The sequence below is a fragment of the Hoylesella timonensis 4401737 = DSM 22865 = JCM 15640 genome, assembly GCF_000455445.1.
Lineage (GTDB): Bacteria > Bacteroidota > Bacteroidia > Bacteroidales > Bacteroidaceae > Prevotella > Prevotella timonensis.
Genome location: NZ_HG417090.1, coordinates 388,205 through 486,928, shown reverse-complemented (window position 1 = coordinate 486,928; position 98,724 = coordinate 388,205). Strand labels below are relative to the sequence as shown.

Annotated in this window: 81 protein-coding genes and 1 tRNA gene; 51 read left to right on the top strand and 31 right to left on the bottom strand. The window is 41.7% G+C overall.

The window, feature by feature from the left end; translation table 11 throughout:
* Nucleotides 1-385: 385 nt before the first annotated feature.
* Nucleotides 386-1,429: a UDP-glucose 4-epimerase GalE gene (galE, locus tag BN35_RS02045; protein ID WP_008121810.1), complete on the top strand. Its 1,044-nt coding sequence runs from the start codon at nucleotides 386-388 to the stop codon at nucleotides 1,427-1,429.
* A 166-nt stretch (nucleotides 1,430-1,595) separates the two neighbouring features.
* On the top strand, nucleotides 1,596-2,180 hold the full coding sequence (locus BN35_RS02040) for a 30S ribosomal protein S16 (protein ID WP_025071683.1): 585 nt from the start codon (nucleotides 1,596-1,598) through the stop codon (nucleotides 2,178-2,180).
* A 190-nt stretch (nucleotides 2,181-2,370) separates the two neighbouring features.
* Here BN35_RS02040 and BN35_RS02035 read toward each other — a convergent pair whose 3' ends face one another.
* On the bottom strand, nucleotides 2,371-4,683 hold the full coding sequence (locus tag BN35_RS02035; RefSeq protein ID WP_028900868.1) for a transglycosylase domain-containing protein: 2,313 nt from the start codon (nucleotides 4,681-4,683) through the stop codon (nucleotides 2,371-2,373).
* Between the two features lie 297 nt (nucleotides 4,684-4,980).
* Between BN35_RS02035 and pyrB the strand changes: the two genes are divergently transcribed.
* The 5 genes from pyrB (at nucleotide 4,981) to BN35_RS13670 (ending at nucleotide 8,255) form a co-directional block, all read left to right on the top strand.
* Nucleotides 4,981-5,928, top strand: coding sequence for an aspartate carbamoyltransferase (gene pyrB / locus BN35_RS02025; RefSeq protein ID WP_028900870.1), 948 nt, complete (start codon nucleotides 4,981-4,983; stop codon nucleotides 5,926-5,928).
* Nucleotides 5,929-5,956: 28 nt separating this feature from the next.
* Nucleotides 5,957-6,412 (top strand): aspartate carbamoyltransferase regulatory subunit, encoded by a 456-nt coding sequence (gene pyrI / locus BN35_RS02020; RefSeq protein WP_025071685.1) that lies wholly within the window; start codon nucleotides 5,957-5,959, stop codon nucleotides 6,410-6,412.
* Nucleotides 6,413-6,529: 117 nt separating this feature from the next.
* Nucleotides 6,530-7,810 (top strand): serine hydroxymethyltransferase, encoded by a 1,281-nt coding sequence (gene glyA / locus BN35_RS02015; RefSeq protein WP_025071686.1) that lies wholly within the window; start codon nucleotides 6,530-6,532, stop codon nucleotides 7,808-7,810.
* Between the two features lie 118 nt (nucleotides 7,811-7,928).
* Nucleotides 7,929-8,123 carry a FeoB-associated Cys-rich membrane protein gene (locus tag BN35_RS02010; RefSeq protein ID WP_008121803.1) on the top strand — a complete coding sequence of 65 codons (195 nt, stop codon included), beginning with the start codon at nucleotides 7,929-7,931 and terminating at the stop codon, nucleotides 8,121-8,123.
* A gap of 61 nt (nucleotides 8,124-8,184) precedes the next feature.
* Nucleotides 8,185-8,255 (top strand) — tRNA-Cys (locus BN35_RS13670).
* 96 nt (nucleotides 8,256-8,351) lie between these two features.
* Here BN35_RS13670 and BN35_RS02005 read toward each other — a convergent pair.
* Nucleotides 8,352-9,389, bottom strand: coding sequence for an esterase-like activity of phytase family protein (locus BN35_RS02005; RefSeq protein ID WP_028900871.1), 1,038 nt, complete (start codon nucleotides 9,387-9,389; stop codon nucleotides 8,352-8,354).
* Nucleotides 9,390-9,808: 419 nt separating this feature from the next.
* Here BN35_RS02005 and yihA point away from each other — a divergent pair, with 419 nt between their 5' ends.
* Together yihA and BN35_RS01995 are read left to right on the top strand one after the other, a co-directional pair.
* Nucleotides 9,809-10,408 carry a ribosome biogenesis GTP-binding protein YihA/YsxC gene (gene yihA, locus BN35_RS02000; RefSeq protein ID WP_025071687.1) on the top strand — a complete coding sequence of 200 codons (600 nt, stop codon included), beginning with the start codon at nucleotides 9,809-9,811 and terminating at the stop codon, nucleotides 10,406-10,408.
* Between the two features lie 2 nt (nucleotides 10,409-10,410).
* On the top strand, nucleotides 10,411-12,186 hold the full coding sequence (locus BN35_RS01995) for an ABC-F family ATP-binding cassette domain-containing protein (RefSeq protein ID WP_028900872.1): 1,776 nt from the start codon (nucleotides 10,411-10,413) through the stop codon (nucleotides 12,184-12,186).
* 227 nt (nucleotides 12,187-12,413) lie between these two features.
* Here the strand turns inward: BN35_RS01995 and rlmH are convergent, their stop codons facing one another.
* Together rlmH and BN35_RS01985 are read right to left on the bottom strand one after the other, a co-directional pair.
* Nucleotides 12,414-12,884 (bottom strand): 23S rRNA (pseudouridine(1915)-N(3))-methyltransferase RlmH, encoded by a 471-nt coding sequence (rlmH, locus tag BN35_RS01990; protein WP_025071688.1) that lies wholly within the window; start codon nucleotides 12,882-12,884, stop codon nucleotides 12,414-12,416.
* Between the two features lie 80 nt (nucleotides 12,885-12,964).
* Nucleotides 12,965-13,282 carry a DUF4491 family protein gene (locus tag BN35_RS01985; protein ID WP_025071689.1) on the bottom strand — a complete coding sequence of 106 codons (318 nt, stop codon included), beginning with the start codon at nucleotides 13,280-13,282 and terminating at the stop codon, nucleotides 12,965-12,967.
* 151 nt (nucleotides 13,283-13,433) lie between these two features.
* Here BN35_RS01985 and BN35_RS01980 point away from each other — a divergent pair, with 151 nt between their 5' ends.
* The 8 genes from BN35_RS01980 (at nucleotide 13,434) to BN35_RS01945 (ending at nucleotide 24,167) form a co-directional block, all read left to right on the top strand.
* Entirely contained in the window at nucleotides 13,434-15,185 is a 1,752-nt protein-coding gene (locus BN35_RS01980; protein ID WP_028900873.1) for a phospho-sugar mutase, read from the top strand.
* Nucleotides 15,186-15,396: 211 nt separating this feature from the next.
* Nucleotides 15,397-17,181 carry a bifunctional metallophosphatase/5'-nucleotidase gene (locus tag BN35_RS01975; protein WP_025071690.1) on the top strand — a complete coding sequence of 595 codons (1,785 nt, stop codon included), beginning with the start codon at nucleotides 15,397-15,399 and terminating at the stop codon, nucleotides 17,179-17,181.
* Nucleotides 17,178-17,963 carry an NAD(+) diphosphatase gene (gene nudC, locus BN35_RS01970; protein WP_028900874.1) on the top strand — a complete coding sequence of 262 codons (786 nt, stop codon included), beginning with the start codon at nucleotides 17,178-17,180 and terminating at the stop codon, nucleotides 17,961-17,963. Before BN35_RS01975 ends, nudC begins: the two co-directional genes overlap by 4 nt.
* Before the next feature lie 23 nt (nucleotides 17,964-17,986).
* Complete coding sequence (locus tag BN35_RS01965; protein ID WP_028900875.1) at nucleotides 17,987-19,288, top strand: NCS2 family permease; 1,302 nt, start codon at nucleotides 17,987-17,989, stop codon at nucleotides 19,286-19,288.
* A gap of 3 nt (nucleotides 19,289-19,291) precedes the next feature.
* The gene (locus BN35_RS01960) at nucleotides 19,292-20,275 is read left to right on the top strand and encodes a Gfo/Idh/MocA family protein (RefSeq protein WP_025071695.1); all 984 of its coding nucleotides are present in this window, start codon (nucleotides 19,292-19,294) and stop codon (nucleotides 20,273-20,275) included.
* Between the two features lie 20 nt (nucleotides 20,276-20,295).
* Nucleotides 20,296-21,387 (top strand): DUF4421 domain-containing protein, encoded by a 1,092-nt coding sequence (locus tag BN35_RS01955; RefSeq protein WP_028900876.1) that lies wholly within the window; start codon nucleotides 20,296-20,298, stop codon nucleotides 21,385-21,387.
* 1 nt (nucleotide 21,388) lies between these two features.
* Entirely contained in the window at nucleotides 21,389-22,243 is an 855-nt protein-coding gene (locus tag BN35_RS01950; protein ID WP_028900877.1) for an N-acetylmuramoyl-L-alanine amidase-like domain-containing protein, read from the top strand.
* A 673-nt stretch (nucleotides 22,244-22,916) separates the two neighbouring features.
* On the top strand, nucleotides 22,917-24,167 hold the full coding sequence (locus BN35_RS01945) for a phosphoglycerate kinase (protein ID WP_025071696.1): 1,251 nt from the start codon (nucleotides 22,917-22,919) through the stop codon (nucleotides 24,165-24,167).
* Between the two features lie 273 nt (nucleotides 24,168-24,440).
* On the opposite strand, the gene BN35_RS01940 is transcribed toward BN35_RS01945, so the two are convergent.
* The 3 genes from BN35_RS01940 to BN35_RS01930 form a co-directional block, all read right to left on the bottom strand.
* A complete protein-coding gene (locus tag BN35_RS01940; protein ID WP_025071697.1) occupies nucleotides 24,441-24,896 on the bottom strand; it encodes a DUF4293 domain-containing protein in 456 nt (151 codons plus the stop codon).
* Nucleotides 24,897-24,898: 2 nt separating this feature from the next.
* On the bottom strand, nucleotides 24,899-25,231 hold the full coding sequence (locus BN35_RS01935) for a DNA-directed RNA polymerase subunit omega (protein ID WP_025071698.1): 333 nt from the start codon (nucleotides 25,229-25,231) through the stop codon (nucleotides 24,899-24,901).
* 80 nt (nucleotides 25,232-25,311) lie between these two features.
* Nucleotides 25,312-26,205 carry an outer membrane protein assembly factor BamD gene (locus BN35_RS01930; protein ID WP_008121779.1) on the bottom strand — a complete coding sequence of 298 codons (894 nt, stop codon included), beginning with the start codon at nucleotides 26,203-26,205 and terminating at the stop codon, nucleotides 25,312-25,314.
* A gap of 251 nt (nucleotides 26,206-26,456) precedes the next feature.
* Here BN35_RS01930 and uvrB point away from each other — a divergent pair, with 251 nt between their 5' ends.
* The 4 genes from uvrB (at nucleotide 26,457) to BN35_RS01910 (ending at nucleotide 32,120) form a co-directional block, all read left to right on the top strand.
* Nucleotides 26,457-28,493: an excinuclease ABC subunit UvrB gene (uvrB, locus tag BN35_RS01925; RefSeq protein ID WP_025071699.1), complete on the top strand. Its 2,037-nt coding sequence runs from the start codon at nucleotides 26,457-26,459 to the stop codon at nucleotides 28,491-28,493.
* A gap of 146 nt (nucleotides 28,494-28,639) precedes the next feature.
* Complete coding sequence (locus BN35_RS01920) at nucleotides 28,640-29,482, top strand: DUF4468 domain-containing protein (RefSeq protein WP_051275170.1); 843 nt, start codon at nucleotides 28,640-28,642, stop codon at nucleotides 29,480-29,482.
* Between the two features lie 89 nt (nucleotides 29,483-29,571).
* A complete protein-coding gene (locus tag BN35_RS01915) occupies nucleotides 29,572-29,793 on the top strand; it encodes a hypothetical protein (protein ID WP_025071701.1) in 222 nt (73 codons plus the stop codon).
* On the top strand, nucleotides 29,790-32,120 hold the full coding sequence (locus BN35_RS01910) for a putative porin (protein WP_025071702.1): 2,331 nt from the start codon (nucleotides 29,790-29,792) through the stop codon (nucleotides 32,118-32,120). The genes BN35_RS01915 and BN35_RS01910 overlap by 4 nt, the downstream gene beginning before the upstream one ends.
* A 28-nt stretch (nucleotides 32,121-32,148) precedes the next feature.
* On the opposite strand, the gene menA is transcribed toward BN35_RS01910, so the two are convergent.
* Nucleotides 32,149-33,057, bottom strand: coding sequence for a 1,4-dihydroxy-2-naphthoate octaprenyltransferase (menA, locus tag BN35_RS01905; RefSeq protein WP_025071703.1), 909 nt, complete (start codon nucleotides 33,055-33,057; stop codon nucleotides 32,149-32,151).
* Nucleotides 33,058-33,297: 240 nt separating this feature from the next.
* Between menA and BN35_RS01900 the strand changes: the two genes are divergently transcribed.
* Nucleotides 33,298-33,939, top strand: a complete 642-nt coding sequence (locus BN35_RS01900; RefSeq protein WP_025071704.1) for an HD domain-containing protein — start codon at nucleotides 33,298-33,300, stop codon at nucleotides 33,937-33,939.
* 184 nt (nucleotides 33,940-34,123) lie between these two features.
* Here the strand turns inward: BN35_RS01900 and BN35_RS01895 are convergent, their stop codons facing one another.
* The 4 genes from BN35_RS01895 to BN35_RS01880 form a co-directional block, all read right to left on the bottom strand.
* Nucleotides 34,124-35,107: a DMT family transporter gene (locus tag BN35_RS01895; protein WP_025071705.1), complete on the bottom strand. Its 984-nt coding sequence runs from the start codon at nucleotides 35,105-35,107 to the stop codon at nucleotides 34,124-34,126.
* A 71-nt stretch (nucleotides 35,108-35,178) separates the two neighbouring features.
* On the bottom strand, nucleotides 35,179-35,628 hold the full coding sequence (locus BN35_RS01890; protein ID WP_028900878.1) for an alanyl-tRNA editing protein: 450 nt from the start codon (nucleotides 35,626-35,628) through the stop codon (nucleotides 35,179-35,181).
* A gap of 1,003 nt (nucleotides 35,629-36,631) precedes the next feature.
* Entirely contained in the window at nucleotides 36,632-38,284 is a 1,653-nt protein-coding gene (locus BN35_RS01885) for an OmpP1/FadL family transporter (RefSeq protein ID WP_025071707.1), read from the bottom strand.
* Nucleotides 38,285-38,332: 48 nt separating this feature from the next.
* Nucleotides 38,333-39,304: a hypothetical protein gene (locus BN35_RS01880; RefSeq protein WP_025071708.1), complete on the bottom strand. Its 972-nt coding sequence runs from the start codon at nucleotides 39,302-39,304 to the stop codon at nucleotides 38,333-38,335.
* Nucleotides 39,305-39,440: 136 nt separating this feature from the next.
* Here BN35_RS01880 and prmA point away from each other — a divergent pair, with 136 nt between their 5' ends.
* A complete protein-coding gene (gene prmA, locus BN35_RS01875; RefSeq protein WP_025071709.1) occupies nucleotides 39,441-40,307 on the top strand; it encodes a 50S ribosomal protein L11 methyltransferase in 867 nt (288 codons plus the stop codon).
* Between the two features lie 214 nt (nucleotides 40,308-40,521).
* On the opposite strand, the gene BN35_RS01870 is transcribed toward prmA, so the two are convergent.
* Nucleotides 40,522-41,349, bottom strand: coding sequence for a glycoside hydrolase family 25 protein (locus BN35_RS01870; protein ID WP_028900879.1), 828 nt, complete (start codon nucleotides 41,347-41,349; stop codon nucleotides 40,522-40,524).
* 309 nt (nucleotides 41,350-41,658) lie between these two features.
* Nucleotides 41,659-43,299, bottom strand: coding sequence for a diphosphate--fructose-6-phosphate 1-phosphotransferase (locus BN35_RS01865; protein WP_025071710.1), 1,641 nt, complete (start codon nucleotides 43,297-43,299; stop codon nucleotides 41,659-41,661).
* 197 nt (nucleotides 43,300-43,496) lie between these two features.
* On the opposite strand from BN35_RS01865, the gene BN35_RS01860 reads away from it, so the two are divergent.
* The 5 genes from BN35_RS01860 (at nucleotide 43,497) to BN35_RS01840 (ending at nucleotide 49,606) form a co-directional block, all read left to right on the top strand.
* A complete protein-coding gene (locus tag BN35_RS01860) occupies nucleotides 43,497-43,769 on the top strand; it encodes a hypothetical protein (protein ID WP_008121759.1) in 273 nt (90 codons plus the stop codon).
* Between the two features lie 15 nt (nucleotides 43,770-43,784).
* On the top strand, nucleotides 43,785-44,345 hold the full coding sequence (locus BN35_RS01855; RefSeq protein WP_025071711.1) for a 1-acyl-sn-glycerol-3-phosphate acyltransferase: 561 nt from the start codon (nucleotides 43,785-43,787) through the stop codon (nucleotides 44,343-44,345).
* Nucleotides 44,342-46,942, top strand: a complete 2,601-nt coding sequence (locus tag BN35_RS01850) for a golvesin C-terminal-like domain-containing protein (RefSeq protein ID WP_025071712.1) — start codon at nucleotides 44,342-44,344, stop codon at nucleotides 46,940-46,942. The genes BN35_RS01855 and BN35_RS01850 overlap by 4 nt, the downstream gene beginning before the upstream one ends.
* Before the next feature lie 97 nt (nucleotides 46,943-47,039).
* Nucleotides 47,040-47,405 (top strand): hypothetical protein, encoded by a 366-nt coding sequence (locus BN35_RS01845; RefSeq protein WP_025071713.1) that lies wholly within the window; start codon nucleotides 47,040-47,042, stop codon nucleotides 47,403-47,405.
* A 206-nt stretch (nucleotides 47,406-47,611) separates the two neighbouring features.
* The gene (locus BN35_RS01840; protein WP_036893224.1) at nucleotides 47,612-49,606 is read left to right on the top strand and encodes a YgiQ family radical SAM protein; all 1,995 of its coding nucleotides are present in this window, start codon (nucleotides 47,612-47,614) and stop codon (nucleotides 49,604-49,606) included.
* A 278-nt stretch (nucleotides 49,607-49,884) separates the two neighbouring features.
* Here BN35_RS01840 and BN35_RS01835 read toward each other — a convergent pair whose 3' ends face one another.
* The 3 genes from BN35_RS01835 to BN35_RS01825 form a co-directional block, all read right to left on the bottom strand.
* On the bottom strand, nucleotides 49,885-51,111 hold the full coding sequence (locus BN35_RS01835; protein ID WP_025071714.1) for a tetratricopeptide repeat protein: 1,227 nt from the start codon (nucleotides 51,109-51,111) through the stop codon (nucleotides 49,885-49,887).
* 30 nt (nucleotides 51,112-51,141) lie between these two features.
* Nucleotides 51,142-53,760, bottom strand: coding sequence for a DNA gyrase subunit A (gyrA, locus tag BN35_RS01830; RefSeq protein WP_028900881.1), 2,619 nt, complete (start codon nucleotides 53,758-53,760; stop codon nucleotides 51,142-51,144).
* Between the two features lie 1,291 nt (nucleotides 53,761-55,051).
* Nucleotides 55,052-56,116, bottom strand: coding sequence for a mannose-1-phosphate guanylyltransferase (locus BN35_RS01825; RefSeq protein WP_028900882.1), 1,065 nt, complete (start codon nucleotides 56,114-56,116; stop codon nucleotides 55,052-55,054).
* Between the two features lie 328 nt (nucleotides 56,117-56,444).
* Here BN35_RS01825 and BN35_RS01820 point away from each other — a divergent pair, with 328 nt between their 5' ends.
* The 4 genes from BN35_RS01820 to BN35_RS01805 are packed head-to-tail and all read left to right on the top strand — an operon-like array spanning nucleotide 56,445 to nucleotide 62,337.
* Entirely contained in the window at nucleotides 56,445-58,463 is a 2,019-nt protein-coding gene (locus tag BN35_RS01820) for a transketolase family protein (protein WP_025071715.1), read from the top strand.
* 6 nt (nucleotides 58,464-58,469) lie between these two features.
* Nucleotides 58,470-58,910, top strand: a complete 441-nt coding sequence (rpiB, locus tag BN35_RS01815; RefSeq protein WP_025071716.1) for a ribose 5-phosphate isomerase B — start codon at nucleotides 58,470-58,472, stop codon at nucleotides 58,908-58,910.
* A 58-nt stretch (nucleotides 58,911-58,968) separates the two neighbouring features.
* The gene (locus BN35_RS01810) at nucleotides 58,969-59,730 is read left to right on the top strand and encodes a copper homeostasis protein CutC (RefSeq protein ID WP_025071717.1); all 762 of its coding nucleotides are present in this window, start codon (nucleotides 58,969-58,971) and stop codon (nucleotides 59,728-59,730) included.
* 12 nt (nucleotides 59,731-59,742) lie between these two features.
* A complete protein-coding gene (locus tag BN35_RS01805; RefSeq protein ID WP_025071718.1) occupies nucleotides 59,743-62,337 on the top strand; it encodes a transglutaminase-like domain-containing protein in 2,595 nt (864 codons plus the stop codon).
* 126 nt (nucleotides 62,338-62,463) lie between these two features.
* On the opposite strand, the gene BN35_RS01800 is transcribed toward BN35_RS01805, so the two are convergent.
* On the bottom strand, nucleotides 62,464-63,174 hold the full coding sequence (locus BN35_RS01800) for an SDR family NAD(P)-dependent oxidoreductase (RefSeq protein WP_248616652.1): 711 nt from the start codon (nucleotides 63,172-63,174) through the stop codon (nucleotides 62,464-62,466).
* Between the two features lie 157 nt (nucleotides 63,175-63,331).
* On the opposite strand from BN35_RS01800, the gene sppA reads away from it, so the two are divergent.
* The 4 genes from sppA (at nucleotide 63,332) to thiL (ending at nucleotide 68,370) form a co-directional block, all read left to right on the top strand.
* Nucleotides 63,332-65,101 carry a signal peptide peptidase SppA gene (gene sppA / locus BN35_RS01795; RefSeq protein ID WP_025071719.1) on the top strand — a complete coding sequence of 590 codons (1,770 nt, stop codon included), beginning with the start codon at nucleotides 63,332-63,334 and terminating at the stop codon, nucleotides 65,099-65,101.
* Between the two features lie 92 nt (nucleotides 65,102-65,193).
* Nucleotides 65,194-66,372: a tetraacyldisaccharide 4'-kinase gene (lpxK, locus tag BN35_RS01790; RefSeq protein ID WP_025071720.1), complete on the top strand. Its 1,179-nt coding sequence runs from the start codon at nucleotides 65,194-65,196 to the stop codon at nucleotides 66,370-66,372.
* Nucleotides 66,254-67,063, top strand: coding sequence for a purine-nucleoside phosphorylase (locus BN35_RS01785; RefSeq protein ID WP_081411419.1), 810 nt, complete (start codon nucleotides 66,254-66,256; stop codon nucleotides 67,061-67,063). Before lpxK ends, BN35_RS01785 begins: the two co-directional genes overlap by 119 nt.
* Nucleotides 67,064-67,242: 179 nt before the next feature.
* The gene (gene thiL, locus BN35_RS01780; RefSeq protein WP_025071722.1) at nucleotides 67,243-68,370 is read left to right on the top strand and encodes a thiamine-phosphate kinase; all 1,128 of its coding nucleotides are present in this window, start codon (nucleotides 67,243-67,245) and stop codon (nucleotides 68,368-68,370) included.
* 202 nt (nucleotides 68,371-68,572) lie between these two features.
* Here the strand turns inward: thiL and BN35_RS01775 are convergent, their stop codons facing one another.
* Nucleotides 68,573-69,373 carry an MBL fold metallo-hydrolase gene (locus BN35_RS01775; protein WP_025071723.1) on the bottom strand — a complete coding sequence of 267 codons (801 nt, stop codon included), beginning with the start codon at nucleotides 69,371-69,373 and terminating at the stop codon, nucleotides 68,573-68,575.
* A 91-nt stretch (nucleotides 69,374-69,464) separates the two neighbouring features.
* Here BN35_RS01775 and BN35_RS01770 point away from each other — a divergent pair, with 91 nt between their 5' ends.
* The 3 genes from BN35_RS01770 to BN35_RS01760 all read left to right on the top strand — a co-directional run bounded on the left by BN35_RS01770 (nucleotide 69,465) and on the right by BN35_RS01760 (nucleotide 72,581).
* Complete coding sequence (locus BN35_RS01770; protein WP_025071724.1) at nucleotides 69,465-69,929, top strand: hypothetical protein; 465 nt, start codon at nucleotides 69,465-69,467, stop codon at nucleotides 69,927-69,929.
* Between the two features lie 717 nt (nucleotides 69,930-70,646).
* Complete coding sequence (locus tag BN35_RS01765; RefSeq protein WP_025071725.1) at nucleotides 70,647-71,816, top strand: PCMD domain-containing protein; 1,170 nt, start codon at nucleotides 70,647-70,649, stop codon at nucleotides 71,814-71,816.
* 6 nt (nucleotides 71,817-71,822) lie between these two features.
* Nucleotides 71,823-72,581: an outer membrane beta-barrel protein gene (locus BN35_RS01760; protein ID WP_025071726.1), complete on the top strand. Its 759-nt coding sequence runs from the start codon at nucleotides 71,823-71,825 to the stop codon at nucleotides 72,579-72,581.
* Nucleotides 72,582-72,699: 118 nt separating this feature from the next.
* On the opposite strand, the gene BN35_RS01755 is transcribed toward BN35_RS01760, so the two are convergent.
* From BN35_RS01755 to gap, 6 genes are all read right to left on the bottom strand, one after another.
* The gene (locus BN35_RS01755; RefSeq protein ID WP_025071727.1) at nucleotides 72,700-74,085 is read right to left on the bottom strand and encodes a glycoside hydrolase family 57 protein; all 1,386 of its coding nucleotides are present in this window, start codon (nucleotides 74,083-74,085) and stop codon (nucleotides 72,700-72,702) included.
* Nucleotides 74,086-74,139: 54 nt separating this feature from the next.
* Nucleotides 74,140-75,408 carry a glycosyltransferase family 4 protein gene (locus BN35_RS01750; RefSeq protein ID WP_025071728.1) on the bottom strand — a complete coding sequence of 423 codons (1,269 nt, stop codon included), beginning with the start codon at nucleotides 75,406-75,408 and terminating at the stop codon, nucleotides 74,140-74,142.
* A gap of 17 nt (nucleotides 75,409-75,425) precedes the next feature.
* Nucleotides 75,426-77,369 carry a glycogen debranching enzyme N-terminal domain-containing protein gene (locus tag BN35_RS01745; RefSeq protein WP_025071729.1) on the bottom strand — a complete coding sequence of 648 codons (1,944 nt, stop codon included), beginning with the start codon at nucleotides 77,367-77,369 and terminating at the stop codon, nucleotides 75,426-75,428.
* A gap of 165 nt (nucleotides 77,370-77,534) precedes the next feature.
* Nucleotides 77,535-78,470 (bottom strand): diacylglycerol/lipid kinase family protein, encoded by a 936-nt coding sequence (locus BN35_RS01740; RefSeq protein WP_025071730.1) that lies wholly within the window; start codon nucleotides 78,468-78,470, stop codon nucleotides 77,535-77,537.
* Nucleotides 78,460-79,431, bottom strand: coding sequence for a tRNA (adenosine(37)-N6)-dimethylallyltransferase MiaA (miaA, locus tag BN35_RS01735; protein WP_025071731.1), 972 nt, complete (start codon nucleotides 79,429-79,431; stop codon nucleotides 78,460-78,462). Before miaA ends, BN35_RS01740 begins: the two co-directional genes overlap by 11 nt.
* 26 nt (nucleotides 79,432-79,457) lie before the next feature.
* The gene (gap, locus tag BN35_RS01730) at nucleotides 79,458-80,477 is read right to left on the bottom strand and encodes a type I glyceraldehyde-3-phosphate dehydrogenase (RefSeq protein ID WP_025071732.1); all 1,020 of its coding nucleotides are present in this window, start codon (nucleotides 80,475-80,477) and stop codon (nucleotides 79,458-79,460) included.
* Nucleotides 80,478-80,775: 298 nt separating this feature from the next.
* Between gap and mscL the strand changes: the two genes are divergently transcribed.
* Nucleotides 80,776-81,198, top strand: a complete 423-nt coding sequence (gene mscL / locus BN35_RS01725) for a large-conductance mechanosensitive channel protein MscL (RefSeq protein ID WP_025071733.1) — start codon at nucleotides 80,776-80,778, stop codon at nucleotides 81,196-81,198.
* 9 nt (nucleotides 81,199-81,207) lie between these two features.
* Complete coding sequence (locus BN35_RS01720) at nucleotides 81,208-81,582, top strand: YccF domain-containing protein (RefSeq protein ID WP_025071734.1); 375 nt, start codon at nucleotides 81,208-81,210, stop codon at nucleotides 81,580-81,582.
* A gap of 171 nt (nucleotides 81,583-81,753) precedes the next feature.
* Here BN35_RS01720 and BN35_RS01715 read toward each other — a convergent pair whose 3' ends face one another.
* The 3 genes from BN35_RS01715 to dnaB all read right to left on the bottom strand — a co-directional run bounded on the left by BN35_RS01715 (nucleotide 81,754) and on the right by dnaB (nucleotide 85,685).
* The gene (locus BN35_RS01715; protein ID WP_025071735.1) at nucleotides 81,754-82,458 is read right to left on the bottom strand and encodes an SIMPL domain-containing protein; all 705 of its coding nucleotides are present in this window, start codon (nucleotides 82,456-82,458) and stop codon (nucleotides 81,754-81,756) included.
* An 883-nt stretch (nucleotides 82,459-83,341) separates the two neighbouring features.
* The gene (locus tag BN35_RS01710) at nucleotides 83,342-83,962 is read right to left on the bottom strand and encodes a tetratricopeptide repeat protein (protein ID WP_102937998.1); all 621 of its coding nucleotides are present in this window, start codon (nucleotides 83,960-83,962) and stop codon (nucleotides 83,342-83,344) included.
* A gap of 208 nt (nucleotides 83,963-84,170) precedes the next feature.
* A complete protein-coding gene (gene dnaB / locus BN35_RS01705) occupies nucleotides 84,171-85,685 on the bottom strand; it encodes a replicative DNA helicase (protein ID WP_025071736.1) in 1,515 nt (504 codons plus the stop codon).
* Between the two features lie 168 nt (nucleotides 85,686-85,853).
* Between dnaB and BN35_RS01700 the strand changes: the two genes are divergently transcribed.
* Nucleotides 85,854-86,420, top strand: coding sequence for a hypothetical protein (locus BN35_RS01700; RefSeq protein ID WP_025071737.1), 567 nt, complete (start codon nucleotides 85,854-85,856; stop codon nucleotides 86,418-86,420).
* A 58-nt stretch (nucleotides 86,421-86,478) separates the two neighbouring features.
* Here the strand turns inward: BN35_RS01700 and BN35_RS01695 are convergent, their stop codons facing one another.
* Nucleotides 86,479-87,300: a DUF5715 family protein gene (locus BN35_RS01695; protein WP_028900886.1), complete on the bottom strand. Its 822-nt coding sequence runs from the start codon at nucleotides 87,298-87,300 to the stop codon at nucleotides 86,479-86,481.
* 371 nt (nucleotides 87,301-87,671) lie between these two features.
* Here BN35_RS01695 and BN35_RS01690 point away from each other — a divergent pair, with 371 nt between their 5' ends.
* The 8 genes from BN35_RS01690 to BN35_RS01655 all read left to right on the top strand — a co-directional run bounded on the left by BN35_RS01690 (nucleotide 87,672) and on the right by BN35_RS01655 (nucleotide 95,190).
* The gene (locus BN35_RS01690; RefSeq protein WP_025071738.1) at nucleotides 87,672-88,679 is read left to right on the top strand and encodes a PhoH family protein; all 1,008 of its coding nucleotides are present in this window, start codon (nucleotides 87,672-87,674) and stop codon (nucleotides 88,677-88,679) included.
* On the top strand, nucleotides 88,657-89,601 hold the full coding sequence (locus BN35_RS01685) for a phosphoribosylaminoimidazolesuccinocarboxamide synthase (protein ID WP_025071739.1): 945 nt from the start codon (nucleotides 88,657-88,659) through the stop codon (nucleotides 89,599-89,601). The genes BN35_RS01690 and BN35_RS01685 overlap by 23 nt, the downstream gene beginning before the upstream one ends.
* Nucleotides 89,602-89,732: 131 nt before the next feature.
* Nucleotides 89,733-90,473 carry a bifunctional demethylmenaquinone methyltransferase/2-methoxy-6-polyprenyl-1,4-benzoquinol methylase UbiE gene (gene ubiE, locus BN35_RS01680; protein ID WP_025071740.1) on the top strand — a complete coding sequence of 247 codons (741 nt, stop codon included), beginning with the start codon at nucleotides 89,733-89,735 and terminating at the stop codon, nucleotides 90,471-90,473.
* Between the two features lie 44 nt (nucleotides 90,474-90,517).
* Nucleotides 90,518-91,261, top strand: coding sequence for a shikimate dehydrogenase family protein (locus tag BN35_RS01675; RefSeq protein ID WP_025071741.1), 744 nt, complete (start codon nucleotides 90,518-90,520; stop codon nucleotides 91,259-91,261).
* A gap of 53 nt (nucleotides 91,262-91,314) precedes the next feature.
* Nucleotides 91,315-92,475: an AIR synthase-related protein gene (locus tag BN35_RS01670; protein ID WP_025071742.1), complete on the top strand. Its 1,161-nt coding sequence runs from the start codon at nucleotides 91,315-91,317 to the stop codon at nucleotides 92,473-92,475.
* Between the two features lie 4 nt (nucleotides 92,476-92,479).
* Nucleotides 92,480-93,592: a peptide chain release factor 1 gene (prfA, locus tag BN35_RS01665; protein WP_008121684.1), complete on the top strand. Its 1,113-nt coding sequence runs from the start codon at nucleotides 92,480-92,482 to the stop codon at nucleotides 93,590-93,592.
* Nucleotides 93,593-93,864: 272 nt separating this feature from the next.
* Entirely contained in the window at nucleotides 93,865-94,689 is an 825-nt protein-coding gene (pyrF, locus tag BN35_RS01660; protein WP_008121682.1) for an orotidine-5'-phosphate decarboxylase, read from the top strand.
* 45 nt (nucleotides 94,690-94,734) lie between these two features.
* Nucleotides 94,735-95,190: a hypothetical protein gene (locus BN35_RS01655; protein ID WP_025071743.1), complete on the top strand. Its 456-nt coding sequence runs from the start codon at nucleotides 94,735-94,737 to the stop codon at nucleotides 95,188-95,190.
* An 889-nt stretch (nucleotides 95,191-96,079) separates the two neighbouring features.
* Here the strand turns inward: BN35_RS01655 and BN35_RS01650 are convergent.
* Nucleotides 96,080-96,694, bottom strand: coding sequence for an OmpH/Skp family outer membrane protein (locus BN35_RS01650; protein ID WP_025071744.1), 615 nt, complete (start codon nucleotides 96,692-96,694; stop codon nucleotides 96,080-96,082).
* Between the two features lie 110 nt (nucleotides 96,695-96,804).
* Entirely contained in the window at nucleotides 96,805-96,999 is a 195-nt protein-coding gene (locus tag BN35_RS01645; RefSeq protein WP_025071745.1) for a hypothetical protein, read from the bottom strand.
* A 93-nt stretch (nucleotides 97,000-97,092) separates the two neighbouring features.
* On the opposite strand from BN35_RS01645, the gene BN35_RS01640 reads away from it, so the two are divergent.
* Nucleotides 97,093-98,553, top strand: coding sequence for an aminoacyl-histidine dipeptidase (locus BN35_RS01640; protein ID WP_025071746.1), 1,461 nt, complete (start codon nucleotides 97,093-97,095; stop codon nucleotides 98,551-98,553).
* The last annotated feature ends 171 nt before the right edge of the window (nucleotides 98,554-98,724 follow it).

Here is a 98,724-nt window from a genome sequence, read left to right as displayed (position 1 = left end):
AACCCATGTAGATAACACCCTTAACTCATGTAGATAACACCCTTAACTCATGTAGATAACACTGTTAACCCATGTAGATAAGCGGGTTAAGTCAATGTTTCAATTCAGAAACATATTGCTCCAATAAATCTTGTTGTATCAAAACTGTCGTACGAAGGTTGCGCACACTCCTCCGATTCATCTATATTTCTCCCTCCCCTATCCAGTAAAATAGATGAATATAAAATGAATAATTGAATACCGTCAACGGCATTTAACGTTTCTTGCATTTAATCTTGACTTTGCAACCTCTCATCGATAGGCATTTTAAGGTAAATTCGTGGCATCAATCGAATAAAATATGTAACTTTGCAACAAGAAATATTTTTAACTTAAAAAAATAGACATGGAAACGAAACAGACAATTCTTGTTACGGGTGGAACGGGTTTTATAGGTTCACACACCACCGTGGAGTTACAACAAGCTGGATACAACGTTGTAATTGTCGATAATCTATCGAACTCCAAGATTGAAGTTCTTGATGGCATTGAGAAGATAACTGGAATACGTCCACACTTTGAACAAATTGACTTATGCAATTTTGAAGACACAGAAGCTGTGTTCAAGAAGTATAACGATATTGCAGGTATCATCCATTTCGCAGCATCAAAGGCAGTGGGCGAAAGCGTGGAGAAACCTTTGCTGTATTACAGAAACAACATCACCTCGTTACTTAATTTATTGGAGTTGATGCCCAAATATCATGTCAAAGGCATCATCTTCTCAAGTAGTTGTACCGTCTATGGACAACCAACGGCTGAAAATCTGCCTGTTACCGAAGAGGCTCCCATCCAAAAAGCATTGTCTCCGTATGGTAATACCAAGCAAATCAACGAAGAAATTATCCAAGATTACATACATAGTGGGGCGAAGTTGAAGAGTATTATCTTGAGATACTTCAACCCTATTGGTGCACATCCATCTGCCAACATCGGAGAACTCCCTAATGGAGTACCCAACAATTTGATACCTTACGTAACACAAACAGCCATGGGCATTCGCAAGGAACTCACTATCTTTGGGAACGATTATGACACCCCCGATGGAACTTGCATCCGAGATTATATTTATGTCGTAGACTTAGCAAAGGCACATGTAGCTGCTATGAAGCGTGTACTGGAGAAAGAGACAAGTCCTCTTGAGATTTTCAATATTGGTACGGGGCATGGTGAGTCTACATTAGAGATTGTCAAAGGGTTTGAGAAAGCCACTGGTGTAAAACTTAATTGGAAGTATGGACCACGCCGAGAGGGCGATATAGAGAAAGTTTGGGGGAACGTAGACAAGGCAAACAAAGTCTTGGAATGGAAGGCGGACACCCCTATCGAGGAAGTTTTAGCCTCTGCATGGAAATGGCAAGAACGCCTGCGTGACGAGGGTGTGATGTAAATATCCTGCCCTAAGTATAGAAATACAAGTCAAGAAACGTTAATGTAGGTTAATACTCAAAAGTTCTTAATCGTGCAATTTCGATGACTTAGCTTTTTATCGTACCTTTGCAAGCACTTCCACGAGATGGGAGTATTAATTCAAACCTATTTAAATAATACAAAAAATGGCAACAAAAATCAGATTGCAACGCGGAGGTCGTAAGGGTTATGCTTTTTATAGCATCATTATCGCTGACGCAAGAGCACCACGTGATGGTAAATTTACTGAAAAGATTGGAACGTATAATCCTAATACGAATCCAGCAGCTGTAGATTTGAATTTCGACAGAGCGCTCTATTGGTTAGAAGTTGGTGCACAACCAACCGACACTGTTCGTAACATCTTGAAACGTGAAGGTGTTTATTTAATGAAACACTTGCGTGGAGGTGTAAAGAAGGGAGCCTTTGATGAAGCTGCAATGCAAAGCAAATTCGATGCTTGGAAGCAAGACAAAGTGAAAGGCTTACAAGCTTGTGCTGCCAATGAGGCTCAAGCTAAAAAGGATGCAATTGCAAAAGAACTTGAAGAAGAGAAGAAGATTAATGCTGAAATAGCAAAGAAGGTAGCAGAGAAAAAGGCTGCTGCAAAGGCTGAAGAAGAAGCTGCAAAAGCTGAAGAAGAAGCTGCTAATGCTGCTGAAGAAGGAGCTCAAGAAACTTCTGAAGAAGCACCAGCTACAGAAACAGAAGAAACTCCTGCTGAAGCATAAGACAAAATTCTTTTATTCTGATACAAAAAAAGTCAATATGGAAGTTTTCATATTGACTTTTTTTGTGTCCTTTACGCTGAAAAGCAACTACCACACGAGGGTTGTTAGTGCAGGATAAGTTATCTATAACTGCTGTTCATGACTGAATTTCAGACCTCATTAAGTCAATACAAAGGATAAATGAGATGTTCTACTCAAAGACTTCGTCTATACCAAACTCATCCATATTTGCATCGTCTTGATGACATGGATTGTATCCTTCTGGTAGACCGAAGGACGCATCTGCCCGATAACCAAGCGACTTATCACGATAAATGCGTTTCATGTAATACGCCCAAATAGGCAATGCCATCGTGGCACCTTGTCCCATGCGCATAGAATCAAAGTGGATATCACGGTCTTCACCTCCTACCCAACAGCCACTCACTAACTGTGGCGTGAAGCCCATAAACCAAGCATCCGAATTTCGATTGGTAGTACCTGTCTTCGCTCCTATTTCACCATCAATGTGGTATTTGAATCGCAAACGTCCAGCCGTACCACCTTCAACAACAGCCTGCAGAAGAACAAGCATCTTATTGGCACTTTCCTCACTAATCACCTCATTCATACGTGGTTGAAAAGTAGCAATGACATTTCCTTCATTATCCTCAATCTTTGAAACAAACATGGGTGCAGTACGGATACCATGGTTTGCAAACGCTGAATAGGCACTCACCATCTCGGCAACAGAGACCTCACATGGTCCTAAACAAAGCGCCATAGATGGATGGATATCTGGGTTTTTGATTCCAAAATCGTTCAACATACAAACAAATTGCTGTGGATTTAATCTGCTCATCAGGTAGGCAGAAATCCAGTTATTTGAGTTAGCCAATCCCCATTTCAACGTAACCATCTGTCCATAACGTCGTCGACTGGCATTCCTTGGCGTCCAAGGTTTACCTGCTACAATGTATGTTCGTTGTACATTCGGCGCTTGGTCACAAGGAGAAAAACCGTTTTCCATGGCTAATGAATACAAGAAAGGCTTAATGGTAGAGCCTACTTGGCGTCGCCCACTCATCACCATGTCATACATAAAATGATTATAGTCAAGTCCACCGACATACGCTTTCACATGCCCCGTTTGCGGTTCCATACTCATGAATCCAGCTCGCAAGAACGATTTGTAGTATCGAATGGAATCCATAGGAGTCATCGTTGTATCTACATCCCCATGAAATGTAAAGATACTCATATCTACAGGCGTTCTAAATGCTTTTTGAATCTCTGCATCCGTAGCTCCTGAAGCCTTCATGACACGGTAACGCTCACTACCTCTCATCGATCTATTAAGTATCGCTCTTATCTCCTTCTGCGTCAGTGCACTTGTAAAAGGTGCATTTGCTTTTTTAGAATTTTCTTTTGTAAAGGCAGGTTGTAAGAACTTCACAACATGATTATACACAGCATCTTCAGCATAACGTTGCATTCTTGAGTCGATCGTTGTAAAGACTTTTAAGCCGTCTGTATAGACATTATAGGGCTTACCGTCTTTCTTAAAGTTCTTATTACACCATCCATACAGCGGGTCGGACACCCATGCAATAGAATCGAAGACATACTGATTTTGATTCCAAGAAGGATAATCGGAACGCTGAGGATGCGTTGCCATCATGTATTGACGCAGAAATTCTCGGAAATATGTGGCAGATCCGTCCTTATGATCGATGCGATGAAAGTCTAATACCAATTTTTCATCGGCATGTTGATGATATTCTGCCTTTGACAAATAACCCGCTTTTTGCATCTGACTCAACACGACATTCCGTCGCTCCGTACACCGTTGAGGATATCTCACAGGATTAAAGAGCGAAGGATTCTTGCATAAACCTATCAAAGTTGCCGCCTCATTGATGGTCAAATCTTTGGGCTCTTTATTAAAATAGGTGTTAGATGCAGTTTTGATACCTACGGCATTGTGTAAAAAATCAAAATAATTAAGATACAAGGCGATGATTTCTTCCTTCGTATAATTTCGCTCTAACTTCACAGCAATCACCCACTCGATGGGCTTTTGCAAGACTCTTTCCAGCGTACTGTGGGCGGTTTCAGAATATAATTGCTTTGCCAATTGCTGTGTAATGGTAGAGCCACCACCAGCATTTTCTTGTCGTAAAATACCTCTCTTAACGATGGCGCGCCCCAAAGCAATAAAGTCAATCCCAGAATGTTCATAGAAACGCTCATCTTCTGTGGCTACTAAAGCATGTACCAAGTGTGGAGATATTTTAGAATATGGTATGACGATTCGATTTTCCTTATTGAAATTCCATGTTCCAAGCACCTTTCCGTCTGCAGAATATACTTGTGTAGCAAACCTACTAATCGGATTTTGTAAATCTTCTACATCGGGCATATATCCTATCCATCCTTTCCAAATGGCAGTAAAAGCCAAAACTAACAGGATTGATACAACAATTAATATCCTCCAAAGCACATGAATGAAAACCTTTCTCATAACTTATCGTGAACGTATTCGTATTTTGCAAATAATATAAATGAGTTTTTCCGTGGTGTTCGTCTGTAAAGAGAGTGAACAAAGCACCTAAGGTTCATCATTATATTTACTTGTATAATGAAACATTCTTACTTCATTTTCGGTATGCTTCATTGCAACTTTGTCTTTTCGACTCTGCAAAAGTTTCTTTATTATTTGATGCAAAAATACAATTTTTCTTTGAATTAACTCGTAAAAATAAAAATTAATAACTACCTTAGCAGACAATTCTAATGAGAACATTAAGTAGGATAAAAAATGCAAAAACATCATTTTATAACAATAGCCAATCTTAGTAAAGACGATTTGATGTATCTTCTCTCTATGGCAGAGGAATTTGAGAAACATCCAAACCGTGAACTTCTTAAGGGCAAAGTCGTTGCAACACTGTTCTATGAGCCGTCTACTCGTACGCGTCTTAGCTTTGAAACGGCAGCCAATCGATTAGGTGCCAGAGTCATAGGTTTTTCAGATGCCAAAGCTTCCAGCGTGGCAAAAGGCGAAACTCTCAAAGACACCATCCTAATGGTATCGAATTATGCTGATGTTATTGCCATGCGTCATTACATAGAAGGTGCAGCACAATATGCCAGCGAGATAGCCCCTGTTCCCATTATCAATGCAGGCGATGGTGCTCATATGCACCCTTCTCAATGCTTACTTGACGTGTATTCCATTTATAAGACACAGGGAACGCTCGAAAACCTAAATATTTATTTGGTTGGAGATTTGAAATATGGGCGCACAGTACATTCACTTATCATGGCGATGCGTCACTTCAATCCTACGTTTCATTTCATTGCGCCCAAAGAATTGTCGATGCCAATGGAGTATAAGATATATTGCAAGGAATATGGAATTAAATTTCAAGAACACACTGTCTTCAATGAAAAAGTCTTAGCCGATGCAGATATCCTCTACATGACTCGTGTGCAGAAGGAACGTTTTTCAGACCTAATGGAATATGAGCGTGTAAAGAATGTTTATATTTTGCGCAATGACATGCTTTGCAACGTTAAAGAGAACATGCGAATCTTGCATCCATTACCTCGTGTCAATGAGATTGCGTATGACGTGGACGATAATCCGCACGCTTATTACATCCAACAAGCAAAAAATGGACTCTTTGCGCGTGAGGCTATCTTCTGTTATTGTTTAGGCATTACCCTTGAAGATATCAAAAAAGATAAAACCATTATCGAGTAATATCGGTGAATTTATAAATCGTGAGAAAATGAACAAAAAAGAACGTTTGGTAGCTGCCATCGAAAATGGAACGGTAATTGACCATATTCCAGCAGATAAAACATACCAAGTTATGAACTTGTTAGAGCTTCAATCTCTTAACACTCCCGTTACGATTGGCAACAATTTCGTATCTAAAAAAGTGGGTAAAAAAGGAATTATCAAGGTTTCCAATAAATTTTTCTCTGATGAAGAAATCAGCAGACTGTCGGTCGTTGCTCCCAAAATAGTGCTCAATATCATTAAAGATTACGAGGTAGTAGAAAAGAAAACGGTAGAAACACCCGATGAACTGCGTGGTATTGTAAAATGTAACAACCCCAAATGTATCACTAACAACGAGCCAATGGAAACGGTGTTCCATTTTGTAGACAAGGAAAACGGACTACTAAAATGCCATTACTGCGATAAAGAACAAGATATCAACAAAGTAGAACTGTGTTAGAAGATACACAATACCGCTCTTCATCACACCCTCTACAAAAGAGATAGACATACAATAAGATTCAAACTATCTAAATTCTAATTTTATTTAATATCAACCTTTAAAACTAAAAAACACATGGAAAAAGATGTGAAAATCTTTGATCTCATTGAGAAAGAACATCAGCGTCAGCTCAAAGGAATGGAGCTTATCGCTTCAGAGAATTTTGTAAGTGACGAAGTAATGCAAGCTATGGGGTCGTATCTGACCAACAAGTATGCTGAAGGATTACCTGCTAAGCGCTATTATGGAGGCTGTCAGGTAGTAGACGAAGTTGAAAACATTGCCATAGATCGGGTAAAGAAACTTTTTGGAGCAGAGTTTGCAAATGTACAACCTCACTCTGGAGCACAGGCAAATGCCGCTGTTTTCCTGGCTGTATTAAATCCCGGTGATACTTTCATGGGATTAAATTTGGATCACGGTGGGCACCTGTCACATGGAAGTAGTGTCAACACCTCTGGTATATTATATCACCCCATTGGTTACAATCTTTCTAAAGAAACTGGACGTGTAGACTATGATGAGATGGAGCAATTGGCACGTGAGCACAAACCCAAACTAATTGTCGGTGGAGGTTCTGCTTACAGTCGCGAATGGGACTACAAACGTATGCGCCAAATCGCTGACGAAGTAGGTGCCATCTTTATGGTCGATATGGCTCACCCAGCTGGTTTGATAGCTGCTGGTTTGTTGGATAATCCCGTAAAATATGCGCATATCGTCACCAGTACCACCCACAAGACTCTTCGTGGACCACGTGGAGGTATTATTTTAATGGGAAAAGACTTTGAAAATCCATGGGGCAAGACCACCAAAAAGGGTCAACTCAAGATGATGTCTCAATTGCTCAACAGTGCTGTGTTCCCAGGAATACAAGGCGGACCGCTTGAACATGTCATTGCAGCTAAGGCTGTTGGCTTCGGTGAGAACTTGAGACCAGAATGGAAAGAATACGCACAACAAGTTAAAAAGAATGCCAGTGTCTTGGCTTCTGCTTTGATAGAGCGTGGATTTACCATTGTCAGCGGTGGTACAGACAATCACTCTATGTTGGTTGACTTGCGCCAGAAATACCCAGACCTCACAGGAAAAGTGGCTGAAAATGCTCTCGTTTCTGCTGATATCACAGTGAATAAGAACATGGTACCATTTGACACACGCTCCGCATTCCAAACCAGCGGTATCCGTTTAGGAACTGCTGCAATGACCACACGTGGCGCTAAAGAGGACATCATGCTACTTGTTGCTGAACTTATTGAGGAAGTGTTGAATGCTCCTGAAGATCAAGCAGTGATTGAAAAAGTAAGAAATAAGGTTAATGAGACCATGAAGAGTTTCCCACTCTTTGCTTACTAACGGTCGTAGGTAGCACAATTCCACTACCCTATTCATAGAAATTCTTACCATAGCTGGTGTATGTATTCGCATCATCAGTATATGGTAAGAATTCTTCTTCAAGTAAAAACGCAAAATCATGGACGTTCTACAGTACATCGTCATATTCATCATCATACTTTTGGCATTGGGTTATGCCTGTCGTCGCATCTATTTAGCGCTGCGTAACAGCAAAGACAGATGCTATGGATGCAAGGGCTGTGAACTCCATGACCAGATTCTAAAGAAACAAGCTACCAAACATGAAAAACCTCAATGCTTTCAGAAAAAGTGACATAAATGTTTGGCAGTAACAATAAATTATCTTATCTTTGCACTCGCAAAAATCTAACAATGGTACCTTGGCCGATCGGTTAGGTAACGGTCTGCAAAACCGTGTAGGGCAGTTCGACTCTGCCAGGTACCTCTAAGATGACGAAATCACAGTCTTTTCTTTACAGATAGGATTGTGATTTTTGTTTTATATCCAAGCAGAATCGTTTTCCAAACAATTATTTCTTACCTACTTCTCACTTGACATCTTGAATACCAATGTCTTGAACCAGTCTTTCATGACACCACCAGCTTGGTTTTGAGAATCAGAAACAAATACTAAGACCTGTGAGCCGTCAGCTAATTGAGGACCTAAACACATACCTTCAAAATTGGCAATTTGATGATGAAACAACTTTAAGGTGGTACGCCAGCTGGCTACCAATTGCTTCTGTAAATAGGGACTATCTGCCGTTAGCGAGTCATTGTTATCAATGGCAAATGCTACTTGTGGCATTACTCGAAATAACTTATTATTGACGAATGCCCCCATTTTTTTAGTTGGTGTGTAAAACTCGCGTTCCATGACCAGCACGCTGCCATCATCAAGACCTGTTACCTCTACCACTCCCATTCCATAGAGATAGGCACGCTTGTCTGCCTCGGGTATCTCCATCTGATAAGCGTACTGATGCAAAGGCGTAAAATCGGCAGAGAAAGATTGTAAGCGCAGTCGGTTTTTTACTTGATTGGTAGCCGTAGCCTGCTCCCCATCCCCCTTCAGCGTACCTTCATTACAGGTCCAAAACATCTGTGTCGTGGGATTAAAGTTCAAAGATTCAAGCCCATAGTTCCCTCTGGCTCGTTGATAAATTGGCGGAACCAAAATTTTTCTATCGCTCAGTTTTCCGTCCAAGGTATATTCCCGAATGGTATTGTCGGTTTCTCTCGAAATATAAAGCTTTTTCGTTGTCGGTACATACGCAATCGCTTCTAAGTCTCCTGCTTGCTCCCTATCCCCGCGAAAGCCGAGATTTTCTACTCGCAACACCTCTCCTGTAATGGAATCAAGGCTAATCTTAAAAATGAAAAAGCCGTCATTTGGCGACTTGTCACTTACTACGGCATACAAGTCGTTGCCTAAATAGGTAATACCACTGTAATTCCCAGCTGGAATTTCATGTGGAAAACTGCGTTGAGCATTGACACGAACAACATGCAAAGAGTCTTGAGCTGCCAATGAGATGCAGCTAAGCGAAAAGAGTAAAAAGCACCAAAATTTATTCATAATCGCAAAAGTACTATATTTTTTTGAACCCTACATATTTGTGTGTTGCTTTCTTTCCAAAAAGGTGATGCAAAAAAATGAAATTTTGTACTTTTTGATGTTCGCAAATAATTGATTACAAACACGTTACAGCGGTAAGATTAACTCAATGACTTAAGGGCGTTAAGTCATGTAGATAAGGGCATTAAGTCATGGAGATAAGCCCCTTATTATAATGGGTTAATAAAACCACCTCATTGAAGCAAGAAGGAAGTCATCAAATGAAGCACAATAATCAGTATATTTTTGTATTTTTGTAGAGAAAATAAAACTCATTCATCGTGACGTAAGAAAACGCACGAAATATGTGCACAGAAAGCTGAATAGATTTACTTTTTAGAATATACATTATTTAATTTGCAACAAATATACTTCATTTTATGGATATCACTCAAGCAAAATTTGTCTTGTCTTCACCAAATCTCGGGAAATGTCCCACCGACCAACGAATAGAATACGCATTCATCGGTCGGTCAAACGTGGGTAAATCAAGTTTAATCAACATGTTATGCAATCATCAGGGACTTGCAAAGACTTCATCGACTCCGGGAAAGACGCTACTCATCAATCATTTTCTGATCAACAACGATTGGTATTTAGTAGATTTGCCTGGCTACGGTTATGCCAAACGCTCAAAGAAAGTGCAGGAAGAAATACAAAAGCTCATCACCACTTATCTTTTACATAGGGAACAATTGGTGAATGTTTTTGTACTCATAGATGTTAGACACGAGCAGCAAAAGATTGACCGTGAGTTCATTGACTGGCTTGGCTTAAATGAAATTCCATTTACGATTGTTTTCACTAAAGCAGATAAATTAGGCACCGTGAAAGCAAAAACGAATGTCGACAAATGGATGGGACAACTCAAAGATGTATGGGAAGAGCTGCCCAAGTACTTTATCACGAGTTCTGAAAAGAAGACAGGACGCCAAGAATTGCTCGATTATATCGATGAAATCAATCAATCATTAAGATAAGAATGGCGACACAAATACCCTATTTGGACGTGCAGAACCTGACCAAATCGTTTGGAGATTTGCTGCTGTTCCATCAAATATCTTTCTCGGTAGCCGAAGGGCAACGCATTGGTTTAATAGCAAAAAATGGCACAGGAAAGTCTACTTTGCTCTCCGTAATCACAGGCAAGGAAGGGAAAGACGAAGGAAGCATTATCTTCAAGAATGATTTGAAGATAGGATACCTTCAGCAAAAATCTGTTTTTGACCCCACAGAATCTGTCCTTGATGCCTGTTTCAATCATGAGGGAGTACCTGAGAAGGTGCTAAAAGCCAAACAAATTTTGACGCAACTCAGAATAGATGATTTGGAACAACCCATGGGACAGCTCAGCGGAGGTCAACAAAAACGTGTGGCATTGGCAAATGTTTTGATAACCGAACCAGACTTTTTCATCTTGGATGAGCCTACCAACCATTTAGATTTACAGATGGTAGAATGGTTAGAAGGCTATTTATCGCGTGGAAACAAAACGTTGCTCATGGTTACTCACGACCGATTCTTCTTGGATAGGGTATGTAATTGCATTTTGGAGTTAGACCAACAGCAGATGTTTACCTATCGAGGCAACTACAGTTATTATTTGGAGAAAAGGCAAGAGCGCATGGACCAGATGCGCAGTGAAGTGATGCGAGCCAACAATCTGTATCGCACAGAGTTAGAATGGATGCGCCGCATGCCACAAGCCAGAGGGCATAAAGCCAAATATAGGGAAGAGGCTTTCTATGAATTAGAACGGAAAGCCAAGCAAAAAGTGGAAGAAAGACAGCTAAGACTTAAAGCAAATAATGTCTATATCGGTTCTAAAATCTTTGAGTGTCAATATGTGTCGAAAGCCTACGACAGCAAGATTATCTTGAAAGACTTTTATTATAACTTCTCAAGATTCGAGAAACTCGGCATCATTGGCAACAATGGAACAGGCAAAACGACCTTCATCAAGATGCTTATGGGGCTTGTAGAACCCGACTCTGGTAAATTCGACATCGGAGAAACCGTCCGCTTTGGTTATTTTTCACAGGAGGGTTTGGCTTTTGACCAACAGCAAAAAGTAATTGATGTGGTGACAGATATTGCCGATCACATTCGTCTCGGAGGCGGAAAAACGATGAGTGCAACGCAATTTCTTCAATATTTCCTCTTCACTCCAGAGCAGCAACACAGCTATGTTTACAAACTGAGTGGAGGCGAATTGAGGAAATTGTACTTGTGTACGGTATTGATGCAAAACCCCAACTTCTTAATACTCGATGAGCCAACAAATGACTTGGACATACCAACTTTGCAAATTTTGGAAGAATATCTTCAGGACTTTCCAGGTTGTGTTATCATCATTAGCCACGACAGGTATTTCATGGACAAAGTGGTAGACCACATATTAGTATTCAAAGGCGAAGGAGAGATACAAGATTTTCCAGGAAATTACACCCAGTTTAGAGAGTGGGACAGCTTACAACCCGCTGACACAAGCAAGGAGGAGAAAAGAGAGAAGACACCTGTCAAGAGCTATCGGAGTGATGAGAAAAAGAAGATGTCTTACAAAGAGAAGCGTGAATTTGAAACTTTGGAAAGCGAAATTGCAAAATTAGAGACAGAAATAAGCAGCTTGGAAGCTGAATTATGCAGCGGTAACTTATCCATTGAAGAGCTTACAGACAAGAGTATTTTGCTGCCCAAGCTAAAGAAAGAACTCGATGATAAGAGTATGCGCTGGCTCGAATTGTCCGAATTGGGATAGGTGCTGTCTATGGATAGCTGTCTTGGCATTGATGCAGAAGCCCATTGACGTATAACAGGTTGCAAAAAATTACCACAGTATAAGTGGCTTGAGATGTATCAGAACATGTTGGTGTTCGTTTGGTTTCTTATGGAAGAACAAACTTCTTCGCAATGATAACGGTCATTAGAACCGCCTAAAAGCGTTGGGGTTCATGACTTTTTGATATTCCTCTTGGCGCTTGTCTATTATTCGTGGTGATAAGGTTCACCTTTTATAATAGTACAAGCCCTATAAAGTTGTTCCGTGAAAATAAGTCTTACCATTTGATGTGAGAATGTCAAACGGGACAATGACAATTGCTCATCAGCTCGCTCATATACCTCTGGCGCAAATCCATACGGTCCTCCGATGACAAAGACTATTTTACGAGTGGTGCTCTGCTTTTTCTCCAACCATGCTGCCAGTTCAACACTTCTCAATTCTTTCCCATGTTCATCAAGCAGGACAACGGTATCTGAAGGCATTATCTTTTTTAGAATCAGCTGTCCTTCAATCGTTTTTTGCTGGCTTTCGGTCATCTTTTTGTTATTTTTCAGTTCTGGAATTACCGTCACTGTCAATGGCAGGTAATGATTAATCCTGCTCACATAGTCTTCTATGCCAGCCACAAAATGTCGATTCACGGTTTTACCAATCAGCAACAATTCTACTTTCATACCCTCTCAAGATTATTTCTGCCAGTGCAATATCCAGCACCGAAAGCGCTTGTTTTAACTATTAAGAGATCTTGCAGTCGTTACTCTTTCGTCGATTGAATAGGTTGATATTCGTTTTTGCGCTTTGGGTTCATCGGAAACCACCCCTTCTCTACCCGCTTCTTTTGCTCAAAGAGTTCACCAATGGTCCACAACGAAGATGCTCCTAATACGCCCAACAATGACGACCACAACACTTCTTCTATAAAAAGCGAGGCTACAATGAAGGCAATACCTAACAATAAGAATATCAACCATGGGCGCGTTCCCCATCGATATTCTGTCTTGATGACGATTGGATGAAAAACACCTATAATTAAAAAGGTAGAGACCGCAATAATAATTCCTTTGTAAAACATGAGTTATATCTATTTAAGCAAATAAAGTTGAAAGAAACTTTCTAAATTGCCATAATGTTGCAAAAGTACAAAAAATATCCCTAAGGTTCTAAATTTCTCGTTTTTAATTATTATCTTTGCTCTTAAAAGTAACAATTAAAAAGAAAATAATATGGCAAACAACACAGAACTAATTGCTCAATGCGAGGCAAAAGCAAAACAATGGTTATCTCCTGCCTTTGACGAAGAAACTCAACGCGAAGTGAAAGCTCAACTGGAAGCCGAGGATAAAACAGAGTTGATAGAATCTTTCTATAAAGATTTAGAGTTTGGAACTGGTGGATTGCGTGGCATTATGGGCGCAGGCAGCAACCGTATGAATATCTACACAGTAGGTATGGCGACACAAGGATTTGCAAATTATCTTAAGAAAAACTTCAAAGACCGTGCAGACATCGCTGTAGTGGTATGTCATGATTGCCGCAATAACAGTAGGAAATTTGCAGAAACTGTTGCAGACATCTTTTCTGCCAACGGCATCAAGGCTTATCTGTTCGATGAAATGCGCCCTACCCCAGAGTGTTCTTTCGCCATTCGTCACTTAGGTTGCCAAGGCGGTGTTAATATCACAGCCAGCCACAACCCTAAAGAATACAACGGCTATAAAGCCTATTGGGAAGACGGTGCACAGGTATTGGCACCTCACGATATGGGAATTATCGAAGAAGTGAATAAGGTGAACGTTGAAGACGTTAAGTTTCAAGGAAATAAAGCACTTATCCAAATCATTGGCGAAGATATAGATCAAGCCTATTTGGATGCTGTAAAAACTGTAAGTATTGACCCTGAAGTCATCAAACGCCAACACGACTTAAAGATTGTCTACACTCCTTTGCACGGTACTGGTATGACTATGATTCCTCGTTCGCTGAAGTATTGGGGATTTGACAATGTACACTGCGTGAAAGAACAAATGGTAAAAGACGGCAATTTCCCTACAGTGGTATCGCCCAACCCCGAAAATGGAGAGGCTTTGACCTTGGCTTTGCGTGACGCAAAAGCGTTGGATGCAGACATTGTAATGGCAAGCGACCCCGATGCCGACCGTGTTGGAATGGCATGCAAGAACGACAAAGGCGAATGGATACTCATTAACGGTAATCAAACCTGCCTCATCTTCTTGTATTATATCATCACCAATCGCAAGAATATGGGTCTACTCAAACCAACTGACTTCATTGTTAAAACGATTGTCACCACAGAAGTGATAAAGAAAGTAGCAGAAAAAAATCATATAGAAATGTGTGATTGCTATACTGGGTTTAAGTGGATTGCTCGTGAAATTCGCATTGCAGAAGGAAAAAAGAAATATATTGGGGGTGGTGAAGAAAGCTATGGATTTATGGCTGCGGACTTTGTACGCGATAAAGATGCTGTAAGTGCAATGTGCTTATTGGCTGAAATCTGTGCTTATGCCAAAGACCACGGCAAGACACTTTATGACCTCTTGATGGATATCTATTTGGAATATGGCTTTTCTAAAGAAACAACTATCAACGTGGTGCGTCCCGGAAAGACGGGTGCAGATGAAATCAAAGCCATGATGGAGCAATTCAGAAGTAACCCACCTAAAGAATTGGGTGGCTCGAAAGTAGTTCTTTGGAAAGACTATCAGACTTTGGAAGCAAGAGATATCAATAATCACATTACTAAATTGGACATGCCAGATACCAGCAATGTGCTACAGTGGTTCTGCGATGATGATACCAAGGTAAGCGTTAGACCTTCAGGCACAGAGCCAAAGATTAAGTTCTATCTCGAAGTGAAAGGCACAATGAAGAGTGCCGCCGATTATAATCAATGTGACGCTGAAGCCGACCAAAAAGTGAAAGCCATCAAGAAAAGCCTTCACTTAGATGCATAAATCAATTAAAAATGCTCTCCTTGTGAGAGCATTTTTTTTGCAATTGTTCAAGCAACTACCACTTTTTGTAGATTTTCTACAGAGAGACAAGCCAAGAGGGAATGCCTGCAAGCGATACAATCTCATAAGTTAGCTGGGTTATAGACAAAAGCTTCGCTATCTTTTTTTGTTCCTCAATTTTTTGCTAACTTTGCAAGATAAATCAATAATCATGAAGAAAATCATTACGGGGTGCATCATCGCCCTCTGTATGAGTACGATGAGCATGGCAAATCATAAAACAATACACCTGCGTGTTATTCAAACCAGTGACGTGCATGGCTGTTTCTTTCCCTACGATTTCATCAATCGAAAACCGAAGAGTGGCAGTATGGCGCGTGTTATCTCATACGTCGATTCGTTAAGAACTCACTATGGAAAAAATCTACTTTTGCTCGACAACGGTGATATTCTCCAAGGACAGCCCACATGCTATTATTATAATTATGTGAAATCTGCTTTGCCAAATGTGGCTGCCTCGGTCATTAACTACATGAAATACGATGCACAAACAGTTGGAAACCATGATATTGAGACTGGTCACAATGTGTACGACAAATGGATAAGTGAAGTGAAATGTCCCATACTTGGAGCTAATGTCATTGATACACGTACGGGGAAGCCTTATCTGCATCCATACACCATTATAGAAAGAGAAGGAGTAAAGGTTGCTATTCTTGGCCTTCTCACGCCTGCAATACCCAACTGGTTGAATGAAAAATTATGGAGTAATCTGCGATTTGATTCAATGGTGGAGTCCGCTCGATATTGGATAGCAGAATTAAAGAAGAACGAAAAGCCCGATATTATCATTGGTTTGTTCCATTCGGGAAAAGAGGGAGGCATCATCACCGATACTTACGAAGAGAATGCGTCATTGCGCATTGCCAAAGAAGTAGCAGGGTTTGACCTCATTCTCTTTGGACATGACCACACGGCACATAGCAGCGTCATTGAAAATGTGGAAGGGAAAAAGGTCGTCTGTCTCAATCCTGCCAACAATGCGCGCATGGTTGCAGATGCAGAAATTGAGATAACGCTCGACAACTCCGCTCCCTCAGCCACGCATCACAAACGTGTACTGAACAAACAAGTATCAGGGAAACTCGTAGACATTCGTGAACAGCCCATTAACCAAGCTTATATAGAACACTTCCAAAGTGAGATAGACTCGGTAAAAGCCTTTGTTACTCGACAAATAGGGGCATTTAAACGCACCATTTATAGTCGAGACAGTTACTTTGGCAGTGCTCCATTCACCGATCTCATTCACAATTTGCAGCTCAGAGTGACAGGTGCCGACCTTTCATTCAACGCTCCCCTTGCCTTTGATGCACAGATAAAAGCGGGTCCTGTATATGTCAGTGATTTATTCAATCTGTACAAATACGAAAATCAAATCTATGTACTTAAAATGACAGGGCAAGAAATCAAGAATTATTTGGAGATGAGTTATGATTTGTGGGTCAATACGATGACGTCAGCCGAAGACCATATCATGCTCATAGATAATAGAGCCAAAGCCGATCAACAACGCTATGGGTTTAAGAACCTCGCATTTAATTTTGACAGTGCGGCTGGGATTGATTACGAAGTTGATGTAACAAAGCCCAATGGCGACAAAGTTAATATCTTAAAAATGAGCAATGGTGAGCCTTTCGTCCTTCATAAAACGTACAAAGTGGCGATGAACAGTTATCGTGGCAATGGAGGTGGAGAGCTCCTAACACGTGGAGCAGGAATTCCACTTGCCGAAATTCCAAAACGTATTCTTGTTGAAACCCAACACGACCAGCGTTACTATCTCATGAAATGGATAGAGGAAAGTGGCGAAATGGACCCACAAGCCAACAATAACTGGAAGTTTGTTCCTGAAAAATGGACACAACCTGCCATTCAACGCGACAAGACTCTCATCTTTGGACAGTCAAAGAGAGACGATGACAATGAAAAATGAACGCTTATTACTTTATATTTTGTAAAACCGATGTACTGCTTGAGAAACTACCAAACGGACAGTACACCATTCCATTGGAAGAGACTTGCCCTGTGACTTGTAAGCCATGGACGCACATCATGGATATTACAACCTTAACAGATGGCACGCCTGTCAAGGCGCTACGTATAGATTCCCCCATCGCCAACAACCCAAAATACGAGATGTGTGGGCTTCGGGCTTCTTTTTATAAACTTCCCCATGACCTTTATTTAATGGCAGGTAAATGTCAAGAACTGTTGTATTGGGACTACAACACCAAATATTGTGGAGTATGTGGAGCCCCCATGCAGATGCACACTCACATTTCCAAGCGTTGTACACAGTGTGGAAAAGAGGTTTGGCCACAACTGGCAACTGCCGTGATTGTATTGATTAAGAAAGGTGATGAGGTGCTTTTGGTGCATGCCAAGAACTTCAAAACCGACTTCTACGGACTGGTAGCAGGATTTGTAGAAACAGGCGAAACGTTAGAGGAAGCTGTTCATCGTGAAGTCTTAGAAGAGACAGGGCTAACCATTCATCACCTCAAGTACTTCAGCTCGCAGCCCTGGCCTTTTCCATCAGGCTTGATGGTTGGTTTTACAGCTGACTATGAAAGTGGAGAGTTAAGTCTGCAAGCCACAGAACTAAGCAAAGGCGGCTGGTTCACAAGAGAGAATCTTCCGCAAATACCCGAGAAATTATCCATTGCACGTAAGCTGATAGATCATTGGCTCAACGAATCAATCAATGAAAAATAATTATTTTATAACCTATTATCATTATGAAGTTGATTACTAATTTTTTGGGATTCGATCCAAAGACCATGAAGATGAGAACCGAACTCATAGCAGGAGCCACCACTTTCTTGACCATGAGTTATATCTTAGCTGTCAATCCAAGCATCCTCTCAAGTACGGGCATGGACAAAGGAGCATTGTTCACTGCCACCGCATTGGCTGCAGCCATCTCTACGTTGCTATTGGCTTTCATGGCAAAGTTGCCATTTGCGCAAGCTCCCAGTATGGGTCTCAACGCTTTTTTCGCCTACACCCTTTGTCAAGCCATGGGGTACACCTGGCAACAGTCATTGGCTATTATGCTAATAGAAGGTGTTGTCTTCATCCTCATTACCTTCTTCAACGTTCGCGAGCTCATCTTAGACAGCATTCCGAAGAATCTTCGTTACGCCATTTCAGCGGGTATCGGCATGTTCATCGCCTTTATAGGACTGAAAAATGCAGGTATCATCGTGGCAAAGGAAGGCACTTTTGTGGGTTTAGGAGCGTTTACACACGAATCCATCTTAGGTATCATCGCCATTCTGTTAAGCGGAATCCTAATGGCACGCAATGTGAAAGGTTCACTCTTTTATGGCATTATCGCAACCACGCTTATCGGCATCCCCTTAGGTGTCACCATACTGCCCGAAGGTTGGTTGCCAGTTTCGGCTCCACAAGACATCCGCCCCACCCTTTGTCAATTCGATTTTACCGACCTACTCAACATCAAGACACTGTTGGTTGTCTTCTCTTTGCTCATCGTCAACATATTTGATACGATAGGAACGCTTGTTGGACTTTCAGAAAAAACGGGCATTGTGCAGGATGACGGAACTATTCCTCGAGTGAAGGAGGCAATGATGAGCGATGCCATTGGCACAACATGTGGCGCTATGTTGGGTTCTTCCACCATTACGACATATATAGAGAGTGCTTCAGGCATTGCTGAAGGAGGTCGAAGTGGAGTTACATCGGCATTTGTTGGACTTCTCTTTCTGCTATCATTGTTTCTCTCTCCTATCTTTCTTCTCATACCCGGCGCTGCCACCAGTGGAGCGTTGGTACTCGTAGGTGTGCTAATGTTAGACTCGGTAAAGAAGTTAGACCTCAATGATGTGAGCGAAGCGTTCCCTGCTTTTATTACCATGATTACCATGGTGTTATGCTATTCTATAGCCGATGGAATATGTTTGGGTATGCTCAGTTATGTTATTCTAAAGATGTGCGTTGGTCGCTGGCGTGATTTGAACGTCACGTTAGTGGTTTTAGGTATTTTATTTGTCATCAATTTTATCGTCAGCTAACTTATGATACATATCAGTTGGGGATTTATAGGATGTGGAGAAGTCACCGAACTCAAGTCGGGACCGGCATTTAATGCTGTGGAAGGGTCGCACGTGGAAGCGGTTTACAGTCGTAATGCGGATAAGGCAAGGGATTATGCCGAACGTCATCATATCAAAAAATGGTATACAGATGCACTTCAACTCATCAACGACCCGAAGATCAATGCCATCTATATTGCGACTCCCCCTTCCAGTCACGCCACTTATGCTATTATGGCAATGAAAGCAGGCAAGCCCGTTTACGTAGAGAAGCCATTGGCTGCCAGCTACGAAGACTGCGCACGCATCAACCGAGTGAGCGAACAGACGGGCATTCCTTGTTTCGTTGCTTATTATCGTCGATACCTACCTTACTTTCAAAAAGTAAAGGATATTATAAAGAATGGTACCATTGGTACGATTACCAACGTGCAAGTTCGATTCTCGGTTCCGCCTCGTGACTTGGACCACTACGACGGACAGCATCGCCCTTGGCGTTTGCATCCAGACATTGCTGGTGGAGGATACTTCTATGATTTGGCACCTCATCAGCTCGATCTGCTACAAGAATATTTTGGTGTGATTACTCGTGCGCATGGATATGTCGCCAATCGTGCCCACTTATATGATGCAGAAGACACGATTAGTGCCTGTTTTTGCTTTGAAAACGGACTCCCTGGCAGTGGCTCTTGGTGCTTTGTGGGACATCAAAGTGCCAAAGAAGATAGAATAGATGTGATAGGAGTAAAGGGTTCGTTGTCCTTTTCAGTGTATAATTACGACCCTATCCAACTGATTACCTCCGAAGGCATTACCAATATCACGGTTCCAAATCCATCGTATGTCCAACTGCCTATCATTAAATCTGTTATCGAAGATTTACAAGGCATTGGCGCCTGTACCTGCACCTGTGTGAGTGCAACGCCTGTCAACTGGGTGATGGATCGCATCTTAGGCAAATTATAAGTATAGAAATCCGTTAAAGAATGAAGGTTTTCAAAGTCTCGTTTATAGTACTATTGATAATGCAATCGGTATCGCTGAATGCAGATACCATTCCTGAACGCAAAGGTTTTTGGCAGCAGATAAAACAACAAGCGGGTAAAATCATAGAGAGTTTTACCGCTGTGGATACGAATTATGTGGAACCACAACACTATAAATTCACGATGATGTTGCAAAACACCAATACTTATGAAAAATACCGACTGGAGAACAGCGAAGGACAAACCATTACTTTGGCGCCATCGCCCAGTGTAAAGGTGGGACCCTTTGTGGGCTATCAGTGGATATTCTTGGGCTATACCATTGATTTGAAAAACTTTAACGAGAATAAAGACCGCACCGAAATTGACTTGAGCCTGTACTCCTCGCGAATAGGTATCGACTTGTTTTATCGGAAAATGGGAAACCATTACTACATACGAAACCTATTCATCAATCATCACACCGACACAAAAGCTTTAGAAGATTTGCCTCTCAACGGATTTCAATCGAGCATTAAAGGCTTCAACCTATATTACATCTTTAACAATAAGCGGTTCTCCTACCCTGCTGCATTCAGTCAATCTACGGTGCAGCGCAAAAGTGCGGGGTCGTTTTTGGCTGGCATTGGCTACACCCGACACCAAACAAGCATTGACATTGGCGAACTCAACCGAATGGTTAAAGAAAAGATACAGTTTCCTTCGAACCATCTTGCAACGAATGAACCACACGTTGTCTTTGGCGACTATCGTTATACCGACTTCTCTGTCTCGGCTGGATATGGCTACAATTGGGTGTTTGCTCATAATTGGCTACTCGCCTCGTCACTCTCGGCAGCTTTAGGATACAAACAGAGCGATGGTGATATTCAACAAGACAATAAATGGTCAGCTGCTTACCATGTGAGTAAATTAAATGTTGATGCATTAGGAAGATTCGGATTGGTGTGGAACAATACGAAATGGTATGCAGGCACGAGTGCTATTATTCACTATTATCGCTTCAATAGGCAGCAGCTAACCAGCAACACACTGTTTGGCAATCTCAATATTTATGTAGGATTTAACTTTGGACGATATAAAAAACAATAATATGAAACGACAATTTATTTATATTTTACTTCTCAGTTTTAGTATAACCGTTAAGGCGCAAGATATTCAGTATCAGCCTAATGACAGTATAAAAATTGAGCAATGGTTGAAACAAGGTTCCCAACAAAAAGAGAACCAAAACATGATGTTATATTTTGCCCGACTACTGAAAGGCATTCCCTATGTAGCAAAAACTTTGGAGGTAAATAGCACCGAAAAACTGATTATCAATACCCGAGAACTGGATTGTACCACTTACGTTGAAAACGTATTAGCACTGTACTTGTGCCACAAAAACAAGCAAACACGTTTTGCCAATTTTTGTACCTATCTGCGACTGATTCGTTATCACAACGGCGAAGTGTCTTATGGCAAACGCCTACACTACTTTACAGAATGGATAGTAGACAACGTTCGTATGGGTTATGTACGTCCGGTAGCTGTCAACCAACCGCCATTTACTGCCAAACAGTTTGTCAATCTGCATTTCATGACATCAAATACGCATTTATATCCCATGATGCACCACCGACCAGAGGTAAAGAAAGCCATTCGAGAGATGGAAAAACAAGTATCTGGAAAATCTTATTTTTACATACCCAAAGACAGTATTCTCAACACACCGCTCCTTCGCTCTGCGATTCACGATGGCGACATCATAGCCATGCTCACCCGTAAAAAAGGTTTAGACACCAGTCATGTGGGCATTGCTGTGTGGCATAACGATGGTTTGCATCTGCTCAACGCTTCGTCCATTCGTGGAAAAGTGGTAGAAGAACCTAAAACGCTGTACCAATACATGCAAGGTCAACGTACACAAATTGGCATTCGTGCAGTAAGATGCAATGGCATGTAATTGAAGAGTTTGTAGAATAAATGATACGCTGCATTGGAGGATAATTAATGCTGAATTTTCTTTACAAAGTGCCTCTCATAACTCGCGTGTAAATCACCAACTTCAAAGTTGGTCGCAAATACGCCAAAAATGAGCAAGATTCATAATCCGTTGTTATTGAACACATTACGTTTACAACGTCTCTTTACTTGCCTGTTTTTACCCTTTCTTGGCGACTGAAGCATTGAGATAAGCCTCCAATTTGCATGCTTTAAGGCTGTTGAAGCATGTGAATAACACCCTTAAAGCGTGTTTCCAAGAGCGTTAAATCAATATTCTAACTTGAGAAGACGTCGATTTTGTGAAAATCAGTGCATTTTTGTTGTGCGTTTGCCTATTAAAATTTTCTATTTTGAAGATTTTAGATGGTCGTTTTTTGGTAAAATAATAGGACAAACACAACTTCTGCCTTACCCAAGTAGCAGCAAGGAAGTTTCATAGCATTAGCATTGTTGTGGACGCAAAAGAAAAAAGAGAGGCTTTCGCCACAAATCCCTCTTCTTAAATAAGAAAGCAGTTGCCAGAAGAATAATTCTACAGAAAAACTTAGAAATAATGTCAGCATTCACATCATTTTTTTGTAACTTTGTCATCAAGACAGATAAATAATTACTCATAAAAAGAATATTAAAAAATGACAATTGATCAATTTAATTTCGCTGGCAAGAAAGCCATTGTACGCGTAGACTTTAATGTTCCTTTGAATGACAAAGGAGAAGTAACCGATGATACTCGTATTCGCGGTGCGCTGCCAACCCTTAAAAAGATATTGAAGGATGGTGGTGCTGTGATTATGATGAGCCACATGGGCAAACCTAAAGGAAAAGTAAAGCCAGAACTGTCGCTCGAACAAATTGTGAAGAATGTGTCAAAAGCATTAGGTGTTGATGTGAAGTTTGCCAAAGACTGTGCAAATGCTGAAAAAGAAGCAGCCAGTTTGCAAATGGGAGAAGCACTACTTTTAGAGAATCTGCGCTTCTATGCTGAAGAAGAAGGCAAGCCTGTAGGTGTTGAAAAAGGCACACCAGCATATGATGTTGCGAAAAGTGAGATGAAGACTCGTCAGGCTGACTTTGCTAAAAAATTGGCTTCGTATGCCGATGTATATGTAAATGATGCCTTTGGAACAGCCCATCGCAAACACGCCTCTACTGCTGTGATAGCCGATTATTTTGATAATGACAGCAAGATGTTAGGCTACTTGATGGAGAAGGAAGTGTCAGCAATTGACAGTGTATTGAAAAATGCACAACATCCTTTCACCGCTATTATTGGTGGTAGCAAGGTAAGTTCTAAGTTAGGTGTGATAAAGAATTTGCTCGACAAGGTAGACAACTTGATTATCGGTGGAGGAATGGGCTACACGTTCATCAAGGCACAAGGTGGAAAGATTGGTAAATCACTACACGAAGACGACCTGATGCCAGAGGCATTGAATGTAATGAAAGCTGCCAAAGAGAAGGGTGTTAATCTTTCTTTGTCGGTTGCAACAGTGTGCGGAAAAGATTTTTCTAATGATACTGAGCGAAAAGTGTTCCCTATCAATGAGATTCCAGACGAATGGGAAGGTATGGACGCATCGGAAGAAAGCTTGAAGATATGGAAAGATATCATCTTGAAATCAAAGACAATCCTTTGGAATGGTCCTGTAGGTGTATTTGAATTAGAAAACTTTGCACATGGTACAGGAGAAATAGCTAAGTATGTAGCACAAGCAACCCAAGACAATGGGGCTTTCTCATTAGTAGGTGGTGGCGACTCAGTTGCTGCTGTGAATAAGTTTGGATTAGCCGATAAGGTTTCTTATGTATCTACTGGTGGTGGAGCTATGCTTGAGGCAATTGAAGGGAAAACACTTCCTGGTGTAGCTGCCATCAAGGGCTAAGTAGTTTGAAGTGTATTTTACACTTTGAACATCGTTACACAAATATTTGCGCATTCATCTTTTAGTTGAATGCGCTTTTATTTTTAGGGCGGTTCTATCCATTAGCTTTGTCAGATTGCGAGACCATTTTTGCGGACAAAGACTTACGCTTCGCAAATCATTGTTGCGCACCTATAAGAACAAAAAAGAGAATATGTGTTTGCAAAACATATTCTCTTTTACCTTTCTTACCTCTACTGTTCAGAACTTTTTTCAATGAACAAAAGAAGTTAATTATCGGATTCGATCAGCTGATCGGATAAGTTTTTCGTCTTGTATAACGCCTCTGCGTGCCAAAACTAAAGCAATGATAGCTACTAAAGGCAAGCAAGCAGCGAACTGGAGATGAAACGTGTATGCTTTTCCAAAACCATTGAGGATGCTAAAAGCAAAGTAAGCATACCAAGCCAAAGAAAACACAATGCTCCACGAGCACAGCTTTGCCTGTATCATTCTACGGTGATAGGTAAAGATGGCAGTTATCTCTAAAACAACAGAAACAGCCAAAAAGGCAAATAATGGCCAATTACTGAATTGCATACCACTGCCCGGAACAACGGTACCGAGATTCCATATAACGGTAGGTGTGCCCATTCCTATGGGCTCTAATATTCCTATCGGCATGCACAGGCATGTAATAGAGAGAATTATCGCTAAAACTAAGAATAACGTCTGTTTACGCTGAATCATAATTATTCTTCGTTTTTATCTTGCGATGGGTCACGATAATAAGTATTATCCTCTATGAATTCTTGTGTTGCTAACAAAGTAGGCTTTGGCAACTTCTCGTAATAACGAGAAATTTCTATTTGCTCACGATTTTCAAATACTTCTTCCAAAGAATCATTGTATGATGCAAATTCTGCTAATTTCTTATTCAAATCTTGCTTAATCTGCGCGGCAATTTGATTGGAACGCTTGCCAATGATAACCACACTTTCATAAATATTACCCGTATTATCACAGAGATCCATAATGTTTCTCGTTGTGGTGTTCGTAGGGGCTTTTGACTTTTTGTAATCCATATCTTTAATCTTTTATCGTTGAGTATTCATCCTGAAATTAGACGAACTACTCTTCACCTTATTTTATTATAATTTATTTCTCAAAACAAGTTATCAATTGAGCTGTTACCTCTCCACAGATATGATGTCTCTTGATGAGTAACAGGCTCAGCAGAGCGAGTAAACTGTTTACATCTTCGAATATATTTCTCTGCTGTAGAGCGTTCTTTGGAGTCAGGATATTCGTTGATAAAACCGTAACATTCGTCTTCTGCATCCTGATAACGCTCCAATCGTTTCGATTCAACACTTTGCTCTGCCAATTCAAACTTACTCTTCATAATGAGTACAGCGAAATTTTCGCGCATCGAAGAGTAGGGATAGTCTTTCAAAGCGTTCTCTGCGGTAATGATACAAGCTTCATAGTTATTCCCTCCACTGGTACAGTTACCGAAATAAGAACCCAAATCGTAGTAGAGTTGTGCTGAATATAGTTCCTTTTTCACTAATTTATCTTGCAACTCGAACAATCTCTTTTGTGCTTGATTCTTTAGATGCGCTTCTGGAAACAAATCTAAAAATTCCTGAAACGCAGCAATGGCAGAAACGGTTTGCGATTGATCCAAACGAGGTTCTGGTGTACTCATGTAAAGACTTTCACCAATATAATAGCTCGCAAGCTCTGCATATTGTCCTTTTGGATAACTTTGCATGTAGCGCTTGAAAGCCTGGGAAGCACTCTCATAATCACCAGTCTTGTATTGAGCCATTGCTAACATGTAAAGACTTTCTTGTGCATGGTCCGTCCCTTTCTGAACAACAATGAGGTCGTTCAACAGTGTGATAGCCCTGGTATATTTGCCATTGACGAAACACTCTTTGGCATATTCATACCGATAATTGGTGTCTGACGATTTGTAGACAGCATTAAATTCGTTTGCACAATTCGTAAAGAACAGAACAATGCTTATAGTGATGAAAAATACTTTCTTCATTAATCAATTCTTTGAAGTGCAAAAGTACATATTATTCAACGATTAACAAAGCAAACAGGGTAATTTTTCTCAATAAATTAGTGTTTATTACAGAATTTCTATGTTTTATTTTGTACTTTTGCACTGAAGTCACCTTATCGTTATGGTTATCGCCACAAATTCATCAACGGCTCTCTTTTCAATGATTCGGGAGCTATCAACCGTATTTCAAAGGACGACTCTACCGATTTATAAATAACTATCTTTTCAGGATGAACTTTAAGCTCACATCAAAATATCAACCCACAGGTGACCAGCCACAAGCTATTCAACAGCTCACAGACGGTGTAAGGCGAGGCGACCCAGCCCAAGTCTTATTAGGTGTGACTGGCTCTGGAAAGACTTTTACGGTTGCTAATGTCATTCAAAATATTCAAAAACCAACGCTTATTTTGAGTCATAACAAAACGTTGGCAGCCCAACTTTATGAAGAAATGAAAGGTTTCTTCCCCGAGAATGCGGTTGAATATTATGTTTCCTATTATGATTATTATCAACCAGAGGCCTATCTTCCGTCATCCGATCTTTATATAGAAAAAGATTTATCTATCAATGACGAAATTGACAGACTGCGATTAAGTGCTGTGAGCGCATTGCTATCTGGACGGAGTGATGTTGTTGTTGTGTCTTCTGTTTCATGTATTTATGGAATGGGTGGACCTGCTGCCATGACTAATAGTATTATCAGTATTCAAAAAGGACAACACATTGACAGAAATGATTTTCTTAGAAAGTTAGTTGAAGCATTGTATGTAAGAAATGATATTGACTTACAACGTGGAAACTTTCGTGTCAAGGGTGACACTGTTGATATCGCCATGGCCTACTCTAACAATGTGCTTCGTATCACATGGTGGGATGATGAGATAGAAACCATTGAGGAAGTTGACAGTACTACTTTTCATCAATTAGAATCTTTCGAAGAGTATCACATCTACCCTGCCAACCTTTTTGTCACATCCAAAGAACAAACAGAACGAGCAATCCATGAAATTCAAAACGATTTAGTCAAACAGATTGATTATTTTGAAGAGATAGGCGACCAACTCAAAGCCCAAAGAATTAAGGAGCGTGTGGAATACGATATGGAAATGATTAAGGAACTTGGCTATTGTAGCGGCATAGAAAACTATTCACGTTACTTTGATGGTCGCCAAGCAGGTGAACGCCCTTACTGTTTGTTGGACTTTTTCCCAAAAGATTACTTGATGGTTATTGACGAGAGTCATGTCAGCGTTCCACAAATTAGTGCCATGTATGGCGGAGACCGAGCTCGCAAGCGCAATTTGGTAGAATATGGCTTTCGCCTTCCTGCCGCTTTTGACAATCGTCCTCTGCGATTTGAAGAGTTTCAAGACATGTTGCACCAAGTCATCTATGTATCCGCAACGCCAGCAGATTATGAATTACAGGAAGCAGAAGGTGTTGTTGTGGAGCAACTGATACGTCCTACAGGACTTCTTGATCCAGAGATTGATGTCCGACCCAGTGAAAATCAAATTGATGATTTGTTAGATGAGATTCTACAAAGAACAGAGCGAGGTGAACGAGTATTGGTAACAACCCTCACTAAACGTATGGCAGAAGAGTTAACGGAATATCTTCTAAATCATGATGTCAGAGCAAATTACATTCACAGTGATATTGGTACGTTAGAACGTGTCAAGATTATGAATGATTTAAGAGCAGGGATGTTCGATGTTCTTGTAGGTGTGAATCTACTGCGCGAAGGTTTAGATTTGCCAGAAGTCTCATTAGTTGCTATTCTTGATGCCGACAAGGAGGGCTTTTTAAGAAGCCACCGAAGTCTGACACAAACAGCAGGAAGGGCTGCACGTAACATCCATGGAAAAGTAATTATGTACGCTGATACCATTACAGACAGTATGCGTAAGACGATAGATGAAACCGCTCGCAGACGTTCCATCCAATTAAAATACAACGAGGAGCATCACATTACGCCTACACAAATTGTTAAGGACATCAAAAATGCGTTACCAACCACCAAAGAGAAGATGAAAGAAAAGCGTTACTCCACTGTTGCTGCCCAACAAGCGTATATGGAGCCTCTCGGAGGAGCATTTGCCGCTGACCCCATTGTACAGCAAATGACACATGAACAATTAGAAAAGAGTATTGCTGATACCACTGCAATGATGAAGCAGGCTGCCAAAGACCTTGACTTTTTGCAAGCAGCACAATACAGAGATGAAATTATCAGACTTCAAACCTTGCTGGAACAAAAGTAATTATAACGTTCAGAGACTTGCGTATCTTTCACGGTGGACTTTGTAAAATGCCTGCATATTCAACGGTCTTATTTCGTTAATCTTCCAAAATTGCGTGGGCGTTTCACAGATTTTGTCTAAATTTGTAAACTCATTCAACAATCTTGATGATGAAAAAAAACATACTCGTTCTCCTGTTATGGATACCTCTATTCGTTCAGGCTCAAGCTGTGCTAACACCCGAACAAAGGTTAGAAAAGGCAAAGCAAGAAGCTAAAGCGGCTAAACAGGCTGTGAAGGAAGCTAAGAAAGCAGCACGAAAAGCTGTCAAATTAGCCAAGAAACAGCAGACGAAACATGATTTACAACCAGCAGAACAAAAGACAATTGGGGCTGATACAATCTCTTTAACTAATTCATCTGAATGGGTTGTTCCACAAAGTGTTACCTCCAAGCAACCTTCTCACAAGAATCAAGACACTAAAACCGTTAAGAATCCATCTAAAGAAGCTGATTATCTTGCAGGAGCAGTACCTCAGAATCCTCAAGGAAAAGTGGTTTTTACCCTTCAATTAGACGTTCCACAAAAGTCTGCGAATGATCTTTACAACACCGTCTACCATTATATGAATGAGCTCACCAAAGAGAAGAATCAGATCAATAGTCGTGTAGTCTTAGTCAATCCCAAACAACACGTCATTGTAGCACGGTTTTGTGAATGGTTAGAGTTTAGCAATTCCTTCCTTTCTTTAGACCGTACCGAATTTTATTATATGCTCACAGCGAAATGTACTGAGCAACATCTTGAGCTAACTCTTAGTCATATTCATTATGATTACGAGAAAAATCGCCCTACTCATCTCAAAATAAGTGCAGAAGAATGGATTACAGATGAAATTGCTCTCAACAAACAAAAGAACAGACTACTACGACTTTCTGGAAAGTTCCGTAAGCACACCATTGATAGAAAGAATGAAATTTTCAGTCAACTGACAGAATTACTCCAATGAATGTTACCATTCCCTTTCACTGTTCAACCATAGTTAACGCCCAAAGAACGATAGATTTGAGTTTTATACGATAAAATATTACAACTTATATGAGTGCAAAATATCTAAGACGATTTAGAGGAAATGGCGATAAGCCTCGCGATCTTTTCTTCTGGATTCGAAACATCCTCAACATCATCTTTATGGTTGGTGCTGTAGTTGGTGTTATTTTCTATTTCTTTACCGAGCAAGAAACGCTTGGTACTATCATTATTCTTACTGCTATGTTCTTCAAAATGGCAGAATGTAGTCTACGCATATTTCATTCATGACACGTTTTTTATTCTCAATCGCCCTTCTGATAACGTCCCTACACGTCACTGCTCAAATTGACAGTTACAACCAAATGGATGCCGATGGCAACATTACGCAGGTGAATGACCAGCGACGTAACAACGCTAAAGACTCAACAAGTCAAGACAAAGAAATACCAAAAGGGCTTAAAGTATGGACGGTAGACAACCGTTTTGGAGACATCCGTCAGGCAATACCCGATACGCTGATGCACATGTACCCTAACAGTATCTTTACTTCTGGCTTGCGAGGAGAATATAACACAACGGGAAATTTAGGTGCACCCCGTATCAGTAGATTGTTTGTCGATCGATTAGGAGACGATGAACAGTTTATTTTCACACAGCCCTACGATTATTTTATCGTAGCTCCTGACGATTACCACTTCACCAACACCCTCTCTCCTATTACCAGTTTGACTTACAATACTGCTGGAGATCGAACCAATGGGGAAGATCACTTGACCGCAAAATTTGCCATTAATGCTGGAAAGAAGATTGGTGTAGGGTTCAAGTTCGATTATCTCTATGGTCGAGGATTCTTTGCAAATCAAGCTTCTTCTCATTTCAATTATTCTCTTCATGGCTCTTATTTGGGTGAGCGATATCAAGCACACCTGTTATTTTCAACGAATCACCAAAAGAATACGGAAAACGGAGGTATCACAGATGACAAATACATCACAAATCCTGAGAGCTTTGATGATAATTATCAAACATCAGAAATACACACTGTGTTACAACAAAACTGGAATAGAAATGACCATCACCATGTTTTTTTATCGCATAGATATAATGTAGGATTCAATCGGAAAGTGCCGATGACGCCAGACGAGATTAAAGCAAAGAAGTTTGCACTAAAGGCTAAGAAAGAGAATGATGCCACCAAGAAAACAAAAGAAGCACTTCGCAAAGCCAAGAAAGAAGGTAGAAAATTGGACCCTAAGGCATTGGAAGATGAAAAGGCAACAGCAGGAAGACCTGATGATGCTGTCATTGCGGGGATAGAACCCTCTACAACGCATGCGACAGACAGCTCTCGTATTCAAGTTAATGGGCAGCATGCAGCCGACAGTTTGTTGGCAAAAACGAAACAAGCAAAGGAAGATACTTCATGGTTCAAGAACGAATATGTCCCAGTGACCAGCTTTATTCATACACTGAAGTTTGATGATTACAAGAGAATTTACCAAGCTTATCAAACTCCAGACAATTTCTACGCCAACAATTATCGACTCATAGGACCTTTCACTGGCGATTCTATCTACGATGATACCAAGCATTATCGTGTACAAAACACTTTCGCCATTTCTTTACTCGAAGGGTTCAACAAGTGGGCAAAATCGGGTTTGAAGGCTTTTGTCAGTCATGAACTTCGATATTTCTCCTTACCTGATAGTGCTGGAACGAGTACATACAACGAAAATTCCGTATATGTAGGAGGACAATTGAGCAAACGACAAGGCAAAACGCTGCATTATTCTGTCACTGGTGAAGTTGGAGTAGCAGGAAAAGACGCAGGGAAAATAGACTTAGAAGCGCAAACCGATTTGAATTTCAAACTCTTTGGAGACACCTTGCGCTTAGCTGCTCAAGGCTTTTTCAGACGTTATGAGCCTACCTTCTATTATCGGCATTATCATGGACGGCACTTTAGATGGGACAATGAAGATTTAGGTTCCATTACTCACACAAGGATAGAAGGCTTGCTCAAATACGAAAAAACAAATACCACGCTACGTGTGGCGGTTGATGAACTCACCAATTACACTTATTTAGCACAAGCCTATCAAGTAAACGAGAAATACCAAAGAACAGGTACACAGGTAGGTGTTCGCCAAAGTAGTACACCTATCAATGTCCTAACACTTTCGTTGGGGCAAGACGTTGCATGGGGACCGCTCCACTGGGAGTCTGTTGTGACGTTTCAAAATGCTTCCGTACAGAGCGCCATACCGCTACCTAAGTTAAATGTGTACTCCAATCTTTACTTCAAATTCAAGATTGCCAAGGTGTTAAGTTGTAATACAGGTGCCGATGTTCGTTATTTCACGAAATATGAAGCACCCGACTACAGCCCTGCATTAGGACAGTTTGTGGTACAAGAGAATACGGAACGAACGATATTGGGAAACTACCCTATTGTTAATGTGTATGCGAATTTCCATTTAAAGCAAACCCGATTCTTCGTCATGTACAGTCATGTAAACCAAGATAGCGGCACTCGCAACAGTTTTTTAGTGCCTCACTACCCCATCAATGGCCGCATTCTTAGATTCGGAGTGAGCTGGAACTTCTTTAATTAAGGAGAACAGTACACCTCCTAAAACATGATTACGAAATCATTAAACCAACGGTTAACAATATTCCATAGATAAAAATATTTCTTGCTGTTTCGCCTAAAATGAGGTTAAGCGCTTTTCCTTGTCGTATTCTACACATCCTGCGATAGGTCAACGTATGCAGGAGCGCATAGAATAATGGTAGGACAAAAGCCCACACATGACCGTGAAACAAAAAGACCAGTCCTATCATACAGGCTACCCACCCAAGCATGAGATAAGTCGTTCTTGACAAAGAGGCACCCATCATCACCACCATTGTCATTTTATGGACACGCCGATCATTCTCTATGTCACGATAATTATTAACAATGAGTAATGTGTCAATGACCAATCCACATGCTATCGAACTCAAAAATACCTGCCACGTGATGTGTGCTGCATAGGAAGGAACGGCTAAATAATAAGTCACACAAACGGGAATGATACCAAAAAATATCAATACCAATATATCTCCCATCCCCAAATAAGATAAATGGGTGGTATATAGAAAACAGAAAACCACGCATACGGCTCCTACCAAGAGCATTTCCATACCTCCATAATAGATAAGAGGCAAGCCGACAAGACAAGCCAAAAGCGTTGTCAATCCAATACCAACACGCATGGTAGCGGGTAAAATCCAACCTTGTGCACAGGCACGTCGCGGTCCTAACCGAGTCTCGTCATCGTTTCCACGCACGAAGTCCAAATAATCATTGATAAAGTTGGCATCTATTTGCATGACAAACGCAAAGAGGAAACATAAAACAACGGGTGTTATACGGATTATTCCTTGCATATCCAAGATTGCCCACGCAGTGCCTATCATCACAGGAACTGCCGCCCCAGTTAATGTTTTGGGGCGTGCTGCCAAGAACCAAGCCTTCGCAGAATTGCATCGTACAGTAGAAGTTTGCATCGTCAAGTTTTTATTTTATAGCAACGGAGACACTCAGATATATGCGAATGTACATTTAGCAGCAGCCACACACAATTGTACAACGACCTTGCAGCATGTGTCCTCGGCTTACTTACCCATACAGAGATACACGGAGACAACCGAATAATGAACATTTCTTTGTCATTCCGTGCCTTTCCGTTGTTTTGCTATTGCAAAAATAAACATTTTTTCTTACATTTGCAACAAATAACACCCCACATGATAGATAGCAACGTAAGTCTCGATTTGATGACCTTCATCGAGCAAAATATCCTTCCAAAATACAATGAATTCGGTGCTTCGCATGGGCTTGCCCATGTCCAGCAAGTCATCAAAAACAGTATGGAATTGGCTCGTAAGATAGGAGCCGATGTCAACATGGCGTACACCGTGGCAGCTTATCATGACATTGGTATGTCGGGTCCTCGTGCTATACATCATCTCACAGGAGGAAAAATCTTAGCTTCGGATGCACGGTTGAAACGCTGGTTCTCGCCCGAACAGATACGAATCATGCGCGAAGCGGTGGAAGACCATCGTGCCAGTGCCTCCCATTCACCACGAAGTATGTACGGAAAGATTGTCGCCGAAGCAGATAGAGACTTACAACCCGAGCATGTGTTTCAACGTACAGTTCAGTTTGGATTGGAACAAAATCCTGAAAAAAGCCGACAAGAACACTGGCAACGTTTTCAACAACATATAGAAGCCAAATACGGTAATACAGGATATATCAAGTTGTGGATTGCCAATTCACCCAATCATCAATACCTAAAGAATATCCGTCTCATCTTAGAAGACAAGGAAGAACTCCGAAAACAATTTGATTTCTTTTTTGATAAGGAAAAGAATGGGAAATAAATTCCATTGACCTTGATGCACTGAAGCAAAGAAATAAAAGGCTTGAAACGTAGGCACACAGAACTTAAAGCAAAGAGATAACTATCTTATCTCAATAACTTGTCTTACAAATGCTTATGATTACTCGGTATTTCGATAAAGCGGAGCAGTCATGAGGACATCACTCTCGGTTTCTCCGCCATGTTTATTCCTTTGTCAACTCACCCTTTTGGCTTTGTGCTTCATCGTGTTTGGATTTAGATTTTGTGACTAACCACACCCCACTAAACACCATGACGATAGCCAATGCGTGTGTCCACTTAAAAATACCGATACCCGTAGCCACCGTAACGATGACAGCAACGATAGGTTGCACATAATTGTAGGTGCTGACAACCGTTGGACGAAGTACTTTTTGTGCAGATATAATGAGGATGTATCCCACAAAAGTGCCAAAGAATACCACATAAGCCGTCTCCATCCATGTTGTTACTGTGATGCTTTGCCATGGTAGTTCTGCCACTTGACGAAAAGAAAATGGCCAAATGAGACAGGTTGCCCACAGGAACATCCATTTGTTCACCGTAAACACAGAGTATCTCTTCACCAACTTATTGAACACGGACAGATAGAAGGCATAAGACAGTTGAGCGCCTAACACCAATAAATCGCCACGGATATCCCCCACCTTTGCGTTAGCTGCCGACATACTCGTGAGTATGAGAATGAGTGCTCCACAACAACCCACAAACACGCCCATTGCCTTTTTACTTGTTATCGGCTCTTTCAAGATGAGTGCCGCCAATAACATGGCAAATATAGGCATCGAAGTTGTAACGATGCTTGCATTGATAGGAGACGTGAGACTTAAACCGATGGTGAAACAACATTGGTTACAAACCAAACCAAAAACGGCTGCTCCTATGAACCAGAAAATATCATGGAGAGGAACCTTTTCTTTTTTGACAAAGAAAGACGTCATCCAAAACAGGATGGCTCCTCCCAACACACGGAATGACACCATATCCACACCTGTGATACCATTGGACATGGCATCTTTACCAATGGGTGCCATTAGTCCCCATATAGCACAGGCGGTGAACATACTAAGGTGCGCCAAAAGAGGAACTTTATTGGAGCTATGGGTGTACTTTTTATCTCTATGTTGAAGATTCGGAAACTTATTCATCTACAGTCGATTAAGATAATGAACCCCTATACGATAAAGCGAAGGGTTCTATACATATAAAAAAGTAAGTTTTAGGGAATAACCTTAAAGCGTATTCTGTACGTTTTTTGATGTTCATCCCAATTGGTTCCCAACAACTCAAATTTGCCAATTTGACGGGTGGAACGAACATGTTTGCCTATGCAGGGACAAATATCATAATCTCCGATTCGGCAAATCCTAATCAAATCGGGCGCATTGGCAGGCAAACGGTCTAAACTGACATCTTCAGGAAGATGTTGTCTGTCCACCTCTTCAAAGGTGATGGGCAAGTCTTGCTGTATCAACTCATTCATACGAGTTTCTATCTCCTTTTCGGCATGTCTGTCAGGTTTGCTCTCCAACCGAAAAGTCATCTTGCTTTTCTTTCGCTCAATATGGGCATTGTCTGAACGTTTACATCCAAACTTGCGCGTCATGAGTTGGTTGAGTAGATGCTCAGCCGTATGAGCAGGTGGAAAAGATACTTCTCTTTCTAACAAAATAATCGTGATTTAATGTTGTAGACAAAGTTACACATAATATCTAACTTGGCAAAATATAAAGGCTGGTTCTATAAATTAGCTTTGTTAGATTTTGAGCTTATTTTTGAGGTCAAAATGCAAGAGAGTGAAGGAGTGTAGCGAGCTACACGACTGAACTAACTTACATTTTGAACTAAAAAGAAGCCAAAAGATAACAAAACGTATTTCATAAACATTTGATGACTATGTGCGGCGGTAATTTATAGAACCAGCCTATAAACAATCGTTCTACAAAAAAAGTTCCAATTCTTTCATTGAAGAATGCTATTTTTACGATAAGAAAACACAAAATAATGACTTATGTAATAAGGTTGGTGCGTTGTAGTAGTGGATAATAATTACTGAATTTTCTTTACAAAGTGCCTCTCATAACTCGCGTATTTACAACCAACGTCATTGTTGGTCGCAAATACGCTGAAAATGAGCAATGTTTATAACGTGTTGATATTAAGGATATTACGATAAAACACCCTCTTTTCTTTCCATTTTTTACCCTTTCTTGGCGGTTAAAGCATTGAGATAAGCTCGCAATTTGCATGCTTTAATGCCGCTGAAGCATGCGAATAACACCTCTAATACATGTTTCCAAGCGTGATAATTCAATGTTCTAACGCCAAATGACGTTTTATTTGTTAAAATCAGCCCATTTTTGTTGGGCGTTTGCCTATCGTTTTTTTCTATTTTGGAAATTTTCAATGGTCGTTTTTTGGTAAAAGTTCAGGACAAAAAACATGTTTGGAAAGTGCTTTCGTTTTATTCAAGTTGTACTTCATTCCAAACTAAGTTGGGGAGTCGTTGTCATGCTTTAGTTGGGATGCCCGACTCGTTCGTCCGTTCAAAAAACTATAAGATGAATAGAAGAGAAAAATCTTCTCACTGGTTATTACGCAAAAAAGAAGCTTATCAAACTGTGTGATAAACTTCTCTTTCTGGGTTCGTAACTATTGATGCGACAACTATTCTAAAAGCGATAACCTAAGGTGAGCAGCAGCTGGTGACGCTTGTTGCTGACCTTTACAGGATTTGCATAGTTGTCAATTTTATCCATTTGCAACGATTTCGTTGCCGTATTTATATAATAATAGTCTCCATAAGTATCCATGAAAGGATGGAAGTCCCCATTTTGCTCACTATACTGGTATGCCAAATCAATATTAAAATTCTTCATTTGATAGCCAACACCCAACGTAAAACGGTTGGTCGAATCCCAGTTCACGTAATCTGTAGCTGTGCTATAATTAGAACCATAGGAATCAATAGTGCCATCCTTGTAAGCATTTGTTTGATACATGGGTGATATATAATTATATCCTGCGCGCAAGGCCAGATTAGTGACAGGTCTAAATTCAGCACCTAATTTTATTGTAGAGACACCCTTTAACGTCTGCTTCGTATGCTCATTCATGTTAGTATCGTCACTACTGTTTTCATAATAGGAATCCGTGTACCAGTCGTACCCACCGCCTTCGTTAACACGTGTATTCATACTTCCATAATCGGCATAATTATAACTTGCCCCCAAAGCCAAATAATTACCAACTGTATGACCAAGACTGATACCGAAGTTCCATGGTGTATCAATCTTAAAGCTATAAGATTCGTTCGTTGTTCCACCGGAATAACCATGCTGCATAGATTGTGAAGCTCTAAGATTGTGCCTTATATAAGCTCTCGTGTTGATAGTCAACCTATACAATGTAGGAGAAGCCACAGACAAACCAATACGGAAAGGACTATTCTCAATAGGCAAGAAGATAGCACCTAATTTGAAATCTCCCCCCAAACCTGTAATGGTTTTTTCGTCATGAACCATCAAGGCAGTCAGTGGTTTGTTGGATATATCCACCAAATCCTCGACATACTCGCCAGTTCCTGTATAATGTACATCATGAAAACCAATGGTTCCACCCAAATAGAAACGGGGACTAATGGCTCCACTCACACTTACATCGTAAGTACCGATGTAGCCTGTATGCGCTCGTTGCATATCATAGCCTGTGGCTGTACTATAAGATACAGCGTTGTTATGATCCACCATTAGGTTGTTATAGTACAGATTGTCCAATTGCGAGGTGAAAGGATGAGTACCGCGAATCATCCCATTCTTCGTTGTTTCCAAATAAAAGTTAGATGTACCGTCTTCTGCTCTGCGTCCATAAATAGCTTTTAAGAACGACAGCGTGTTTTGTGAAGCATTCTTTAAGTCACCAACAGCAGATAAAATGTAATCAAAATTTCGGCTTTTGTGATAGTTCACTGCAAAATTTAGTCCGCTATTATCGCCTCTTGGATTACGCATCACATAAACAAATCCCACCTGATCAAAGCTTGCATTCGTAGGATTACCTTGTTGAAAAGCAGAGACACCCGGTTGCGACACGAAGCCAAACGACACCTCTGCACGTGATTTAGTCATCAATCCCAAACCTGCGGGATTAGAACCTATCACCGAAATGTCGGCTCCCAAAGCATCTAACGCCCCGCCCATACCTACATAACGTGCAGTACCATTAAGGTCGTTGTCTATCAATTTTGTATTCTCATAAGTCTCTTGCGCACCTATTGTCGCTGTTCCCAACAACAATAGCGCAGACAGTATATATTTATTTTTCATCTCTATCCTATTATAAATACGCATATCATCTATTTTATCTCTCTTACATTATCGACGTCCGCCGCCAAAGCTACCACCTCCATGGAATCCACCAGAAGAGCCACGAGGGGGAGTACTGCCTCCAAACGAGCCACTACCAAACGAACCGCTTGGCGTTCTTGTTGGACCTTGGAAGGTAGGCGTTGTGTTTCGTCTGCCTGAATTGGTAGGAGAGTCATATCTTGGACTTGGTCTACGAGAGCCAAAGGTTACCGTGTTGCCTGAAGAATTATACCGATTGTCATATCTTCGTACATCTCTACCATAGCGACGGTTGCGATTTGGCGAGTCATAAACACGTCCATAATACGGGCGAAAGTTGGAGCGATCATAGTAAGTCAACGTACCCGTGTGACCTGTTCTATAAACATACCGCACAGGATAGCCTGCCCAACCGTAGTATCTGCTATAATAGTACGGACTTCCCCAGCCATATCCATAGTAGCCATACGCATAAGGATAGCCGTAACCAGCATACCATGGGTCATACCATGGGTCGTAATAGCCTGCATAACCATAGTACCAAGGGTCATACCAGCCCCACCCTGCACGCCAATATGGATAACTGCGCCAGCGTCGGCTCGTATAGAACCAAGGGTCATAATATCCATCCCAGCGGCTCATACGTTGGGTATAGCGATAATCGTCATCATCAATCATGGTGTCGTAATACTGACCTACAAAGGTGGTATCGATATAGGTAGAATCGGGATAGATGCCTCTACCCTTTTGAAATTCTATAATATCATTGCCACGATCATCAGAACCAATCTTTTGATAATGACTCCAAAACTTACCATGACGATTATACTCATCGACATCTCGATCACTACCGCTATATGTTACCTTGCTGTCCTTGGCAACAACAGAGGAGTTAGCGACCTTTTTAGATTTAGACGGTATTAGATACATATCGTCTTGTGCCTGCATACCTAATGGCATCGTTCCTATGAGCAGGGCTAACAAAGCTATCTTTTTCATCTTTCACTCCCTTTCTTATACATTATTTCTATGGCAAATGTAAACAATTAATTATTGCAAATATAAGGAATTTCCCTAACTATAGGGAGGTTTTCCCTATTTTTTATACCTTTGTGAAATATTTTAACTTAACAAGATGAATTATAAGATAGCCAACTGTACCATTTCAGGTCAGCCTGCACTGGTACAAACAGCAAAGGACCTTTTAGCTGATGCCTTGGGCGAAGTAGGATTTGAATCGTTTGAAGAAACACAACAGGGCTTGAAGGCGTACATTCCTTCCGAGAACTTCGATGAACAGTGCTTAAAAGAGGTGCTCAAAAACATACCTATACAAGAGATTGATCTTACCTATCACCTTGAAGATATGGAAGACAAAAATTGGAATGAGGTTTGGGAGAATGCAGGTTTCGCACCCATTGACATTGACGAACAGCTCATTATTTATGATGCCAAATCAGCATTTGTGCCAGCAACGGACCACAAAATTTATATCGGAATAGAAGCCCGACAAGCCTTTGGCACAGGTAATCACCAGACTACGCGCATGATGATTTCCATGTTACTCAAGCTAAGATTGTCGGAAAAACGTGTCTTGGACTGTGGATGTGGTACGGGGATATTGAGCATTGCTGCCAGTAAATTAGGGGCAAGCAAAGTGATAGGGTACGACATCGACGAGTGGAGCGTGAACAACACCCTGCACAACGCTACCATGAACAACGTTACCAACCTTGAAGTGTTTCATGGCAATGCTCAAGTTTTATCGCATGTGTCTGGCTTGTTTGATGTTGTGTTAGCGAATATTAACCGAAACATCTTGCTTCAAGACATGACTTCGTTTGTTGAATTAATGTCTCCAGGGGCAATACTTCTACTCAGTGGCTTTTATGAATCGGACACAAATCTGCTCATAGAGAAAGCTACACAGTTGAGATTGGTAGAACGTAGTAGGAAAAATGAAGACGATTGGTGCTGCCTAATGTTTACTAAAGAGAAGTAACCTTAATAAGCTGACTGTCAGTTGTCTATCGTTTATAAAAACATTGATTATTCAATACGGAGATGAAGTCATTGCGTGAATGCGATTACCCCATTGCGTGAAGCGCATTGACTCATACCTCTCCTCATGCGCAAGGTTCACTTCGGGTATTCCAAAGCAAAAATATGACTGGAATGTGGGGTGCAATTTCTCTTGTCATGAGCTGCAGATTGCCTTACCACATATCCTTTTGCTGACCAATCGTCATCTTTTTCAAGTCGTAATAAGACCCATTGTAAATATTGAAATCAATATAACCCTTGATGCCAGGCAACCGTCCTGCATCCGTGTGTTGCCAAAACTTCCATGCCCCTTTATACTCTACTTTCTCCACGTAATAATGGGCTATCCAATAAGGATAATCATCAAAGACGGGCGCACTTAAATACGCATCCTTAAATTTATAATAGGTGTAAATGATAGGCTTCACATGATACTTGTCTTCCACAATGTGAAGCCAAGTCAAAACGTCACGCTGAAATTCTTCAACGGACTTGTCCTTAGGCTTGTGTTCGACATCTAACACTGGTGGTAAGTCGCCATCCTCAAGATGAACTTGTTTCAGAAAATAATAAGCTTGTTCACGTGCAGACGATTTGTTGCTCCAAAAATGATACACTCCTCGTAAAAGTCCATGCTTACGAGCATTGTAGAAATTGTCGTTAAAATTGTCATCAAGGCGATTAGCGCCTTCTGTTGCCTTGATCATCACAAAGCGTAATGGACACCCTTTAATCATGGCATGCTTCAAAAGATGCCAATCAATTTCTCCCTGATAATGGGAAATATCTATGCCATGTATCTCATAACCTTCCGGATAATCGGGATCACCGAAGAGAGCGCGCCATCTGAAACCTGTAGGACTGACAAAAAACTCATAAAAAAACCACATATAGAAGAAGGCAAAGAACATACCTCCCACCCATATAACCCACCTCGGATATCGACGAAACAGTCGATTCTTAGATGTACGGCGACGCTTTCTTGTTTTATTAGGAGTCATTAAATTTAGTAATTCAAAAAAAGAATCTGCTTTGCAATGCCTTATTGTACTACAAAAGCAGATTCTATTTGTGGGTATCTATTCTAAACGAATAATAGGTACGCTCACTGTTTCAATGAAAATTGCATCACTACATGAACCGTTCGCCACGCCTGCAAGGAAACATGAACTGTCAATGTTGCATTTACTCCCAACAAACAGATGTACAAGAAACCGATTGAGGGAAAGCGTTGTATGCAATTTACGGCAAACTTCGATCGAAGTAACACAACGATCTATGGTTGCCAACCTGAAACAGGTGCACAGCAATTATTCTCGTTCTAAGCTCAAAGTCTTTGTTGTCTGGTCGCAAACCTTGCTGGGTCCCCAGTACTGAATAGGACCAGGATAAATATAACAAGTTTTCTTAGCCCACTCTTCACGATGTTCTACAAGCGTTTTGAAAGGTTTACCGTTCAAATCAACCAATGCTTTACGTATCACAGGTTTCATTTCACCATTGCGACGCTCCATATTCATCATCATAGTGATAGGCACACCTCCAGCTTTCCATTCATCTGTGCAACTGGTAGTGTTCTTCACAATTGCCATATAGCCTGTCTTTCCGTTGGCAATCAACTGGACAGCACTTGTTCCCAACGCATAGCAATAGTCAGCATCGAAGTTAGATGGCGCTGCACAACGACCTTCATAACCAAAGAAATGATGCAATGGGGAGAACTTTCCGTCGTACTTTTTCTCTTTTTTCCACTGCTCCAACTTTGCAGCAACCATGCTCGACAACAATTTCTCTGTTTCAATGAGTGACACTTGGACATTTCCATGTGGGTCACGGTCGAGACTCAACTGACGTGCAACATCTTCAGGCAGCGTTTCAAAGGTAGAACGGTTAGCCTCTGACAGATGTTCTAAGATGTATTTGCGCTGAGCATCCTTATCCAAATCCTTGTAATCAGCACCATGTGCAGCTAACAAATCGTTGAGTTCTCCTATCAATCGTCCAATGGCAGGGATAAACTCGATAAGTCCTTCAGGAATTACAACCACTCCGAAATTATTTCCTTCGTGTGCACGATGAGCCACAACAGAAGCTATATTTTCCACAATCTCATTAAGAGTTTGATCCTTCTCTTGGATTTCTTCAGAAATCAAGCAAATGTTGGGTTGTGTCTGCAAGGCACATTCCAAAGCAATATGCGATGCTGAACGTCCCATCACCTTGATGAAATGCCAATATTTGCGTGCCGAATTGCAATCGCGCTCAATGTTACCGATGAGCTCAGCATACGTCTTTGTTGCGGTATCAAAACCAAATGAGGTCTCAATTTGTTCATTCTTCAAGTCACCATCAATGGTCTTTGGGCAGCCAATTACCTGAATGCCGTATTCTTTAGCAGCATAATATTCTGCAAGTACGCAGGCATTGGTATTAGAATCGTCACCACCAATAATCACTAAAGCTTTGATGTCTAACTCCTTTAGAATTTCCAAACCTTTTTCAAATTGCTCCTCTTTTTCCAACTTGGTACGTCCCGAACCAATCATGTCGAATCCACCAGTGTTACGATAAGGGTCTAAGAAATCTTTTGTGATTTCTACATAGTGATGTTCAACCAAGCCACCAGGACCCATTAAGAAACCATATAACTGGTTTTCTGGATTGAGTTTCTTCACTGCATCAAACAGACCACTAATGACATTGTGACCACCGGGAGCTTGTCCCCCACTCAATATCACACCTACATTGAGTCGCTTGCTTTCAGTATGTTCACCGGGAACGAACTCAACGAGAGGCATTCCGTATGTATGTGGAAACAGTTTCTGAATTTCCTCTTGATCATCAACACTTTGAGTTGGTGCGCCTTCCTGAACCTTTACAGCTCCTTGGAGAGCCTTTGGCAACTTAGGCTGATAAGCAGCTCTTTCAACTTGTAATGCACTTGTTTTCATTTTACCTTTTTGTTATGTATGAATAATACGTATTGTAAATCTTTTTACTGAATGCAAATTTACTCTTTTTCTTTGAGATATAGAAAAAATTAAATGATAAAACATGTTATTTTAAGATCAAGTCGTTGGAGTTACGGATTATTTTTTTATCTTTGAACTTTGAAAACATCAGCAACAAACTATAAAGTTATCAAGATATGGCTAACAAACGAGATTTAAAGCGAACGATTAATTATACTTGTAGTGATTTGTTCGCAGAGTGTATTGCGGCATCCCTATATAGTGGCAAACCTGCCAAAGACGATGTGGATGCACTATTGAAGTCCATTTTGATGGTACACAATCAGTTCATACGACGTGTATCTCATCCAGAACCAGGCATGGAGCAAAAGAAATATTATCAAAACTTGGCGAAAGAATTTGACAAATCTGTTGCAGAAATTGTCGATCAGATTGCTAACATTTATTAATTGAACATTATTTCTATGCTGAACAAACTATGTGGCTGGTTGTTGTATCATGTCATGGGCTGGAAGAAAGTAGTTACTGTAGAGCATCCGAAAAAATATATTATTTGCTTAGCCCCACACACAAGCAACTGGGACTTTGTGATAGGACAGCTCTATATGCATGCAGAAGGGATGAAATCAAACTTTTTGATGAAGAAAGAATTGTTTGTAGGACCCCTCAAAATCATCTTCAAAAAGATGGGGGGAATACCTGTGTGGCGATCCAAACATACCAGTTTGACAGACCAATTAGCTGCAATAGCCAACAAACGTGATACGTTCCAACTGTGTATCACACCAGAAGGAACGCGGTCATTAAACACCGAATGGAAATTAGGCTTTTACTATATTGCCCTCAAGGCGAACATCCCTATCCTCTTATATGGTGTAGACTTTGAACAAAAGAAAATACAATGCACAAAGATGTTGATGCCTACAGGTGATATAGAACGTGAAATGAAAGAAATCAAACAATATTTCGTCGGTCTTAAGGGTAAGCATCCAGAGAAATTTTCAACGGGAGATCTCTCAGCATGACATTACGATTCATTCATTTAATACTTTGCATGAGTGCCTCGATAACACTTGCTGCGCAATCTAACAGTGCACATACACGAGCTTGGGGTGACATCGAACACCATGGAAGGGCATGGGTAACGAACCTTTCGAAGGATAACAAGATTAGCAAAGGACTACAAGACAGACATATTTCCCTATGGGCAAGTCATGGCTATTATTATGACCAACAGAAACAAAAGTGGAAATGGCAACGTCCAAATTTATTTGGAACAACCGAAGACTTGTTTACACAAACAATTGTAGTGCCTTACCTGATTCCTATGTTAGAAAATGCTGGTGCCAACGTATTTACCCCACGGGAGAGAGATTGGCAAAAAAATGAAGTGATTGTGGATAACGATGACGAACGACCTGGCACATCTTATCTGGAAATCAACGTTAATGGAAATTGGGAGAAAGCACCACAAAAGGGCTTTGCAAATCGCAAATCAATCTACAGCGATGGTGAAAATCCGTTTCAACAAGGAACGTGTAGGATGGCAGCATCAACCAAACGAAAGAACCCAAGTCTTGTTTCATATCAGCCAAATCTACCTCAAGCTTGGAAATATGCCGTGTATGTGAGTTATCAAACAGTAGAGAAAAGTGTCGATGATGCACAATATATTGTGTATCATAAGGGACAAGAAACCTCTTTCTCGGTAAATCAACAAATGGGAGGAGGCACATGGGTCTACTTAGGAACATTCGATTTCGATGCTGGTGACAATCCTTATAACCGTGTAGTCATCACCAATCAGTCACGAAAGAAACATCGTGTGGTTACTACGGATGCAGTTCGCTTTGGTGGAGGTATGGGAAATATTCAACGAGGTGGAACAGTTAGTGGTATGCCTCGGGCATTAGAAGGAGCACGATATTATGCTCAATGGGCAGGTATGCCATATAGTATCTATAGTGGTAATGGGGGCGAAAACGATTATGGCGATGATGTCAACGTGCGATCTAAAATGACCAACTGGCTAGCAGGTGGCAGTTGTTACGTTCCTACCCTATCAGGACTTAACGTTCCCATAGAACTTGCGTTAGCTGTTCATAGTGATGCGGGCTATTCGTTTGATGGTAAATCGTTAATAGGCTCATTAGCCATCTGTACAACAAACTATAACGGTGGACGCTTAAACGCTGGTATTTCAAGAATGACCAGCAAAGATTTCGCAGAAGACCTTCTTAATAATGCTATCAACGACCTCAGTACGAGTCGACAAAGTTGGACGAAAAGATATCTATGGGATCGGAATTATTCGGAAACACGATTGCCAGAAATGCCTTCAGCCATTTTGGAAACCATGTCACACCAAAACTTTCCTGACATGAAGTTGGGACAGGATCCGAATTTCAAGTTTGCTTTTGCTCGTTCTATCTACAAGACCATCTTAAGATATATCAACAACCAGCACGGGAAGAGTTATGTTGTTCAGCCACTTCCTCCACAAAATTTCAACATTCGATTTACCGGTAAGAATCGGGTAAAGCTATCATGGGAGCCTCAATCAGACCTCAAGGAACCAACTGCCTTTCCTAAATCATACAACGTATATGTGTCAACAGGCACCAGTGGGTTTGATAATGGTAAAAATATCAAGACCACTTCCTACGCTATCGAACTGGAACCAAACGTTCCCTATCATTTCAAAATCACCGCTTGTAACAAAGGTGGAGAAAGTTTTGCCACAGAAATTCTATCGGCATACTACTCTCCTACGGCGAAACATACTATCTTGGTGGTGAATGGATTTAATCGTTTGTCTGCTCCCAAGGTGATAGATGATGCATTCTCTCAAGGCTTTGATCTCAACCAAGACATCGGTGTCTCTTATGGAAAGACTGCTGGATGGGCGGGATGTCAAACTGTTTTCACCAAATCGACCATGGGTTCGCTCACCGAGAGCGGTTTAGGATTTGGCGGAAATGAATTGGCTGGTAACTTTATCATGGGCAACACCTTTGACTATGTTCGTGACCATACCGAAGCAATCGCTGATACCAAGCAATACAATGTTGTGAGTTGTTCCATGGATGCGGTTCTGGCAAATAAGGTAAAATTAGGGAAATATCCGTGTATTGATTTCATTTTAGGTTTGCAGAAGTATGACCCTCATGCGTTGAAGTTTTATAAAACGTTTACGCCTCGATTGCAGCAAATGCTACAAACTTATGCCGAACATGGAGGAGCACTGTTAGTCAGCGGTTCATATATTGGCTCTGATATGTTCTTAGACACTGAGAAAGCCTTTCTAAGTAAGGTTTTGAAAGTTTCATATACCCCAACTTTAGAGAGGCAACAAAATAATGTTGTGCAAGGTTTAGGACTTCAAATGAATTTTTATCATACGCCAAATGAAGACCATTATGCAGCCCAAGATCCAGAAGTTCTATCGCCCGAACCGGGTGCCGACTGCGTAATGCAGTACGGTAACGGCACCAGTGCTGCCGTAGCTTATAAAGATCAACACTATAGATGTTTCACTATGGGATTTCCTTTTGAGTGTATTATAGACCAAAATAGCAAAAAACAAGTCATGAATGGTATTCTCAAATACCTTCTTGATTGATATTTCGAGCATCAGTCTGTGTGCACATTCAAAATAATATATACCTTTTAATACAATATCGTTTATGGGAAATTTAAATTTTATGGATCACAACATCATGTACAAAATCCAAACGAATCCATCGGGTACACGATCAATGGAGATTACAGATGAGCAATTAGCCACCATTATGAAATATTCTCTGTTTCGTAATCTTGTAGACAGTACTGGTTTTATTGACGAAGAGGTACTTGACAAGCTGAAACTAAATGTGCGCTCTCTTTTAGAATCGGAAGCCAACTTGGATAAAAGTCTGCTCGATTTGTGTTTAGACGTGATTTATCATCCAAACATGAAAGCCTTTGGACTTCACCAATTGGTTTTGTTATATATTGACTGGACCAATCAACAAGAGCAGAACGACGCTGTGAATGAAGAGAAGAAAGAAAACCGTTTAACATTGATGAGAGGTGAGAGCCAGTGAAATATAGAAGAGACAATCACAAATGAACGGTACAGAACCTAAGCCCTACTGTTCTTGGGAGTACCATTCATATTCGCTTCTGAACTTTCTTTTTTCACTGATTACACGTGAATAAGGTCAACTCTACACTTGTAAAGGAGTTCTTCATCGTTAGAGATGCCATTCGTTTCACTGTGTTCGACAAAAATAATTAAAAGCAATATTCGTTGAAGAATTATCAACTTACAGACTTCCTCCCTACCACTAAAAAGGAATGTCAATTAAGAGGATGGGATCAATTAGATGTCATTCTCTTTTCGGGTGACGCATACGTCGATCATCCCTCGTTTGGGGTAGCAGTCATTGGGCGCATGTTAGAAGCTGCAGGTTATCGTGTTGCCATTGTTCCGCAACCCGACTGGCACGGAGACTATCGTGACTTTAAGAAGTTAGGAAAGCCAAAATTATTCTTTGGCATCTCTCCGGGATGCATGGATTCCATGGTGAATAAGTACACAGCTAATAAAAGACTTCGCCATGAAGACGCTTATAGCCCTGACGGTCGTCATGATTGCCGACCAGAATATCCCACCATTGTTTACACCAAAATATTAAAGCAGCTATACCCTGACATACCCGTTGTGTTGGGAGGAATAGAAGCCTCCATGCGTAGACTCACCCACTATGACTATTGGCAAGACAAACTTCAGAAGTGCATCCTGTGCGACGCAGGTGCTGACATGATTTTATACGGCATGGGAGCCAAGTCTGTTCTTACATTATGTGAGCGACTTTCGGCTGGCGAGCAGATACAGCACATCCACGACATACCGCAAACAGTTTATTTAGCCCAAAAGGATGACATAGAAGGAGGTATTGGGGAAGACGACATTCTCCTGAATAGTCACGAAGAATGCGTACAAAACAAAAGGGCTCAAGCAGAAAACTTTAAGCATATTGAAGAAGAGTCGAATAAGATACATGCACAAAGACTCATTCAAAAGGTAGGTCACCAATATGCTGTAGTCAATCCTCCTTATCCAACGCTCACCACGAACGAGATTGATGCTTATTACGATTTGCCGTACACACGTGTACCCCATCTTAAGTATAAAGGTAAAAGAATCCCAGCTTATGAAATGATTAAGTTCTCTGTGAACATTCACCAAGGCTGTTTTGGAGGTTGTGCTTTCTGTACTATTTCTGCTCATCAAGGAAAATTTGTGGCATGTCGTTCGAAAGAAAGTATTCTATCAGAGGTCAAAAAGGTGATTGATATGCCCGACTTTAAGGGTTATCTTTCGGATTTGGGCGGTCCTTCAGCCAACATGTATGGCATGAGAGGGAAAAATCATAAAGCTTGTGAACACTGTAAACGTCCCTCCTGCATTCACCCACAGATATGCCCGAATTTGAATACAGACCATAGCAAACTTCTTGAAATCTATCATGCTGTAGACGCATTACCAGGCATTAAAAAGAGTTTTGTCAGCAGTGGCGTTCGTTACGATCTTCTCTTACACACGAGTAAGGATGCAAAAACGAACGAAGCTGCACAGCGATACACAAGAGAACTGATAAGAAACCACGTCAGTGGACGATTGAAAGTGGCACCGGAACATACGTCCGACCATGTTCTGCAATTGATGCGCAAGCCTTCATTCAAACAATTTGAGCAATTCAAACAGCTTTTTGACAAAATCAATCAAGAAGAAAATCTAAACCAACAGTTGATTCCTTATTTCATTAGTAGTCACCCCGGTTGTCATGCAGCAGACATGGCAGACCTTGCTGTGAAGACAAAGAAGCTCAACTTTCAACTGGAGCAAGTACAAGACTTCACACCTACGCCCATGACGGTGAGTACAGAAACGTGGTACACGGGATATGATCCCTATACCTTAGAACCTGTTTTCAGTGCAAAATCGCCAAAAGATAAACTTGCTCAACGGCAATTCTTCTTTTGGTATAAACCCGAAGAAAGGCAGAATATTGAGCGTGAGCTGCGAAAAATGGGCAAACAAGAACTCATCCAAGGGTTATTGGGTGATACACCTAAATTCCATGATCGAAAAGGGAAAGAGAAACAGCAGCACTCATCGAATCGTAAAAAGAAGGGGAAAGCTTCATATAACCCAAATTTTACTGAAGAACAAAACAAAAAGTACCGCACTAAAAGCAACCAAAAGCGTCGCCCTAACCCGAAGAAAGGGCATCCATAAAGTATAGGAGGATAGCACTAACAGCATAAAGATAAAAACGCCAACGACACTACTAAGGATTCTTGCCCTCGATACCAATGAATAACAAGCCATTTAAGGGCGGTTCAGAATAAGTTCACCGACTCTTTTATGCCCCAATCCTCACGGCTCTTTCATTGAAATTGCGCATGACATGAGCTGATACCGAAGCAAATGCAGCACATGTTTTGATAACCAAAAAAACAGGAGATATATCTTTGCATATACCTCCTGTTATTCTTTGATGAAAAAGATTGAACTTACTTCACCATCTTTTCCATTTCTTTTGTTCGGCTATCGTCAGCTCCGTAAAGCGTGTAGTAGCACTGATATAACGGATAACTCCAGTTGGCACGTTCTTTATTTGGGTCTAAGTCACGTGCTTTCTCTAAATATCCCATTGATTCTGTGTACAAACTCTTTTGCTCTTGTGACGTGTTAAGTGCCTGCGCTTTTGAGTTGATACAGAAACCTAAATAGGTGAGTACGAGCGCATCCTTCTCATTGATAGCAATTGCCTTTTTATAACCAGCAATCGCCTCATCCCATTGACCTGCATTCATGGCTGACTGTGCTTTCATTGCCAATGCCATAAAGTTATTAGGATCTTTCTGAAGCTTCTCAGAGATGAGCTGATTCAGTTCATCTTTCTTGTTCATATTACTGTACATGGCACTCAAAGAACCGAAAACTTGGTCACTACCATTTTCTTGTACATAGAGCTGTTTCAGACTTTCAATTGCCTTCAGCGAGTCGGCATTAGAAGTCAAACCTTGCGTAATCAAGTACGATTTCAGGTTCAAAGCCTCTTTATGCGTGTCCTGCGCCGTATCCTTGAGAGCTACATCCACATATTGATGTGCCAAATCTACTTTTTTATTCTGATAAGCATAAACGGCAGCCACACGAGCTACTTCTCCTAAATATTGGTCGTAAGCAGGTTTGTTGGCTACATCCTTAAATAAATCGGCTTCAGACGAACTTACATACAAACCAAAGTTTTTCATTGCACTCTGATTATCATTCTTCTTACTTGCCTCTTGTCCCCCATTGATCAATTGTGGACGGAGGTTAAATAAACGCGTCTGATTGTTTCTATGAAACTTAGGTTTCACTTTTCCTTTCGCATTTGGCATCATGTCGTACTTATCCGCTTCGACACCAGCTGTAATGGCAGCGTGCACTGCATCATAGTAACCAACTGTATCATAAGGTTGTGACTCCCCTTTCTTCAGTTGTTCTGCGAGCATGTTCTTCTCAATGATTTCTTGCTCTTTGTTTACTTTTTCCATTGCAAGGTCTACCAACTTGTTGTAAGCCTTTGCTTTCTCTTCATTACTTGTCAATTGAGATAAATTTGATTTAATCAAACTTTCTGCCTCAACAAATGTTTTTGCGGACAGGATGGCTTTCAATGCGTCACTATCTGCGGCAAATGCCGTTGAAACTCCTAAAGCCATGGCTGCTAAGAACATTAATTTTTTCATATTCTTACATTTTTAAAATTTATTTTTAATTTAACTATCACTATCATTTTCGTCTTCGATATCATCAAAATCCACTAAAGGCGCATGGTCTTCCTGGTCTTCAGCAAGCTCTGACGGTCTCGATTCATTTTCTTCATCTTGTGTTTTATCCCACTCTGAACGGTTATCTTCTTCAAAAGAAGCCTCTAATTCCGAACTCATCGTGCGACACACACTTGCAATGATGTCATTTTTCTTAGAGAGATTGATTAAGCGAACCCCCTGTGTTGCTCTACCCATCACTCTACATTCTGCAACAGACAAGCGAATGGTGATACCACTTTTGTTGATAATCATCAAATCGTTGTCATCGGTTACATTCTTTATAGCTACCAAACGTCCAGTCTTGTCAGTGATGCTCAAGGTCTTCACACCCTTACCACCACGATTGGTCTTGCGATAATCTTCTACTAAAGTACGTTTACCGTATCCATTTTCGCTGACCACCATCACAGTCTCGTTAATAGGATCATCTACAACAATCATGCCAATCACTGCATCGTCGCCATCGTCAAGACGCATACCGCGTACACCGGTGGCTGTTCTTCCCATGACACGAATGGTTCGCTCATCAAATCTTACAGCCCTACCATTACGATTTGCCATAATCAGTTCGTTCTCACCGTTGGTCAACCGAACATCTACCACTTCATCGCCCTCGGCAATATTGATAGCAATCACACCGTTGGTACGTGGACGTGAGTAAGCTTCCAAGCAAGTTTTCTTCACAGTTCCATTCTTTGTGGCGAACACTACGTAGTGCGAATTGATGAACTCTTCGTCATCCAACCCACGTAATCGCAAGATGGCATTGATAGCATCGTCGCTTTCTATATTCAATAAATTTTGAATAGCACGACCCTTCGAGTCCTTTGTTCCTTCAGGGATGTTATAACACTTCAACCAGTAGCAACGTCCTTTCTTAGTGAAGAACAACATGGTTTGATGCATCGTGGCTGGGTAGATAAACTCTGTAAAGTCGGCATTGCGATGAGTAGCGCCCTTTGACCCTACACCACCACGAGCCTGCTCACGGAAGTCGGACAGTGGTGTTCGCTTGATATACCCCAAGTGGCTCACCGTTATCACAACAGGGTCATTGGGATAGAAGTCTTCGGCATTGAACTCATGCTCATCGGGAATGATTTTTGTACGACGATCATCACCATACTTTTCTTTCACCTCATTGAGTTCGTCCTTCATTACCTTTTTACATAGTTCAGGATCGGATAAGATGTTTTCCAAGTAAGCAATGAGTTTCTCCAACTCCTCGAACTCTGCATGCAACTGTTCCAAACGTAATCCTGTTAACTGCGACAAGCGCATATCAACAATAGCCTTGCTCTGCAACTCATCCAAGTCAAAGCGTTTCTCCAAATTGGTTTGTGCCTCGGCTGGAGTCTTACTGCCACGAATGATGTGTACTACTTCGTCAATGTTGTCGCAAGCAATAATCAGACCTTTGAGGATGTGTGCTCTGTCTTGTGCTTTCTTCAGTTCGAATTTGGTTCGACGAATGGTTACATCATGACGATGCTCCACAAAATACTTCACACACTCTTTCAGACTTAGCAAGCGCGGACGTCCATTCACCAAAGCGATGTTATTCACCGAGAACGAACTTTGCAAGGCTGTCATCTTGAAGAGCTTGTTCAAAATCACGTTGGCATTGGCATCACGCTTGACATCAACCACGATACGCATACCTTGGCGTCCCGATTCGTCATTTGCATTGGCGATGCCATCAAGCTTGCCTTCTTTTACCAAGTTAGCGATGTACTCAATCAGCTGTTGCTTATTGACGCCATAAGGTATTTCGGTAATGACAATTTTGTCATGACTCTCATCACTTTCTATCTCTGCTTTGGCACGAAGTATGATGCGCCCACGTCCTGTTTCGTACGCATCCTTTACACCCTGTAATCCATAGATATAACCTCCTGTAGGAAAGTCGGGTGCTTGGATATATTGCATCAACTCCTCCAATTCGATGTCAGGGTTGTCGATATAAGCGCAACAACCATCTATTACCTCACGCAGGTTATGCGTTGGCATGTTCGTAGCCATACCCACAGCAATACCGTTACCACCGTTTACCAGCAGGTTAGGTATCTTTGTAGGCATTACAGTTGGTTCCACCAACGTATCATCAAAGTTGTTAGCCATATCCACGGTGTCTTTGTCCAAGTCATCCATGATATGCTCGCCCATCTTTGCCAATCGACATTCTGTATAACGCATGGCAGCTGCGGAGTCTCCGTCAACACTACCAAAGTTTCCTTGACCGTCTACAAGTGTGTAACGCATGTTCCAATCTTGCGCCAAACGCACTAAAGCACCGTACACCGAACTGTCTCCGTGGGGGTGATACTTACCCAGTACCTCACCCACTACGCGCGCACATTTCTTATAGGGCTTGTCACTGGTGTTGCCGATGCCTAACATTCCGTATAATATACGGCGATGTACGGGCTTAAATCCGTCCCGAACATCTGGCAAGGCACGTGCTACAATGACAGACATCGAATAATCTATGTAGGAAGATTTCATCTCTTCCTCTATGTTAATCTTAATAATCCTGTCGTGATCGACTGTTTGATTTTCGTCCATTCTCTAATACTAAAGTTTTATTATATCCATAATGTAGAAGCTAACTATTGTGACAATCGCAGCACTTCTATCGTGTACTTTCTTATTTTCTAACGTTATTTTTTACCACGAAATTGCCTACAAGGGCATTTTTATTCGCTTAGCGGCGTTTTGTGGCGTTGTAATCATGTGCTAAAGTACGATTTTTTTTTGAATAAAATCGCTTAGAAGCAAAAAAAATCACTAATTTAAGCATTATTACGACATCAGGATGTGGAAGCCACCATCTAACAACAATTCTCAAAAACCGTCATTTCGTCTATACACCTATTATAATATATAAGGATAACGGTGTTTGAAGGTCAGAATGAAGTTCCATTGATGAAAGCTATCCAAAACCAAAAAACGGACAGTTCAAAAAAGTGTGAACTGCCATGACTTCAGACTTCACTTCTCTTGATACATGACAAGAAAATAAAGATTTTTGGAAAAAATAACCGATAATTCTCGCTGTGTGGGTACACAATTTTATATTGTAAAAAAAACATGGAAAAACATTTGGAGGAATTAAAAAAAACGCTAACTTTGCAACTGTTATCCTGAAAACAATCTTTTTACCTTAAAGGACTAATACCTATTGAAGATTAGAGGCGATCGTCTGTGAAGACCGTTGCCTTTTTTTATTTTCCTAACTTTTATGATTTTCTGTTTCCATTGTCAACAACTCCATTCACACAATTTCTAAAACAAAAACGAGGGCGTTTGAATGACGAACAAACAGGGATAGAAAAATGGGCGGAAATGTAAAATAAAAGTACTGTTTTTTAACACTTCAGCAGTTGCAAAATAGAAAAATATCAAAGCCAAAAATCCGCTTTCTAAACGCATTATTTGCTTAAGTCATGACAACAACAAGCTTATCATAATGGAATTGTACCACTAACCCATGTGAATAGCACCACTATTATCATGAGATAACAGCCTAAAATGGCTGGATGAAGAGCCAAAATAGACGAAAAAGGGCCACTTTTCAAGGCTATATCAATGCTTCAAACCCCTACTTGATGCGCTTTTTCACCTCTAACTAAAAACAAGTCACTATTAGTCAGAGACTTATAGAACATGCTTCAAAACTTGAATATTTCTGACCAAATAGTCATTCGCTTACAAATATGGAAGTTTTGGAAGTGCCTTTGTTAAAAAAATTCATAACTTTGCACCCATAAAAATTCGCCAAAAGCTCTTTGAATTTTATGCTTTTGGTACTGCGAGGTAACACACTCGCCTCTACCCTCTCTTGCCTTTGTTGCGCTTATTCTTCTGAGAATTGTTTGATTCGCTGCTCTTCACTTAACTTGCAAATCAGCAAGACGCCATCTTTTTCAACAACGATGTAATCGTTAAGTCCTTGGATGACCACCTTTTTAGATTGTGTAGCGTGCACGATGCAACGGTTGGTTTCGTATAAGAAAATATTTTGACCAATGATACCATTGCCATACAAATCCTTATTGGTATGAGCCAACAGCGAGCTCCATGTACCTAAGTCGCTCCAACCAAAGTTCGCAGGACAGACGAATATCTCTTCTGCCTTCTCCATAATGGCGTAGTCGATAGAGATATTCTCACATTCGCCATAACGAGCGTCTATCACTTCTTGCTCCTTCGCAGTACCGTACACGTTCATCATGCTTTCAAAGATATTGGCAATGGCTGGAACATAAACTCGAAAGGCATTGATAATGGTCTTCACATTCCAGATAAAAATTCCCGCATTCCAAAAATAATTGTTCTGCTGAATATACGTTTGGGCGGTTTGCAAATCGGGTTTTTCACGAAACTTATCCACCCTGAAAATCTCCTTGTTCCGCAAGGAACTCGTTGACAAGTCGGCTTGAATATATCCGTAGCCTGTCTCAGGATAGTGAGGTTTCATCCCTAAGGTAATGATCGCATCCGTTTCGCTGGCAAACTTTAACGTAGACTTAATAATACGTTGAAACTCAAAAATATCCGTTACAATATGATCACTCGGCGCAACCACGATATTAGCACTTGGATCAATGGCTTTGATTCGCCAACTCACATAGGCAATACAAGGCGCAGTGTTGCGACGCATCGGTTCTTGCAAGATATTTTGAGCTGGAACCATGGGAAGTTGTTCTTGAACGGTATGCACATATTTCTTGTTAGTGACAATCCAGACGTGATCCAATGGGCAAATATCCTTGAAACGCTCTAAGGTAAGTTGCAAGAGCGACTTGCCAACGCCTAACACATCAATGAACTGCTTGGGCTTTTCCGCTGTACTCATCGGCCAAAAGCGACTCCCTACACCGCCTGCCATAATTACTAAATGGTTGTGTGATTGATTCATATTGTCATTCATCAAAGTTATTTCATTGCAAATATAAGCAATATAAATCATAAAAAGGAACATCGCTTAAAAATTATTTTAATGTCAATCCTTTGAGATGTAGATGATGCACCACTCTTATCAAGGTGCGAGGAACGAATATAAGATAGGTGGTAGAAACATTCCATACCGAAAATTATGGATAAAAACGCATCGCATTCGTTGCCTATGTCAGCACAAAATGCTATCTTTGCAAAAAGAACGGTAAGCATCATTCGTATCCTTGCCGTTCCTTCACATAACCACTAAGTACTATTTACAAGAACATCAACATCATAACATCAATCATATGAACGACATTCAGTTAATGACACGTGCGGCTGACAATATACGAACGCTTGCTGTGTCTATGGTAGAAAAGGCAAACTCTGGTCATCCCGGTGGTGCCATGGGCGGTGCCGACTTTATCAATGTTTTGTTTTCGGAGTATTTAATATACGACCCAGATGATGCCACGTGGGCAGGGCGCGATCGTTTCTATTTAGATCCTGGACACATGTCTCCCATGCTTTATGCGACTTTGGCACTCCAAGGCAAGTTTTCTATTGATGATCTCAAGAATTTCAGACAGTGGGGTTCGCCTACAACTGGTCATCCGGAGCGGGATGTGACAAGAGGGATAGAGAACACTTCGGGTCCACTTGGACAGGGACACACATTTGCTGCAGGTGCTGCCGTTGCTGAAAAGTTCTTAGAAACAAAGTTAGGCTCGGTCATGATGCAGCATAAAATTTATGCTTACATATCCGATGGGGGTATTCAAGAAGAAATATCACAAGGCACAGGACGCTTAGCAGGAGCTTTAGGTCTTAACAATCTGATAATGTTCTATGACTCTAATGACATCCAGCTGTCCACAGAATGCAATGCCGTAACTGCAGAAAACACAGCGATGAAATATGAGTCATGGGGCTGGAACGTCATCACTATCGACGGCAACGATGTAGCTGAAATTCGTCAGGCATTGGATAAGGCGCTTCAAGAGAAAGAACGTCCTACGCTCATCATCGGTAATACCATTATGGGAAAAGGGGCATTACAAGCCGACGGTAGTAGTTATGAGCGCAATGTCAAGACACATGGCGCACCTTTAGGCGGAGATGCTTACAAAAACACGATTGAAAACTTAGGTGGTGACATCCATCACCCCTTTGCCATTGCCGGAGATGTGCAAGCATTGTATGACAATCGTGCAGAAGAACTGCGTAAAATTGTTGCGCAACGCCATGCTGCAGAAGACCAATGGAAGGCTCAACACCCAGAAAAAGCCACCCAAATGAAGGAGTGGTTCTCGGGAAATGCACCGAAAGTAGACTGGAGTAACCTTACTCAGAAAGCTGGTGCAGCCACCCGCAACGCCTCATCTGCATGCCTAAGCCTTTTGGCTGAACAAGTGCCGAACATGGTTTGTTCGTCCGCTGACCTGTCAAATTCGGATAAAACCGACGGTTTTTTGAAGAAAACACAAAGCATGGTGAAAGGTGACTTCAGTGGTGCATTCTTCCAAGCAGGTGTCAGTGAGCTGACCATGGCTTGTATGTGCATCGGTATGTATCTACATGGAGGAGTAATTCCTGCGTGTGGTACGTTCTTCGTCTTTTCTGACTATATGAAGCCTGCCATTCGTATGGCGGCGTTGATGGAAGTTCCTATCAAATTTATTTGGAGTCATGATGCGTTCCGTGTGGGCGAAGACGGTCCTACACATGAACCCGTTGAACAAGAAGCCCAAATAAGGTTAATGGAAAAACTCAAAAACCACAGTGGGAAAGATGCTGTCCGTGTGTTCCGACCTGCTGATGTTGAAGAGACTACAGTATGTTGGCAAATGGCTATGGAGAACATGGAAACCCCAACAGCACTTATCTTCTCACGTCAAAACATCGAAAACTTACCCGAAGGAACACCCTACCAAGAGGCAAGGAAGGGCGCATATATCGTGGCAGGTAGCGATGAAAAGTTCGATGTTATCTTGTTAGCCAGTGGCTCAGAGGTATCTACTTTGGTGGCTGGAGCACAACTCTTGAGAAAAGAGGGTGTGAAGGTTCGAATTGTAAGTGTGCCTTCTGAGGGGCTTTTCCGTCGACAAAGCTGCGAATATCAAAATGAAATTTTGCCCAAGAATGCCAAGATATTTGGCTTGACAGCAGGACTTCCCGTTACTTTGGAAGGTCTGGTAGGAGCCAACGGTAAGGTCTTTGGACTGGAAAGCTTTGGCTACTCTGCACCTTATAAGGTATTGGATGAGAAGTTAGGCTTTACGGCAGAAAACGTTTACAAACAAGTGAAGGATTTTTTAGCAAAGTAAGTTGTCATGAATATTAAGAAAGTTGGACTCGCCAGTGACCATGCGGGCTTCGGATTAAAGGAGGTCATTAAAGAATACCTTGATGAGAAAGGCATTGCCTACCAAGACTTCGGCACCCATTCTGAAGCTTCTTGCGACTACCCCGAATACGCTCATGCGTTGGCGTTAGCGGTAGAGAAAGGCGATGTCTACCCAGGGATAGGCGTTTGTGGATCGGGTGAAGGCATGAGCATGACCCTCAACAAACATCAGGGAATACGTGCTGCATTGGTATGGCAACCCGAGATTGCCCACATGACCAGAATGCACAACGACGCCAATGTATTGGTGTTGCCGGGTCGGTACATGGACAAAGAAACGGCATGGCAAGTCTTAGATGAATTTTTCAACACAGAATTTGAAGGTGGGCGCCATGTTCGTCGCATTGAGAAGATACCTGTTGAATAACCAACGACATCTACAAATTCCGTATGTGAGTTTGTAGATGTTTCTTTTTTTATCGTATATGAACCAGCAAGATTATCAATTTGAAGTTTGTGCCAATGGTGTTGACAGTTGTTTGGCAGCACAGCAAGGCGGAGCACATCGTGTAGAACTCTGCGCAAGCATTCCTGAAGGTGGCACTACCCCATCTTATGGAGAGATAAAGGTGGCTCGAAAAATTCTGAAGTCAACCCGTCTTCATGTGATTATCCGCCCTCGTGGGGGTGATTTCCTCTATTCGCCCATCGAGGTTGAACGCATGATAGAAGACCTACATATTTGTAAGGAGTTAGGCGTTGACGGTGTTGTATTTGGTTGTCTCACCGAAGAAGGATTGGTTGACGAGGCATTGTGTCGCAAACTCCTTACGCATTGCAAGGGGATGTCTACAACGTTTCATCGAGCCTTTGATCGCTGTAAGGACCCTTTTCAAGCTTTGGAACAAATCATCAACTTAGGTTTTGAACGCATACTCACTTCGGGTTTGCAGCCTACTGCGGAAGAGGGAATGGAATTGTTGCGCAAACTCCAGCTCAAGGCACAGGGAAGAATCCGACTGATGGCAGGTAGCGGAGTGAACGAAGAGAATATTTACCAGATAGCAAACGAAACAAATATCAAAGAATTTCATTTTTCTGCTCGCAAGAGAGTCAATAGCTTGATGACCTTTACCAACCCAAATCTCCACATGGGAAGCACCAACAACGATGATAGTTATATCGAAATTACTTCTGAAGACCGAGTAAGAAATACGATACTCGCACTCTTGGAACCCACCACCTAAATCTTTTTTGACATGAAAAAATACCTACTTGTCGTACTGACAGTCCTTTGCTGTCAATTTGCGAATGCCACTTTGCAGCAAGAAAACAATCAGGCACAAAACCAGACAACATTGGTTTTCAAAGACAGAATGCAAATCATCGGAAACCAATTCTTTGATATTAAAGGACTGAATGTGAATGACACAGAGCTACAAGCACTCCAGTTTTTATACGCTTACATGCCTGTGGCAGACGTCACCGATTACCCGACAGCCTTTTATTTGGACAATATCCGAACCACTTTTCAGATAAAAAAAGAGATGCCATGGGGAGCTACTGTTCCCGACTTATTGTTTCGTCACTTTGTATTGCCGCTGAGAGTGAACAATGAGAATTTGGACAATTCGAGAAAAATATTCTATCAAGCCTTGAAAGACAGAATAAAAGGGATGAGCATGCAAGAGGCTATACTCGAAGTGAACCACTGGTGCCATGAACATGTAACCTATACGCCATCTGATGGGCGCACTCTTTCGCCACTCGCTTGCATGAAAAATGCGCAAGGACGCTGTGGAGAAGAGAGTACGTTTACCGTTGCTGCCTTGCGTGCCGTAGGTATTCCTGCCCGTCAGGTGTACACCCCACGCTGGGCGCACACAGATGATAACCATGCTTGGGTAGAAGCTTGGGCAGACGGAAAATGGTACTTTTTGGGTGCATGCGAACCAGAACCCGTCCTCAACCTTGGTTGGTTCAACGCTCCTGCATCGCGGGCAATGCTGATGCACACCCGAGTTTTTGGCGATTATCACGGTCCTGAAGAGGTGGTGTTGCGTACCTCAAACTTCACAGAAATCAACCTTATCGACAATTATGCAAAGACAGCACGTGTCGATTTTACCATTGTCGATGAGCAACAACGCCCTGTAAATCATGCCAAAGTGGAGTTCAAAATTTACAATTATGCCGAATTTTATACCGCAGTCACCAAATATTCGGATGAAAAAGGGCAAACTTTTCTTACCGCAGGCAAAGGAGACTTATTGATATGGGCATCCAAAAACGGACATTATGGTTTCGCCAAGGCTTCGTTTGGCAAAGACAGACATGTCACGATAGTACTGAAACGCCATGCTTCAACCGATGGTCAACAAATGACTTTCGCACTCGACTCGCTCGATATCGTACCTCCAATAGAACAAGCCGTGCTGCCTACCCTCACAGAAGAGATGATTGCTCATAACAAAAAGCGGCTTGCAACAGAAGATAGTATACGGAAGTCGTACGAAGCAACATTCTATCAATCGACCAATGATGATGAGATTTCTAAATTCTTGGTAACAGCTCGTGGCAATTGGAAAACAATTGAGGCGTTTTACAAAAAACATATTCTACAAAAAGAGAGGGCATTGGCATTGCTTCGCACATTGAGTGACAAGGATTTGCGCGACATGCCTATGGAGATACTCGAAGACCATTTCAACGCAAAGAGCGACCAACTCTGTCCAAGAGTGGAGAATGAAATGATAATACGACCTTTCAAACAGCAACTGCAACAAGCCTTCGATGCCGCTACCATCGAAAGATTTCAACAAAATCCCGCATTGCTGGTAGAATGGGTGCAGAAGAATATCCGCATCAATTCCGACAAAACGGCTCTGCGCATTGCACAAACGCCTATGGGTGTATGGCAATCGAGATTGACTGACACCCGCTCACGCGACATCTTTTTTGTCGACTTGGCACGCAGTCTCAATATTCAAGCTCGCAAAGATGTGGTTACTTCCAAGGTTCAATATCGCACCCATGAGGCTTGGGTAGATGTTGATTTTGAAGCGAAACAACAGGTTACTGCTCCGCAGGGGGTACTAAAACTCAATTATCAGCCTTCCACATATTTGGAAAATCCTAAATATTACACGCATTTCACCATTAGTAAAATAGAGAATGGCGTTCCAACGCTGCTCAATTTTGAGGAAGGACAGGTTGATATGGGAGGTGGAACCACTTGGAAAAGCACCTTTGAAAACGGTGCGAAGTTAGATGAAGGAACTTATATCCTTGTGAGTGGCACCCGTATGGCAAGCGGAAATGTAAAAGCCACTTATCAGATTTTTAATATTAAAAAGAACCAAACGACTACGCTTGATTTGCATTTGCGCACCTCAACCACTGAAATCAATGTGATAGGGAACTTTGACAGCGAATCAAAATTCACACTCAACCATGAGGAAGTGAGCCTCCTTTCACAGACAGGGAGAGGATATTATGTACTTGGTATCATTGGCGTAGGACAAGAACCTACTAATCATGCCCTAAGAGATATTGCTAAATTAAAGGCAGAATTTGATCGTTGGAATCGTCCTTTCGTGCTTCTTTTTGAGTCGGAAGAAGATGCCAAGAAGTTTAAGGCTAACGAATTTGGACAATTACCCAAGAGAACTATCTTCGGAATTGACGCTTCTGGCAGTATCAAGAAGCAAATTATCAACCAAATGAAACTGAAAGATGCACGTCAACTCCCAATCTTTTTGATTGCTGACACGTTTAACCGCGTGGTGTTTACTTCGCAAGGATACACCATTGGCTTAGGAGATCAACTGCAATACACGATTCATCATCTGTAAGTCGTCATACACTTATTTGCAAAACACCACATCATTTATAATTATAAGTGATGTGGTGTTTCTAAATAAGCGAGGGAGTAAGGAAGAGCTTTCAAGACGTTTATTCCTCATAGTCATAATTGTGAGCTACTTCACCAGTCTGAAGTGTCGCCAAATACAACGTGGCAGGCAACGCCATAGACTTACCAAAATGCGCCATTTCCAATCGATGATGCAAACATGCCGTTTGCGATAGATAGCCTTCAACATGTGGCGAGCCACCAATTGTGGGTTCATCATCATAGGATAGTCACCACCTTTTAGCAATGCGGTGTCCACAAATCCCGGACGAAGATCGGTAAAATGTATCCTTAGACTTTTATTATTTGCCAGTTGTTCCAAAGCCTGAACATAAGTATTTTGTAAGGCTTTGGTTGCACTATACGCTGGAGCAGCACCCAAACCCTTCACACCAGCAATAGAAGAAATGACAGCTATTTGTCCTCCTCCATTGACTGCCATGTACCGATAGATAGTACCAATCATCCGAGTGAATCCTACACCATTGGTTTCTACAGTGTTTAGTTCTATATCTTCTTGCAATTCAGGATTTTGTCTACCTATCCCTGAAGCATGAATATAAAGATCAATTCCACCCATACGATGTATCAAATCGAGCAATGTTTGCGGAGCTTCTGGCGCACAAACATCAATTTGGGCAGTGAAGATTCTTTCATTATCCTGTCCATCCATGGCAGTAGTTGATGGATTTAACTGTTGTTGTTCCAACTTCCATTGCTCCATTTCTTCGATACGGCGTGCTGCAATGCCCACTATCCAACCATCTTTGTACAACAAGGTGGCTAACGCTTACCCCATACCTGACGAGGCACCCATGACAATAACCTTTTTCATCACCACAAATGTACGATAGATTGCGCAAAAAAAAGTAGTTTTACATGACATACTGAATAAAATTAACTATATTTGCATCAGTAACTATAATTTTCAACTTATGAAAGAATTTTTCAAGTATGTAGGAGCCACTATTGTGGGAATATTTGCAGTTGGTCTTATCCTCGCCATTTTAGGTGTGATGAGCATTATCGGAATGATAACATCCACACAGGCCACACAAAATGTTAGTAAGAACAGTGTTTTGGTTCTCAACCTTTCAGGCTCCCTGCAAGAGCAAAGTGACGACAATGTATTTGGGCTTTTTGCACAAGATTCTTTCGGAAGTTTAGGCTTAGACGAGATACTCTCCGCTATCAAGAAAGCCAAGGAAACGGACAAAATCAAAGGAATTTATATCGAATCTGGTATGTTCGTTGCTGATTATGCCAGTAGGCAGGAGATTCGGAACGCCCTACTCGATTTCAAGAAGAGCGGAAAGAAGATTGTTGCCTATGCAGACAGTTACTCACAAGGCAACTATTACATTGCCTCGGTTGCAGACAAAATCTTTCTTAATCCGCAAGGTATGATAGACTGGCATGGCATCGGAGCAGAGCCAATGTTCATAAAGGACTTGCTCGCTAAGTTTGGCATCCGTTTTCAAGTTATCAAAGTGGGCAAATACAAGAGCGCTACTGAAAGCGTCACGGCAGACAAGATGAGCGAGCCTAACCGCGAACAAACACAAGCATATATCAACGGTCTGTGGGCAAACGTATGTCAAGCGGTGAGCCAGAGCCGCAAGATTAGTGTCGACAAACTAAATGAATACGCCGATAGTCTCATCACTTTTAACAATCCTAAGGATTATGTTTCTGCAAAACTGGTGGACGGTCTTCTCTATACCGATGAAGTAAAGAAGGAAGTGAAGAAGACTTTTGATTTGGATATGGACGACCCTATTAACCAAGTGAGTATTGCCGAGATGAAAAATGTCAAGGAAAAGAGCGATGGCGATGAGATAGCTGTCTACTATGCGTATGGTAACATCGTTGATAACCCTATTACTGGTGGCATCTTTGGTGGTCAGCACGCCATTGTGGGACCTGCTGTTTGCAAAGACTTGGAAGCACTTGCAGACGATGATGACGTCAAGGCAGTGGTACTGAGAATCAATTCGGGCGGTGGAAGTGCGTACGCATCAGAACAGATGTGGCATCAAATTGCGGAACTGAAAAAGAAGAAACCAGTCGTAGTGTCCATGGGTGGAATGGCTGCCTCGGGTGGTTATTACATGAGTTGCAACGCCAACTGGATTGTAGCACAACCCACTACGCTGACTGGCAGTATAGGCATCTTTGGCATGATACCCGACAGAAGTCAACTGTTGACGCAAAAATTAGGCATTAAGTTTGATGAGGTAAAGACCAACCGCAACGCTTTGATGGGTTCAAATGCACGCCCCATGAACGAAGAAGAAATTGGATACTTGACACGTTACATTGACAGGGGATACAATTTGTTTCGTAAAAGAGTGGCAGATGGTAGAAAGATGAGCATTCATCAAGTTGAAGAGATTGCACAAGGACACGTATTTTTAGGACAAGATGCGTTGAAAATTAAACTCGTAGACGAGTTGGGAGGACTTGATAAGGCTATCGTTAAGGCTGCCAAGCTGGCGAAGATAGACAAATATCATACATCCAATTATCCTGAAGGGGACGATTGGATGGAACAATTGTTTAAGATGACTGGCGGTGGAAACTACTTGGACGAACAAATGCGCACTGCATTGGGCGACTATTACGAACCGTTTGCACTACTGAAAACCATGAACCAGCAAAGCATGGTGCAAGCCAGAATTCCTTTTTATCTAAACATCAGATAAAGTAATTCGTCAGGGTATTCACATTGATACCGCTTGTGAGGCAGACAACTGTCATAGACAATTTTACAAGAAAGCATCCTAATCAATTTTGAATGAGAACCGAAGGAGATTACATAAAGATTAACGAATGGCTCTATCCGCTAAGCTGGCTCTATGGTTTAGGGGTAAGAGTGCGTAATCAAATGTTTGAAATGGGCATTCTCAAACAGCAGGCATACGATATTCCTATCATCTCCGTGGGCAATATCACTGTTGGTGGAACGGGCAAGACGCCTCATGTGGAATATTTAGTGCGCCTCTTGGGCGACTTGGTGAAAGTTGCTGTGCTGTCTCGTGGATACAAACGTCAAAGCAAGGGCTATGTGCTTGCCCATGAAGATACTCCCATGCAGGAAATTGGTGACGAGCCGTTTCAAATGAAACGTAAGTTCCCACATATCTATATTGCTGTTGATAAGAACAGAAGACATGGGATAGCACACCTAACAACAGATGAAGAAACACGAGATGTTGATGTGATTTTGCTGGACGATGCTTATCAGCACCGATATGTTAAGCCTGGTATCAATATCCTGTTGGTAGACTATCATCGTTTCATTATGAATGATGAACTCTTACCGGCGGGCAGACTTCGTGAGCCACTATCTGCCAAAGACCGTGCCGATGTTGTCATTGTTACCAAGTGTCCAAAAGATTTGAAACCTATGGAGTTTAGGGTTCTCACAAAGAATCTTAACCTCTACCCTTTCCAATCGTTGTTTTTTACTGCCTTAGAATACGGAAAGTTAAAATCTTTTGACACGGAAAAAGAATGTTCCTTACGGTCGCTCAAACAACAAAATGTACTGTTGCTCACTGGTATCGCTTCTCCACAGCACATGAAGGAAGACCTCAAAAAGTACTGTAAGCACATTCAGCCAATGGCTTTTGCCGACCATCACCGCTTCACCTCCAACGACATCATGCACTTGAATGACACATTTGCACAAATGGAGGCACCCAAAATCATCATTACCACAGAAAAAGATGCCAGTCGTTTGACAGGCATCGAAGGTATGACGGATGAGGTAAAGGCAGCCTTACACATCCTACCGATTCAGATTAGATTCCTCTTGGACAGTGAGGAAGCATTCAACCATAAAATTATTAGCTATGTACAAAAAAAATCAAGAAACAGCATCCTGGTTAAAAGAAAGGATGACGACAAGTCCAAAGACAGCAATCATTCTGGGAACAGGCCTGGGACAATTAGCTTCCGAGATAACAGATAGTTACGAATTTCCTTATCAAGATATCCCTAATTTCCCCGTATCAACCGTTGAAGGTCATTCGGGTAAATTGATTTTTGGTAAATTAGGTGGCAAGGATATCATGGCGATGCAAGGAAGATTTCATTACTACGAAGGATATGACATGAAAGAAGTAACCTTCCCCGAACGAGTAATGTACGAATTGGGCATTGAAACATTATTTGTTTCTAATGCGGCAGGAGGCATGAATCCTTCGTTCAAAATTGGCGACTTGATGATTATTAACGACCATATCAACTTCTTCCCTGAACATCCTTTGCATGGAAAGAACTTCCCCACAGGTCCACGTTTCCCCGACATGCACGAGGCTTACGATAAAAGTCTACGCCAATTAGCTGACGACATCGCAAAAGAAAAGAACATTCGTGTAGTTCATGGCGTCTATGTGGGTGTACAAGGACCTACGTTTGAAACCCCTGCCGAATATGCTATGTACCACCGCTTGGGCGGCGATGCTGTTGGGATGAGTACCGTACCCGAAGTGATTGTAGCACGCCATTGCGGCATCAAGGTCTTCGGTATGAGCATCATCACTGACTTGGGCATTGAGGGAAAGCCTGTAGAAGTGTCTCACGAAGAGGTGCAAGAGGCTGCAAACAAGGCACAACCGCTGATGACCGAAATCATGAGAGAAATTATCAAGCGCAGCTAAGCACTGCCGCCACAGTTGAAACTATCGGGGAACGAAGGCACGCCATCTGTTAAAAATGAAGACTATCATACGCCACGTTTCTCGATGTTTTAGCGCATCTCCTTTTTATATTTCATATCACCAATAGATAATTTTGTTCATTCAGAACAACCACTTATTTACACACAAATCATTCTTACATGACTGCAATTTCTAAATTAGGCGAATTTGGACTTATAGAACAACTCACAAAAGACATTCAACTACAAAACAGTTCAACCCTGACAGGTGTGGGTGACGATTGTGCTGTCATGCACTATCCCCACAGTGAAGTGCTTACCACCACAGATATGCTAATGGAAGGAGTGCATTTCGACCTCACTTACATTGACTTACAACATCTGGGGTACAAAGCAGCAATGGTAAATATCAGTGATGTATTTGCCATGAATGGCACACCAAGGCAAATGTTGGTTAGCTTAGCCATTGACAAGCGGTTCAGTGTAGAAGATATCGAAGCCTTTTATAATGGTTTGCGCATGGCTTGCAACAAGTGGAAAGTAGACATTGTCGGAGGAGATACGACCTCTTCTCGAACGGGAGTAGCCATCTCCATCACTTGTATCGGTGAAGCAAAACCAGAGGAGATTGTTTATCGAAATGGTGCGAAAGACACTGATTTGATTTGTGTGAGCGGAGATTTAGGGGCTGCCTATATGGGATTGATGTTGCTGGAGCGTGAAAAGTCGGTGTACTACAAACAGGTAGACGAAATCCGTACCAAAATAATGAAAGCCAAAGAGCAGAAGAATCAAGCTCTTGTCACTAAACTTAACCATGATTTGAACAGTCTCGGAAACTTTCAACCCGACTTCGCAGGAAAAGAATATTTGCTGCAACGCCAACTACAAACCGAAGCCAGAGGTGATATTATTGAAACCTTAAGGGCTGCACACATCCACCCAACAGCGATGATTGATATCTCTGATGGCTTGAGCAGCGAGTTGTTGCACATCTGCAAAGAAAGCAATTGCGGCTGCAGAATCTATGAAAAGAATCTACCCATTGACTACCAAACAGCGGTGATGGCAGAAGAACTCAACCTAAACGTCACAACCTGCGCTCTCAATGGTGGGGAGGATTACGAGTTATTGTTTACCGTACCCATTGGTGACCATGAAAAAATACAAGCCTTGGAAGGCATCAAACTCATTGGACATATTACCCATGCCAACCTTGGAGCACAGCTGGTCACTCGAGACAATCAAGAATTTGCCTTGAAAGCACAAGGTTGGAATCCGTTGAAATCTTCAACTGCTGCTGAGTAAACTCCATTGGTTCATGACTCCTAAGAGATGACAGAAAGACAGACAGGGGTAGTTGTTTTACCTGTCTGTCAAGATATATCCTGCTATCTATCATGATGTTACAAACAGAAATGATAGCATAGCAGTTTTTCTTTGAACAAAACTTCTTATCGCATCCAGAGCTATCAACAGAAACTATCCTCACGAACAGCCGCAACAACAATTAAAGTTGGTACAACAAGCTGGGGGATTTTCGCTTCAAGACGTCTAATTGGACATCCGTTCCTGCCACAATGCCATACGAGCGCAGAATTTGTTCCACCGTTTTACGAGCCAATTCGGGATGATTATTCTCTTCGCTCAAGTGGCACAGCCAAACGTGTCGCAACTCCTCCGTCATGTTTTCTGCCAAAGCTCTTCCACATTCACTATTTGGTAAATGACCTGTTTGACTGGCTATTCTGGCTTTCAAGTGTGCAGGATAAGGTCCTTGTTCCAACATATCTTCATCGTGATTGGCTTCAATGACTAAGTAATTGGCTTCTGCAATGAATTCTTTCATCTCGTCAGCAATATGACCTACATCGGTCATCAGAACAAAGATAATTCCCTGGCAACTAATTCGATAGCCCACACTGTCACAACTGTCGTGTGGCACATGGAAAGGTGTTACCATGAAGTCGCCCACCTGAAGTGGTACTTGCTTGGTGAAACATCGTTTCAAGTTGGGGGCTACCTTGTTTCGTACACAAAAGTTTCGCTCAATACCATCGTGTACCTTGGCTGTCGCATAGACGGGCAGCGAAAATTCGCGACTCAACGAACCCACCGATTTGATATGGTCGGCGTGATCGTGAGTGATAATAATATGATGAATATGGGAAAGAGATAGCCCGTTTTCCTTAAACGATCGCTTCAATGTTCGGACGCCTAAGCCAGCATCAATCATCAATCCATCGTTCTCTGTAAATAAACAATAACAGTTGCCGCTGCTACCGCTTCCCATGCATATAAATTGCAACATGAATATAAATTTGAAGTTACAAAAGTATTAAAATCAAACGATATGCGCAAATTTTTAGCTATCTTTGCCATGATTTAGGAAAGCGAAAGGAATGAAAGTAAAGTTAATCATTTTCAGTATGTGCGTATGGGTCAGTGGCTTGCTCATTGCAGCCTGTTCATCGCATAAAGATGAACCCCAACTCAAAGAGGCTGCCAATGGTTTTGCAGCAACTTTCTTTAATTGGCAACTGAACGAGGCTTTGCCCTATTGCACTCCCGAATCAAAGAAATGGATTGAGTATGCAGGTTCGCAAATCACGCAAGAAGACATTGATTTGCTTAAAGCTCAAGACGAAGGAGCTTCACATCAACTCGAAAATATTAACTATCAATCGGGAGACACGACAGCCACAGTAGTTGTAAAAGTGAAAAACGTAATGTTGCTTGATTCGATTGGGAAATCGGGAAAGATGATGGATAAGGCTTCTTTCCAAATACACTTATGTTATCGGAATAAGCAATGGAAAGTCCTCCTCATGTCTCTACCCAGCCCCATGCGCAACAGCAAAATTTAATTAGGCCTTATGTTGATGAGTGATACTAAGAAACAACTCAAATGTTAGTCTGTATCACCACTCATTCAATAAAAAAAAACTCAGTATTTTGGTAAAATGATGGAGCGTCTTTGTCCTGTTATTTTACCAAAAAACGACCATTAAAAATCTTCAAAATAGAAAAAAAGAATAGGCAAACGACCGACAAAATTGTGCTGATTTTAGCAAAATAACCCACTCGAAAAGTTAGAACATTGAGTTAATGCGCTTGGAAACATGTATTAGAGGTGTTATTCGCATGCTTCAGCGGCATTAAAGCATGCAAATAGTTAGCTTAGAACAATGCTTTAGCAGACAAAAAGGGATGAAAAAAGGATAGTAACGAGAAGATTTAAGCGTAATTTATTTAATATCAACGAATTATGAAAGTTGCTCATTTTTAGCGTATTTGCGACCAACTTTGCCGTTGGTTGATTTTACGCGAGTTTTGAGAGGCACTTTGTAAAGAAAATTCAGCAATTATTCACCTTCCATACAGCATACTAACAACGCTGCAAATACAGTTGGGTTGGTATAGTTCGTAGTAAAAATATCGTTCCTCAAAAGAAAGAACCGTGTGCTTGTATCTTGCTTCAATTCGTATCGTTTGGAATAAAAAAGGCTATATTTTGAACATTTCGTTTGTGCTATCCAAAATTATCCTTTAACTTTGCAACGAAATAATAAAGTGTTATATCAATGAAATTTTATCGCAATTTATGCTTGGTTGCAGTGTGCAGCCTGTTGGTATCGTGCTTCAAAGAAGAACCTCTGAATGCCGAATGCGACATTTTAGCAGTGAGAGTTGCTGACAATCAATTGCAAGAGATGTTTTTTAATGAAACTGAGCGACAAATTGATGTGTTGTCAGGAGATAGTATCATTAATTTTAAGGTAAGACGTAAAGCAGATTTGAAAGCGATTGCTCCCCTATTCAAGATAACAGAAGGGGCAACCATACAGCCTGCAAACGGAAGCACACACGACTTTAGCAAAGGCTCCGTTACATATACAGTAACTTCGGAAGATAAACAATGGAGCAGACGATACAAGGTTAGTTTTATCCCAACATCGCAAACAGTGAAGGATACCATTCACTTTGATTTTGAACATTTCAGAATAGAACCTACCGACAAAAAGTTCTATTTGTGGTATGACTTTGACGAAAATGGAAAGGAGACTGATTATTGGGCAACGGGTAACATTGCCTTCAGTATTGCTGCGGGCGACAAACCGGCAGATGAATATCCCAGTGTACCAGTTTCAGAAGGTGGACACCACGGCGCTTATGTTCGACTGACAACTCGCAGTACAGGACCTTTGGGTGCCATGTTTGGTAAACCTACCGCTGCAGGCAATATGTTTTTTGGTAAATTCGATGCTGGACAATCGTTGGTAGATCCTAACAAAGCAACCCAGTTTGGTATTCCATTCGACAAAAAGCCTATCAAGTTTACAGGCTGGTACAAATATCAACCCGGCAAAAACTTTCAGAATCAGCAACAAAAGATTTTGAAAGATCGCACCGACCAAGCAGCAATATACGCCGTACTCTATCGTAATACCGTAGTTGAGGGCGATGGCGAGGGCAAATCTAAAAAAATATTTCTCGACGGTAACAATATCCTAACCAGTGAACACATTGTAGCTATTGCCCAAATGGAGAATATAAAAACGACCTCTGAATGGACACCTTTTGACATATCTTTCCAATATCATCAATCCATTGATGAGAATATTGTAGAGAATAGAGGATATAGTTTGGCGATTGTTTTCTCATCAAGCCGTGATGGTGCCATGTTTGAAGGTGCTATTGGAAGCGAACTATGTATTGACGATATTCGTATCATTTGTACTACAGAGGAGTAATAAAAGATGAAGAAGAAACAAATTATTTTAGCCACTGTTTTGAGTGTATTTACTTCCCTGTCCTGTTTGGCAGAATCTTGGTGGCATCAATTAGAAGTAACCGCACGAATAGGATATAATTTAGGTGGTACTGCACCCTTTGGTCTACCTGCTTCCATTCGTTCATTAGAAGGCTATAAGATGCCCAACAACTCGGTATTTGAATTAGATGGTACGCAAGCCATCAACGAAAGTTGGTCATGGAGTTCAGGTCTTCGATTTGAAAACAAGGATATGTTGGTGGATGCCAGGGTTAAAAATTATCACATGGCAATGGTACAAGGTCAAAGTGCCATGGAAGGCATGTTTACTGGATATGTACACACCGAGGTACGGCAATGGATGGTGACACTTCCCGTGCAAGTAAGTTATCACGTTCATCCCCGTATCAATTTACGTGCTGGAGTGTATGGCTCGTATCTGCTTACCAAATCGTTTACGGGCAACGCTTACAATGGTTATTTGCGTGTTGGTTCTCCTACTGGTGCAAAAATAGAATTAGGCAATGATCTGGGAACGCGTGGCGACTACGACTTTTCTTCGGACATGCGCAACTTTCAGTTCGGTATTGTGACGGGTGTTGACTTCCACGTCTACCGCCGCATCGGACTGTACGCTGATGTGAATTGGGGTCTGACTGGCATCCATAAAAGTTCATTCAAAACAATAGAGCAAACGCTTTACCCCGTGTACGGCACCATTGGACTTTCTTACAAAATAAAATAAAGTAAGCGGGGCATTGCTCACACCTATAAAAACAAAATAGCCAGTTGAAAAGCATTTTCTTCTCAACTGGCTATTTTCTTGAAGTAGGCATTCTATGGATGCCTGGTTGCAAATCGAATTACTTCTCTTCTACTTTAGTAGTGGCTGGCTTGTCATTGGTTGTTTTCTCTTTATCTTCCAACTTGGCACGCAACTTACCACTCTCTTTCTCAATCTTCTCTATCTTGTTTTGCAACCGCAATATTTCTTTCTCTTTCATCACAATCTCCTCGCCTTGATTTTTTATCGTAGTGAGTAGAGAGTTCAACTCTTCATTATCAATATCTTCAGGATATAAAGTATTTACGCGATTGATAAAATCTCCTAAGATATTCATATAATTGGTAAAGGCATCAAAAGCACTGCTATAAATACCACGATTGAAACCTACAGCAGATGATTTTGTGGTCATAAACCTAAAGTTGTTGCTCGCCTGTAGATAATCCCAGTCTTGGTTAATACGTGGATCGTTGGCAATGCGAACCCTATCGGCAACACTATAGAGCTTGTTAAAAGCTTCACGCTGCATGGGATTTCCCAACCAAGTACTTACATCACGTTCTTCATCATACCAACTCAACGTATCAGGCACGTCTAATGCGTCAACAGTATTCATATTAGCGCATATCTCGCTCGGTGTAGAAAAAGTGATTTTCTTTTCCTTGGCGCAGGCTGGCAACGCTTTGAAGAACTCTAAGATATTGGAGTTCAGAGGTTGTGCAATTCCAATAGCCGACAAGTTCATAAAGATATTGACCACTTGCTCACGTTCAGGTAAATCCGCAATGCGATCTATAAAATAATCGGCAAACAAAGGATAGCCCGGCCAGTCTCTGTTGTTGAAGCGTAGCGAAATATCATCACTCATTCCAACATCTCTTAACAGCAACTTGAGTTGGGGTGCCAAGGCACAATGATAAAGGTAATGAGGAGACTTCCAGCCCAATACGTGCTTCGCTCCCTCTGTCAGCATGCCCTCAAAGCCCATATTTGCTACTTGCAATCCAATATCGTCACTATAAATAAGCGATGAGTTACGCAGGACTTTAGGATATTGTCCAAAGTATTCGTGCATCTTCTGACATTGCCGTTTCACTTCTTCTGCAAAACTTTCTTCATTGGCTAAAGATGCCAATCCATGCGAATAGGGTTCTGCCAAGAATTCCACACAGCCTGTTTCATTCAGCTCTTGCAACTTTTCTAATACCTGTGGGGCGTGGATTTCCATTTGTTCCATTGCCACCCCCGACACAGAGAATGCTACCTTGAAGTACTTATCGCTTGAATGAATCATGTCTAACAAGGTGTTCAAAGCTGGCATATAAGACTTTTCTGCAATCTCGGTCATCATACGCTCATTCTCGTAGTCGTCATAATAGTAATGATCGGTACCAATATCAAAAAAGCGATAACGTTTCAGTTGTATGTTTTGGTGTATCTCGAAATAAAGACAAATTGTTTTCATGATCTAATGAGTTTTTCATTTATACTGATGAATATCTTTTCTATTGGATAGAACTTATCGCCATCCCATTGTGCGTTCGTAAAGTTCTCGAATCCACAATCCTACTTTTTCCCAAGTAATCTCGTCAACTTCTCGCTTGCCTTCTTCTTGAAGATATTTGAACAAGCTTTCATTGTGACAAATAGAATACATGGCATCTGCCAAAGCATTGATGTCCCAGTAGTCTACCTTGATACAATTGTGCAATATTTCTGCACATCCACTTTGCTTGGAAATGATGGAGGGCGTGCCACATTGCATCGCCTCGAGTGGCGAGATACCAAATGGTTCGCTAACAGATGGCATCACATATACATCAGAGGCTTTCAGGCATTCGTAAACTTGTTTGCCACGCATGAAGCCGGGAAAGTGAAAACGGTCGGCAATACCACGCTTTGCAGCTAAGTAAATCATCTGGTCCATCATGTCGCCCGACCCAGCCATACAAAACCTGATGTTATGCGTACGATGCAACACCATGTTAGCAGCTTCCACAAAATACTCGGGACCTTTCTGCATCGTCAAGCGTCCTAAGAATGTCACCACCTTCTCTTTTCCTTCATGATTAGGTCGTGGAATATCTTCCAACTCTTGTCGAAGTGGATAGACAGCGTTGTGCACCGTAAAACATTTGCGTGGGTCTTGATGATATTGATGAATAACGGTTTGTCGAGTCAGTTCACTCACGCACATAATACAGTCCGCATAGTCCATCCCATTTTTCTCAATGCCATACACAGTGGGATTGACTTTTCCTCTACTACGGTCAAAGTCTGTAGCATGCACATGGATGCAGAGCGGTTTTCCACTCACCTGCTTAGCATGGATTCCTGCTGGATAAGTAAGCCAATCGTGTGCGTGGATAATATCGAAATCCCTTGAACGTGCCACCACACCTGCCACAATAGAATAGTTATTGATTTCTTCATGCAAATTATCAGGATATCTTCCAGAGAACTCTATACATCCCAAATCATTCACTTGCATGTAACTGAAATCAGCATAGATATGGTCACGTAGCTGATAATACTCCTCGGGACTGGTAATCGCTCCTATTCTTCCTTTGACGTAGTCATAATCTACATCATGCCATACCACAGGCACATTGTTCATTGCCAGAATATGGGCATTCGATTGGTCTTCATCGCCCCAAGGTTTGGGTAAGCAGAAGGTGATGTCCATGTCGCCTTGTGCATGCAGACCTTCCGTAATACCAAAGCTTGCTGTGCCTAAACCACCTAAGATATGAGGAGGATACTCCCATCCAAACATTAATACTTTCATCTGTTCGTCCTCCTTTTTTAATATTTATACTTTTCCAATAACTCAAGTGTCCGCAGAATCTCAGCCACATTGATGGCATACGAGATGGCACCACGACCGCTAAAGGGCGGATTTCCATCAAACAACTCTGGGATTGTACCCAAGCAATGGCGTATCATTTCATCTTCATATCCTACCATCTGACGCTCAATAAAGCTCAAACGAGTTCGTTTGTAGAGCTTCAAATTTGCTTCCATATAGAAACCACCTAACCATGGCCACGCTGTTCCTTGGTGATAGGCATAGTCACGTTGTGTTTGTGGACCGAAATACATTGGATTATATCCCACACTCTTCGGCGAAAGGGAACGCAGTCCCTTCGGCGTTAGCAACTCTCGGGTACAAATATCCAATACACTTTTCTTCTGTTGTTGCGTCAAAGGTGAATAGTCAAAAGCTACAGCGAAAACCATATTTGGCCTAACACTCTTGTCTTGATAGCCTTCATCCACATAATCGAAGAGATAGCCACAATCATTATAAAAGGTCTGAACAAATGCTTCTCCACATTTCTCTGCCATCGACTCATAGTGGTTAGCTGCTTCCTGATCATGGGCTGCAAGGCACAGCGCCGATACATATTTCAAGGCATTGTACCACAAAGCATTAAATTCAACAATATATCCTGTCCGTGGAATCACGGGGCGTCCATTCACAGTAGAGTTCATCCAAGTCACAGGTCTATCTTTACCATTCGTTTTCAACAATCCATTGGATTGCAAACTGAGATTTGGATGGCGACCGTTGATAATATATTCAATGATTTGATGTACTGTCTCTCCATACAGTGATAAGCATTTCTCTAATCCTTCCGACTTTCCATATTGCTGAATCGCCCATATCGCCCACAGCAATACATCGGGTTGGTCTATCTCATAGATTTTAACAGAGAGGGGCTCTCCTTGCATAAATTCTTGTAAACCTTGAAGGGCGGTCTTCATTACTTTCTCAAAATAGTCGGTTTCCTCGATAGACAGCGTCAATCCTGGCAAAGCTATAAAGGTGTCACGAGCACGACATTTGAACCAAGGATAGCCAGCAATGAGGTAGCGTTCATCTTCTGAGGCTCGAATATGAAACTGATGAGCCGCATTCACCAAACAATGAAAGAAGTTATTGCGAGGACTACGAGATTCTACTTCTTGTGTAAAAACAGATAACATCTTTGTGGTGTCACTTGAAGAAGTAGACGCTGCAAAGACTACACTCTCCCCTTTTGTAATTCCCATCTCGAAATATCCGGGTACGTATAAATCCTCATTCGACGCATAACCGCGTTCCTGTTCTTTAGGATATTCTACTCCACGATACCAATCGGGTTGAAATACAAATTCATTCTTCTTAGAGAACTGCATGTACAAATCGGGGTAACCTGCATACATACAAGTTTTTATGCCATTAGGTACTTCATCGTAGGCACGACTTGCCGTTGCATTTTCATGTGTAAACTGTCGCACACTTCGAAAAGCTAAGAAGGGTTTGAACCTGAGTGTCGTTGATGAATGTGCATCCAACAATGTGTAACAAATCAGAATCCTATCTTCATAGTGCTGAAACACCACCTCTTTTTTCAGTAAGACACCTCCCACTCGATATATCGTCGTAGGAACTTTATCGCAATTAAACTGTCGAATATATTTGTGACCCTTTGGGCTGAAATGATTTCCCTGATATTTATGAAGACCTAAATTAAATTCTGCACCGTGCTGTATAACGGTTACATCCAACGAAGATAACAAGACATGGTTGTCTTCATCGATATCAGGAATTGGAACGGTCAGCAGTCCATGATACTTTCTGGTATTACAATCTACAATCGTTGAACACGCATAAGCTCCCGATCGATTGGTACGCAGTATTTCTCTTTGGAGCGAATAGTCCAAATTCGTCATCAGGGCCTTTTCAAACTTAATGTAACTCATAGGCCTATATTAGTGTGTAATTTATGTTTTTATAGATTTAACGTTTCATGCGGCACCTCTTATTTTTAATTAGAGATTCCTATCATGCGCTTTCAAAGTTACTCATTTTTTTAGTAAATATGAAACAATTCCTATATTTTTTGTTTTTTCTTTCCTTTTTTTGTTCTAATCAGGCAGCAAGAAGTTGATGACATCTGGGGCAATCGAGATAGTAAACTTATTGACTGGCGTTTTCATGAGTCGTCCATCAATGCCCACCATAGCACGCTTGGCTGCAAACACTTCTACTTTCTTCGTGCGATAAGGATGCACACTGCGGTGATTCAGAAACTTTCCACGTAAAAACAGATAAATGCCTTCAAAGAGTTGCGTCATCTCTGGATGATAGACAATTGACACATCCAACAGTCCATTGTAAGGCACGGCATTAGGTGTTTGCCCATACCCCAAAGCATTGCCCACACAAACGGTCATCACTTTGCGTTTGATGACATCGGTATTGATTTTTAAGTGCATCTTATAATCTAAACGCTGGAAAAGTAACAAGCCAAACGAAAACAAGAAAGACAAGGCACGCGAACCAAAGATATGGTTCATTTTTCGCCGCAAATTCATGATAGAAGCCACATATCCAATGTTTATGCAGTTCAGGAAATAGCGTCGACACGCATCTCCCTCCGTATTGGTGTAACGGATGCAGCCCATGTCTATCTTCTTCACTCTACGGCGTTTGAACGCTTTAACAAGCTTTTCTTCATCATCTTCCTCTATTCCCCAAAAGTGTGCAAAGTCGTTCATTAGTCCATTGGGTATCAATCCCAACACAATTTGGTTGCGTGTCTCTACATCTACCTGCATCAAACAGTTCACCGTATCATTCAAGGCAGAGTCTCCCCCCACCACAATAATGGTTTTGTAGCCACTGTTGATGAACATTTTGATGAGTCGCTGCACACTACTTGCACTTTCGCTTTGCACATAATCATAAGCCATCTGCTGTTCCTTCAGATATTTCTCTATCTTTTCCCAGCGTTTTTGTGGTCTGAAAGCGTTTGTCTTTGGACAATATAAGATGCCCCATCGATTGTTGTCAATTGCCATATATCTGTTGTACTTGTTTTATTTTCTCTGGAGTAGGTAACAAAGCGTCTATCCAATGAATCTTGAATCCTCTGCGTTCCATGCCTCGAAACCATGTCATCTGCCGTTTAGCAAACTGATGTATCGCTATTTCGAGACGCTGAAACATCTCATCGTATGACAGCTCACCTATTATATATTCGGTTACATATTTGTATTCCAACCCATAGTATATCAAATCGTTAGCAGGTATTCCTCTTGCCAACAATCCTTGTATCTCTTCTACCATTCCTTCTTTGAGCCGTTGCTTGAGTCGGTTGGTAATCTTTGCTCTTCTGCTTTCGCGATCAATATCTAACCCTATGATACAAGTCTCTATAGGAGGAAGGCTTCGATTCTCAAGAGGATGCTCTTTATTGTACGTTTCAATCTCAATGGCACGAATGGCACGCTGTGCTGTATCCACGTCTGAACGGTTGTGCATCGTCGAGTTGTTCTGCGCTTTCAACCGAATGAGTTGCTCGGTGAGTTCTTCCAACGAGCATCCTTCCAAGCTGTTACGCAATTCAGGGTTTTGAGGAACTGGCGAAAGTGCATACCCTTTCAGCACCGCTTCAATATATAGTCCTGTTCCTCCACACAAGATAGGCTGTCGTCCTCTGTTCACGATGTCCTGATAAGCAGCATGAAAATCCTGTTGATATTGAAAGAGGTTATATTTTTCGCCAGCATTGACAATGTCTATCAAATGATAAGGAACGGTGTACCCATGTACTTCGTAATCTGCCAGGTCTTTCCCCGTGCCAATATCCATGCCACGGTACACTTGCCGACTGTCCGCACTGATGATTTCGCCTCCCATCTTAACAGCAAGCTGGGCAGCAAAGGCAGTCTTTCCACTGGCCGTAGGACCTAAGATTGTTAACAACTTCACGCTACAAATATAATAAAAAAAAGCCGTTCGACAGAAATCGAACGGCATATTTATCGTTAAACGACTATTTTTAATTAGCCATTCACCTTAGCCATGTGCTTGATTAGTTCAACAACCTTGTGAGAGTAACCAATCTCGTTGTCATACCAAGAAACAACCTTAACGAAGGTGTCGGTCAAAGCAATACCTGCTTTTGCGTCGAAGATAGAGGTACGAGCATCGCCCAAGAAGTCAGATGAAACAACAGCCTCGTCGGTGTAGCCAAGGATACCCTTCAACTCGCCTTCAGAAGCGTCCTTCATTGCCTTGCAGATTTCTTCATACTTCGCTGGCTTAGCCAAGTTCACAGTCAAGTCTACTACAGAAACATCCAAAGTAGGAACACGCATTGACATACCAGTCAACTTACCGTTCAACTCAGGAATAACCTTACCTACAGCCTTTGCAGCACCTGTTGAAGAAGGAATGATGTTGCCAGAAGCAGCACGACCACCACGCCAATCTTTCATTGAAGGACCGTCAACAGTCTTTTGTGTAGCTGTTGTAGAGTGTACAGTAGTCATCAAACCGTCGGTGATACCAAACTTGTCGTTCAATACCTTTGCGATAGGAGCCAAGCAATTGGTGGTGCAAGATGCGTTAGATACAAACTGTGTACCCTTTACGTATTTATCGTGGTTAACACCGCAAACAAACATAGGAGTGTCGTCCTTAGAAGGAGCAGACATTACTACATATTTTGCACCTGCGTCGATGTGTGCCTGTGATTTCTCTTTGGTCAAGAACAAACCAGTAGACTCAACTACGTATTCAGCACCAATCTCGTTCCATTTCAAGTCAGCTGGGTTACGTTCTGCTGTTACACGGATAACATTTCCGTTTACTATCAATTGAGATTTTTCTACGTCAGCTTCGATAGTGCCATCGAATTGACCGTGCATGGTGTCATATTTCAGCATATAAGCCAAGTAATCTACTGGGCAAAGGTCGTTAATACCTACTACTACTACGTCTTTAGCATTTGCTTCTTCCAAAGAAGCGCGGAATACGAAACGACCAATACGGCCAAATCCGTTAATACCAATCTTAATCATTTTACTTTCTTTTTATTAAAGGGTTAAAAAATAAATATTTTAATTGTTATCGAACAAAATCTTATTTTACCTCACTACTTATATTATATAGATCGAAAAAGACGTCGTTCCTGAAACATTTTCTTCTTTTCAACTGCAAAGTTACATTTTTTTTCTATATTTGCAGTGGCTATTAGTCTTAAATTTCTTAAAAAAGAAAGGTTTACAAGTCATTCTGTCACATGTACATGGCATAATGACTACTTAATGCAGAAGAATGAGATTTTTTAATGTGATATGATTCAAAATATAATTGACTATGAGTAAATTTTTAAATGAATTCAAGGAATTTGCCATGCGTGGCAATGTGATGGACATGGCAGTCGGTGTTATCGTTGGCGGTGCCTTCGGTAAAATCGTCACCTCATTGGTGAATGACATCATCATGCCCCCCTTAGGTTTTGCCTTGGGACGGGTTGATTTCACCGATTTAAGCATTAAATTGGGTGAGAAATTAGCTGAGGATGGAAAAACCATGGAAGCGGTTACGCTGAACTATGGTAATTTTATTCAAGAGGTTGTCAACTTCCTGATTATTGCTTTCTGTATCTTCTTGGCTATCAAGGGCATCAATTCGCTCTCTAAGAAAAAAGAGGAAGTGAAAGAAGAGCCTGCTGCTCCAGCACCAACCAAAGAGGAGACGTTGCTCGAAGAGATTCGCGATTTGCTAAAAAACAAATAATCTGTACGTATGAAAACGATTGGAAACGTCCTTTGGCTTGTCTTTGGAGGTGTAGAAGCTGCCCTTCAATATTTCCTTGGAGGATGCCTTCTCATGCTGACCATTGTCGGTATTCCCTTTGGAAGACAGGCTTGGAAAATTGGCTTTTTCATCCTTTGGCCCTTTGGCTCTAAGGTGGTAAGCACATCGGAAGGCAACGGTTGTCTCAACGCAGCCATGAATTTGATATGGATTGTGTTTGCTGGAATTTGGATTAGTATAACACATGTCTTTTTTGGCGTCTGTCTATACCTCACCATTATCGGCATCCCCTTTGGCAATCAGCATTTCAAAATGGCAAGACTGGCTCTCAATCCGTTTGGCAAAGACGTTCAGGTACAGTAAACGCTGGTCGACACCATACCGATAAAGTCATCGTCGTGTAACGATTCATGAAGCTGACAAATGAAAAAGAGGTGCAGAAAGCAATCACACTTTCTGCACCTTTTTCTTTTATTTAGTACTGCTAAACACGCATACCTGCGCCCCACAGCGCATTGCATGCAAACACGATGCTTAATCTTTCAGCGAATAAGTGATAGTGGTCACCACCCTAACCTTCTTAATATAAGGTGTATTGGAATCGCGGTCTTCAATAGAGAACTGTCCTTGGTCGGCACTTACAATCTTGCTCAACTTGCTATGACTGTTCTCCGCAAACTGTTGTGCGGTCTTCTCCGCATTCTCAATGGCTTCTTGCATCATCTTAGGTTTCATCGAACTGAAAGCAACGTATTCGTACTTCACAGGATTTTCATATCCTCCTTCAACAATGGCAACACCCAATTTCAACAAATTGCCTTGCTTAGCAATAATCTGTCTCACCAACTTCACCTTTTTCGAGGTCACCGTGATTGATGAGGTGATGTTATAGCGATAACGTGACTCATTGTTTGAATACTGATTGGCATTCATATCAATGACCGATGGCGCATTGACACTAATTTCACTTTCGCTGATTCCATTGTCCAACAAGAATTTCTTAATAATGGCTTGCGTGTGTCCAATCTTCTCATAGAGTTCTGGTAAGTCGTTGCCCAACTCCTTCGACAGGATAGGCCAGGTCACTTTGTCCGCCTCTACTTCACGCTCGGAAAGTCCTTTCACCGTCACTTTGTGGTCTTTATTCACAAAGTTATCGATACCACCTTTGAGTGCAAAACCCAATATTACAATGCTGACAGCCAATATGGTTGCCGAAATAATTCGTTCTTTTTGCATAATTTGTATCGTTTTATAAGTTTCACTTCCCCACTGTTCTCTCAGTGTGTTGATGCAAATATAACAAAAAAGGATAAGAACTGCGAGTTTTAAGTGATAAAATTTTGGAGATAAAACTGTCATAAAGTAGGAACTAAGAGCTGACAACCTTTATCGTTTTCAACCTTCTGTATCATCTCATCTTAAAATTCGGCAACAGCGATTTGGTTCTACAACAGCTACATCGTCTATCATGATAGTTCCTGTTTTCACCGCCTGATTTACTCATCTTCTGTAAAATACAGATAATCACAACGTTGATTACGAAAAGGAGCAACCACAGTTCTTTGTTTGTTGGATGATATTGGTACGACCAAAATCACCAACAAAAATGCCCACAAAACCTCATTTGCAGAATTGGTGATACACTTCATAAATGAATAATAAATTCTGAATTTTCTTTACAAAGTGCCTCTCATAACTCGCGTAAAAACAACCAACATCAAAGTTGGTCACAAATACGCGAAAAATGAGCGAGGTTCATAATTCTTTGATGTTAAGGATGTTATGCTTGCAGCTCCTCTTTTCAATCCTATTTTTACCGTTTTTGGGCGACTAAAGCATTGAGATAAGCTCACAATTTGCATGCTTTAAGGCTGCTGAAGCATGTGAATAACACCCTTAAAGAGTGTTTCCAAGAGCGTTAGAGTAATATTCTAACTTGAAAAGACATCTATTTTGGTAAAATCAGGGCAATTTTGTTGATCATTTGCCTATTGATTTTTTCTATTTTGAAGATTTTAGATGGTTGATTTTTGGTAAAATAATAGGACAAAAGAAAAGGCTGTATTTCACAACAAGTCGGCATTATGAACCGCAGTTTAGTGATCAGCACACTTCGCTGTTACAGTTGTTTGTACCACTTTTTCAATGCGGGGCGTGGCACACCTAATTCTACCAGCCTGTCCAAATCAGCTTTTGCCCGTTGCTTTCTGCCCAATTTTAGCCACAGCTCTACCCTATTGAGCAAGTAATCTGAGTTGTCCGCATCACGTTTCAAGGCTTCGGTATAGTCATATACCGCCAATTCTATCATGCCTTGCTCCTGCTCCATGCCAGCTCGTGCGGCATAAGCGACGGCACTATCGGGGAACTGATTCACCAAACGGTTGATTTGATTCATCGCCTCGGTATGATGTTTATCTTTTTGATTGAGCAGCGCCAAGCCCAATTGTGCCGAAAAATGTCCGGGTACCACTTTCAAAAGATTTTCATAATCTAACCGTGCAAAATTATATCTTCCCAACTGTTGGTTGGCATAAGCACGATAATACAGCCCTGCGATGTTATCAGGATGACTTCGCAACACTTGGTCGTACTCATCTTTGGCATATTGCCATTGCTCCAACTGAAGGTTGAGAGCTGCCTTTTTCAACCGCAAATCGACACTGTCAGGATAGCAAGCCAACCTTTCTGTCGCCTCCTTGAGCTGACTGCGGAGCGTTTGATGGTCTTGTGCGTACATAGATAAAGAATAAAGATGAACACACACGCACAAGCATGTTATTATCAATAAATTATGAATTTCAGCAAAACGATTCATTTGAAGCATTGAGTTAATAAAGAAGGGAAAATAAGTGGAAAATAGAAGTGCGATAGAATTGCAAATTCATTCCTTTTGGTCACTGCTTTTATGATGTTGCATGACATCCTTCCCTCTCTGTGTTACGCTCTTAAAATGGAGGATTTTCCCCCGACGTCATTCCATTAAAAGGGGTTGAATCGTCTGGAGGTGGTGGCGGAAAACCGTCGTTCATGCGCGATTCCACAAACTCGCCTCCCTCGCGAACAGGCATTGAATACCGATCGTCCACGTTTTCAAAACGAGTAAACTCGCCACGGAAGTTGAGCAGCACGTCGCCCGTAGCACCTTTACGGTGTTTGGCGATAATGATTTGTGCCTTGCCACGCAGGTCTACTCCGTTGGCATCTTCATACAAGCGGTAGTATTCTGGGCGATGCACAAAAAGCACCATATCGGCATCTTGCTCAATAGCACCCGACTCACGGAGGTCGCTCAACTGTGGACGTTTGCCTTCCAATCCCTCTCGGTTCTCTACATTACGGCTCAACTGTGACAGCGCCAACACGGGAATGTCCAACTCTTTCGCCAATCCTTTGAGCGAGCGAGAGATGGTAGACACCTCTTCTTGGCGGTTACCAAAGCGAATACCGTTGGCATTCATCAATTGTAGATAGTCGATCATGATGAGCTTCACCCCCTTTTCGCGCACTAATCTACGAGCTTTGGTGCGCAGTTCAAAGATACTAAGCCCTGGGGTGTCGTCTATATAAATAGGTGTACCTGTAAGATTGCGCACTTTGACGTCAAATCGTTTCCACTCCTCATCCGACAACTGACCACTCAAAATTTTGCTACCCGATATCTCGCAAGTATTTGAAATCAAACGGTTCACCAACTGTACGTTGTTCATTTCCAAAGAGAAGAAAGCAATGGGTTTGTTATGATCAACTGCAATATTCTTTGCAATAGATAGGGCAAAAGACGTTTTACCCATAGCTGGACGTCCTGCGATAATCACCAAATCCGATTTCTGCCACCCGCTGGTAATCTCATCTAATTTGGTAAAGCCCGACGGAAGGCCCGTAAGGTCGCCCGTATTGGCAGAGGCTTTTTGCAAAATATCTGTGGCCTGCGCGATGATGGGGTCAATCTGGGTGTAATCCTTCTTCATGTTGGTTTGCGAAAGCGTGAAGAGATTACCTTCGGCTTCTTGCATCAACTCGGCAATATCTTGCGTTTCATCAAAGGCTTTGGTCTCTATCATGCTGGCATACGAAATAAGTTGGCGCGCCAACGATTTCTGCGCAATAATCTTGGCATGATATTCAATGTTGGCAGACGAAGCCACTTGCGAACTCAACTCTAATACATAGGGTGCTCCACCAATCTCGTCAAGGGTGCCCTCTCGCTTGAGTTGGTCTATAACAGTCATGATATCCACAGGATTTTCATCCATGTTAAGGGTTTGGATAGCATGGTAAATCTTCTGATGTTTGGGGTCGTAAAAGGTCTCTGGACGTATAAGTTCGGAAACAACCGAAAAGGCATCTTTGTCAATCATCAATGCACCTAACACTACACGTTCAACATCGGTTGCTTGAGGTTGAACATGCGCATAGGTAGTATCTATCGGAGTCGTTTTTTTGGTCTTGGGTGTTGCCATATCATGTACTGTTTTTATCAAGAAGAACGATTGAGTCGGGAGTGCAAATGTATAAAAAAAACTTCAACTACTCGCATGCCTTTGTACAAATTAACAAGTTATGAAAGATGGTGTGACTTTTTTCTTGTTTTTTTGTTTTTCCCAGTAAGATGAAGTATCTTTGCAGGCATGGTGAACATCTCCAAGCGTAGTAAGACGCTCTGTCTATTATTTATGATGTGTACCTGTTTGGCAGCTCAGACTCCTATTGCCAATCGGGTGCGGGTGGCAGCACGACATTTGCCACAAGGAGCTACCGTGTTGGCGAAGTACACCGACAACCAGCGCCATTGCTTGTATTACATTCAGAGCGAAAAAATATTTTGTTTGGATGTGGTGTTGAATATCAACGAAGAATTAGACTTTAATCAACACACTTATAAGAAGGTAGTGTCTACGTCTATTAGTAATGGTGGCGACTACATGTTTGTGGTCTTAGACAGGGGAGAAAAGACAGGATGGGCGTTAGAACAGCGATTTGAACTGTGGCGTATCGATTCTAAAAATCGACATTTTACACAACTTGGTCGTGGTTTCAAGATAGAGAAGACAAAAGAAGGTTATGTTTTAAGCCAGACCGTGAAATGTCTCAACCCTCGTACCCCACGCTCCCAACAACGCTGGATGGTGAGAGAGCAAGGCTATGATGAAAAAGGAAAGCCGCTACCTCCACAAAAGCCTTACGAAATGAAATAAAAGGTAATGGGAAATGTGATGAGCCGATGAACAATATTCCTATTCACACGTCCACAAATTACTTCACCGTAATATGAAAACACCCTTGATGAACTTCATATTTCACATGGCAGCGATTTTGCTGGCGTAAATCATTAAGCACCTCACTAAGCACCCATTTCAGACTGTCATTGCGTACCTTTCGCCGTGACGGACCGTTAGGTTCTTGCACGGTCACATAACGATTGTAGGCGACATCAAAGGTTGTTCCGTAGAGATGACAGCTGTTGGATTTGGCATTCGTATTCCGTCCTTGGAGTTTCTCCACGTCCGCCTTGCTGCGCATGACGCTCGTCACGATAATCTTGTGAAGTGGAATGCCTTTTATTTGTAAGCTATCAAAGAAGTTACTCCCAATGTCTTGCAGCAAAACGGCTGCATGTGGCACCAAATAAGGAATGCTGCTCTTCAGCCGATCGACATAATAAAATGGATTGGCACCCACATACACCAACTCTGCCTTGCGACTTTCTGCCTCCTCGCGATTGGTCACAGGCTCAACTCCCCAATGGGTAGCCGAAGCCAACTGCACATCATTTTGGTCGGGAAAGGCTTTGGAAAAGTTGGAAACACTATAGATACGATTTTTCACCTCACTCCCATCGGCATGAAAGAAGCGAGAAGCCGTAGCTCGTTGCGTTGGCATGTTGGCAGGACTCGATGGGTTGGGTCGACTGGCTTGCTGACTGGTTTGGACAGAGTCGGACAGGTGAGTACTTGAAAGTTGCGCCGTGCCTTGACTTCGGTCGGTTGCAACCTGTGGAAAGATACATCGCACCATGCCTAACAAGACGACAACAAAGGCAAAGCCCTGAAGATATTTTTGTTTTGAAATTTTCATTGAATTGGATATCTGAAGCACAAAGTTACGAAAAACATTAGGAGATTTAGGATTTGTTTCTGTTTTTTATATTTTTTAATGCTTTATGGTAATAATTATATAAAAATGGAGCAACCGAACAAAAAGCTTCATCTGGAAGTGAAAATCATAGACAAGAACTTGCCATGAACACCCTCTCTCTGAAGAAAAAGGGCAATAAGAGAAAGAGACAACGAACCAAATCGACAAAATTCATGGACTTTTTATATCTGTAAGTAAAAAAACTCAAGTGGTAAAATGGTAGTCTGTAATCTTTTTCGTACATTTGCATCATCATATTAAAAGGCAACAAACACCTCCATAAAAGTATCACTTAAAAGTACCTTACAACATTGATAGAGAAGCATATTGTTCTTGAAGACATCGACCCCGTAGCATTTTATGGCGTCAACAACGGTCATTTGCAAATGATAAAGTCGCTTTTTCCAAAACTACGCATAGTAGCTCGCGACAACGTAATTCGTATTTTGGGAGACGAAGAAGAAATGGCAAAGGTCGAAGAGGATATCGAACTGATGCGAAAGCATATTGTGAAGTACAATGCCATTACGGAGGAAGATATCTTAGATATTGTACACGACCATAAGACCAAAGCCGATGCGGTGAAAGGTGTGGTGGTGTACAGCATTGCAGGCAGACCAATCAAGAGCCGAAGTGAAAAGCAACAGCAACTGATTGATGCCTATCATCAGTCAGACATGATATTTGCCATCGGTCCTGCTGGTACAGGTAAGACCTATCTCAGTATCGCCTTGGCGGTAAGAGCCTTGAAAGAAAAGCAAGCGAAAAAGATTATCCTTTCACGTCCTGCCGTAGAAGCGGGCGAAAAACTCGGTTTCCTACCAGGCGATATGAAAGATAAAATCGACCCCTACCTACAGCCGCTCTATGATTCGCTGCAAGACATGATACCCGCAGTGAAACTACAAGACATGCTGGAGAAAAACATCATCCAGATTGCCCCACTCGCTTTTATGCGCGGACGCACGCTCAACGATGCGGTAGTGATATTGGATGAAGCACAGAATACAACGCCTGCCCAAATCAGAATGTTCCTTACTCGCATGGGATGGAATACGAAAATGATTGTAACTGGCGACCTTACCCAAATAGACCTGCCGAAACATCAGAAGAGCGGACTGAAAGAAGCGGTAGAAATCCTACACAACGTAGAAGGTATTTCTGTGGTAGAATTAGGACAGAAAGATATTGTGCGCCACAAATTGGTAACGCGCATCGTTCATGCCTACGAGGCATACGACCAGCGAAGAGAAGAGAATGAAGACAATCAACCGATTAAAGATAAAATTTACAACAATGAAAGCATTAACAAAGACTGATTTCCATTTTGATGGACAAAAAAGTGTTTATCACGGAAAAGTACGTGATGTGTATGACATCAACGATGACAAGATTGTCATGGTGGCTACGGATAGGATTTCCGCATTCGATGTTGTTTTGCCGAAAGGTATTCCTTTCAAGGGACAGGTATTGAACCAAATAGCTGCCAAGTTCTTAGATTTGACACAAGATATTTGCCCCAACTGGAAACTTGCTACTCCTGACCCCATGGTTACGGTAGGTATCAAGTGTGAGGGCTTTCGTGTTGAAATGATTATCCGTAGCATCCTCACAGGTAGTGCATGGCGCGAATACAAGGCAGGAGCCAGAGAACTGTGCGGTGTAAAATTACCCGAGGGGATGAAAGAGAACGAACGATTCCCCGAACCTATTGTAACACCCACCACAAAAGCTGATGAGGGTCATGATATGAATATCTCGAAAGAAGAGATTATCAAGCAAGGATTGGTTTCAGCAGAAGATTATGCGGTCATCGAAGACTACACTCGGAAACTTTTTGCACGTGGTCAAGAGATTGCAGCCAAACAAGGACTTATCTTGGTAGATACCAAATACGAGTTTGGAAAACGTGATGGAAAGATTTACCTCATTGACGAAATTCATACACCCGATTCAAGTCGATACTTCTATGCCGACGGCTATGAAGAGAAGTTGGCGAAAGGTGAACCACAGAAACAATTGTCTAAAGAGTTTGTTCGTCAGTGGCTCATCGAACATAACTTCATGAACGAACCGGGACAAACGATGCCTGAGATTACTGATGAATATGCCGAGAGCGTAAGCGAACGATATATCGAACTGTACGAACACATCACAGGCGAAAAGTTTGTTAAGGCAGATGAACACGATGACTTGGCTGCTCGTATTGAACATAATGTGAAAGAATATCTTAAAGCATAGATACCTTTAATCGTAAATAAGCTGACCCGTTGATTTGCGCAAAGACTTGGGGTGATTCTTCTCCTTATCTATGAGCTTGTCAATCGGTCAGCTTATCCACCACAACCCAACCTACTCATCCTCATCAACGCATGTACGAACAGGAACACATAAAGCCTTATCACGCCGAAGGCGAAAAGAAACAGCAAGTGGCACAGATGTTTGACCACATTGCGCCTACCTACGATGCGTTAAATCATCGTCTTTCTTGGAATATCGATAAGGGTTGGCGCAAAAAAGCCATTCAACAACTTTGCCCCTTTACACCACAAACCGTGTTAGATATAGCCACAGGTACAGGCGACTTTGCCATAATGGCTGCACAGATGTTACAGCCTCGAAAACTGATAGGCGCAGATATTTCAACGGGGATGATGAAGATTGGCGAGCAAAAGGTTGCCAAAGCGGGCTTATCGCATGTCATTTCTTTTCAACAAGAAGACTGCTTAGCACTCTCTTTTCAAGAAAATTCGTTTGATGCTGTCACAGCTGCCTTTGGCATTCGCAACTTTCAAGACCTCGATCAAGGATTAAGAGAGATACATAGAGTATTGAAACCTGGCGGTCATGTGAGCATTGTGGAACTCACCCAACCAGTGGCATTTCCCATGCGACAGTTATTTAAGATGTATTCGCACACGTTTTTGCCCTTTTATGGCAAACTACTCTCTAAGGACAAGCGTGCTTACGAATATCTCACCACAACGATAGAAGCTTTTCCGCAAGGCGAGACGATGCTACAAATCTTTGCAAAAGCGGGATTTGCAAAGGCACAGTTTACACGCCTCACCTTTGGCATTTGTACAATGTACTTGGCACAAAAGGCAAAATAGGCTACCCTATTGCCCTCAAATTGACGAACGATAACACATAGAATATGGACAAATACGGACTGATAGGCTATCCACTCGGACATTCGTTCTCTATTGATTACTTCAATGAGAAATTTGAAAACGAAGGAATAGATGCCCAATATGTAAATTTTGAAATACCAAAAATAGAAAATCTCGAAGAGGTGTTGGCTTCCAACCCCGAGCTTAAGGGATTAAACGTCACCATACCTTATAAAGAGAAAGTGATTTCTTATTTAGACGAAATCAGTCCAGAAGCGAAAGAAATTGGCGCCGTCAACGTCATTAAAGTAACACACAAAGGCAAGAAGACACTTCTAAAAGGCTTCAATAGTGACGTGATTGGATTTACCAGAAGTATCGAACCCATGTTAGAAACCTTTCATCAGAAAGCCCTCATCCTCGGTACGGGCGGTGCTGCAAAAGCCATTGACGTAGGCTTGCGCTCGTTGGGCATTACGACAAAGTTCGTCTCAAGAACCGCTCGCCAAGGTGTTTTGACCTACCAAGACATCACACCTGCCGTTATGAACGATTATTGCATCGTTGTCAACTGTACACCCGTGGGCATGTATCCACATGCAGACACTTGTCCTCCTCTGCCTTATGAAGCCATGGACATGCACCATCTCCTCTACGACTTGATTTACAATCCTGATGAAACATTGTTTCTAAAGAAAGGAGCCGAACACGGAGCAACTATAAAGAATGGATTGGAAATGCTCTTATTGCAAGCTTTTGTCTCATGGGAGTTTTGGCACGAATACTAATCAATCAACATATCAACTCATCAACTCGTCAACAATAAAAAACTTACAACCACATGGACAGATATATGTTGCGCGGTGTGTCTGCCGCCAAAGAAGATGTACACAACGCTATTAAGAACATTGACAAAGGCATTTACCCACAAGCTTTCTGCAAAATCATTCCTGACATACTGGGAGGAGACCCCGACTACTGCAACATCATGCATGCCGATGGTGCTGGCACCAAATCGTCTTTAGCATATATGTACTGGAAAGAGACGGGCGACCTTGGTGTATGGAAAGGCATTGCACAAGATGCCATTGTGATGAACACCGACGACTTGCTGTGTGTGGGGGCAGTAGATAACATCTTAGTATCAAGTACTATTGGGCGTAACAAGCTCTTGATACCCGGTGAAGTCATTTCTGCGATTATCAACGGCACCGACGAATTGTTGCAAGAGATGCGAGACATGGGCATTGGCATTTACCCCACAGGAGGCGAAACGGCTGATGTAGGCGACTTGGTGCGCACCATCATCGTCGATTCTACGGTGACCTGCCGCATGAAGCGCAGCGAGGTCATCGACAATGCCAACATCCGTCCTGGCGATGTCATCGTAGGATTGAGCAGCACAGGACAGGCTACCTATGAGAAAACATACAACGGTGGTATGGGAAGCAACGGTCTCACCAGTGCCCGCCACGACGTCTTTGCCAAATACTTGGCAGAAAAGTTCCCTGAAAGTTACGATAATGCCGTACCTGATGATTTGGTGTATAGCGGTGAATATCAACTCACCGATAGCATAGAGGGCGTGGAGATTGATGCTGGTCATTTGGTGCTCTCGCCTACTCGCACCTATGCACCTATTATAAAGAAGGTGTTAGATGCACATCGAAGTCACATTCATGGCATGGTTCACTGCACAGGAGGCGCCCAAACAAAGGTGCTACACTTTGTCAGCGACAATTGCAAAGTGGTAAAAGACAACTTATTCCCCGTTCCTCCCCTATTCAAAACCATCCAACGTTGCAGTGGTACTGATTGGAAAGAGATGTACAAAGTCTTCAACATGGGGCATCGCATGGAAATATATGTGGCTCCCGAGTACGCACAAGAAATCATTTCAATCAGCAAAAGTTTCAATGTTGACGCCCAAATCATCGGGCATATCGAGGAGGGAAAACGCTCTCTCACCATTCAATCAGAATTAGGAACATTCGAATATTAAATATATGATAGAAAACAACAGCATACTGAATAAGCTCGAAGGATTAGAGGCAAGGTTTGAAGAAGTATCTACCTTGATTACCGACCCAGATGTCATAGCCGATCAGCCACGCTATGTAAAGCTAACCAAGGAATACAAAGACCTTGGCGACATCATGGACATTCGCAAGCGATACATTGCATGCCTCAATGCCATACGTGAGTCGAAAGATATTCTTGCCAATGAAACGGATGCTGACATGAAAGAGATGGCTCGTGAGGAATTGCAAGCCAACGAAGATATGCAGCCACAATTGGAAGAAGAGATAAAATTAGCATTAGTGCCAAAAGACCCAGAAGATGCCAAGAACGTACAAATGGAAATACGTGCTGGCACGGGAGGAGATGAGGCAGCCCTGTTTGCAGGCGACTTATTTAATATGTATAAGCATTACTGCGACTCGAAAGGTTGGACGTTAAGTGTCACATCCGTCAACGAAGGCTCGGTGGGTGGCTACAAAGAAATCGATTTTGCGGTGAGTGGCGACAATGTCTACGGTACGTTGAAGTACGAAAGTGGTGTACATCGTGTGCAACGTGTACCTGCCACGGAGACACAGGGACGCATGCACACATCGGCTGCTACGGTGGCAGTGTTGCCAGAGGCAGACCAGTTTGAGGTGAACATCAACGAGGGTGACATTAAATGGGACACGTTCAGAAGCTCGGGAGCTGGTGGACAAAACGTCAACAAGGTTGAATCGGGTGTTCGTCTTCGCTATCCATGGAAGAACCCCAACACTGGCGAAGTGGAGGAAATTCTCATTGAATGTACCGAGACACGCGACCAACCTAAGAACAAGGAACGTGCGTTGTCACGCTTACGTACCTTTATTTACGACCGTGAGCATCAAAAATACATTGACGATATTGCCAACCGACGCAAGTCATTGGTATCTACTGGCGACCGCAGCGCGAAGATTCGTACCTACAACTATCCACAAGGACGTGTCACTGACCACCGCATCGGCTACACCACTCACGACCTGCAAGGCTTTATTGGTGGCGACATTCAAGGTGTCATCGATGCCCTTACCGTTGCAGAGAATGCCGAGAAATTGAAAGATAGTGAATTGTAAGATGAGTTTTTAAGTTTTTAAGTTTTTAAGTTCATGAGTTTAGTTTGTGAGTTTTTGAGTTTGTGAGTTTTTGAGTTGATGAGGTAAGGAGATAAAAAGTTTATTAGTTAATAAAAACTTTATAAACTTCTCTATAAAAAACTTCTCAACACAAAAAACTCCTCAACTTAAAAACTAAACAACTCACAAACTAAAAAACTAATCTCATCAACTCAAAAACTAAAAAACTCAACTCATCAACTCAAAAACTAAAAAACTAAAAAACTCACTCCATGACCAAACAACAGCTCGTCAAACAAATCTTTGACAAACAAACTTTTCTATGCGTAGGCTTAGATCCAGACCTACAGAAGATACCAGCACACCTCTTGGAAGACGAAGACCCTATCTTTGCCTTTAATCGTGCGATCATCGATGCCACTGCCCCCTACTGCGTAGCCTATAAGCCCAACTTGGCTTTCTACGAATCTACTGGCATCAAGGGAATGCTGTCGTTCGAGAAAACAGTGAAATATCTGCAAGACAACTATCCCACACACTTCCTCATTGCCGATGCCAAGCGTGGAGATATAGGCAACACCTCTGCCATGTACGCCAAGACTTTCTTCGAAACGTACCAAGTAGACGCCCTCACCATTGCCCCCTACATGGGCGAGGACAGCGTAAAACCTTTTCTTGCATACCAAGACAAATGGGCTATCGTGCTGGCACTCACCAGTAATAAAGGCTCACACGACTTCCAACTAACACAAGATACCACAGGTATGCGCCTTTTTGAGAAGGTAATAGCTACCTCGAGCCAATGGGGAACGGATGAGAATATGATGTATGTGGTTGGTGCCACACAAGGAAAGATGTTCGAAGACATCCGAAAAGTAGCCCCTCATCATTTCTTGCTCGTACCGGGCATTGGTGCTCAAGGTGGTAGTTTGCAGGAAGTGTGTCGCTATGGCATGACAAAAGACTGTGGTTTACTTGTCAACAGCTCACGCGGCATCCTCTATGCCAGCAACGATATACACTTTGCTGAAGCAGCGAAAGAAGCAGCAAAGGAACTGCAAGCTCAGATGAAAGAGGAACTGCAAGCGCATTGCTGAAATACCAATCGGCAACTCACAAAAGCACATTGATTCGTTCTTGTTATGGAAGAAGTACCAATCATACCTACAACACTTCGCTTTGCGGACATCTTTCCCATTTTGCTCATTGTCATTGTGGGATTAGGTGTCATTGCATTTTGGCTGTATCGGAAAGGTTACTTTCGGGAAAAACATGTTGTAGCAGCAACTAATAATGACACTGATTCTAAAAATGAGCAAGAGAATCAATTGCCCATAGACGTCATGATGTTCGAGGAGGATCATCTCACGATTTATCCTAACTACCTCTATATCAATAATACGAAAGTGAGTTTCAACCAAATCGAAGATATAACGTTCCACAATAGTAGCAGTCCGTACGAAGCACAGTCGTACCATCTTGTGATTACCACTACGCTCAATCATCATCCTGTTTTTCGTTTACCAGTAGGCTCCAGTGTCTTATTTGCTCGTGATGCGTCCGAACGCCTCATTCGTTATTGGCAACAATACAAATAATTCCTATGATTTGAAGGGTCACTGTTGTAAAAATAATGCCCCTAAGGCTCTTTGATTTAACGGCATGTTGAACAACAAATAAAAGCAATGAAACAAATCTACTAAACAAGACAATGAACGCAAGCGTTCTGCGAGTGCAACAAATCTATCGACATCAACATGTTGTGTTTGCTTGCTAAATTCGCTATATTCGGTGAACGCCTGCGTTCATTGATTCCAACCGTCATATTCGTGTCATTTGTTCGATTTGTTGTTGAAACAAAAAATCATGATTGTTTTTGTCCTATTATTTTACCAAAAAACGCCCATTTAAAATCTTCAAAATAGAAAAATTTAATAGGCAATTGATATACAAAAATGTGCTGATTTTAACGAAATAAACGTCTCTTGAAACTAAAACATTGACTTAACAGGCTTGGAAACACGCTTTTGAAGTGTTATTCACATGCTTCAGCTACCTTAAAACATGCAAATAGCGAGCTTATCTCAATGCTTTAGCCGTTGAGAAAGGGTAAAAATGGGAACAAATGAAAGTGATTTAATCGTAATAACTTATGTAACAGTAGGTTATGAAAGTTGCTCATAACTTGCGTATTTGCGACCAACTTTGCTGTTGATGGATTTTACGAGAGTTTTGAGAGGCACTTTGTAAAGAAAATTCAGCATTAAATATTCTTCAACGCAACATACCAACCATTACACAAATGCAATTTTAGAGATGCGCTTCGTAGTAAAAAATTTATTCTAAAATAAAAGAGTTATGCATCATTGCTCCATGTTCAAGCGTCCACGTAACCAACCTATTTAGCAAAAAAATGCGAGCCGAAAAAGCTCGCATTCATTATATCAAGATAATGATATTTGAAAACTGTCGTCTCAAACACCGTTGTTATTTCTTCTCGTCCTTTTTCTTTACATCCACAGGTTTGTAAGCCTTGTTCAGTCCTGCCACAACATCCTTGGTGATGTCATACGCCTTGTCGGCATATAGCAAGTTATCCCCTGCCTTTGACAAAATCAAACTGTATTTTTTGTCTTTGTTATAACTTGCCAAAAAGTGCTGAATAGAGTCACGCAATGCCTTATTATATTTGTCCGTTTCGGTTTGGAACTCATTGGTCAAACGTTGGTTCAGGGCTTGTAAATCAGCTCCTTGCTTTTGCAACCCAGCCTGAATCGACTCGGCTTGCTCACGAGTGTACGCATTTTGCTGTAGTTTTTGTTGGAAATTACCAGCTGCCTGCTCCAATTGTTTTTGTTTGCCAGCCAAGGTGTTCTGTATATTTTGACCCTTTTTCTGAAGAATCATACTATAATCTTTGCAAAACTTGTACTGGGTCATGATGCTATCCACCTCCACATAAGCAATCTTAAATTCAGTAGGCACCTTTGGGGCTGCCTCTTCATTTTTGTTGTCTACCTGCGATTTGGATTTGTCGCAAGCCACCAATGTGAATGCTGCCAAAGCGGCAACAGCAACCGAACGAATCATTGTTTTCTTCATTGTTTTATTTAATATTAATGTTTTATTTTCTTATCATATCAACTCTAACTGCCTTATTGCATTGGGTTAAACTCGTAGAAGACAGGGGTTAGTCGCCTTATCTCTACAGATTAACAAGCCTTGTTGCTACGTCGAGCCTCACGGTCTTGGTCTACCACACAATGAATGCCCCGCTCCTGCATCGCCTTACTGTCATGAATGTGCTGAGAAGTAAACGAGCCATTTTTACGAAAAAGCAACTTTACAGCCAGCAATGCAAAGCAGATTGCAATAATTAACACGCTAAGAAGTAATGTTTTCAACATTTTTAGTTATATTTGCAGGGTCACTTTGTTAAATAAACGTGGCAAAGATAGTGGAAATAACGCAATTTACAAAATAAAAAAACAAAAAATAACATGGAAAAGAAAGACTTAAAGCCGGCTGGCGTGTTTGAGCAATTTGCAAGAATTAATGAGATTCCACGCCCTTCCAAGCGTGAGGAAAAGATGATAGAATACCTGAAAGAATTTGGGAAAAAGCATCAGTTGGAAACCAAGGTTGACGAGACTGGCAACGTGATTATCCGTAAGCCTGCCACCAAAGGCTATGAAAATCTGGCTACTGTGATTTTGCAAAGTCACATGGATATGGTGTGCGACAAGTTGGTAGATGTAGAGTTCGACTTTGACAAGGATGCCATTCAGACCTATATCGATGGTGAATGGCTCACCGCCAAAGGCACCACACTGGGTGCTGACGATGGTATTGGCATGGCTATCGAACTGGCTATCCTTAGTGCCGACGACATAGAGCACGGTCCTATCGAGTGCGTATTTACCAGAGACGAGGAGACACAGCTCACTGGAGCTATGGGTATGAAGGCAGGTTTCATGACAGGCGACTATCTCATCAACCTTGACTCGGAAGACGAAGGACAGATTTTTGTGAGTTGTGCAGGCGGACGTAGCACCAATGCCACCTTTGACTTTCAAGCAGAAGAGGCTCCTAAAGACTATTTCTTCCTGCAAATTGCATTGAAGGGATTGGTAGGTGGCCACTCTGGCGATGATATCAATAAGAAACGTGCCAACGCCATTAAGATACTCAATAGATTCCTCTATAATGAAAAAGAAAAGTTCGACTTGCGTTTGTGTTCTTTTAACAGCGGTAAGTTACACAATGCCATTCCTCGCGATGGAAAGGTGATATTTGCCATCCCTAACGATGTTAAAGAGCAAGTGCGTGCCGACTGGAACGTATTCCAAACAGAAGTGATGCAGGAGTACCACGTTACCGATAAGGAGATGGTATTTAGCATGGAGAGCGCAGAAGCATGTCGGGTACTGCCTAAGAGCGTAGGTTGCCTGATTATCAATGCCCTGCAGGCTGTCGACAACGGTGTTTTTGCCATGTGTCAAGATGAAATTTTGGCAAAGATGGTAGAAACTTCCAGCAACGTTGCAGCCGTTAAAACCTTAGAAGACAAGGTAGAAATCCTGTCTTCACAGCGCAGTAATGTGATGAGCAATTTGGACAATATGTGCAACACCGTTAAGGCTGCCTATGAATTGGCTGGTGCCAAGGTGGAGCAAACAGACGGATACCCAGCATGGAACATGAATCCTGACAGCAAACTGGTTAAGATTACCGTTGACGCCTATAAGAAACTCTTCAACAAAGAACCGAAAGTACTTGGTATTCATGCTGGTTTGGAATGCGGTTTGTTCTCTGAGCGTTATCCTCATATCGATATGGTGAGCTTCGGTCCTACGCTCCGTTTCGTCCATACGCCCGATGAGCGTCTGCATATCCCGACTGTTCAAATGGTATGGGATCATCTGCTTGAAATCCTTAAGCACATTCCTGAAAATAAATAATTCATACAAGTTCATGCCACATCAAGCATGAGCAACCTGCCAACAGGAGGTTTCTATTTGTATTTTTTCGCCTGAAGAGCGTACAGACTGAAACGCATCTATAAAGAAAGACCATTCCAAAACTCATTTTAGAGCAAGGAGATGGTCTTTTTTTTGTTTGCAAAAAAATCA

Coding starts and splice junctions, on each gene's coding strand:
- galE (WP_008121810.1), top strand. CDS start 386: ATGGAAACGAAACAGACAATTCTTGTTACGGGTGGAACGGGTTTTATA.
- BN35_RS02040 (WP_025071683.1), top strand. CDS start 1,596: ATGGCAACAAAAATCAGATTGCAACGCGGAGGTCGTAAGGGTTATGCT.
- BN35_RS02035 (WP_028900868.1), bottom strand. CDS start 4,683: ATGAGAAAGGTTTTCATTCATGTGCTTTGGAGGATATTAATTGTTGTA.
- pyrB (WP_028900870.1), top strand. CDS start 4,981: ATGCAAAAACATCATTTTATAACAATAGCCAATCTTAGTAAAGACGAT.
- pyrI (WP_025071685.1), top strand. CDS start 5,957: ATGAACAAAAAAGAACGTTTGGTAGCTGCCATCGAAAATGGAACGGTA.
- glyA (WP_025071686.1), top strand. CDS start 6,530: ATGGAAAAAGATGTGAAAATCTTTGATCTCATTGAGAAAGAACATCAG.
- BN35_RS02010 (WP_008121803.1), top strand. CDS start 7,929: ATGGACGTTCTACAGTACATCGTCATATTCATCATCATACTTTTGGCA.
- BN35_RS02005 (WP_028900871.1), bottom strand. CDS start 9,389: ATGAATAAATTTTGGTGCTTTTTACTCTTTTCGCTTAGCTGCATCTCA.
- yihA (WP_025071687.1), top strand. CDS start 9,809: ATGGATATCACTCAAGCAAAATTTGTCTTGTCTTCACCAAATCTCGGG.
- BN35_RS01995 (WP_028900872.1), top strand. CDS start 10,411: ATGGCGACACAAATACCCTATTTGGACGTGCAGAACCTGACCAAATCG.
- rlmH (WP_025071688.1), bottom strand. CDS start 12,884: ATGAAAGTAGAATTGTTGCTGATTGGTAAAACCGTGAATCGACATTTT.
- BN35_RS01985 (WP_025071689.1), bottom strand. CDS start 13,282: ATGTTTTACAAAGGAATTATTATTGCGGTCTCTACCTTTTTAATTATA.
- BN35_RS01980 (WP_028900873.1), top strand. CDS start 13,434: ATGGCAAACAACACAGAACTAATTGCTCAATGCGAGGCAAAAGCAAAA.
- BN35_RS01975 (WP_025071690.1), top strand. CDS start 15,397: ATGAAGAAAATCATTACGGGGTGCATCATCGCCCTCTGTATGAGTACG.
- nudC (WP_028900874.1), top strand. CDS start 17,178: ATGAACGCTTATTACTTTATATTTTGTAAAACCGATGTACTGCTTGAG.
- BN35_RS01965 (WP_028900875.1), top strand. CDS start 17,987: ATGAAGTTGATTACTAATTTTTTGGGATTCGATCCAAAGACCATGAAG.
- BN35_RS01960 (WP_025071695.1), top strand. CDS start 19,292: ATGATACATATCAGTTGGGGATTTATAGGATGTGGAGAAGTCACCGAA.
- BN35_RS01955 (WP_028900876.1), top strand. CDS start 20,296: ATGAAGGTTTTCAAAGTCTCGTTTATAGTACTATTGATAATGCAATCG.
- BN35_RS01950 (WP_028900877.1), top strand. CDS start 21,389: ATGAAACGACAATTTATTTATATTTTACTTCTCAGTTTTAGTATAACC.
- BN35_RS01945 (WP_025071696.1), top strand. CDS start 22,917: ATGACAATTGATCAATTTAATTTCGCTGGCAAGAAAGCCATTGTACGC.
- BN35_RS01940 (WP_025071697.1), bottom strand. CDS start 24,896: ATGATTCAGCGTAAACAGACGTTATTCTTAGTTTTAGCGATAATTCTC.
- BN35_RS01935 (WP_025071698.1), bottom strand. CDS start 25,231: ATGGATTACAAAAAGTCAAAAGCCCCTACGAACACCACAACGAGAAAC.
- BN35_RS01930 (WP_008121779.1), bottom strand. CDS start 26,205: ATGAAGAAAGTATTTTTCATCACTATAAGCATTGTTCTGTTCTTTACG.
- uvrB (WP_025071699.1), top strand. CDS start 26,457: ATGAACTTTAAGCTCACATCAAAATATCAACCCACAGGTGACCAGCCA.
- BN35_RS01920 (WP_051275170.1), top strand. CDS start 28,640: ATGATGAAAAAAAACATACTCGTTCTCCTGTTATGGATACCTCTATTC.
- BN35_RS01915 (WP_025071701.1), top strand. CDS start 29,572: ATGAGTGCAAAATATCTAAGACGATTTAGAGGAAATGGCGATAAGCCT.
- BN35_RS01910 (WP_025071702.1), top strand. CDS start 29,790: ATGACACGTTTTTTATTCTCAATCGCCCTTCTGATAACGTCCCTACAC.
- menA (WP_025071703.1), bottom strand. CDS start 33,057: ATGCAAACTTCTACTGTACGATGCAATTCTGCGAAGGCTTGGTTCTTG.
- BN35_RS01900 (WP_025071704.1), top strand. CDS start 33,298: ATGATAGATAGCAACGTAAGTCTCGATTTGATGACCTTCATCGAGCAA.
- BN35_RS01895 (WP_025071705.1), bottom strand. CDS start 35,107: ATGAATAAGTTTCCGAATCTTCAACATAGAGATAAAAAGTACACCCAT.
- BN35_RS01885 (WP_025071707.1), bottom strand. CDS start 38,284: ATGAAAAATAAATATATACTGTCTGCGCTATTGTTGTTGGGAACAGCG.
- BN35_RS01880 (WP_025071708.1), bottom strand. CDS start 39,304: ATGAAAAAGATAGCTTTGTTAGCCCTGCTCATAGGAACGATGCCATTA.
- prmA (WP_025071709.1), top strand. CDS start 39,441: ATGAATTATAAGATAGCCAACTGTACCATTTCAGGTCAGCCTGCACTG.
- BN35_RS01870 (WP_028900879.1), bottom strand. CDS start 41,349: ATGACTCCTAATAAAACAAGAAAGCGTCGCCGTACATCTAAGAATCGA.
- BN35_RS01865 (WP_025071710.1), bottom strand. CDS start 43,299: ATGAAAACAAGTGCATTACAAGTTGAAAGAGCTGCTTATCAGCCTAAG.
- BN35_RS01860 (WP_008121759.1), top strand. CDS start 43,497: ATGGCTAACAAACGAGATTTAAAGCGAACGATTAATTATACTTGTAGT.
- BN35_RS01855 (WP_025071711.1), top strand. CDS start 43,785: ATGCTGAACAAACTATGTGGCTGGTTGTTGTATCATGTCATGGGCTGG.
- BN35_RS01850 (WP_025071712.1), top strand. CDS start 44,342: ATGACATTACGATTCATTCATTTAATACTTTGCATGAGTGCCTCGATA.
- BN35_RS01845 (WP_025071713.1), top strand. CDS start 47,040: ATGTACAAAATCCAAACGAATCCATCGGGTACACGATCAATGGAGATT.
- BN35_RS01835 (WP_025071714.1), bottom strand. CDS start 51,111: ATGAAAAAATTAATGTTCTTAGCAGCCATGGCTTTAGGAGTTTCAACG.
- gyrA (WP_028900881.1), bottom strand. CDS start 53,760: ATGGACGAAAATCAAACAGTCGATCACGACAGGATTATTAAGATTAAC.
- BN35_RS01825 (WP_028900882.1), bottom strand. CDS start 56,116: ATGAATCAATCACACAACCATTTAGTAATTATGGCAGGCGGTGTAGGG.
- BN35_RS01820 (WP_025071715.1), top strand. CDS start 56,445: ATGAACGACATTCAGTTAATGACACGTGCGGCTGACAATATACGAACG.
- rpiB (WP_025071716.1), top strand. CDS start 58,470: ATGAATATTAAGAAAGTTGGACTCGCCAGTGACCATGCGGGCTTCGGA.
- BN35_RS01810 (WP_025071717.1), top strand. CDS start 58,969: ATGAACCAGCAAGATTATCAATTTGAAGTTTGTGCCAATGGTGTTGAC.
- BN35_RS01805 (WP_025071718.1), top strand. CDS start 59,743: ATGAAAAAATACCTACTTGTCGTACTGACAGTCCTTTGCTGTCAATTT.
- sppA (WP_025071719.1), top strand. CDS start 63,332: ATGAAAGAATTTTTCAAGTATGTAGGAGCCACTATTGTGGGAATATTT.
- lpxK (WP_025071720.1), top strand. CDS start 65,194: ATGAGAACCGAAGGAGATTACATAAAGATTAACGAATGGCTCTATCCG.
- BN35_RS01785 (WP_081411419.1), top strand. CDS start 66,254: ATGTACAAAAAAAATCAAGAAACAGCATCCTGGTTAAAAGAAAGGATG.
- thiL (WP_025071722.1), top strand. CDS start 67,243: ATGACTGCAATTTCTAAATTAGGCGAATTTGGACTTATAGAACAACTC.
- BN35_RS01775 (WP_025071723.1), bottom strand. CDS start 69,373: ATGTTGCAATTTATATGCATGGGAAGCGGTAGCAGCGGCAACTGTTAT.
- BN35_RS01770 (WP_025071724.1), top strand. CDS start 69,465: ATGAAAGTAAAGTTAATCATTTTCAGTATGTGCGTATGGGTCAGTGGC.
- BN35_RS01765 (WP_025071725.1), top strand. CDS start 70,647: ATGAAATTTTATCGCAATTTATGCTTGGTTGCAGTGTGCAGCCTGTTG.
- BN35_RS01760 (WP_025071726.1), top strand. CDS start 71,823: ATGAAGAAGAAACAAATTATTTTAGCCACTGTTTTGAGTGTATTTACT.
- BN35_RS01755 (WP_025071727.1), bottom strand. CDS start 74,085: ATGAAAACAATTTGTCTTTATTTCGAGATACACCAAAACATACAACTG.
- BN35_RS01750 (WP_025071728.1), bottom strand. CDS start 75,408: ATGAAAGTATTAATGTTTGGATGGGAGTATCCTCCTCATATCTTAGGT.
- BN35_RS01745 (WP_025071729.1), bottom strand. CDS start 77,369: ATGAGTTACATTAAGTTTGAAAAGGCCCTGATGACGAATTTGGACTAT.
- BN35_RS01740 (WP_025071730.1), bottom strand. CDS start 78,470: ATGGCAATTGACAACAATCGATGGGGCATCTTATATTGTCCAAAGACA.
- miaA (WP_025071731.1), bottom strand. CDS start 79,431: ATGCCGTTCGATTTCTGTCGAACGGCTTTTTTTTATTATATTTGTAGC.
- gap (WP_025071732.1), bottom strand. CDS start 80,477: ATGATTAAGATTGGTATTAACGGATTTGGCCGTATTGGTCGTTTCGTA.
- mscL (WP_025071733.1), top strand. CDS start 80,776: ATGAGTAAATTTTTAAATGAATTCAAGGAATTTGCCATGCGTGGCAAT.
- BN35_RS01720 (WP_025071734.1), top strand. CDS start 81,208: ATGAAAACGATTGGAAACGTCCTTTGGCTTGTCTTTGGAGGTGTAGAA.
- BN35_RS01715 (WP_025071735.1), bottom strand. CDS start 82,458: ATGCAAAAAGAACGAATTATTTCGGCAACCATATTGGCTGTCAGCATT.
- BN35_RS01710 (WP_102937998.1), bottom strand. CDS start 83,962: ATGTACGCACAAGACCATCAAACGCTCCGCAGTCAGCTCAAGGAGGCG.
- dnaB (WP_025071736.1), bottom strand. CDS start 85,685: ATGGCAACACCCAAGACCAAAAAAACGACTCCGATAGATACTACCTAT.
- BN35_RS01700 (WP_025071737.1), top strand. CDS start 85,854: ATGGTGAACATCTCCAAGCGTAGTAAGACGCTCTGTCTATTATTTATG.
- BN35_RS01695 (WP_028900886.1), bottom strand. CDS start 87,300: ATGAAAATTTCAAAACAAAAATATCTTCAGGGCTTTGCCTTTGTTGTC.
- BN35_RS01685 (WP_025071739.1), top strand. CDS start 88,657: ATGAAAGCATTAACAAAGACTGATTTCCATTTTGATGGACAAAAAAGT.
- ubiE (WP_025071740.1), top strand. CDS start 89,733: ATGTACGAACAGGAACACATAAAGCCTTATCACGCCGAAGGCGAAAAG.
- BN35_RS01675 (WP_025071741.1), top strand. CDS start 90,518: ATGGACAAATACGGACTGATAGGCTATCCACTCGGACATTCGTTCTCT.
- BN35_RS01670 (WP_025071742.1), top strand. CDS start 91,315: ATGGACAGATATATGTTGCGCGGTGTGTCTGCCGCCAAAGAAGATGTA.
- prfA (WP_008121684.1), top strand. CDS start 92,480: ATGATAGAAAACAACAGCATACTGAATAAGCTCGAAGGATTAGAGGCA.
- pyrF (WP_008121682.1), top strand. CDS start 93,865: ATGACCAAACAACAGCTCGTCAAACAAATCTTTGACAAACAAACTTTT.
- BN35_RS01655 (WP_025071743.1), top strand. CDS start 94,735: ATGGAAGAAGTACCAATCATACCTACAACACTTCGCTTTGCGGACATC.
- BN35_RS01650 (WP_025071744.1), bottom strand. CDS start 96,694: ATGAAGAAAACAATGATTCGTTCGGTTGCTGTTGCCGCTTTGGCAGCA.
- BN35_RS01645 (WP_025071745.1), bottom strand. CDS start 96,999: ATGTTGAAAACATTACTTCTTAGCGTGTTAATTATTGCAATCTGCTTT.
- BN35_RS01640 (WP_025071746.1), top strand. CDS start 97,093: ATGGAAAAGAAAGACTTAAAGCCGGCTGGCGTGTTTGAGCAATTTGCA.